This window comes from uncultured Porticoccus sp. (genome assembly GCF_913061305.1).
Taxonomy (GTDB): domain Bacteria; phylum Pseudomonadota; class Gammaproteobacteria; order Pseudomonadales; family Porticoccaceae; genus Porticoccus.
On sequence record NZ_CAJXST010000001.1, the window covers coordinates 170,453 to 285,795 of the forward strand.

Annotated in this window: 101 protein-coding genes (2 of these 101 running past the window's edge); 53 read left to right on the forward strand and 48 right to left on the reverse strand. The window is 54.2% G+C overall.

Annotated elements, in window-relative coordinates:
- The 3 genes from QZ516_RS00885 to glmS form a co-directional block, all read left to right on the forward strand.
- A protein-coding gene (locus tag QZ516_RS00885) for a F0F1 ATP synthase subunit epsilon (protein ID WP_036858836.1) crosses the window boundary here: on the forward strand, window positions 1–3 show its 3' portion. The gene continues 429 nt to the left of window position 1, outside the view; only the last 3 of its 432 coding nucleotides appear in the window; its start codon lies off the left edge, out of view; it ends in the stop codon at window positions 1–3.
- A gap of 153 nt (window positions 4–156) precedes the next feature.
- On the forward strand, window positions 157–1,533 hold the full coding sequence (gene glmU, locus QZ516_RS00890) for a bifunctional UDP-N-acetylglucosamine diphosphorylase/glucosamine-1-phosphate N-acetyltransferase GlmU (protein WP_297184910.1): 1,377 nt from the start codon (window positions 157–159) through the stop codon (window positions 1,531–1,533).
- A 15-nt stretch (window positions 1,534–1,548) separates the two neighbouring features.
- Window positions 1,549–3,378, forward strand: a complete 1,830-nt coding sequence (gene glmS / locus QZ516_RS00895) for a glutamine--fructose-6-phosphate transaminase (isomerizing) (protein ID WP_297184913.1) — start codon at window positions 1,549–1,551, stop codon at window positions 3,376–3,378.
- Window positions 3,379–3,924: 546 nt separating this feature from the next.
- On the opposite strand, the gene QZ516_RS00900 is transcribed toward glmS, so the two are convergent.
- Complete coding sequence (locus QZ516_RS00900) at window positions 3,925–4,785, reverse strand: SIS domain-containing protein (RefSeq protein WP_297184916.1); 861 nt, start codon at window positions 4,783–4,785, stop codon at window positions 3,925–3,927.
- A 129-nt stretch (window positions 4,786–4,914) separates the two neighbouring features.
- On the opposite strand from QZ516_RS00900, the gene uvrD reads away from it, so the two are divergent.
- Both uvrD and dctP read left to right on the forward strand, forming a co-directional pair.
- Window positions 4,915–7,083: a DNA helicase II gene (gene uvrD, locus QZ516_RS00905; protein ID WP_297184918.1), complete on the forward strand. Its 2,169-nt coding sequence runs from the start codon at window positions 4,915–4,917 to the stop codon at window positions 7,081–7,083.
- Window positions 7,084–7,100: 17 nt separating this feature from the next.
- The gene (gene dctP / locus QZ516_RS00910) at window positions 7,101–8,198 is read left to right on the forward strand and encodes a TRAP transporter substrate-binding protein DctP (protein WP_297184920.1); all 1,098 of its coding nucleotides are present in this window, start codon (window positions 7,101–7,103) and stop codon (window positions 8,196–8,198) included.
- 22 nt (window positions 8,199–8,220) lie between these two features.
- On the opposite strand, the gene QZ516_RS00915 is transcribed toward dctP, so the two are convergent.
- The 9 genes from QZ516_RS00915 to def form a co-directional block, all read right to left on the reverse strand.
- Window positions 8,221–9,267, reverse strand: a complete 1,047-nt coding sequence (locus tag QZ516_RS00915) for a succinylglutamate desuccinylase/aspartoacylase family protein (protein ID WP_297184923.1) — start codon at window positions 9,265–9,267, stop codon at window positions 8,221–8,223.
- Between the two features lie 13 nt (window positions 9,268–9,280).
- Complete coding sequence (rimK, locus tag QZ516_RS00920) at window positions 9,281–10,186, reverse strand: 30S ribosomal protein S6--L-glutamate ligase (RefSeq protein WP_297184925.1); 906 nt, start codon at window positions 10,184–10,186, stop codon at window positions 9,281–9,283.
- Window positions 10,183–10,608 carry an ATP-dependent zinc protease gene (locus tag QZ516_RS00925; RefSeq protein ID WP_297184927.1) on the reverse strand — a complete coding sequence of 142 codons (426 nt, stop codon included), beginning with the start codon at window positions 10,606–10,608 and terminating at the stop codon, window positions 10,183–10,185. Before QZ516_RS00925 ends, rimK begins: the two co-directional genes overlap by 4 nt.
- 37 nt (window positions 10,609–10,645) lie before the next feature.
- Window positions 10,646–10,960, reverse strand: a complete 315-nt coding sequence (locus tag QZ516_RS00930) for a tetratricopeptide repeat protein (RefSeq protein WP_297184930.1) — start codon at window positions 10,958–10,960, stop codon at window positions 10,646–10,648.
- Window positions 10,961–10,997: 37 nt separating this feature from the next.
- On the reverse strand, window positions 10,998–12,446 hold the full coding sequence (locus tag QZ516_RS00935) for a TrkH family potassium uptake protein (protein WP_297184933.1): 1,449 nt from the start codon (window positions 12,444–12,446) through the stop codon (window positions 10,998–11,000).
- 17 nt (window positions 12,447–12,463) lie between these two features.
- Window positions 12,464–13,846, reverse strand: a complete 1,383-nt coding sequence (gene trkA, locus QZ516_RS00940) for a Trk system potassium transporter TrkA (RefSeq protein WP_297184935.1) — start codon at window positions 13,844–13,846, stop codon at window positions 12,464–12,466.
- Between the two features lie 62 nt (window positions 13,847–13,908).
- Window positions 13,909–15,213, reverse strand: a complete 1,305-nt coding sequence (gene rsmB / locus QZ516_RS00945) for a 16S rRNA (cytosine(967)-C(5))-methyltransferase RsmB (protein WP_297184938.1) — start codon at window positions 15,211–15,213, stop codon at window positions 13,909–13,911.
- Window positions 15,210–16,154, reverse strand: coding sequence for a methionyl-tRNA formyltransferase (gene fmt / locus QZ516_RS00950; RefSeq protein WP_297184941.1), 945 nt, complete (start codon window positions 16,152–16,154; stop codon window positions 15,210–15,212). The genes rsmB and fmt overlap by 4 nt, the downstream gene beginning before the upstream one ends.
- Window positions 16,155–16,184: 30 nt before the next feature.
- Complete coding sequence (gene def, locus QZ516_RS00955; RefSeq protein ID WP_297184944.1) at window positions 16,185–16,691, reverse strand: peptide deformylase; 507 nt, start codon at window positions 16,689–16,691, stop codon at window positions 16,185–16,187.
- Between the two features lie 134 nt (window positions 16,692–16,825).
- Here def and QZ516_RS00960 point away from each other — a divergent pair, with 134 nt between their 5' ends.
- The 6 genes from QZ516_RS00960 (at window position 16,826) to aroE (ending at window position 22,099) form a co-directional block, all read left to right on the forward strand.
- Window positions 16,826–17,845 (forward strand): LysM domain-containing protein, encoded by a 1,020-nt coding sequence (locus QZ516_RS00960; RefSeq protein ID WP_297184947.1) that lies wholly within the window; start codon window positions 16,826–16,828, stop codon window positions 17,843–17,845.
- Between the two features lie 85 nt (window positions 17,846–17,930).
- Window positions 17,931–19,028, forward strand: coding sequence for a DNA-processing protein DprA (dprA, locus tag QZ516_RS00965; RefSeq protein WP_297184950.1), 1,098 nt, complete (start codon window positions 17,931–17,933; stop codon window positions 19,026–19,028).
- Between the two features lie 124 nt (window positions 19,029–19,152).
- The gene (gene purE, locus QZ516_RS00970) at window positions 19,153–19,659 is read left to right on the forward strand and encodes a 5-(carboxyamino)imidazole ribonucleotide mutase (RefSeq protein WP_297184953.1); all 507 of its coding nucleotides are present in this window, start codon (window positions 19,153–19,155) and stop codon (window positions 19,657–19,659) included.
- An 11-nt stretch (window positions 19,660–19,670) separates the two neighbouring features.
- Complete coding sequence (locus QZ516_RS00975) at window positions 19,671–20,228, forward strand: Sua5/YciO/YrdC/YwlC family protein (RefSeq protein ID WP_297184956.1); 558 nt, start codon at window positions 19,671–19,673, stop codon at window positions 20,226–20,228.
- A gap of 96 nt (window positions 20,229–20,324) precedes the next feature.
- The gene (hemF, locus tag QZ516_RS00980; RefSeq protein ID WP_297184959.1) at window positions 20,325–21,227 is read left to right on the forward strand and encodes an oxygen-dependent coproporphyrinogen oxidase; all 903 of its coding nucleotides are present in this window, start codon (window positions 20,325–20,327) and stop codon (window positions 21,225–21,227) included.
- A 23-nt stretch (window positions 21,228–21,250) separates the two neighbouring features.
- Window positions 21,251–22,099, forward strand: coding sequence for a shikimate dehydrogenase (gene aroE, locus QZ516_RS00985; RefSeq protein WP_297184962.1), 849 nt, complete (start codon window positions 21,251–21,253; stop codon window positions 22,097–22,099).
- Between the two features lie 15 nt (window positions 22,100–22,114).
- Here the strand turns inward: aroE and QZ516_RS00990 are convergent, their stop codons facing one another.
- Entirely contained in the window at window positions 22,115–22,681 is a 567-nt protein-coding gene (locus QZ516_RS00990) for a gamma carbonic anhydrase family protein (protein WP_297185527.1), read from the reverse strand.
- Between the two features lie 137 nt (window positions 22,682–22,818).
- On the opposite strand from QZ516_RS00990, the gene QZ516_RS00995 reads away from it, so the two are divergent.
- A complete protein-coding gene (locus QZ516_RS00995) occupies window positions 22,819–23,058 on the forward strand; it encodes a YheV family putative zinc ribbon protein (protein WP_297184964.1) in 240 nt (79 codons plus the stop codon).
- Between the two features lie 15 nt (window positions 23,059–23,073).
- Here the strand turns inward: QZ516_RS00995 and QZ516_RS01000 are convergent, their stop codons facing one another.
- Together QZ516_RS01000 and QZ516_RS01005 are read right to left on the reverse strand one after the other, a co-directional pair.
- On the reverse strand, window positions 23,074–23,727 hold the full coding sequence (locus QZ516_RS01000; RefSeq protein WP_297184967.1) for a hypothetical protein: 654 nt from the start codon (window positions 23,725–23,727) through the stop codon (window positions 23,074–23,076).
- Between the two features lie 71 nt (window positions 23,728–23,798).
- Window positions 23,799–25,079 carry an MATE family efflux transporter gene (locus tag QZ516_RS01005; RefSeq protein WP_297184969.1) on the reverse strand — a complete coding sequence of 427 codons (1,281 nt, stop codon included), beginning with the start codon at window positions 25,077–25,079 and terminating at the stop codon, window positions 23,799–23,801.
- Window positions 25,080–25,316: 237 nt separating this feature from the next.
- On the opposite strand from QZ516_RS01005, the gene coxB reads away from it, so the two are divergent.
- From coxB to QZ516_RS01025, 4 genes are read left to right on the forward strand one after another with little or no spacing between them, the layout of a single operon-like run.
- Window positions 25,317–26,465: a cytochrome c oxidase subunit II gene (coxB, locus tag QZ516_RS01010; protein WP_297184971.1), complete on the forward strand. Its 1,149-nt coding sequence runs from the start codon at window positions 25,317–25,319 to the stop codon at window positions 26,463–26,465.
- A gap of 15 nt (window positions 26,466–26,480) precedes the next feature.
- Complete coding sequence (gene ctaD / locus QZ516_RS01015) at window positions 26,481–28,034, forward strand: cytochrome c oxidase subunit I (RefSeq protein ID WP_297184973.1); 1,554 nt, start codon at window positions 26,481–26,483, stop codon at window positions 28,032–28,034.
- 17 nt (window positions 28,035–28,051) lie between these two features.
- Window positions 28,052–28,606: a cytochrome c oxidase assembly protein gene (locus QZ516_RS01020; RefSeq protein ID WP_297184975.1), complete on the forward strand. Its 555-nt coding sequence runs from the start codon at window positions 28,052–28,054 to the stop codon at window positions 28,604–28,606.
- A gap of 46 nt (window positions 28,607–28,652) precedes the next feature.
- Window positions 28,653–29,558: a cytochrome c oxidase subunit 3 gene (locus tag QZ516_RS01025; RefSeq protein ID WP_297184977.1), complete on the forward strand. Its 906-nt coding sequence runs from the start codon at window positions 28,653–28,655 to the stop codon at window positions 29,556–29,558.
- A gap of 79 nt (window positions 29,559–29,637) precedes the next feature.
- Here QZ516_RS01025 and QZ516_RS01030 read toward each other — a convergent pair whose 3' ends face one another.
- Window positions 29,638–29,892 (reverse strand): twin transmembrane helix small protein, encoded by a 255-nt coding sequence (locus QZ516_RS01030; RefSeq protein WP_297184980.1) that lies wholly within the window; start codon window positions 29,890–29,892, stop codon window positions 29,638–29,640.
- 40 nt (window positions 29,893–29,932) lie between these two features.
- Between QZ516_RS01030 and QZ516_RS01035 the strand changes: the two genes are divergently transcribed.
- The 5 genes from QZ516_RS01035 to QZ516_RS01055 all read left to right on the forward strand — a co-directional run bounded on the left by QZ516_RS01035 (window position 29,933) and on the right by QZ516_RS01055 (window position 34,106).
- On the forward strand, window positions 29,933–30,712 hold the full coding sequence (locus tag QZ516_RS01035; RefSeq protein ID WP_297184983.1) for an SURF1 family protein: 780 nt from the start codon (window positions 29,933–29,935) through the stop codon (window positions 30,710–30,712).
- A gap of 5 nt (window positions 30,713–30,717) precedes the next feature.
- Window positions 30,718–31,341, forward strand: coding sequence for a hypothetical protein (locus QZ516_RS01040; protein ID WP_297184985.1), 624 nt, complete (start codon window positions 30,718–30,720; stop codon window positions 31,339–31,341).
- Between the two features lie 98 nt (window positions 31,342–31,439).
- A complete protein-coding gene (locus tag QZ516_RS01045; RefSeq protein WP_297184987.1) occupies window positions 31,440–32,471 on the forward strand; it encodes a COX15/CtaA family protein in 1,032 nt (343 codons plus the stop codon).
- 18 nt (window positions 32,472–32,489) lie between these two features.
- Window positions 32,490–33,401 (forward strand): heme o synthase, encoded by a 912-nt coding sequence (gene cyoE, locus QZ516_RS01050; RefSeq protein ID WP_297184990.1) that lies wholly within the window; start codon window positions 32,490–32,492, stop codon window positions 33,399–33,401.
- A gap of 78 nt (window positions 33,402–33,479) precedes the next feature.
- Window positions 33,480–34,106, forward strand: coding sequence for an SCO family protein (locus QZ516_RS01055; RefSeq protein ID WP_297184993.1), 627 nt, complete (start codon window positions 33,480–33,482; stop codon window positions 34,104–34,106).
- A gap of 29 nt (window positions 34,107–34,135) precedes the next feature.
- Here QZ516_RS01055 and znuB read toward each other — a convergent pair whose 3' ends face one another.
- The 3 genes from znuB to QZ516_RS01070 are packed head-to-tail and all read right to left on the reverse strand — an operon-like array spanning window position 34,136 to window position 36,142.
- Window positions 34,136–34,915 carry a zinc ABC transporter permease subunit ZnuB gene (gene znuB, locus QZ516_RS01060; RefSeq protein ID WP_297185529.1) on the reverse strand — a complete coding sequence of 260 codons (780 nt, stop codon included), beginning with the start codon at window positions 34,913–34,915 and terminating at the stop codon, window positions 34,136–34,138.
- Complete coding sequence (gene znuC, locus QZ516_RS01065; RefSeq protein ID WP_297184995.1) at window positions 34,908–35,657, reverse strand: zinc ABC transporter ATP-binding protein ZnuC; 750 nt, start codon at window positions 35,655–35,657, stop codon at window positions 34,908–34,910. The genes znuB and znuC overlap by 8 nt, the downstream gene beginning before the upstream one ends.
- Entirely contained in the window at window positions 35,654–36,142 is a 489-nt protein-coding gene (locus QZ516_RS01070; RefSeq protein WP_297184998.1) for a Fur family transcriptional regulator, read from the reverse strand. The genes znuC and QZ516_RS01070 overlap by 4 nt, the downstream gene beginning before the upstream one ends.
- 209 nt (window positions 36,143–36,351) lie before the next feature.
- Here QZ516_RS01070 and QZ516_RS01075 point away from each other — a divergent pair, with 209 nt between their 5' ends.
- On the forward strand, window positions 36,352–37,263 hold the full coding sequence (locus tag QZ516_RS01075) for a zinc ABC transporter substrate-binding protein (RefSeq protein ID WP_297185000.1): 912 nt from the start codon (window positions 36,352–36,354) through the stop codon (window positions 37,261–37,263).
- Window positions 37,264–37,269: 6 nt separating this feature from the next.
- On the opposite strand, the gene QZ516_RS01080 is transcribed toward QZ516_RS01075, so the two are convergent.
- Entirely contained in the window at window positions 37,270–38,226 is a 957-nt protein-coding gene (locus tag QZ516_RS01080) for a phosphotransferase (RefSeq protein ID WP_297185002.1), read from the reverse strand.
- A gap of 112 nt (window positions 38,227–38,338) precedes the next feature.
- On the opposite strand from QZ516_RS01080, the gene polA reads away from it, so the two are divergent.
- Window positions 38,339–41,059: a DNA polymerase I gene (polA, locus tag QZ516_RS01085; protein ID WP_297185004.1), complete on the forward strand. Its 2,721-nt coding sequence runs from the start codon at window positions 38,339–38,341 to the stop codon at window positions 41,057–41,059.
- Between the two features lie 451 nt (window positions 41,060–41,510).
- Here polA and yihA read toward each other — a convergent pair whose 3' ends face one another.
- A complete protein-coding gene (gene yihA, locus QZ516_RS01090; protein WP_297185006.1) occupies window positions 41,511–42,119 on the reverse strand; it encodes a ribosome biogenesis GTP-binding protein YihA/YsxC in 609 nt (202 codons plus the stop codon).
- Window positions 42,120–42,251: 132 nt separating this feature from the next.
- On the opposite strand from yihA, the gene QZ516_RS01095 reads away from it, so the two are divergent.
- The 4 genes from QZ516_RS01095 (at window position 42,252) to QZ516_RS01110 (ending at window position 46,163) form a co-directional block, all read left to right on the forward strand.
- Complete coding sequence (locus QZ516_RS01095; RefSeq protein WP_297185008.1) at window positions 42,252–42,890, forward strand: c-type cytochrome; 639 nt, start codon at window positions 42,252–42,254, stop codon at window positions 42,888–42,890.
- Window positions 42,891–43,001: 111 nt separating this feature from the next.
- A complete protein-coding gene (locus QZ516_RS01100) occupies window positions 43,002–43,673 on the forward strand; it encodes a thiol:disulfide interchange protein DsbA/DsbL (RefSeq protein WP_297185009.1) in 672 nt (223 codons plus the stop codon).
- Between the two features lie 169 nt (window positions 43,674–43,842).
- On the forward strand, window positions 43,843–44,958 hold the full coding sequence (locus QZ516_RS01105; protein ID WP_297185011.1) for a phosphoserine transaminase: 1,116 nt from the start codon (window positions 43,843–43,845) through the stop codon (window positions 44,956–44,958).
- 35 nt (window positions 44,959–44,993) lie between these two features.
- On the forward strand, window positions 44,994–46,163 hold the full coding sequence (locus QZ516_RS01110) for a phosphoglycerate dehydrogenase (RefSeq protein WP_297185014.1): 1,170 nt from the start codon (window positions 44,994–44,996) through the stop codon (window positions 46,161–46,163).
- A gap of 43 nt (window positions 46,164–46,206) precedes the next feature.
- On the opposite strand, the gene QZ516_RS01115 is transcribed toward QZ516_RS01110, so the two are convergent.
- From QZ516_RS01115 to QZ516_RS01125, 3 genes are all read right to left on the reverse strand, one after another.
- On the reverse strand, window positions 46,207–48,858 hold the full coding sequence (locus tag QZ516_RS01115) for an ATP-binding protein (RefSeq protein WP_297185017.1): 2,652 nt from the start codon (window positions 48,856–48,858) through the stop codon (window positions 46,207–46,209).
- Complete coding sequence (locus QZ516_RS01120) at window positions 48,855–49,721, reverse strand: ABC transporter substrate binding protein (RefSeq protein ID WP_297185020.1); 867 nt, start codon at window positions 49,719–49,721, stop codon at window positions 48,855–48,857. The genes QZ516_RS01115 and QZ516_RS01120 overlap by 4 nt, the downstream gene beginning before the upstream one ends.
- 191 nt (window positions 49,722–49,912) lie before the next feature.
- Window positions 49,913–52,009 (reverse strand): TonB-dependent receptor, encoded by a 2,097-nt coding sequence (locus tag QZ516_RS01125; RefSeq protein ID WP_297185023.1) that lies wholly within the window; start codon window positions 52,007–52,009, stop codon window positions 49,913–49,915.
- Window positions 52,010–52,223: 214 nt separating this feature from the next.
- Between QZ516_RS01125 and pdxH the strand changes: the two genes are divergently transcribed.
- Window positions 52,224–52,859, forward strand: coding sequence for a pyridoxamine 5'-phosphate oxidase (gene pdxH, locus QZ516_RS01130; protein ID WP_297185025.1), 636 nt, complete (start codon window positions 52,224–52,226; stop codon window positions 52,857–52,859).
- A gap of 71 nt (window positions 52,860–52,930) precedes the next feature.
- On the opposite strand, the gene rho is transcribed toward pdxH, so the two are convergent.
- Together rho and trxA are read right to left on the reverse strand one after the other, a co-directional pair.
- Window positions 52,931–54,190 carry a transcription termination factor Rho gene (rho, locus tag QZ516_RS01135; protein ID WP_036861129.1) on the reverse strand — a complete coding sequence of 420 codons (1,260 nt, stop codon included), beginning with the start codon at window positions 54,188–54,190 and terminating at the stop codon, window positions 52,931–52,933.
- 217 nt (window positions 54,191–54,407) lie between these two features.
- Entirely contained in the window at window positions 54,408–54,734 is a 327-nt protein-coding gene (gene trxA, locus QZ516_RS01140) for a thioredoxin TrxA (protein WP_036858915.1), read from the reverse strand.
- A 157-nt stretch (window positions 54,735–54,891) separates the two neighbouring features.
- Between trxA and QZ516_RS01145 the strand changes: the two genes are divergently transcribed.
- Window positions 54,892–56,409, forward strand: coding sequence for a Ppx/GppA phosphatase family protein (locus tag QZ516_RS01145; protein WP_297185030.1), 1,518 nt, complete (start codon window positions 54,892–54,894; stop codon window positions 56,407–56,409).
- Here QZ516_RS01145 and ppk1 read toward each other — a convergent pair.
- Complete coding sequence (gene ppk1, locus QZ516_RS01150; RefSeq protein WP_297185032.1) at window positions 56,406–58,532, reverse strand: polyphosphate kinase 1; 2,127 nt, start codon at window positions 58,530–58,532, stop codon at window positions 56,406–56,408. The two genes, QZ516_RS01145 and ppk1, sit on opposite strands and share 4 nt — an antisense overlap.
- Window positions 58,533–58,711: 179 nt before the next feature.
- Between ppk1 and QZ516_RS01155 the strand changes: the two genes are divergently transcribed.
- Window positions 58,712–59,752: a methyltransferase domain-containing protein gene (locus QZ516_RS01155; protein WP_297185035.1), complete on the forward strand. Its 1,041-nt coding sequence runs from the start codon at window positions 58,712–58,714 to the stop codon at window positions 59,750–59,752.
- A 23-nt stretch (window positions 59,753–59,775) separates the two neighbouring features.
- Here the strand turns inward: QZ516_RS01155 and hemW are convergent, their stop codons facing one another.
- Entirely contained in the window at window positions 59,776–60,930 is a 1,155-nt protein-coding gene (gene hemW / locus QZ516_RS01160) for a radical SAM family heme chaperone HemW (protein ID WP_297185038.1), read from the reverse strand.
- A gap of 122 nt (window positions 60,931–61,052) precedes the next feature.
- Entirely contained in the window at window positions 61,053–62,087 is a 1,035-nt protein-coding gene (locus QZ516_RS01165; protein ID WP_297185040.1) for a lipid A deacylase LpxR family protein, read from the reverse strand.
- A 119-nt stretch (window positions 62,088–62,206) separates the two neighbouring features.
- Here QZ516_RS01165 and QZ516_RS01170 point away from each other — a divergent pair, with 119 nt between their 5' ends.
- Both QZ516_RS01170 and QZ516_RS01175 read left to right on the forward strand, forming a co-directional pair.
- Entirely contained in the window at window positions 62,207–64,084 is a 1,878-nt protein-coding gene (locus QZ516_RS01170; protein WP_297185042.1) for an MFS transporter, read from the forward strand.
- Window positions 64,085–64,142: 58 nt separating this feature from the next.
- Window positions 64,143–65,411: a dicarboxylate/amino acid:cation symporter gene (locus QZ516_RS01175; protein ID WP_297185045.1), complete on the forward strand. Its 1,269-nt coding sequence runs from the start codon at window positions 64,143–64,145 to the stop codon at window positions 65,409–65,411.
- 41 nt (window positions 65,412–65,452) lie between these two features.
- On the opposite strand, the gene QZ516_RS01180 is transcribed toward QZ516_RS01175, so the two are convergent.
- The 4 genes from QZ516_RS01180 to QZ516_RS01195 all read right to left on the reverse strand — a co-directional run bounded on the left by QZ516_RS01180 (window position 65,453) and on the right by QZ516_RS01195 (window position 70,537).
- A complete protein-coding gene (locus QZ516_RS01180; protein ID WP_297185048.1) occupies window positions 65,453–66,727 on the reverse strand; it encodes an inorganic phosphate transporter in 1,275 nt (424 codons plus the stop codon).
- A 29-nt stretch (window positions 66,728–66,756) separates the two neighbouring features.
- Entirely contained in the window at window positions 66,757–67,437 is a 681-nt protein-coding gene (locus tag QZ516_RS01185) for a TIGR00153 family protein (RefSeq protein ID WP_297185050.1), read from the reverse strand.
- A 98-nt stretch (window positions 67,438–67,535) separates the two neighbouring features.
- On the reverse strand, window positions 67,536–69,608 hold the full coding sequence (recG, locus tag QZ516_RS01190; protein WP_297185053.1) for an ATP-dependent DNA helicase RecG: 2,073 nt from the start codon (window positions 69,606–69,608) through the stop codon (window positions 67,536–67,538).
- Window positions 69,605–70,537 (reverse strand): hydrogen peroxide-inducible genes activator, encoded by a 933-nt coding sequence (locus QZ516_RS01195; RefSeq protein ID WP_297185056.1) that lies wholly within the window; start codon window positions 70,535–70,537, stop codon window positions 69,605–69,607. Before QZ516_RS01195 ends, recG begins: the two co-directional genes overlap by 4 nt.
- Window positions 70,538–70,601: 64 nt before the next feature.
- On the opposite strand from QZ516_RS01195, the gene QZ516_RS01200 reads away from it, so the two are divergent.
- Window positions 70,602–71,465: an NAD-dependent epimerase/dehydratase family protein gene (locus tag QZ516_RS01200; protein ID WP_297185059.1), complete on the forward strand. Its 864-nt coding sequence runs from the start codon at window positions 70,602–70,604 to the stop codon at window positions 71,463–71,465.
- Between the two features lie 8 nt (window positions 71,466–71,473).
- On the opposite strand, the gene QZ516_RS01205 is transcribed toward QZ516_RS01200, so the two are convergent.
- The 5 genes from QZ516_RS01205 to QZ516_RS01225 form a co-directional block, all read right to left on the reverse strand.
- Entirely contained in the window at window positions 71,474–71,857 is a 384-nt protein-coding gene (locus QZ516_RS01205) for a RidA family protein (protein WP_297185061.1), read from the reverse strand.
- Between the two features lie 17 nt (window positions 71,858–71,874).
- On the reverse strand, window positions 71,875–73,977 hold the full coding sequence (locus QZ516_RS01210; RefSeq protein WP_297185064.1) for a bifunctional (p)ppGpp synthetase/guanosine-3',5'-bis(diphosphate) 3'-pyrophosphohydrolase: 2,103 nt from the start codon (window positions 73,975–73,977) through the stop codon (window positions 71,875–71,877).
- Window positions 73,978–73,996: 19 nt separating this feature from the next.
- Window positions 73,997–74,284, reverse strand: a complete 288-nt coding sequence (rpoZ, locus tag QZ516_RS01215) for a DNA-directed RNA polymerase subunit omega (RefSeq protein WP_297185067.1) — start codon at window positions 74,282–74,284, stop codon at window positions 73,997–73,999.
- Window positions 74,285–74,392: 108 nt separating this feature from the next.
- Complete coding sequence (gene gmk, locus QZ516_RS01220) at window positions 74,393–75,010, reverse strand: guanylate kinase (RefSeq protein WP_297185069.1); 618 nt, start codon at window positions 75,008–75,010, stop codon at window positions 74,393–74,395.
- A gap of 201 nt (window positions 75,011–75,211) precedes the next feature.
- On the reverse strand, window positions 75,212–76,075 hold the full coding sequence (locus QZ516_RS01225; RefSeq protein WP_297185073.1) for a YicC/YloC family endoribonuclease: 864 nt from the start codon (window positions 76,073–76,075) through the stop codon (window positions 75,212–75,214).
- A gap of 120 nt (window positions 76,076–76,195) precedes the next feature.
- On the opposite strand from QZ516_RS01225, the gene rph reads away from it, so the two are divergent.
- On the forward strand, window positions 76,196–76,924 hold the full coding sequence (gene rph / locus QZ516_RS01230; protein ID WP_297185076.1) for a ribonuclease PH: 729 nt from the start codon (window positions 76,196–76,198) through the stop codon (window positions 76,922–76,924).
- Here the strand turns inward: rph and QZ516_RS01235 are convergent.
- Genes QZ516_RS01235 through QZ516_RS01250 form a run of 4 tightly spaced genes read right to left on the reverse strand, consistent with a single transcriptional unit; the run spans window position 76,921 to window position 79,386 of the window.
- Window positions 76,921–77,220 carry a DUF167 family protein gene (locus QZ516_RS01235; RefSeq protein WP_297185078.1) on the reverse strand — a complete coding sequence of 100 codons (300 nt, stop codon included), beginning with the start codon at window positions 77,218–77,220 and terminating at the stop codon, window positions 76,921–76,923. The two genes, rph and QZ516_RS01235, sit on opposite strands and share 4 nt — an antisense overlap.
- Window positions 77,220–77,807, reverse strand: a complete 588-nt coding sequence (locus tag QZ516_RS01240) for a YggT family protein (RefSeq protein ID WP_297185081.1) — start codon at window positions 77,805–77,807, stop codon at window positions 77,220–77,222. The genes QZ516_RS01235 and QZ516_RS01240 overlap by 1 nt, the downstream gene beginning before the upstream one ends.
- 22 nt (window positions 77,808–77,829) lie before the next feature.
- Complete coding sequence (proC, locus tag QZ516_RS01245; protein WP_297185084.1) at window positions 77,830–78,651, reverse strand: pyrroline-5-carboxylate reductase; 822 nt, start codon at window positions 78,649–78,651, stop codon at window positions 77,830–77,832.
- Between the two features lie 33 nt (window positions 78,652–78,684).
- Window positions 78,685–79,386, reverse strand: a complete 702-nt coding sequence (locus QZ516_RS01250; protein ID WP_297185087.1) for a YggS family pyridoxal phosphate-dependent enzyme — start codon at window positions 79,384–79,386, stop codon at window positions 78,685–78,687.
- A gap of 71 nt (window positions 79,387–79,457) precedes the next feature.
- Between QZ516_RS01250 and QZ516_RS01255 the strand changes: the two genes are divergently transcribed.
- Window positions 79,458–80,492 (forward strand): type IV pilus twitching motility protein PilT, encoded by a 1,035-nt coding sequence (locus QZ516_RS01255; RefSeq protein WP_297185090.1) that lies wholly within the window; start codon window positions 79,458–79,460, stop codon window positions 80,490–80,492.
- Window positions 80,493–80,559: 67 nt separating this feature from the next.
- Window positions 80,560–81,702, forward strand: a complete 1,143-nt coding sequence (locus QZ516_RS01260) for a PilT/PilU family type 4a pilus ATPase (protein WP_297185093.1) — start codon at window positions 80,560–80,562, stop codon at window positions 81,700–81,702.
- 6 nt (window positions 81,703–81,708) lie between these two features.
- Here QZ516_RS01260 and ruvX read toward each other — a convergent pair whose 3' ends face one another.
- The 4 genes from ruvX to gshB all read right to left on the reverse strand — a co-directional run bounded on the left by ruvX (window position 81,709) and on the right by gshB (window position 84,626).
- A complete protein-coding gene (gene ruvX, locus QZ516_RS01265) occupies window positions 81,709–82,182 on the reverse strand; it encodes a Holliday junction resolvase RuvX (RefSeq protein ID WP_297185096.1) in 474 nt (157 codons plus the stop codon).
- Window positions 82,166–82,747: a YqgE/AlgH family protein gene (locus QZ516_RS01270; RefSeq protein WP_297185099.1), complete on the reverse strand. Its 582-nt coding sequence runs from the start codon at window positions 82,745–82,747 to the stop codon at window positions 82,166–82,168. Before QZ516_RS01270 ends, ruvX begins: the two co-directional genes overlap by 17 nt.
- A 65-nt stretch (window positions 82,748–82,812) precedes the next feature.
- Window positions 82,813–83,679, reverse strand: coding sequence for an energy transducer TonB (locus QZ516_RS01275; RefSeq protein ID WP_297185101.1), 867 nt, complete (start codon window positions 83,677–83,679; stop codon window positions 82,813–82,815).
- Window positions 83,679–84,626 carry a glutathione synthase gene (gshB, locus tag QZ516_RS01280; RefSeq protein ID WP_297185104.1) on the reverse strand — a complete coding sequence of 316 codons (948 nt, stop codon included), beginning with the start codon at window positions 84,624–84,626 and terminating at the stop codon, window positions 83,679–83,681. Before gshB ends, QZ516_RS01275 begins: the two co-directional genes overlap by 1 nt.
- 236 nt (window positions 84,627–84,862) lie before the next feature.
- Between gshB and QZ516_RS01285 the strand changes: the two genes are divergently transcribed.
- From QZ516_RS01285 to QZ516_RS01330, 10 genes are all read left to right on the forward strand, one after another.
- Window positions 84,863–85,324: a response regulator gene (locus tag QZ516_RS01285; protein ID WP_297185532.1), complete on the forward strand. Its 462-nt coding sequence runs from the start codon at window positions 84,863–84,865 to the stop codon at window positions 85,322–85,324.
- Window positions 85,302–85,664 carry a response regulator gene (locus tag QZ516_RS01290; protein WP_036858959.1) on the forward strand — a complete coding sequence of 121 codons (363 nt, stop codon included), beginning with the start codon at window positions 85,302–85,304 and terminating at the stop codon, window positions 85,662–85,664. The genes QZ516_RS01285 and QZ516_RS01290 overlap by 23 nt, the downstream gene beginning before the upstream one ends.
- 20 nt (window positions 85,665–85,684) lie before the next feature.
- Complete coding sequence (locus QZ516_RS01295) at window positions 85,685–86,218, forward strand: chemotaxis protein CheW (RefSeq protein ID WP_297185108.1); 534 nt, start codon at window positions 85,685–85,687, stop codon at window positions 86,216–86,218.
- Window positions 86,219–86,288: 70 nt separating this feature from the next.
- Window positions 86,289–88,799, forward strand: coding sequence for a methyl-accepting chemotaxis protein (locus QZ516_RS01300; RefSeq protein WP_297185111.1), 2,511 nt, complete (start codon window positions 86,289–86,291; stop codon window positions 88,797–88,799).
- Between the two features lie 31 nt (window positions 88,800–88,830).
- The gene (locus QZ516_RS01305) at window positions 88,831–89,661 is read left to right on the forward strand and encodes a protein-glutamate O-methyltransferase CheR (RefSeq protein ID WP_297185114.1); all 831 of its coding nucleotides are present in this window, start codon (window positions 88,831–88,833) and stop codon (window positions 89,659–89,661) included.
- Window positions 89,652–95,348 carry an Hpt domain-containing protein gene (locus QZ516_RS01310; protein ID WP_297185117.1) on the forward strand — a complete coding sequence of 1,899 codons (5,697 nt, stop codon included), beginning with the start codon at window positions 89,652–89,654 and terminating at the stop codon, window positions 95,346–95,348. Before QZ516_RS01305 ends, QZ516_RS01310 begins: the two co-directional genes overlap by 10 nt.
- 99 nt (window positions 95,349–95,447) lie before the next feature.
- Window positions 95,448–95,930, forward strand: a complete 483-nt coding sequence (locus tag QZ516_RS01315) for a chemotaxis protein CheW (protein WP_297185120.1) — start codon at window positions 95,448–95,450, stop codon at window positions 95,928–95,930.
- Between the two features lie 259 nt (window positions 95,931–96,189).
- On the forward strand, window positions 96,190–97,824 hold the full coding sequence (locus QZ516_RS01320) for an alpha/beta fold hydrolase (RefSeq protein WP_297185122.1): 1,635 nt from the start codon (window positions 96,190–96,192) through the stop codon (window positions 97,822–97,824).
- A gap of 19 nt (window positions 97,825–97,843) precedes the next feature.
- Window positions 97,844–98,659, forward strand: coding sequence for a poly(3-hydroxyalkanoate) depolymerase (gene phaZ, locus QZ516_RS01325; RefSeq protein ID WP_297185125.1), 816 nt, complete (start codon window positions 97,844–97,846; stop codon window positions 98,657–98,659).
- A 31-nt stretch (window positions 98,660–98,690) separates the two neighbouring features.
- On the forward strand, window positions 98,691–99,107 hold the full coding sequence (locus QZ516_RS01330) for a MaoC family dehydratase (RefSeq protein ID WP_297185128.1): 417 nt from the start codon (window positions 98,691–98,693) through the stop codon (window positions 99,105–99,107).
- A gap of 39 nt (window positions 99,108–99,146) precedes the next feature.
- Here QZ516_RS01330 and QZ516_RS01335 read toward each other — a convergent pair whose 3' ends face one another.
- Window positions 99,147–100,166 (reverse strand): helix-turn-helix domain-containing protein, encoded by a 1,020-nt coding sequence (locus QZ516_RS01335; RefSeq protein WP_297185131.1) that lies wholly within the window; start codon window positions 100,164–100,166, stop codon window positions 99,147–99,149.
- 89 nt (window positions 100,167–100,255) lie between these two features.
- Here QZ516_RS01335 and QZ516_RS01340 point away from each other — a divergent pair, with 89 nt between their 5' ends.
- From QZ516_RS01340 to QZ516_RS01350, 3 genes are all read left to right on the forward strand, one after another.
- Window positions 100,256–102,157, forward strand: coding sequence for a beta-ketoacyl synthase (locus tag QZ516_RS01340; protein WP_297185135.1), 1,902 nt, complete (start codon window positions 100,256–100,258; stop codon window positions 102,155–102,157).
- A 303-nt stretch (window positions 102,158–102,460) separates the two neighbouring features.
- Window positions 102,461–104,380: a biosynthetic arginine decarboxylase gene (gene speA, locus QZ516_RS01345; RefSeq protein WP_297185137.1), complete on the forward strand. Its 1,920-nt coding sequence runs from the start codon at window positions 102,461–102,463 to the stop codon at window positions 104,378–104,380.
- A gap of 83 nt (window positions 104,381–104,463) precedes the next feature.
- Window positions 104,464–105,681: a saccharopine dehydrogenase family protein gene (locus tag QZ516_RS01350; RefSeq protein WP_297185535.1), complete on the forward strand. Its 1,218-nt coding sequence runs from the start codon at window positions 104,464–104,466 to the stop codon at window positions 105,679–105,681.
- On the opposite strand, the gene QZ516_RS01355 is transcribed toward QZ516_RS01350, so the two are convergent.
- Together QZ516_RS01355 and QZ516_RS01360 are read right to left on the reverse strand one after the other, a co-directional pair.
- Entirely contained in the window at window positions 105,669–109,154 is a 3,486-nt protein-coding gene (locus QZ516_RS01355; RefSeq protein ID WP_297185140.1) for an EAL domain-containing protein, read from the reverse strand. The two genes, QZ516_RS01350 and QZ516_RS01355, sit on opposite strands and share 13 nt — an antisense overlap.
- Complete coding sequence (locus QZ516_RS01360; protein ID WP_297185143.1) at window positions 109,151–111,268, reverse strand: MASE1 domain-containing protein; 2,118 nt, start codon at window positions 111,266–111,268, stop codon at window positions 109,151–109,153. Before QZ516_RS01360 ends, QZ516_RS01355 begins: the two co-directional genes overlap by 4 nt.
- A gap of 371 nt (window positions 111,269–111,639) precedes the next feature.
- Between QZ516_RS01360 and nspC the strand changes: the two genes are divergently transcribed.
- A complete protein-coding gene (gene nspC / locus QZ516_RS01365) occupies window positions 111,640–112,809 on the forward strand; it encodes a carboxynorspermidine decarboxylase (protein ID WP_297185537.1) in 1,170 nt (389 codons plus the stop codon).
- A gap of 152 nt (window positions 112,810–112,961) precedes the next feature.
- The gene (locus tag QZ516_RS01370; RefSeq protein WP_297185146.1) at window positions 112,962–113,249 is read left to right on the forward strand and encodes a ferritin-like domain-containing protein; all 288 of its coding nucleotides are present in this window, start codon (window positions 112,962–112,964) and stop codon (window positions 113,247–113,249) included.
- 69 nt (window positions 113,250–113,318) lie between these two features.
- Here the strand turns inward: QZ516_RS01370 and ubiD are convergent, their stop codons facing one another.
- Entirely contained in the window at window positions 113,319–114,791 is a 1,473-nt protein-coding gene (ubiD, locus tag QZ516_RS01375) for a 4-hydroxy-3-polyprenylbenzoate decarboxylase (RefSeq protein ID WP_297185149.1), read from the reverse strand.
- A 123-nt stretch (window positions 114,792–114,914) separates the two neighbouring features.
- On the opposite strand from ubiD, the gene QZ516_RS01380 reads away from it, so the two are divergent.
- Both QZ516_RS01380 and QZ516_RS01385 read left to right on the forward strand, forming a co-directional pair.
- On the forward strand, window positions 114,915–115,274 hold the full coding sequence (locus QZ516_RS01380; RefSeq protein WP_297185151.1) for a DUF2784 domain-containing protein: 360 nt from the start codon (window positions 114,915–114,917) through the stop codon (window positions 115,272–115,274).
- Window positions 115,275–115,276: 2 nt separating this feature from the next.
- Window positions 115,277–115,343, forward strand: the 5' end (the start) of a protein-coding gene (locus QZ516_RS01385; protein ID WP_297185153.1) for a potassium channel family protein. Its footprint extends 380 nt past the window's final position; the window shows 67 of its 447 coding nt (coding positions 1–67); it begins with the start codon at window positions 115,277–115,279; the stop codon falls past the right edge of the window.

Here is a 115,343-nt window from a genome sequence, read left to right on the forward strand (position 1 = left end):
TAACTCTTTTTGAAATATCTTTAATGAAGGGTGGCTTTTGCCACCCTTTTTTTATGCTTGACTCTTTCTCTGTGACAAGGGCAGATACAGGTTTTTTCAAGGTGGCAATCCACAACTGATACTGATTAAATACCTTGATTTACCGAGGAGATATCTATGGCAACGGACGTCGTCGTACTGGCCGCGGGCAAAGGTACCAGAATGAAATCCAGTCTGCCAAAAGTTCTACATTGTTTGGCCGGACGCCCCTTGTTGCAACATGTTGTCGATGCCGCAAACAGTCTAGAAACACCTAAAGTTATCATCGTTACTGGTCACGAGTCTGACAGGGTCAGATCGGAAATAAAGGGCACCGATCTGTGCTACGTTGAACAGCAACGGCAATTGGGTACGGCACATGCTGTGCAGCAGGCCCTTCCACAAGTTCGCTCTGATGCCACAGTATTGATACTTTATGGCGATGTTCCGTTAATTCAGCCGGAAACGATACAGGCGATGGTAAATCTGTCAACTGACGGATCATTGGTGCTGTTAACGGCGATACTGGATGATCCATCCGGTTACGGGCGAATCATCAGAAACAGTGCAAACGATGTGGTAGCGATTGTTGAACAAAAAGATGCGACCCCGGAGCAGCTGGGCATTACTGAAGTGAATACAGGCGTATTGGCGTTACCTGCGGCAAAGCTAAAAAAATGGTTACCGGCAATCGATAACAACAATGCCCAGCAGGAGTACTATCTAACTGACATCATTGCGCTTGCACACGAAGATAATTGCAAGATTAAAACCTCCCAACCCCTGTTTCCGGAAGAGGTAGAGGGTGTGAATAATCGCAGTCAGTTAAGCCGACTGGAACGTTATTATCAGCGGCAGTATTCAGAACAACTGATGATGGCAGGTGTGACCATCGCCGATCCGGAGAGATTGGATGTGAGGGGAAAGCTGACCACTGGGGCAGATAATTTCATTGATATTAATGTGCTTTTCGAGGGTGAGGTTCAGTTGGGCAATAACATACAGATTGGTCCCAACTGTGTAATTATTGACAGTCGTATTGCCGACGGGGTCGAAATAAAAGCGAACAGTATTGTGGAAGGTAGCGTGATTGGCCCGGGATGTGTCGTGGGACCCTTCGCGAGATTGAGATCGGGTACCGAGATGGCCGAAAATGCCAAAATAGGAAATTTTGTTGAAACCAAAAAATCTATCCTTGGAAAAGGTACAAAAATCAATCACCTAAGTTATGTGGGTGACGCTTCCCTGGGTGTCAACGTCAATGTTGGAGCTGGCACCATCACCTGCAACTACGATGGTGTAAACAAGCATCAGACCGTGATCGGCGACAATGCGTTCATTGGCTCAAATACCTCTCTGGTGGCGCCGGTCAATATTGGCAAGGATGCCACAATAGGGGCAGGCTCCACTATTACATGCAATGTAGCTGATGATGAGCTGGGTTTGACCAGAGCGGAACAGCGCAACATTCAGGGCTGGAAGCGGCCGACAAAAAAAGATACATCTCTCCAGTAATTAACGGAAAAGTTTATGTGTGGAATAGTTGGGGCACAAGCACAGCGGAATGTGATCGGCATCCTGATCGAAGGACTCAAAAGACTGGAGTATCGCGGTTACGACTCTGCCGGTCTGGCTGTGATTGATCAAAACGGTGAGCTGCAGTTGCGTAAAAACAAAGGCAAGGTGGCACAGCTGGTCGATCGGCTGGTTGAGCAGCCCACCCGTGGTAGCCTGGGAATTGCCCACACCCGTTGGGCCACCCATGGCATCCCCAACGAAATCAATGCCCACCCACATACATCCGGCGGCGTTGCCGTTGTCCACAACGGCATTATTGAAAACCATGCCGAGTTGAAGAAAGAGCTGGTCGATCTGGGTTATCAGTTTGCGTCGGAAACAGATACCGAGGTGATCGCCCACCTGGTGAATCATTTGCTGAAAGATGCCGGATCATTGCGTCAGGCCGTGCAAATTTGTCTGACGCGGTTGCGCGGCGCCTATGCGCTGGCAGTGATTAGCGCCAGTGAACCCGGATTATTAATTGGTGCCCGAAGCGGTAGTCCGCTGGTTATCGGTGTCGGTATCGAGGAAACATTTCTGGCCTCTGACCAAATGGCACTGCGCCAGGTAACGGATCGATTTGTGTTCCTCAAAGAGGGTGATCTGGTTGAATTAAAAGAAGGCGACTACAACGTTTTTGACAGAACAGGCAACCTGGTGGAACGCGATATAGATACACTTTCCGGCGGTGATGATGTCGCCGACAAGGGTGGCTACCGGCATTACATGATGAAAGAGATATTTGAGCAGCCCGAGGTCCTTGAATCCACCCTGGAGGGGCGTATCAGCCAAACCCATGTATTGCCGGAAGCATTTGGAAGTCGGGCTGTTGAGATATTCCCCAAGATAAGAGCCGTGCACATAGTGGCCTGTGGCACCAGCTATCACGCCGGGCTTGTGGCCCGCTTCTGGTTGGAAGAATGGGCCGGTATTCCCTGTCAGGTCGAGGTGGCCAGCGAGTATCGCTACCGCAAGGTCGTTGTTCCCGCCGATACCTTGTTTGTCACGATTTCTCAATCCGGAGAAACGGCGGATACCCTTGCCGCGTTGGCCTCAGCAAAAACATCCGGCTATCTCGCCACACTGGTCATCTGTAACGTTGCCAACAGCTCGCTGGTGAGAGAGTCGGATATGGCGTTGATGACCTATGCCGGGCCGGAAATCGGCGTTGCATCGACAAAGGCATTCACGACTCAGTTAGTGGCCTTGCAATTACTGTGTATCGGCATTGGCAAGAGCCATGGCCTGCCTGAAGAAACAGAGCGATTGTTGGTGGAAGCTCTTCGTCAGTTGCCACAGCTCTGCCGGGATACGCTTTCACTGAACGGGCAAATTGAAGAAATTTTTGAGTGTTTTGCGGATAAGCAACACGCCCTTTATCTGGGACGGGGTGTACAGTACCCGGTTGCGCTTGAGGGCGCGCTCAAGCTCAAAGAGATTTCATATATTCATGCTGAAGCCTATCCCTCCGGTGAACTCAAACACGGCCCCCTGGCGCTGGTCGACAAGGATATGCCGGTGGTGGCGGTAGCGCCCAACAATGATTTACTCGAGAAATTGAAATCAAATCTACACGAAGTAAAAGCCCGTGGTGGTCAGCTGTTTGTCTTTGCCGACCTGAATGCCGGATTTGAAAATGAAACGGATGTGACGGTGATTAACCTTCCCCATGTTCCGAAGAGCCTCGAAGCCGTCATTTATACGATACCACTGCAACTACTCTCGTATCATGTGGCTGTACTGAAGGGAACTGACGTCGATCAACCGCGCAACCTGGCGAAGTCGGTCACCGTTGAGTAACCACTAAAACTGCCTGTCTCTCAGGCAGTTTCCCAGGAGTGTCCACTATTCCCCGGCTATTCCGGCTTGCCTGGCAATCTGTCAAAAAAACGGTTCCTTCGATTTCCCGCGATACAGCTTATTCACCGGTTAGCTCCGGGCTTTATTAAAAATCTCCCACCCCTCATTAATTGCATCTGATCACTGTGCACAGGGTTTGGCCCGTCAAAACAAAGAGCAGGTTATGCCGCCCGTTGCCTGAGTCATGAATCCTGGCAAGTAGCGTAACTGACTACCAAGCACGATAAAATTAGTAATTGATCATCATAAGATGATGATAGTATGATAATGAAAAATGAGTTTTATCAGATTCAAAGTTAAATCAGACACAACTGCGCCGCCCGAACAAGCAAATTGCTGATGGCGAAAATATTTTTTATGAAGTGGGCAGGAAAATATTCGAACAACCAAGGCTGTCTACCGAAATCTGTTTTATCTCGTAGCTCGAACCTTTACCCCATTTTTTTAATGGGGTTTTTTTTGGCTGTTTTTTGGTGAAATGCAGAGTTAGTGATTTTCCAGCGGTTCACGCAGTACTTCCAGACCCAGCTGCATTTCCAGCAGGTGTTCCTGCAGACGACCGCCTTTATGCTGGGCAACACCAATTGCCAGTACATCGATCAGCACCAGATGAGCAATACGGGATGACAGCGGCGTATAGATTTGGAAGTCTTCCTTGACGTCGATGGTTAACGGGATATTTGCGGCATTGGCGACCGGTGAATCTGAGGGTGCGATGGCGATCACAATGGCACCCCTGCTCTTTACGCGCTCCATGGCATTGATCAATGTCGTGGTTCTTCCCGACTGGGAAATGGCGATGACCACATCCCCGGGTGCCATGGAAGCGGCGGACATGTTCTGCAAGTGTGGGTCGGCATAGGCCGCCGCAGAGACCTGCAGACGGAAAAATTTGTGCTGGGCGTCGGTTGCCACGGCGGCGGACGCGCCAAACCCGTAGAATTCCACCCGGTTGGCTACACAGAGAGCCTGAACAGCCTGGTCGAGCATTTTCAGGTCCAATGAATCACGAACCTTCAGCAGGGTATCGACAGTGGAATCGAAGACCTTGAATGTATATTCGGCCACAGAATCCTGGTCGGTGACTGCGATCTGCCCGTAGCTCGGGCTGGACGCCAGTTGTTGTGCCAGGGCCAGTTTGAAATCCTGAAAACCTTCACAGCCCACGGCGCGACAGAAACGCACTACCGTGGGCTCACTGACTTCGGCTTTGCCTGCCAGATCCACGATTCTCATGCGAATGACATCGGTCAGGTTGGCCAGAATAAATTCTGCTACCTTGCGCTCCGATTTGCGTAAGCTGGGCAGGCTACTGCTGATAGCCCAGGTGAGTGCAGCAGGCTTCATGGTGATTTCTCCGTAATACGAGCTTTATTGTAAATAATTTACAGAAAAATGGAATTCTTGTAGTAAAAACCGGTTGTCGGGCGAACGGATCACCCACCCCGAGCGGGGGTTCTGATAGAATTCACCGCCATGGATGTCACGACAATACTCGACCCCCTGAACCCTGCTCAACGTGAGGCTGTTTCCAGCAACGCCAGTCATCTTCTGGTCCTAGCCGGCGCGGGCAGTGGTAAAACCCGCGTTCTTGTCCATCGGATTGCCTGGTTGATACAGGTGGAACAGGTTTCGCCCTATTCGATCATAGCGGTCACCTTTACCAATAAAGCGGCACGGGAAATGCGGGGACGCATTGAAGAACTGTTGGGTTTCTCCGCCCGTGGAATGTGGGTGGGCACCTTCCACGGGTTGGCACATCGACTACTCAAAATGCATTGGCAAGATGCCGGTCTGCCCGAAAATTTTCAGATACTGGACAGCGATGATCAGCTTCGGCTGGTTAAACGTCTCTATCAGGGCCTTGGTATTGATGACAGTCGCTGGCCGCACCGACAGGCCCAGTCATTCATTAACAACCAGAAAGATGAGGGACTGCGCAGTCGCGATTTGCAACCGGCCCATGACCCCTATCAGCGAACCATGCAACAGGTTTATGCCGCTTACGAGGAAGCCTGTGGGCGCGGTGGCATGGTGGATTTTGGAGAACTACTGCTTCGCGCCCACGAACTCTGGCTGAAAAATCCCGAACTTCTGCAGCATTATCAGCATCGTTTCCGGCATCTGCTGGCAGATGAATTTCAGGACACCAACGCCATTCAATATGCCTGGTTACGGGTGCTGGCAGGTGATCAGGTACCGGTAACAGCGGTGGGTGATGATGATCAGTCAATCTATGGCTGGCGCGGTGCCAAGGTGGAAAATATACGCTTTTTTTCCCGCGATTATCCGGCCACCCAGATGGTGCGGCTGGAACAGAATTACCGCTCCAGCAAAAACATTCTCGAAGCAGCCAATGCGGTGATTTCGCGCAACGCCAATCGGTTGGGCAAAAACCTGTGGACGGATGATAATGAAGGTGAGGCTATTTCACTCTATGCCGCCTTCAACGAGCAGGATGAAGCCCGTTTCATTGCCGAGCGGCTGAGAGAATGGGTCAATCAGGGCAATCTGCGCGAAGAGTCGGCCATTCTCTATCGCTCAAACGCACAATCCCGAGTACTCGAGGAAGCCCTGTTGCGAGCGGCTATCCCCTACCGTATCTACGGTGGACAAAAATTCTATGAACGTCAGGAAATACGCAACGCCCTCGCCTACTTGAGATTGTTGGTCAATTGTCACGACGATGCTGCATTTGAGCGGGTAGTGAACACGCCGACCCGTGGCATCGGTGACAAAACAATCCAGGAATTGCGTGAGTTGGCCCGTGACGAAGGCATGTCGCTCTGGGGAACAGCCGAGCATGCCATTGCTGCCGGACGGTTTTCTGGCCGGGCCAGCAATGCTTTGGAAGCCTTTCTGAAACTGCTGGCAAAACTGGGTGAGGAGTCTGCGGGGTTGCCGCTGCATGAATTGGTAGACCACATAATTGAAGGGAGTGGATTGATTGACTTCCATCGCCGGGAAAAAGGGGATCGCGGTGAATCCAGAGTGGAAAATCTGCAGGAGCTGGTGATCGCCTGCCGATCCTTTGAACCAGAGGAAAAGGAGTTGCCACCATTGCCGCAATTTCTCGATCGGGCGGCATTGGATGCGGGAGACCGGCAGGCAGATGTCGGGGAGGATGCGGTGCAATTGATGACATTACACTCTGCCAAAGGGCTTGAATTTCCGTTGGTCTTTTTGGCGGGTATGGAAGAAAATCTGTTTCCCCACCGGATGTCTGCCGAGGATCCAGATCGACTTGAGGAGGAGCGAAGGCTGGCCTATGTGGGGATTACCCGGGCGATGCAAAAACTCTACCTCACTTTTGCCGAATCCCGCCAGCAATATGGCGTCGAAAACTATAACCGGGTGTCCCGCTTTGTCCGGGATATTCCGGCCAATCTGGTGGAAGAGGTTCGGTTGCGCGCCCAGATTAAGCGCCCTACCAGCTATGCGCGACAACCGGCAATGAATCTCAGTGATCGTGGTGAAGACACGGGTCTCTCTCTGGGGCAGCGGGTTCTGCATCCTATTTTCGGCGAGGGAGTCGTAATCAATTTTGAGGGTAATGGTGCACATGCCCGGGTACAGGTTAATTTTGATAAAGAAGGGACCAAATGGCTGGTTTTGGCCTATGCCAAACTGAGTCCGGTTGCTTGATCATTCAGGAAAAAACTATGAAAGCGCCTATCTTGTTGGCAATGCTGTTATTGGCCCTGGTGGGCTGTGGTGGTGACCCCGACGCTGCATCCCCGGATGGTAAACAGCCGGCCACCCAGAAAACCTACCAGTGGAAAATGGTCACTACCTGGCCAAAAAACTTTCCCGGCCTGGGTATGGCCGCTGAAAATTTTGCCGAACTGGTGGCGCGCATGAGTGGTGGCCGGCTCAAGGTAAAGGTCTACGGCGCGGGTCAGTTGGTACCGGCCATGGAGGTGTTCGATGCTGTCTCACAGGGTACCGTTGAAATGGGGCATGGGGCTTCCTATTACTGGAAGGGAAAATCCCCGACCACTGCGCTTTTTACGACCATTCCCTTTGGCCTCAATGCACAGGAAATGAATGGCTGGTTACACTACGGCGGCGGTATGGAGTTATGGCGCGAGCTTTATGAGCCCTTCAACCTGATACCCCTGGCAGCGGGAAATACCGGTGTACAGATGGCCGGCTGGTTTAATCGTGAAATCAATTCCCTGGAAGATCTCAAGGGGTTGAAAATGCGGATCCCGGGTTTGGGCGGCGAGGTGATCAGCCGCATGGGTGTGGAGGCGGTCAATATCCCCGGCGGGGATCTTTATATCGCGATGCAAACGGGTGTGATCGATGCCACCGAGTGGGTGGGACCTTACAATGATCTGGCATTTGGTTTTCATCAGGTAGCCAAGTACTACTACTATCCGGGTTGGCACGAACCGGGCCCGACACTGGAGTTGATGGTTAACAAACAGGCTTTTTCCTCCCTGCCAGATGATCTGCAGGCGATTGTCGAAGTTGCAGCGCGAGCGATTAATCAGGATATGCTGGACGATTACACTGCTCGCAACAACGGTGCGTTAAAGGAGTTGGTGGAAACTCATGGTGTCGAGGTGTGGCCGCTACCCGATGAGGTTCTGGCGGAACTGAACCGTGTCACCGATCAGGTTCTGGAGGAAATTGCCAACAAAGATCCCCTGTTCAAACGGGTTTACGAATCCCAGAATGCCTTCAAAACCGGTGTCATGGACTATCACAAAATCTCGGAAGAAGCGTACTATCGTGCCCGGGAGCTGAAATAGTCGGTTGTCCCGGCGGGGAAACTCAAAGGGGCTGCGTAAATGTCTCCGGTTCCGGCTGATCGTCGAACTGTTCCTGAAATGCCTCAACGCTGTCCGAGGCTTTCCCCAGGGTGGTAAATTCCGCAATATGAAAGAGCGCCTCCCCCTCGTTTACCAGAGGGATCTGCGATGCTGCGATAACAATGCCATCACTGCGTGATTTCAGTGGTTTTTCCGGGCCACCGAATGGCGAAGCGAGATAGGCCAGTACCTGGCCCTCTTTGACCCGTTGTCCCAACTTGATTTTACTGATCACGATGCCATCCCGCTCCGCCCGCAGCCAATAGCTTCGACTGGCTTTTACCGGTACCAGCTTGCGAGGGGCCTGATCGGTTCGGGCCGGCAGCATGCCAAGATGACGCATGACCGACATGATGCCCCGCACACCGGCTTTTATGGCAGGTTCGTCAAAACGCAGTGCTTCTCCGGCTTCATACAGTATGACCGGGATACCCAGCTCGGCGGCGGCGGCACGCAGTGAACCATCCCTGACTTTGGCATCCATAAAAATGGGCGCACCAAATGCCTCAGCCATACCCAGTGCAGCGGGGTCATCGAGATCACCGCGAATTTGTGAAAGATTCTTGCGATGGATGGCGCCGGTATGAAGGTCGATAACGTGCGTGCAGTGACTGAGCAGTTCCGTATGAATCAGGTTGGCCAGGCGGTTTCCCAGCGGCCCTCGGGGAGAGCCGGGAAAACATCGGTTTAAATCCCGCCGATCCGGTAAATAGCGGGATTGCTGGATAAAACCGAACATATTTACAATTGGCACAATCAGCAATGTACCTGACAACCGGCGAAGTAAGCGCTTGCCAACAATACGACGGCAGATTTCGATACCGTTAATTTCATCCCCGTGAATCGCTGCGCAAACCAATAGCACCGGCCCGGGTTTGCGGCTGTGGATGACCTCGACCGGCAAGTCGATGGGCGTGTCTGTATACAGGCGTGCAGCGGGGATGGACAGCAATCGGGTCTCCCCGGGATTGATGACCTCGCCTGCCAGTTTCAGGGGTGATCTGCTCAAAACAGCGATCCCTCTAGCCCTGTCCGCGGGTTTTGGTGCGGGATTGCCGGGCATTTTTTTCCATGAACTGAATGATATTGCCAGCTACGTCCTTGCCGGTGGCCGTTTCAATGCCCTCTAGGCCCGGCGATGAATTTACTTCCATCACCAGTGGCCCGTGGTTGGAGCGAAGGATATCCACCCCCGCCACATTCAGCCCCATGGTTCTGGCGGCACGAACAGCGGTGGAACGCTCCGCTGGAGAAAGCCTTGCCAAAGTCGCCGTGCCGCCCCGGTGCAGATTGGAGCGGAACTCTCCCGGCTGTGCCTGCCGCTGCATGGCTGCGACCACCTTGTCACCAATGACCAGGCAGCGAATGTCGGCACCACCGGATTCCGAGATATATTCCTGAACCATAATGTCGGCTTTCAGGCCCATAAACGCTTCAATCACGCTTTCAGCCGCCTTGCGGGTTTCCGCCATCACCACACCGATACCCTGGGTGCCCTCGAGCAGTTTGACCACCAGCGGTGGTCCGCCCACCATATCAATCAGATCGGGAATATCGCTGGGTTTGTTGGCATAACCGGTGACGGGCAGACCAATCCCCTTGCGCGACAACAATTGCAGGGAGCGCAATTTATCCCGGGAACGGGTGATGGCCACGGATTCATTCAGTGGATAAACCCCCATCATCTCGAACTGACGCAATACGGCCGTACCGTAAGTGGTGACCGACGCGCCGATGCGTGGAATCACAACGTCAAAGGCCGGCAGCTCCACGCCTTTCACATGAATGCTGGGATTTTGGATATTGATGTTCATGTAGCACTTCAACACATCAATAATCCTGACTTCATGACCGCGCTCTATTGCCGCCTCTTTCAGGCGGCGGGTGGAATACAAGTCGGCATTGCGGGACAGAATGGCAATTCTCATTTATTTTTTCCCGCTAAAAAGGATATCTGTGGATCCACAATGAATTGCCCTGCCAAGGCGGAACGGCCCAACAGCATGCGAAATCTCATGGTATCCCGGTTGGTAAGGGTCATTTCTATGGGCCAGCTCTGGGTTCCGAGCACTACAGTGGTTTTCATTACAATACGTCGCTCACAATGACCCCCGGAGTCAGTGACGACACGCTCATCTACAATGGGTGCTGCGCAACAGATACTTTGCGTATTTCTCTGCAGGGGGTGGACCCAGATTCTTACCCAGGGTGAACCCCGTTCCGTGAAGGGTTCCAGGCGATGGGCATGCAAACAGGACGTGCGCGCGCCAGTATCCACCTTGGCTTTGATTCGGGCAATGCCCAAATCGGGTAACGCCAACCATTCCCGCCAACCAATCAGCTGAGCCATGCTGTTTTTCCGGGTAACAGCGTTGTCCGTCGATGGATCAATCACGGGCTAACTTCTTTAAAAAAACCTGCATTTCACGCTCGGCCTGGATGTCGCCGGCGGCATGGGCTTTTTCAAGTCCCTTCGTGAAAGTCTGTTTTGCGGCATCCAGCTGCTCAAGTTTGAATTGTGTCCGCCCCAGCAGATTGTAGGCAGCGGCATAGTTTTCATCCAATGCCAGACAGCGCTGCAGATGCTCGATTGCCTCCGCATGGCGTTTTTCACGGAGACAGGCGCTGCCGAGACCAAACCGAAGCATTGCCGAATCGTTGCCTCGGGCGAGCATCTCTTCAAGGTTATCGATCAGTGTCATTGAAGCCTCTCTGATCAATGGTTTCATGCAAGCGCTTTCAACGGCGCCAGAACATGGGCGTGAAAAGGACCAGTACGGTAAAAATTTCCAGTCGGCCGACGATCATGGTGGCCGAGAGTATCCACTTCGCAACAATATTCACATCGCCATAGTGTGCAGCGGTGTCGCCAAGGCCGGGGCCCATATTATTGATTGCGGCTGCCGTCGAAGACCATGCGGTGAGGTAATCAAGCCCCGTCATCTGTAAAAGCAAGACAACTATATAGAAAACTGCCAGATAGACGCCAAAAAAGGCCCAAACACTGTCGGTTACCCTCTCCGGTACGGTGCGGTTGCGAAGTTTGATAGGAAAGACAGCACTTGGGTGGATCAAACGGTAAATTTCTCGCAATGTCTGTTTGGTCAGGATCAGCATACGACCAATTTTGATACCGCCACCGGTTGAGCCTGCACAGGCACCAAAGAAAGAAAGAACAATCAGGAAGACGGGTAAAAAAGTTGGCCAGGCACTGAAATTTACGGTGGCAAAGCCGGTGCTGGTCATGATGGAAACCTGCTGAAAAACCCCGTGCACAAGACTTTCAGACCACGAAAGCGTGTTGCTGAAGTACAAATAGGCGCAACAAATTGTGCTGGCCCCAAAAAGCAGGCTGAGATACATCTTGGCTTCCGGGTTGCGCCAATAATGGATCACATTGCCCCTGACCCAAGAGTAATAGTGAAGGCCAAAACTGATGCCTGAAATGGCCATGAAGAAAATACAGATAATATAAATAACGTTGTCGTTGAAATACCCCATGCTGGCGTCATAGTTGGCGAATCCGCCAGTTGCAATCGTTGAAAAGGCATGGGTTATCGCATCAAACAGGTTCATTCCTGCCAGCCAATAGGCTATTGAACAAATAATCGTTAAAAACAGATACACGGCAAATAATGCTTTTGCAGTCTCCGTAATACGAGGTGTTAATTTGTTGTCTTTCACAGGTCCCGGTGATTCCGCTCGGTATAGCTGCATACCGCCAACGCCCAGCATGGGCATGATGGCCACGGCGATGACGACGATCCCGATACCGCCCAGCCAGTGCAGCTGTTGTCGATAGTAGAGAATGGATTTTGGCAGCAGTTCCAGTCCCGTAATGACGGTCGCCCCGGTTGTGGTCAGGCCAGAAACAGATTCAAATACAGCATCGGTAATGGATAGATGAACGGTATCAACCAGAATAAAGGGAAGTGCACCGACCAAACTTAGTTCTATCCAGAACATCACCGTGATTAAAAAACCATCCCGAATTCTTAAATCAGCATTGATCCTGCTAAACGGCAACCACATGAGCATGCCCAGTGAAAAGGTGATGGCAAAAGAGAAAAGAAATGTTCCGTGGGTCTGCTCCTGGTAAATGCTGGCAATAATAATGGGCGTTAGGAGTGACAGGCTGAAGGCCATCATCATCAACCCAAGGATTTTTGAAACAATTCTGAATTGCATCACTTAGATAACCACGGCTAGAAGAAGGTGAAACTGACAGCGAATAATTTTTCCACTTCCCGGGTACGGCGTTTGTCCACTACAAAGACAATGGCGTGATCGTTGTTTTTCACCACCGTGTCGTGATGGGCAATGATGACCTCGCCGTCGCGCACCAGCGCCGCCAGGGTGACGCCGGGGGGTGATTTGATTTCTTCAATGGTTCTGCTGACCACTTTGGAGGTTTTACTGTCGCCGTGGACGACAATCTCCATTGCCTCGGCAGCCCCCCGGCGAAGTGAGTGCGCTTTAACCGTATCACCGCGCCGCACGTGGCTGAGCAGAATGCTGGTGGTGGCCTGTTGAGGGGAGATGGCAATATCAATTTCGCCCCCCTGAACCAGATCGGCATAAACCGGGTTGTTGATCAGGGTCATCACTTTGCGGGCACCCAGCCTTTTCGCCAGCAGTGAAGCCATGATATTCACTTCATCGTCATTGGTCAGGGCAAGAAAAACGTCGGTTCGCTCGATATTTTCTTCGAGTAACAGGTCCTGATCCGTGGCGGATCCATTGAGCACGACGGTTTTATCCAGTCGTTCGGAAATGTATTGGCAGCGTTCCTGCGAAAACTCGATGATTTTGATGTTGTATTGCTTTTCCAGTGCCTTGGCCAGCCGGTAGCCGATATTGCCACCGCCAGCGATAACAATCCGCTGGTAGGGCTTTTCAAGCCTGCGCAACTCACCCATGACCTTGCGGATATCTTTTTTGGCAGCGATAAAAAACACCTCGTCACCCTCTTCAATGACGGTGTCGCCCTGGGGGAAGATAGGCCGGTCGCGGCGGAAAATAGCGGCGACCCGGGCATCCACTTTGGGCATGTGCTTGCGGAGGAGTCGCAATTCCTGACCCACCAGCGGTCCACCCATGAATGCGCGGACGGCTACCAGTTGGATCAGACCTTCGGCAAAATCGATAACCTGAAGACTGCCGGGCTGCTCAATCAGACGGAATATGTAGTCGGTAACCACCTGTTCCGGGGTGATCAAAAAATCCACCGGGCAGTTGGCATCATTGAATAAGCGTTCACGAACTTTATCGTCGGTGTAACTGCGATCGCGGATACGGGCAATTTTGGTGGGTGTGCGAAACAGGGAATAGGCAACCTGACAGGATGCCATGTTGATTTCGTCGCTGCTGGTGACTGCCACCAGCATGTCGGCATCTTCAATCCCTGCGCGGATCAGGACGTCCGGGTGAGAGGCCATGCCATTGACCGTGCGAATATCCAGCCGATCCTGGAGTTCGCGCAGGCGGCGGTCGTTCGTGTCGATGACAGAAATATCGTTAGCTTCTCCGGCCAGGTGCTCGGCGAGTGTTCCGCCCACTTGACCGGCACCGGTAATGACGATTTTCATAGCTGGAACTTCCCGTTATTTGATGAATAACCCGGACTTTGGAGAAAAAATAAACAACGCCGTTAAGCGATTGCCGTCTTGACCAGACGGGCAAGATAAAAGCCGTCATGGCCGCCTATCTGTGGCATCAACTGGCGCCCTGCCGATGTTGCCATGCCCGCTTCGGTTACCACTGTTTCGATACGGACAGAATGGTTGTCCCTGGCGAAGTCTGCGATCACCTGATCATTTTCCTGGGCCAGTGTGGAGCAGGTCGCGTAAAGCAAAACGCCGTCCTCTGCCAACAGTGGCCACATTGCCCTCAACAGGGATAACTGCAAGATGGCCAGCTTAGCAATATCCGTTGGTCTGCGCATTAGTTTCACATCGGGGTGTCGGCGGATAACGCCCGTGGCGGAACAGGGTGCATCCAGCAAAATCCGATCGAAGGGGCGACCATCCCACCAACTGGCCGGGTCGGCGGTATCTGCGGCGATCAGCTCGGCCTGCAAACCGAGCCGCAACAGGTTATCGGTTACTCGCGTCAGTCGTTCTGCCGCGATGTCGATGGCAACGACATCGCCCTGATTGTTAAGCAGTTCGAGTAGGTGGCCGGTTTTGCCACCCGGTGCACAACAGGCATCCAGGACGCGTTGACCGGGCCTGGGGGCCAATAGCTGGGCAGCCAGCTGGGCCGCTTCGTCCTGCACGCTCACGTCACCCTCTGCAAAACCGGGTAAGTTAATAACATCACAGGGTTGCTGCAGGGTGATACCGACATCGCTGAACGGGGTGGGAGCTGCTTCGATACCGGCCTCTGCCAGTGTCGAGAGGTATTGGTCCCGGCTGCAGCGGATTTGGTTTACCCGCAGGGTCATGGGTGGCTGATGGTTGTTGGCCGCCACCAGTTGATCCAGTTGCTCCGGCCAGGCCGCTTGCCAGAGGTCAATGAGCCAATCAGGGTGTGCGGTCTGAAATTCACGACGATTCCCCAGCTTGATATCGAGTGAGGTTCGTTCCCGTAAAAATCGTCGCAGTACCGCGTTGGTAAGCCCTTTGGCCCAGTTTTTTTTCAGGTTCTGACAGGTGGCTACGGCTTCATTGACCGCTGCGTGAGGGGGGATCCGGGTTTCCAGTAACTGATAAAGCGAACAGGCCAGGGTTGCCTCTATGTCAAAATCCTTTGCCTTGAAGGGTTTTGCCAGCAACTCGGCGAGGTAAACAGACAGTCGCGGGTAGAACCGCAATGTGCCATAACACAGCTGTTGTAACAGGCTGCGGTCGCGGTCATCTACTTTGGCCAGGTACTCGGGTAGAAGTGTATTGAGTGAGGCCTCTCCCCGCAGCACAGACGCGATAATTTTAGCGGTAGCCACCCTGACATTCATGTGCCCATTACCGTACCCGGGGAAAACAGATCGGCATGTGCATTGAGCACTTCTCCGACATTGAGTGGCTTCTTGCCGGGCAGTTGCAGTGCCGTGACTAACAGGCACCCTTCGCCGGTTTGTACCAGAATACCGGATTTATCGGTATGAATGATCGTGCCCGGTACCACCTTGTGGTGTTGATTTGGCACCGCTACACCTTTCCAGATACGGATGCGCTCTCCCGAGAGCGTGCTGTAACAGATCGGGAAAGGGTTAAAGGCCCGAATTTTCAAAACCAGCGTTTTGACAGGTTCATGCCAGTTTACCAGGGCTTCCTGCTTGGTAATTTTTGGTGCGTAATTGCTCTGCTCGTCATCCTGTTTCTCCGCCACAACCGTTCCCTGTGCAATCTCGTCCAGGACTGCGAGCAGGGCATCGGGGCCGATCCCGGCCAGTTTGTCATGGAGAGTGCCGGCATTATCGTCCGCTGTTATGGGGCAGTGGGCCTTGCGCAGCATATCGCCGGTATCCAGGCCTTCATCCATCTGCATGATGGTTACCCCGGTTTCGGTATCTCCGGCTTCGATGGCGCGCTGAATGGGGGCGGCGCCTCGCCAGCGGGGCAACAGCGAGGCGTGCACATTGATGCAGCCATGCCCGGGGGTGGCCAACACAGCCTTTGGCAATAGCAGGCCATAGGCCACAACCACCATGATGTCGGCACTATAGTTGGCCAGGATTTGTTGCTCCGCAGCCGCTTTCAGGCTGAGTGGCTGATGAACAGGTATCTGGTGATCGGCAGCCAGCAACTTGACCGGGCTGGCAGTGAGTTTTTTGCCGCGCCCGGCCGGACGATCGGGCTGTGTGAATACGGCGGCCACTTGGTGGGATGGGCAATCCAGCAACGCCTGAAGGTGTGATGCTGCAAATTGCGGGGTGCCGGCAAATACGATGCGCAAAGAAGGATCCTCGGGGTTGACCAACCGGTGTCAGTCTTGTTGACGGTGGAGTTTTTCCAGTTTTTGCCGGATTCGCTGCCGCTTGATGGGTGACAGGTAATCCACGAAAAGCTTGCCGTCGAGGTGGTCAATTTCGTGCTGGATACAGACGGCCAGCAGACCTTCCGGCTCAAGCACGTAGGGCTGCCCTTCCCGGTCCAGTGCGCTCAGACGAATATGTTCAGGGCGTTGAATGGTTTCATAAAAACCGGGCACTGACAGACAGCCTTCCTGATGGGGGCAGGTGGTATTGTCCAGTACTTCTATCTGCGGGTTGATCATCACGATCGGCTGATCACCCTCGTCTGATAAATCCATGACCACAATCCGCTTGTCGACGTTGACCTGGGTGGCGGCAAGACCAATGCCGTTAGCCTGGTACATGGTCGCCAGCATATCGTCCACCAGCGACCTGGTGTTCTGATCGATTTCTGCTACGGGAGCAGCCCTGATACGCAGTCGTGGGTCAGGAAATTCAAGGATGTTGAGTATTGACATTTGTTTGTGACGAGTTTCTAGCTATCTGGCGTAAACCACTGCTAACATAAGGCCAATGGAGTGGAATATCACTTAATATAGTCGGGTGAGAAGTATACACACAATCCGGATATAGCACACAGGACGGCCATAAGATGAAAAAAACATTGTTGGGAATAGTAGCTGCTTGCGCTATTGCAATTGCCGCCATTGCTGCAGAGGCACCCTTTAATGAGAATGTCCCTGAAAAATATACCGTGAAGAAAGGCGACACACTGTGGGATATCTCCGATCTGTATCTGCGGGATCCCTGGTTATGGCCTGAGATCTGGTACGCCAACCCCCAGATTGCCAACCCCCACCTGATTTACCCCGGTGACATCATTTCCATGGTTTATATCGATGGCCGTCCCCGTTTGATGCTGGAGAAGCGTGACCGGCGGGTAAAACTGTCTCCCGAAGTGAAGGTTGTGCCTGAGTCGGAGGCCATTCCGGCACTGCCGCTGGATATCATCAACAGCTTTCTGACCCGCAACCGTATTGTCACCCAGGAAGAAATCGATGCGGCACCGTATGTGGTGGCCGGTCATGAGAAAAAACTGCTCTCTGGCTCGGGAGATACTTTCTACGCACGCGGTCAGTTTGACGAAACGCCGACCTATGGTCTCTACCGGGTTGGTGCGCCCTATGTGGATCCGGTGACCCAGGAAATATTGGGTATACGCGCGCAGGATGTGGGGTCTGCCAAGGTACAAAAAGTGGCCGATGATATAGCGACCATGCTGGCGACCCGATCTCTCGAGGAAGTGCGTATTGGGGAGCGGTTGTTACCCCATGAAGAGCGACCACTCAATTCAATCTTCTACCCCAGCGCCCCCGAGTCTACGGTCGAGGGTGAGATTATGGCAGTTGAGGGTGGTCTCACCCAGATCGGGCATCTCGATGTGGTGTCGATTAACCGAGGCGAGCGCGAAGGGCTCGAAGCGGGAAATATTCTGGCCATTTTCAAACGTGGTGAGGAAGTAACTGACTACATCGCCAAGGAAAAAATAAATCTGCCCAACGAGCAGGCCGGTTTATTGATGATATTCCGCGCGTTTGAAAAAATGAGCTATGGTCTGGTGATTAAAGCCGAGCGCCCTCTGGCGGTAAACGATATTGTCAAAAACCCCTAGCCACCGGGGCAACTAAAACGCCGGCCTGTGTCGGCGTTTTTTGTGGGCAAGGGACATCAAACGGGTACAGGGGAGTACCAACTCTATGGACAGGGAGTCCAAAGCAGCACTTGTCATGGCTTTTCTCGACGGATGCTCACCTGCTGACAGTGTCAGGTTGTGCCGGACGTTGGGTTCATTTGTCGAAGCAGCTGTTCAGGCAGAAGACTATTTTTCCTCCGGGCGCGCCAGTCGGGCGGGAAAGTTTTTCCGAAAACACCCTAACAGTCGAGCGGAACGGGAAGATCGGGCAGAGCAAGTGCTGGATTGGTGCCGGCATAATCAGGTGACCTGCCTCAATTTGCTCGATCCGGATTACCCTCCACTTTTGCAGGAACTGAGTGTTCCTCCACCGCTGTTGTTTATTCGCGGTGATGCGCAACTTCTCTCCATGCCACAAATCGCTATTGTTGGTAGTCGCAATGCCAGCCCCGGTGGGCTGGGCAATGCCCGGGCCTTTGCCACCGCTTTGGCGGCCAGCGGTTTTGTGATCACCAGTGGTCTGGCGTTGGGCATTGATGGGGCGGCCCATGATGGTGCCCTGCAAACGGGCAAAACCATCGCTGTGCTGGGCACCGGTCTGGATGTGATCTACCCTCGCCGACACGGTGATTTGTATCGGCGGATAATTGATCAGGGTGGTGCGGTCGTCAGTGAGTTTTTGCCGGAAACACCACCCCTCGCGGGCAATTTTCCCCGGCGCAACCGGATAATCAGTGGTCTGAGTTTGGGCATTCTGGTGGTTGAAGCGGCATTGAAGAGCGGGTCGCTGATTACTGCGCGATATGGTCTGGAACAGGGGCGTGAAGTCTTTGCCATTCCCGGTTCGATCCATAGTGCTTTCAGTAAAGGTACCCATCAGCTGCTCAAACAGGGCGCGACTCTGGTGGAATCAGCAGCGGATATTGCAGAGCAACTGGGTGGTCTGCTGGCCTCTATAGCGCCGGAGGTTAAAACAGGCCAGCAACCGTTGACAGAAACAAGGCATGCCCTGCTGGAAGCCATGGGATTCGACCCGGTTGATATGGATGTGCTTGTGCAGCGTACGGCCATGTCTGTGAATACGTTGACACAGGAGCTGCTGTTGCTGGAACTGGAGGGTGCTATTGCCTCCGGACAGGGAACCTACCAGCGGTTGCGGTAACAGACGGTCTTTCTCATGGGGTTCATGCAGTTATGAGCAACAAACCCTCCCGTTAACAGGCGCATTTTATTGCGAAATTCCCCGGCTTCCGGTAGCCTGCCGCGTTTTACAGGGGGATTAAAAAATGAACAAACCCTTTATTGCCATCCTGATGGGTTCGGACTCGGATCTGCCAGTCATGGAAGCCAGCTTTGAAGTGCTCAAAAAGTTCGAGGTGCCCTTCGAAGTTAAAGTAATGTCGGCGCATCGGACGCCGGAGGCAACGCACCGTTATGTGAAGGATGCCGACCAGCGGGGTTGTGCGGCCTTTATTTGTGCCGCAGGAATGGCGGCGCATCTGGCGGGTGCCGTTGCAGCCAATACCCTTAAGCCCGTGATTGGTGTGCCTATCAATTCATCACTGGATGGCCTCGATGCGCTGCTCTCGACGGTGCAAATGCCCGGCGGAATCCCGGTTGCTACCGTGGCAATCGGCAAGGCAGGGGCAAAGAATGCGGCCTATCTGGCAGCCCAGATAATGGGTGTCAGTGATGGTGTGTTGCACCAGAAGCTGCTGGATGAGCGAGCAGATAATGCCCGTGCCATTCTGGAAAAAGATGCGGCATTGCAAGAGAAGCTGAAAAGCCTCTGAGCCGGTTCCCCGTGGGCAATTTTCGTGTAGTCCGGGCCGTGAACTACCTGCGTGGTGGTGGGCTGCTGGCTTATCCCACAGAAGCAGTATGGGGCCTCGGTTGCGACCCGTTTTCAGAGGCAGCCGTCATGCAGCTGTTGACGCTCAAAAAACGCCGTCGGGACATGGGACTCATCATGATCGCCGCCTCAATGGCACAGCTGGAACTTTTTTTGGCGGGCATACCGGCGTCTGATCGCCAGCGACTCGCGGCCAGTTGGCCGGGACCCCAAACCTGGCTGGTACCCAATAACGGTTGTGCGCCAAGCTGGGTTACCGGTGGCAGGGAAACCCTGGCTCTACGTGTGACGAACCACCCTGTGGCTGCGGCACTTTGTCGTGCTTACGGGGGCCCCCTGATTTCCACGTCGGCCAACCCGCATGGCTTTAGGCCCGCCATGTCTTTGTTAAAGCTGAATCTTTATTTCCATGGCCAGCTTGATTATGTGCTGCCCGGTTCATTGGGTGGCCTGACATCTCCGACACCGATCAAAAATCTGAAAACCGGAGAGGTGATTCGGGGCAGCTGATGCGTCCGGTCTTTACATGGCTGGCAAGTTGTCAATGACGGGTTGGCCTATCACACTGTGTACTATGTGACCTAACTCCATTGTTTTGAGGATCTCATGACAGATAAAGCGGCCGTTAAACAGTACCTGCTGGATTTGCAGGATCGTATCTGCCATGCCTTACAGCTGGAAGACGATCGCAGCAGGTTTGCAGAGGAGAACTGGATTCGTGAAGAAGGTGGTGGCGGTCGCAGTCGGGTGATAGTGGATGGATCGGTATTTGAAAAAGGCGGGGTGAATTTTTCCCACGTCTATGGGTCACAGTTGCCCCCGTCTGCCACCGCAGCCCGACCGGAACTGGCGGGGCGAAGCTTTGAGGCCATGGGTGTGTCACTGGTGATCCATCCGGAAAATCCCTATGTCCCCACATCCCATGCGAACGTCCGGTTTTTTATTGCGGAGAAAGAGGGCGAAGAGCCTGTATGGTGGTTCGGGGGTGGTTATGATCTGACGCCCTACTACGGCAATGAGGACGATTGTCGCCACTGGCACCAGACAGCCCGTGCCGCCTGCCAACCCTTTGGTCCGGAGATTTACCCCCGTTTCAAACAGTGGTGTGACGAGTACTTTTTCCTCAAGCACCGCAACGAACCCCGTGGGGTTGGTGGCCTGTTTTTTGATGATTATAACCAGGCGGGGTTTGAGCAGAGTTTTGCCCTGACACGGGCGGTTGGTGATAGCTATATTGATGCGTATCTGCCCATTGTCCGGCGCCGAAAACATGTTCCCTGGGGAGAGCGCGAGCGCCAGTTTCAATTATATCGGCGTGGCCGCTATGTGGAATTTAACCTGGTTTATGATCGGGGCACACTGTTTGGTCTGCAGACTGGCGGCAGGACCGAATCCATTCTCATGTCGTTGCCGCCATTGGTTCGTTGGGAATACAACTGGCAGCCCGAGCCCGGTTCTGCCGAGGCGGAGCTTTATCAGCTTTATCTGCAACCCCGCCATTGGGTTTGAGTTGTACAAAATGGAAGACCAGCATGATTGATCGTTACGCCGTTTTTGGCAATCCTGTGGAGCACAGTAAGTCGCCGCAAATTCACCGGGCCTTTGCCGCCCAGACGGGTGAGGGGATTGAATACGACAAACAATCTGTGGCACCAGATGGTTTTTATCGCGCTGCGGACAATTTTTTTGCAGAGGGTGGCAAGGGTCTTAACATCACAGTGCCTTTCAAGCAGGAGGCCTATGGTTATGCTGCGAGGCTGACGACCCGCGCCCGCCATGCGGGTGCAGTTAACACCCTGGCCCTGCAGAATGATGGCACGGTATTGGGGGACAACACCGATGGCATCGGCATGGTCAGAGACCTGCTTGAAAACCTCAACTGGCAGATCAAAGGCAGGAAAGTGCTGGTTCTCGGTGCCGGCGGTGCAGTGCGTGGCGTCCTTGAGCCCCTGCTGGAGCAATTGCCTCAGCATGTGGTGATTACCAACCGCACACTCGCCAAGGCGCTGCAACTGGCTAAGGGTTTTGCGGAAATGGGTTACTTGCTCGGTTGTGACTATGAGATGCTCGAGGGTCAGCAGTTTGACCTGATCATCAATGGCACCAGTGCCAGCCTTGCAGCACAGCTACCGCCCCTCCCCGATGGTCTACTGGCAGACCAGGCCTGTTGCTACGACATGATGTACGCGGCACAGCCAACGGTATTTATGAGCTGGGCCAAACAGCAGGGTGCCGCCGGTGTTGCCGATGGACTTGGCATGCTGGTCGAACAGGCGGCGGAATCCTTTCGGCTCTGGCGTGGTATCAGTCCAAACACCGCGCCGGTTATTGCTGAAATTCGCCAGATGCTGGTAGACCAGGCTTGTTCGGACACCCCATAAAACATTTTTACAGCCCTATTCTGCACCATTGCGCCCGTTATCAGCCTGCTCGGCGAGATACTGATCTTTGAGTTTGACGTAGTTGCCGGGGGAGTAGGAAAAGAACGCCCGCTCTTCGGTAGAGACCGGCCTCAGTAACCGGCAGGGATTGCCGACATAGAGGTTGCCGCTTTCCAGATGCTTGCCGGGCGGCACTACTGTGCCGGCGCCGATAATCACCTCATCCTCTACTACGGCACCATCATTGATAATGGCGCCATTGCCCACCAGAATGTAGCTGCCGAGAGTACAGCCGTGAAGAATGGCGCCGTGGCCGACAATCACGTTTTCGCCGATAGTCAGTGGCCAGCCGCCGGGGTTGAAATCACTTGCATGGGTAATGTGCAATACGGCGGTATCCTGAATATTTGAGCGATTGCCTACGGTAATACGGTGCATGTCGCCGCGAATTACGGCCCCGGGCCACACTGAGACATCATCGCCGAGGGTGACATTGCCGATTACGGTCGCCGCCGGATCAATGTAAACTCGTTCACCGAGGGTGGGTAAAACACCTTTATAGGGTCGGATATTCTCTGTCATCATCTCGCCTGCGCTGACTAATTGATCTAGAGCGATATAATACGTTGCCAAATGGCTGGCTTATAGCCGTTGTAGCGATCTGGCATAACAATTGGTTGAATTTTTTCACTTATCCCCGACCTGAAGGCCTTTCATCGATGTTTAAAGCTGACAAGCGTTTTATTGCAGGTGCCGTCTGCCCGCGCTGTAACCAGATGGATAAACTGGTCATTTTCAATGAGGATGGCAAGGATTTCAGGGCCTGTGTTAGCTGTGATTTTCGGGAGCAGATGTTTATGCAGGGCGCCCCCCGCGAACTGGAGACCCGGGTCAATCTCTCTCCCGAGGAAAGGCGGGTTGACGTTCAGACGGTGAAGCTCGTCGATCCCAAAAAATGACGAACCCTGCCAGCATCAATGGATCAATAACTGCCCCGATCCGTTGAACAACAGATTGACCGACAGATTGTCGATCAGACAGGGCCACCGCTGTAGATCACTTGCCCACCGGTTGCTGCGGTCCTCCCTGCATGCCTCGGGAACAAACACCAGATCCTTTTGTTGCAGCTCATCCACGGTCAGGTGAACAGCGCTGTCGAGTTGATTGGCGAAGGGTTCGCCAATCAGGTGATGAATGATCAGGTTTGAACGAGTGATATCCATCGGCACCAATGGCGTGTTGTAGCCCGAGATAAACCGGTCATTGACCTCTTCGATCAATCGATGGGCGAGATAGGATTCACCCATAAGAGAGTTGAGTCCCTCGTGGCCGGCCACCAGCGCCGGCGGTCTGATGAAAAACTCCCTGGCAGTGGAAATCACCGGCTCTATGTAGTCGATCAGTCCGCATTCATCTGCGATGCAATCTACCGCATCAATAAATTCTGGAACCTGATCTATGTAGTGAATAATAAAATTGAGCAGTGCTGGAATGATATTTTCGGACGGCAACTGAATGGACTTGTGGAGTGCGCTGACGCGGGTTCTGAGCAACGTGGCGAGCTGACCGGTTGCCCTTTCATGTGTTTTGGCAGCGGCAATAGCCTGGCGAATAATTACAGTGTCCATAGTCAAAAGTTAGTTGAGCTGGATAAAAAGGCAAAGAACATCTCGCTATAAGCCCCGCGACTTTTTGTCCATCAGCATTTGTAAGCGATCCACTGGTCGCGTTTGCTGAACAGGGCGAATAGCCATGCCATCTGAACACTGCGTGCCGCTAAAAAGCCGAGATACGCTAACCATAGCCCATGATTGCCGAGCGAGGCTGAGAAGTGCCACAGTGGCAAAAAAACCAGGAAAGACGCCACCAGCATGCTGTCCTGCATCGCGCGGGTTTTGCCGCTGCCGATGAAAATACCGTCCGCCATAAAGCAAACAAGGCCGACCAGTGGCATGGCTGTCAGCCAGGGCCAATAGATTTTCACAGCAGGTAAAACCTCTGGCAGATCGGTAATAGCACGAATAATGGTATCCGGGAAAAACGCATAAATGAGGGTGGCGATCAAGGCGATGACCAACCCCCAGGCAGTGGTAATCAGACAAATGCGGTAAAAGCCTTTAAGGTCTTTCTTGCCGATGGCATGCCCGGCAAGGGACTCGGCGGCGTGCGCAAAGCCATCCTGTGTAAACGCCACCAGTAGTATTAGTTGCATCAGGATGGCATTGGCCGAGAGAATAACATCGCCCTGCCGTGCACCCTGGGCGGTGAAAAAAGTCATGATAAATACGAGGCAGGCCGTGCGGACAAACAGGTGGCGGTTGGCCCTGAACAGCTCGCGGTATCTAGACCATTTGGTCAGTTGTATTGATCTGATCGGTGTTTTGAGCTGGCGTATGGTCACTGTCACCAGCAGCAGAGCGAGCCCCAAACCGAGATATTCCGCCGTTAAAGAGGCCCATGCCGCCCCGGCACTGTTCAGCCTCATTCCGACTATGAACAGGAAATCAAAAGCAACATTGGTGAGATTGACGAATAGCATGAGGAGCAGCGTGGTACCGGCTCGCTGCAGCCCGAGCAGCCAGCCCATCGCACAGAAAGTGGCGAGGGTGGCGGGAGCAGCCAGAATGCGAATCTGACAGTACTCCATGGCCAGTGGTCTGGCTTCAGTGGAGGGTTTGATCAGGTCGAGAATCAGGCTGAGGATGGGTTGCCGCAACAGGATCAACAGGATCCCGAAAGTGAATGCAATCACCAGTGACTGAGCCAGCACTTCAACACAGCGGGATGCATCTCCGGCACCCCAGGCCCTGGCAGTTAGGCCGATAGTGCCCATCCGCAAAAATCCAAACAACCAGAACAACATGGTGAGTACGCTACTGCCACCAGCCACGGCAGCGAGAAAACGGGCATTTGCCAGATGACCGAGAATCGCGGTATCGACGAGGCCGAGGATCGGGATACTGATGCTCGCCAGAGTCATAGGCAGAGCGATCACTAAAACTTTTTGTTGGATAGGCGGTGATTTCATTTTGTCCCTGGGTGGTTAAAGAGGCCATTCTGGCAGAAAAAGCATTCACTCTTTGGGCGGAATAGTCTGGAGCGGTGCGGAAAAAATCTGGTATACTCGCCCGGTTTTTCGTGTCCAGAGCGGCTGCTTGGCCCTCGCAGGATGGAATTCATAACTAGAAACAATAACTTATTGACTGGAGATAGGGCGATGTCAAGAAGAGCACGTATGCTTTTCGCGCTGATGCTAGCCCCTGCGATGTTCTTGGCCACTTTTGGCAAGGCATTGGCAGATGATGCACAGCGTTGGGCTGTCAATATGCCCAAGGGGGTAACCCCTGTGAGCAACGCAATCTACGATATTCACATGATCATTTTCTGGATCTGCGTGGTGATCGCGGTTGGCGTATTTGGCGTGATGTTTTACAGCATGTATGCGCACCGCAAGTCCAAGGGTGCCGTTGCTGCAAACTTCCATGAGAATACCACCGCTGAGATTGTCTGGACCGTGATTCCAGCCGTTTTGCTGATCGTTATGGCGATTCCAGCAACCAGCGCGCTACTGCAGGTTTATGATGCCAGTGAAGCCGAGATGGATGTCAAGGTTACCGGCTACCAGTGGAAATGGCAGTACGAGTATCTCGGTCAGGATGTCTCCTTCATGAGCGAGCTGGCCACGCCCGAATCTGAAATCTACAATACGGCGCCGAAAAGCCAGTATTACGTACAGGAGGTGAGTGAACCCCTGGTGATACCGGCCAATACCAAGGTGCGTTTCCTGATCACGGCGAAAGACGTGATCCATTCCTGGTGGTTGCCTGATCTCGGTGTCAAGAAAGATGCTATCCCCGGTTTGGTCAACGAAACCTGGGCCTATGTCAATGAGCCGGGTATTTACCGTGGAGCCTGTACCGAACTTTGTGGGCAGGGTCATGCGTTCATGCCAGTTGTGGTCAATGTGCTCGAAAAAGAAGCCTATAATTCCTGGCTGGCAGAGAAGAAAGAAGCCGCTGCCGCAGTTCGTGAACTGTCCAAAAAGACCTTCACGATGGATGAGCTGATGGCTCAGGGGGAAGAGGCCTACAATCGCTCTTGTGCCTCCTGTCACCAGGTGAACGGCCAGGGTATTGCTGGCGTGTTCCCCTCAATGATTGGTGGTGCTATAACGACTGGCGACATTACTTCACATATCGATATCGTGGTGAATGGCAAGGCGGGAACGGCGATGCAGGCTTTCGGTGGTCAATTATCAGAGGTGGATATTGCTGCGATTGTTACCTATGAGCGCAATGCCTGGGGTAATAATACCGGTGATGTCGTGCAGCCCATCGATATTCTCAAACATAAGCAAGGCCAATAATAGGAGGATTAAGTCATGGCACACGGTCCCGCAAAAGGTATTGGCCGCTGGCTATTTACTACGAACCACAAAGACATCGGTACGATGTACCTATGGTTTAGTTTTGCCATGTTTCTGTTGGGTGGCTTTTTTGCCATGGTGATTCGTGCCGAGCTGTTTCAGCCCGGCATGCAGCTCGTCAAACCCGAATTTTTTAACCAGATGACGACAATGCATGGGTTGGTGATGGTATTTGGTGCCATCATGCCGGTATTTGTCGGTCTCGCAAACTGGATGATCCCGATGATGATCGGGGCGCCGGATATGGCGCTGCCGAGGATGAACAACCTCAGTTTCTGGATCCTGCCGTTTGCGTTTCTGATGCTGAGTTCCACCCTGTTCATGGATGGTGGCGCTCCCAACTTTGGTTGGACGTTCTACGCACCGCTGTCGACGACCTATGCCCCTGATTCGGTGAATTTCTTCATCTTTGCCATTCATATCATGGGTGCCTCCTCTATCATGGGTTCCATCAATATCATTGCCACCGTGCTCAACCTGCGCGCGCCGGGCATGACGCTGATGAAAATGCCCATGTTCGTATGGACCTGGTTGATTACCGCGTTCCTGCTGATTGCCGTGATGCCGGTACTGGCCGGTGCGGTCACCATGATGCTGATGGATATCAACTTCGGCACCAGCTTCTTCAATGCGGCCGGTGGCGGTGACCCGGTACTGTTCCAGCACGTGTTCTGGTTCTTTGGTCACCCCGAGGTTTACATCATTATCCTGCCGGCTTTCGGGGTGATTTCACATATCATTCCGACATTCAGCCGCAAGCCGTTGTTTGGTTACAGCTCCATGGTGTATGCAACGGCATCCATTGCCTTCCTGTCGTTCATCGTATGGGCACACCATATGTTCCTGGTGGGAATGCCAGTGGGCGGGCAGCTGTACTTCATGTACGCCACCATGCTGATTGCCGTGCCTACAGCCGCCAAGGTGTTCAACTGGATCAGCACCATGTTCAGGGGCTCCCTGTCCTATGAGACACCGATGCTGTTTGCCATAGCATTTGTGATTCTGTTTACCATCGGTGGCTTTACCGGCTTGATGTTGGCCATTGCGCCTGCGGATGTTCAATATCACGACACCTACTTCGTCGTGGCCCACTTTCACTACGTGATGGTTGCCGGCTCGTTGTTTTCTGCCACCGCAGCTGTCTATTACTGGCTGCCCAAGTGGTGTGGACGGATGTACAACGAAACGATGGGCAAGGTGCAGTTCTGGATCTCGTTCATTGGTTTCAACGTGACCTTCTTCCCCCAGCACTTCCTGGGCCTGGCCGGTATGCCGCGCCGTTACGCGGATTACGCGTTGCAGTTCTCTGACTGGAACATGATTTCCAGTATTGGTGCATTCATCTACGGTGCTGCTCAGCTGTTGTTCCTGTTCAATGTTGTTCGGACCATCAGATCTGGCAAACCCGTGAGTGAACCAAAAACCTGGGAAGGTGCAGAAGGCCTGGAGTGGACTGTTGCCACACCAGCTCCATACCACACCTTCAGTACAGCGCCGGTTGTCAAATAACAGGAAAACAAAAGAACATGTGGGCCAATCCAACCAGACCACTGATATTCAAACTGCTTGGCGGAGTGGTCTGCATGTTCCTGTTTGCCCTGTTTGTCATGCCGCCGTTGTACGACATGTTCTGTGAGGTCACCGGTATTGGTGGTAAAACATCGGGCCCCTATGTGGCCTCTCAAGCTGGTATTGATACCAGCAGGACGGTCAAGGTGCAGTTTATCGCCACCAACAATGCCGCCATGTCCTGGCAGTTTTCGCCCAAGACATATGAGGTGGTTGTGCATCCGGGTGAGGCGACCGAGGTGGCGTTTTATGCCAAAAATAGCACGCATCGGGATATGGTTGCCCAGGCAATTCCCAATGTTACACCCTTTAATGCAGCATCCTATTTCCATAAGACCGAGTGTTTCTGCTTTAACCAGCAACCGCTGAAAGCGGGTGAAGAAGCCGATTTACCGTTGGTGTTTATAGTGGATCGTGATCTGCCCAGGGCGGTTAAGACAATCACGCTGTCCTATACCCTTTTTGATATAACGGATCGTGTGAACGACGGTTCAGTAGCAAAATTAAATTGATGATAAGAACCGACCCACCAGGGTTGGCGTTGATGGAGAAAAAGTAATGTCTACAGAGAGCAGCTATTACGTTCCTGAACAAAGTAAGTTGCCTGTGCTGGCGGCACTGGGAATGGGCTTGATGGCCTATGGTGCTGGGAGTTGGGTGCAGGGTGGTTCGGCACTGGTGTTACTTGCCGGCGCGCTTGTGATGGTCTTTACCCTCTACAACTGGTTCAGCACCGTTATCCACGAAAATATGGCGGGAATGAACAGTGCCCAGCTGAAGCGCTCCTACGTATGGGGTATGAGCTGGTTTATTTTTTCTGAAGTGATGTTCTTCGCTTGTTTCTTTGGCGCCCTGTTTTATGTGCGCGTACTGGCACTGCCCTGGTTGGGTGGTGAGGGTGGTCACGCGGGCAACGATTTGCTGTGGGAAGGTTTCGAGCCCGCCTGGCCTCTGATGACCACGCCCGATATGGCCGTCAATGGCGAAAATGCCCAATTCATGGGTCCTGAGCAGCATATGAGTTTTCCCGGTTGGGCCAACCTGCTGGGGTGGTTGCCGCTGTGGAATACCATTGTTCTACTGTCTTCGAGTGTAACTGTACACATTGCTCACACTGCACTGAAAAACAGTAATCGCGCAAAATTCAATTTATGGTTGGGAATCACTGTTCTTCTCGGCGCTATCTTTATTGTGCTACAGGTAGAAGAATACATTCACGCCTATCAACATATGGGGCTGACTCTGGAGTCAGGCATTTACGGAACAACCTTCTTTATGCTCACGGGATTCCACGGTGCTCACGTGACCATGGGGACTATCATGTTGCTGATAATGTTCTTACGTGGGCTCAAGGGCCACTTTAGTCCCGACGATCAGTTCGGGTTTGAGGCAGCCTCCTGGTACTGGCACTTTGTTGACGTGGTCTGGGTCGGTTTGTTTATTTTTGTCTACGTGCTTGCCTGATTCAGTACTTTTCGGGCTGTAATAAAAAAGCGGCCAGGGTTTCCCTGGCCGCTTTTTTCTCACTTTGTAGAAGAAAAATCTATTGATGCATTTGCGGCGCGACCCGCTCGGGGTGCAGTTGGCGATCCCAGGGTGCTTTACTGGTGAGTTGTCCGGAGTAGATGCCCCAGGCAATTGTTCCCACCAATGCCACGGCCAGCACCACTCGCACACCGAGAGCATAAAGTGTTCGTTTGCTCGGGTTGCCGACGTCTTTCATCAGAAAAACCAGCGCGCTGCTCAGGCTGATAAGAACCGCAATAAACAAAAAAACAATGATAGTTTTGAGTAGCATGAACGTGCCCCCGAAATTCAGAGAATTTATTTAAACACAGATGCCAGTTGAACCGCAGCAGCAAACTAAAATTTCCTTCCGGTGGCAGTGGAACTGGAAAATATTGCTATTCGCCGGCATTTTTTTTCCAATCACACTCAGCCTTGCTTTCTGGCAATTGGAGCGTGCCGATGAAAAGCACGCGCTGCTGGAAACCTATCGACAGAAAAAAATTGCAGCACCTGTTTCCATCACCGAGGCAATGAAGCTTCCTGATCAGCAGTATGTTCGTGTTCGTCTCAAGGGAGAATATGATAATCGCTCTCCCCTGTTGATAGACAATCAAGTCCGCAACGGGCGTCCGGGCTATGAAGTTGTCAGCCCGTTTGAGTCCTCCCAGGGTGGGTGGTTTCTGGTCAACCGGGGTTGGTTGCCGGGTGGGCTAGATCGCAGTGTTTTGCCCGATGTGGGCGCGGTGCCTGGCAGTGTCACACTGGTTGGATACCTGTATCGCTCCCCCGGTAAACAGCTGATGCTGGGTGAAGATCCGTGGAGAGAGGGCGGCGGACCAAAAATCATTCAGAATGCGGCACCGAAAAAAGTCTCGGAAAAATTGGCCATCCCTTTTTATGACTACACGCTGCGACTCGATGCAGGCATGCCGGGAGCGCTTGAAACCGGTTGGCAGGTAGTGAACGTGGTGCCGGGTATGCATACTGGATATGCGGTTCAGTGGTCGGCATTATCCATGGCGCTGCTCATTCTGACGCTATTTGCCAACTCAAATCTTGGTGCTGTCCTAAAGCATCGAAAGTCATATACACGTAAAAAAACGGAGTAATGGTAATGACCGAGAATCAGGCCAAGCCGGGTTACTGGCCAATATTGATCATGATCGGGGTTTTGTCTGGGGTTATTGTGGCCGGTTTTCTGCTGTTTCCGAAAACGCCTGATGAACGCAATAGTTTATTGGGTCGCCTCGGGACAACCAATTTTGGTGAGTTTGTAGTCCCGGCCGTATCCATGACGGATCTGAACCTGAAGGCGGGGGATGGCAAGCCCTGGGTATTTTCCGAGCAAAAAATAAAATGGCGTCTGATTATTCCCGGCGCCGGAAAATGCATTGATGAATGTCGTGAGCTACTTCATACCACCAGGCAGGTTCATATCAGTCTGGGAAAATACAGTCGCCGTTTCGAGCGGGTATACATCGCCCTGGACGATGAAATTGATCCGGAAACAGGGCGTTATATGGAGGAGCACCCCTATCTGAGCGTTGTTCATGGTAAGCAGGACGAGTTGGCGTTGTTGTTGAAAGCCACTAACGCACCACTGTTCACAGAAGGTGCACCTCTAAGAGCCTACCTGGTGGACCAGGAAGGTTTGATCATGATGTCGTACACCCTGGCCAATGATGGCAAGGAAATGATCGAGGACATAGAGCACCTGATGAAATATTCGCCCGGTTGAAAACATTTGTTGCAAGATGAGGGAGAGTTGCTAGCTTCCTGATTAAGCAATAATGGTGCTTTGGTGAAGTAAATAAACCACGTAGTGAACTGTGATTGATGTCCGCATATTCCCCTAAACAACGCCAGGCCGGGTTCAGATTGGCTGTAACCGCCACAGTCCTGTCGGTGGTCGTTTTACTGCTCGGTGTTTTTACCCGCCTGACGGATGCCGGGTTGAGTTGTCCCGACTGGCCGGGCTGTTATGGTCATTTTTCGTGGCTGAGCAATGCTGATGTCATTGCGCGTGCTGAACGTCTTTATCCCGATAATCTGATAGAACATCAGAAAACCATGGTCGATATGGTTCACCGGTATGCAGCGGCGGTGCTGGGTTTATTGACGGTTGTACTGGCTGTTATCTCCTGGTTTCGCAGGGAGGACGAAGGCTATCCTTTTCGACTTCCAACATTTATTTTGTTCCTTGTGGTCTGGCAGAGTCTGTTTGGCATGTGGTCTGTCACTTTAAAGCTGTGGCCGCAGATTGTGACGCTCCATCTGCTCACTGGCATGGTGACTTGTTCGCTGTTATGGTTACTCACCCTCCGTTTGGGTAGTCGCAAGTGGCGACTTTCTCCGGAAGTAATGGGTCAGCTGGGCAGCGTTAAATCCTGGTTGCTGGTTGTGATAACCGTAACCCTGTTACAGATTATTCTGGGTGGGTGGACGAGTGCCAACTATGCTGCTTTTGCCTGTGTCGAGTTTCCCACTTGTCGCGGTGAATGGTGGCCCGAGATGGATTTCAAAAACGGTTTTAACCTCATCCAAACGATCGGACCCAATTATTTGGGTGGAAAGCTGGAAAGTGAGGCGCGAGTGGCCATTCATATCATGCATCGCCTGGGTGGTTTGATCCTTGCGCTGTTGATGATTGCTTTTGCAGTGCGGCTGTTCACAATTAAAAGTACTCGGTTTCGCTGCATGGGGCTGATAACGTTGGCTGTTTTGACCGTGCAGATTGCCCTCGGGGTCAGTAATATTTTTCTGATGTCACCACTGCTCATGGCATTGATGCATCATTTGGCAAGTGTCCTGTTACTGCTGGTATTGGTCACGATCGCCGCCAGAACCTGGACGGCCAGGCTGGAATGACAGATACGGGAGTTTTAAATGATCAATGAAACAGGGGCCGAGATGGCGAAAGCGGTCTGGCGCGACTATCTGGAGCTTACAAAACCCAATGTAGTGGCGTTGATGATCCTCACTACAGTGATTGGTATGTTCCTCTCGGTGCCGGGTATGGTGCCAGTCAATGTGCTGATTTTAGGTAATCTTGGGATCGCTCTCTGCGCCGGGGCTGCCGCTGTGGTTAACCATGTCGTGGACCGCCAGATCGATACAAAAATGGCCAGGACGGTTAATCGTCCGGTGGCAAAAGGTCGTGTCGAGCCGCTCCAGGCCATGGCATTTGCCACTGTGCTCGGCCTGCTGGGCATGGCCATCCTGTTGGTCTACATCAACCCGCTCACTGCCTGGCTGACCCTGGCATCACTGGTGGGCTATGCCGGTGTCTACACCCTGTTCCTGAAACGTGCCACACCTCAGAATATTGTAATAGGTGGCCTGGCGGGTGCTGCTCCCCCGCTGCTGGGCTGGACGGCGGTGACCGGTGAAATCCACGGCCATGCACTGCTGTTGGTGCTGATTATTTTTGCCTGGACACCACCGCATTTCTGGGCGCTGGCAATACACCGCAAGGACGAATATGCCAAAGCGGATATCCCGATGCTGCCGGTCACCCACGGTGAAAAATACACCAAGCTGCATATTCTGCTGTATACCCTGATGTTGCTGGTAATTAGCGTACTTCCCTTTGTGACTGGCATGAGCGGATGGCTCTACCTGCTGGGGGCGTTGGCGCTCGGGGTTGGGTTCATTTATTGGGCCATTGTCATGATGGTCGGTAAAAAAGCCAATGCGGGAATGGATACTTTTAAGTACTCGATCATCTACCTGATGGCGCTGTTTGTGATTATGCTACTCGATCACTATCTGATTACGGTCCCCGCATTCTTTCCCTAGCGAGGTGTTTTGAATAACTATATCCAATAAAAAAGTGAGATATCCAACGTGTTAATCAGGCAAAAAAATAGGGGCAGTGTGAAGCTGACGGTCACGGTACTGGTGGTTTTTATTGCGCTGGTGGTCACTGGCTTTGTCTTCAAACTGAATCAGCCTCACCTCCTTAGTGAGCAGGAGCTGCAGGCCAATGGTGCTGTTCTGCTGGACACTCCCCGCCAGTTCAGCGAATTTCAGTTAACTGACCATCTGGGCGAAGTATTCGACAAAAACAGTCTGAAGGGAAAGTGGTCACTGCTGTTTTTCGGATTCACCCATTGTCCCGATATCTGCCCCACCGCTATGGCTTCGGCTGCCAGAATGTACGCCGGCCTCGAACCCGAGGAGCAGGAAAAACTCCAGGTCGTCCTGATTTCGCTGGATCCGGAAAGGGATACCACGGATAAACTTGCTGAGTATGTGCCCTATTTCAACCCGGAATTTGTTGGTGCCACCGGAGACAAATATGTGTTGCTCAAGCTGGCCACCGAGCTGAACGTCGCCTTTACGAAAGTTGAGTTGGAAGGCGGTGATTACACCATAGATCACAGCGGTAATATGGTGCTCGTTAATCCCTATGGAGACTACCACGGTTTCCTCAAGCCACCCTTTGAAGAAGAACAGATGCGCCTGACTTTGCGCTCGATTATTGCTTCATTTCGACATTAACGTCGCTATTTGATAGGTCCTCACTGAGCTCACTGCTTTTTAATCAATGAGAGCAAAAACAGTCCTCCGGCACAGAGTACGATCGATGGCCCGGCTGGCGTGTCCAGAAACCAGGAGCTTGATAACCCGCAAATGACGGCGATACAGCCCAAGAGACTGGCCAGCAATGCCATCTGCTCCGGGGTCCGCGCGAAACGTCTCGCCGTGGCGGCGGGTATAACCAGTAGCGATGTGATCAACAGGATTCCCACGACTTTCATCGCAATGGCAATTTCCAGGGCAATTATCAACATAAAAGCCGACCGCACAGCCGTTACCGGTATTCCCTCCACCCTGGCCAGTTCTTCATGGATGGTGATCGACAGGAGTGGTCTCCAGAGTAGTACCATCAATAAAATCGATGCGGTACCAATACTGTAGATAATCACAATATCTTGCGCTGTAACGGTTAATAAATCGCCAAACAAAAGGCTGAGCAAATCCACTTTGACAGAGGGCATCAGCGAGATTGCCACCAGACCAATGGCCAGTGAGGTATGTGAAAGAATCCCCAGCAGGGTGTCTGAGGCAAGATTTTGCTGTTGTTGCAATACCACCAGGATTAGCGCCAGTACCAGGCAGACAATGACCACCGACAGGGTTGGGTGAATGGACATCAACAGGGCCAGCGCCACCCCCAGCAGGGAAGAGTGAGCCAGGGTATCGCCAAAATAGGCCATGCGCCGCCAGACAATAAAGGCACCCAGCGGTCCGGTGACCAGGGCAACCCCCAGCCCTGCCAGCAGGGCGTAAAGCAAAACATCAATCATGGTGGCCACCTCCGGAATGGCCATTGCGGCTGTTATCTGCCGGGTCATGACTGTGATCGTGGTGGTGCGTGTAGGGCGCGGTCCTGCTGCCGAAAAGCTCGATAAAAGCCGGATTTGTACTGACCTGGTCGGGATGGCCGTGACAGCAGACATGCTGGTTAAGGCAGATAACTTCGTCCGTGGCCGACATCACCAGATGCAAGTCGTGGGAGACCATCAGCACGCCGCAGTCCAGTCGATCCCGGAGTTGCCCGATCAAGCGATAAAGGCCTTCCTGACCGATCACGTCAACCCCCTGAACCGGTTCATCAAGTACCAGTAAATTGGGTTTTCGCAGGATAGCCCGGGCCAGCAGGGCCCGCTGCATTTCGCCGCCGGAGAGGGATTGCAAGGGCATATCAATCAGCTTCTCAATGCCAACTTCGGCCAGTGCATTAAGGCACAGCTGCAAGCTGGGTTCTGCCAGCGACAGAAAACGCCGCAGCGTAAGGGGCAATGTCGGGTCGATATGTAATTTCTGTGGCATGTACCCGACACGCAGGTCAGGGGCCCGGGTCACTGTACCAGTATCCGGTTTGAGTAAACTGAGGACAATTTTTACCAGGGTGGTTTTGCCGGCCCCGTTCGGTCCAATCAGTGTAATAATCTGCCCCGTCTCGATGGTCAGGCTGACGTCCGATAAAACACGGTTTCCCTGAAAGGCATGCCCGATTGCGCTGAGTTCGATCAGCGGCGCCTTCACAATTGGCACTCCGGACAGATACCGACGATTTCAATCACTTTGGATTCCACCTGAAAGTTTGCCCGCCCGGCGGCGTGTTTGACGGCATGATCCACCTGGTCGTCGCTGCACTCTGCCGTTGAACCGCATTGTCCACAGATGAGAAAAAAATCACTGTGATAATTACCGGGAAACGGGCAGCCTATGTAGGCGTTCAGGGACGAGAGACGATGAATCAGGCCCTGGTCCAGCAGGAACTGAATCGCCCGGTAAACCGTAGGCGGCAAAATACGATGAGCAGACATTTCTGATTGCGACATCAGGTCGACTATTTCATAGGCGCCGAGTGGGCGGTGACTGGCCCATATGGTTTTCAGAACCGTTTCACGTATCGGCGTGAGCCGGGCTTTTCTGGCATCACAAAGCTCCCTGGCACGGCACAGTGCTGCATTGATACAGCGCTTGTGGTCATGGTGGTGATAAGCGATTCGGGAGTTGGTCAGCATTTCTAGTCTCTTCAGAAAAGATGTTACTTTATATCGTTTATTCTGTAGTTGAGAATACAGTTCAACTCAAATAGGTAATATTGATACATTGTTGCATTTAGCTTTGGTTGCCACGGTATGAACCATTTATGGCTCTAGAGCCTGGCAGTCAGTATACTTTCAGGGCCTGTAGTTGAATCTCCATTGATGAAACAATATAGCAATAGATAATGAAAAAGAAGACATATACACATGGGATCGCCCTGTTGATTGCTGGCGCAATGCTGGCAAACAGGGTCATTGCAGATGAAGTCCCGGAAGTGATCGCTTCCATCAAGCCCCTCGCTGCCATAGCTGAGGCGATTGCTGGCGAAAGCGTTGTGGTCAAAGTGTTATTACCGGCAAATATCTCACCCCATGACTACTCACTGAAATTTTCCGATCTTCGTGCACTAAGGTCTGCCAAGCTGATCATTTGGATTGGTCCACACTTTGAGTCTGTGTTGCAGAAACCCCTGGCACAACGGTCTGACTCGCAGTTACAGATTGCCCAATTAAACGGGTTGATTTGGCCGCCGGAACACACGGAAAAAACCCCGGAGCACTCACACGGACATGCGCATGATAGTCTCACACGGGACTTACATGTCTGGCTCAATCCGATGAATGGAATCGTGATTGCCCGGGCGATTGCAGCGGAGCTGACCAGGAAATACCCTGCCAAACAGGCCATTTTTGATCAGAATCTCGAGGCGTTTACCGAGATGGTTACTCAACTGGACTCCGTGAGCAGGCAGCGGCTTGCGGGTTTGCGCGAACGCGGTTTTATCGTCATGCATGATGGCTATAGTCATTTTGTCGCTCATTACGGACTGACGCAGTTGGCTATGATGCAGCTGTCCAGCGGGGTAACACAAGGCATCCGCCACTACGGGCAAATGTTGGCGCTGGGGCAGCAAGTAGGCTGTGTCTTCAGTGAACCGCAACTGGACAGTAAGGCCGCCCACCAGTTGGCGCAGCAACTGGGGGCAAAAAGTGCCGAGCTCGACCCCCTGGGTATCCACCTGGATTCAGTAAAGGAGGGTTATCCAGCGCTGATAGAGGGTATTGTGGACGCGTTTGTCAGTTGCCTGAGCGAATAAGTGCGGTTAATCAGGCAGGGGAATGTAACCGACAATCCGGCGGCGAAGCTTTTCCTTGTATTCAGCCGGATCACGTTTTACTGACAGTGTGTCGCTGTGCTCGGGAAGGAGTGAGTTTAATAGTCTGGATATCCAGAATCGGGTGGCAGAGAAACATAAAATGTCTTGCCAATACTGATTTTCCACAGTGGTGAAAGGTCTTTCAGCAGCATAGGCGTCCAGCAATGCGCTAGTCAGTTGCCGGTCCAGCTCACCCTGTTGATTACAACACCATTCATTAACTGCCTGGGCCACATCCAGCAGGAGCCAGTCAGTGCAGGCAAAGAAGAACCCCGTCATGGCTTGAAGTTGCGCCCCTCTGAAAATCAACTGGTCGGCAAACAGGCTGCCTATCAGGGGGCCGGAGGGTAGCACAGGGCCAGCCTCGGCTGTCCGTCTGAATCGGATCAACTGTTCTTTCAGTAACGCCGCATCACCTGCTGACAATTGGTCTATCACTTCCTGCGCGGCAAGATCCAGCCATATCAGGCTGCGGGGGTTGCTGTGCTGTTCACTGAAGTCTTGGGTACTGGCGTGCATTCTGCCAAGGAACGTACCAATTTCATGACATATTGAAGGGTTTGGCTGCTTTGGCGCCTGCCCTTCCGGTAACTGAAACAGCAGTGCCGGCGATTCGCCATAGTTGGTTACATGATGACCCGAGTGATCGGCAAGACAGGGCGTGACGGGGATTTGCTGCCCACGGAGGTAATTCACCAATCGAGCTGAGAACGCCAGCCGATCCCTGGCAGCCTCCCCCGCCACCACGAGAAAAAAACGGTCGCCGGCGACAACACTGAATCTGCAGGTCAGGTGATTCCGGGCTGAATAAATGGCATCAATGCCAGCGACCAATCTTTCCGGTGAGTATTGGACAAGAAAATGATTGAGTGTCCGGATATCTGGCAGCAGGAACGAAGACATGGCGTTAATGATACCTCACGAATTTCCTGGTTAGATTAGCCGCTTGTTGGCTGGAAAGAAACAATTTGGGGTATGCTTCACCCATCCAAGTCTCTGCTCAAGTTGCCTGCCAATGAATGATAAAACACCGCTCGTACTGGTGGATGGATCCTCCTACCTCTACCGGGCTTTCCACGCCTTACCTCCCCTGATTACTTCGGGTGGACAGCCAACTGGCGCTATCAAGGGGGTTATCTCAATGATACGCCGCCTGTTGAAGGACTACCCAGGAAGCCCGCTGGTGGTGGTTTTTGATGCGAAGGGGAAAACCTTTCGCGATGAACTCTTTGAAGCGTACAAGTCACACCGCCCACCGATGCCCGATGAGTTGAGACAGCAGATTGAACCGATCCATCAGATTATCCGTGCCATGGGGTTGCCCCTGCTGGTGGAAGAGGGGGTGGAAGCAGACGATGTCATTGGTACGCTTGCGCTGAAAGCCTCGCAAAACCAGACCCATGTGGTGATCTCCACTGGTGACAAGGATATGGCTCAACTGGTTTCAGAGCAGATTACGCTGGTCAACACCATGACTGAAACGGTCATGGATCCGCAGGGGGTGATCGACAAATTCGGTATTCCGCCAGAATTGATGATTGATTATCTGGCGCTGGTTGGCGACAAATCAGACAACATCCCCGGTGTCCCTGGCGTCGGTGAAAAAACGGCCCTGGCCATACTGCAAAATCTGGGTGGTATGGATGCCATATACGGCAATCTGGAGGCGGTTGCCGAGCTCGATTTCCGCGGCGCCAAAAAAACACCGGCAAAGCTTGCCGAGAACCGGGACCAGGCATTTCTTTCCTACCAGCTGGCGACCATTAAAACCGACGTGCCATTGACAGTAACCTTGTCGGAGCTGGGTAATGGCTTGCCCGATAACGCCGCCCTGCTCGACTGGTTCCGCCAACTGGAGTTCAAGGGCTGGGTTGAGGAATTGCTCGCTGCCGGGGAAAGTGACAACAGTTTGTTGTCGCCAGCCGCTGACAAAGACTACCAGGTGATTCTCACTCAGCAGCAACTCGATCAGTGGCTGCAGAAATTGGAGCGGGCTGAATTGGTTGCCTTTGACACGGAAACCACCAGCCTCGACTACATGCAGGCCAGCATTGTCGGCGTCTCCTTTGCAATTGCTGCGAATCAGGCGGCCTATGTCCCCCTTGCCCACGACTATCTGGGTGCACCCCGGCAACTCGATCGGGATGCGGTGCTGGAACAATTGAAACCGTTGCTTGAGTCACCAAAACTCGCCAAGGTAGGCCAAAATCTCAAATATGACATGAGTGTACTGGCCAATCACGGTATTGCCATGCAGGGCATCCGCTTCGACACCATGCTTGAATCCTATGTGCTGGATTCCACTGCAACACGGCACGATATGGATAGCCTGGCATTGAAGTACCTCGGGGAAAAAACCACCCACTTTCAGGATATAGCTGGCAAAGGTGCCAATCAGCTCACCTTCAATCAGATTGCCATTGAGCAGGCCGCTCCCTACGCGGCAGAAGATGCGGATATCACCCTGAGACTTCATGAAACACTCTGGCCAAAATTGCAGGATATAACCGGGCTGGCGCATGTTTACCAGGCCATTGAAATGCCATTGGTGCCTGTTCTGTCAAGAATAGAAAGAAATGGAACAAAAGTAAGTGCTGACTTACTTCGGAAACAAAGCGACCAGTTGGGTGAACGCATAGCGGAGTTGGAGCAGCAGGCTTTTGAGTTGGCGGGGGAAGAATTCAATCTGGCCTCACCAAAACAGCTCGGCTACATTCTCTTTGAAAAACTGAAAATTCCGGTACAAAAGAAAACGGCCAAGGGCGCCGCTTCCACCAAAGAAGAGGTGCTGCAGGAGTTGGCGCTGGATTACCCGCTGCCGAAATTACTGCTTGAGCATCGTAGCCTCAGCAAGCTCAAGTCCACCTATACCGACAAGCTGCCTTCGCTGGTTAATGCTGCTACAGGGCGAATTCATACTTCCTATCATCAGGCGGTAACGGCAACCGGTCGGTTGTCTTCCTCTGACCCGAATTTACAGAATATTCCCGTGCGCTCCGCAGAGGGACGCCGCATTCGCCAGGCATTTGTAGCCACAGAAGGTTGCAAGATAGTGGCGGCCGATTATTCGCAAATCGAGCTACGAATCATGGCCCATCTCTCGGGAGACCGCGGATTAAAAGCAGCATTCGATCAGAATCTTGATGTGCACAGTGCCACAGCCGCAGAGGTGTTTGGCGTCGAATTGGCTTCTGTGACGGGAGAACAGCGGCGCAGTGCCAAGGCGATCAATTTTGGATTGATCTACGGCATGTCAGCCTTCGGTCTGGGCCGCCAGTTGCACATTGGACGGAATCAGGCCCAGGAATATATCGATTTGTATTTTGCCCGCTACCCCGGGGTGCAGGCCTACATGGAGTCCACCCGAAAGCGTGCAGCCGAGCAAGGCTATGTTGAGACACTGTTTGGCCGGCGGTTGTATCTGCCCGAAATCAGGGCCAGTAACGGGATGCGCCGACAGGCCGCAGAGCGCACTGCGATCAATGCCCCGATGCAGGGAACAGCGGCCGATATCATTAAACTGGCAATGATCAGCGTCGATCAGTGGTTGGCGGATAAAAAGCTCAACGCCAGGATGATTATGCAAGTGCACGATGAGCTGGTTCTGGAGGTTCCCCAGGCTGAACTGGAGGACGTGTTGTCTGGCCTCAAGGCTCGCATGACCGATGCCGCCCGGCTCGATGTGCCGCTGCTTGTCGATGTGGGTGTCGGTGATAACTGGGATGAGGCACATTAAGCGGTTTGGCGCTTTATCAAACTGAAAAAGCCATACAACTCTGAGGACAAAGAAAAAATTATTTTATAATCAAGTGCTTAAATTTTTTTTAAGCTGGATGGGAACTCATGCCATAAATAACTGACTAACCTTACGAGCAGGCAAATATTGCTTTGTTCTCCCCAAACTAAATGCAAAGCTCGTTAGTCCCCAAACAACGTGCAAAGCACGCCCTGATCTCGATGGTCAGGGTTTTTTTTGCCCTGCACATTCTGCGGAAAAGGCTGAATAAAAAACTTTTTGTCAGAATGGAACTTCTCATTGGCAGGAGAGACTAATTACTACAAGCAACATTGCTATTTTCTCCCCAAGTTAAATGCAAGGTTTGTAAATCCCCAAACAACAGCAAGGCACGCCCTGATCTCAATGGTCAGGGTTTTTTTTGCACGATATTCTTGCAAAAGGGGGATTGTCAGTCAGCCAACCAGGATTGAATCACCAGTTTTAATTGCTCGATGCCCGTTTTCTTTAGCGATGAAAAGGTTTGTACCGTCACCTCATCCCCGAACCCGGCATTGGTCAGCTCGCGTTTGACCGTCAGAAGTACCGTTTTAGCGGGACCATTATTCAATTTATCTGCTTTGGTGAGCAATAGATGAACCGGCATGGCAGACTGTGTGGCCCAGCCGATCATCTGCCAATCATATTCCTGTAATGGATGGCGAATATCCATCAGCATCACAAGACCTTTCAGGGAGCGGCGTTGTTGCAGATATTCGGCGAGATTGCGGTCCCACGCCTGTTTCATGGCCTTCGGTACTTTGGCGAAACCGTAACCGGGCAAATCCACCAGACGGCAGTTTTCGGTCAGGGAAAAAAAGTTGAGCAACTGCGTACGGCCGGGTGTTTTGCTGGTTCGGGCCAATTTACTATTGTTGGTAAGGGTATTGATGGCGCTGGACTTTCCGGCATTGGAGCGTCCGGCAAATGCAACTTCCCTGCCGACATCCTCCGGACACTGCCAAACAGTCGGGGCGCTAATGAGAAATTGAGTCTTGGTAAAAGAGATTTCTTCTGACATATGGAAAAGCCTTGGTGGAGTAACCTGATATCAACTATTAAGGTCAGAGGGGGTTTGGTATATAATGCCCCCGCTTTTTAGAAGGCAATAAGAATGTCCCATTGTAGCGGAATGCAGAGAGCGGATTAACCAATGAAAAAAATGATTCTGACAGTGACTGCCCTACTCACAACGGCCCTGACTGCCCCTTTTGTCTTTGCGGCAGGTGATGCTGCGGCCGGCCAGGCTAAAACAGCGATGTGTGCTGGCTGTCATGGTGCCGATGGCAACAGCGCCATGGCGACCTTTCCGAAGCTGGCCGGTCAGGGTGAGAAGTATCTGACCAAACAACTGCAAGATATCAAAGCAGGGAATCGTGTGATACCTGAAATGACCGGTATGCTGAATAACGCATCGGAGCAGGATTTGCAGGATATGGCGGCCTACTATGCGTCCAAGACCATTCAAATGGCCGGTGCCAAAGAAACCGCACTCGACCTCGGTGAGCGTATTTACCGTGGAGGCAACATTGAAACCGGTGTGCCAGCCTGTACCGGCTGTCACTCCCCGGCGGGCAATGGTAACAACCCTGCGGGTTATCCGGCATTGGGAGGTCAGTTTGCCGAATATACCGCCAAACAACTGCGCGCCTTCCGCACTGGTGCCCATGATCCCGATAATTCGGCAGCCCGTACCAATGATGGCGACTCACAAATCATGCGCAGTGTTGCTGCCCAGATGAATGATGTTGAAATCGAAGCGGTGGCGAATTTTATCGCCGGGTTGAAATAAGCAACAGCACGCCAAGGCGGTATCCGACCGCCTTTTTTAATGCTGTGTAGGGAACCTGTCCGCTCTCTGTGGTCTATGCAGGGTAATTCAACCAGTCTAAAGGAAAAGCTAATGCGTAATCTGCTATCGACTCTTATGGTATCCGTCGCGATGCTGGTCTTTGCTGTGTCTACCGCCCATGCAGAAGGCCCCTACAAAGCAGGTGTCCATTACGAGGTGCTGGCCGAACCGGTTGCCACCAGTAACCCTGCCAAAATCGAGGTGGCAGAGGTGTTTTGGTACGGCTGTAGCCACTGCTACACTTTTGAACCTGCGCTCAACACTTGGGTTAAGGCGTTATCCGAGGATGTGGAGTTTGTCCGCGTTCCGGCGATTTGGCACCCGACCATGCGTCTCCATGCCAAAGCTTATTTCACGGCCAAAGCCATGAAAGTCCTTGATCAGATCCATGAGCCTATTTTTGAGGCAATGAATCCCAAAAAAACCAAACTGAAGAATCCCAAAAAAGCCCGTCTGGAGACAGAGAATGAAATCGCTGACCTGTTTGAGGCCAATGGGATAGATCGCGCAAGGTTCACTAAAGTCTTTAACTCGGCAGGCATCAATATGGCTGTTGATCTGGCAGCTAAAAAGCAGCGGCGCTACAGCATCCAGGGCACACCCGAAATGGTTGTGAATGGAAAATACCGGATATCCGGCCTCGATAATAATGGTGACAACGAGGAAATGCTGAAGGTGGCTTCATACCTTATTCAGCGGGAACGTTCGTTGATGGGTCAATAACGAACGCTTCAGTCCATTGCGATATCCACCGCCGTAGGTGCCTCTTGTTGTTATACAACGGGAGGCTTGACCCCAATATTATTAGTGGCTTCTATTCGTAGTGGCTTTGTGCAGTAGCCAATCCCGCTTAAAATGTCCCGCTTCTTTTCATCTTCCAGGCAGATCAATCATGAAACCGACTCAAAAGCCGGCCAACCCAAATTTTTCTTCCGGGCCTTGCAGCAAGCGTCCCGGCTACGATGTGTCCACCCTTGATCTTACTACCCTTGGACGCTCACACCGAGCGGCTATCGGCAAGACCGCATTACAGCGGGTGTGTGAGGAAACGGCCCAGGTTCTGGGCTTGCCAGAGGGTTACAGGGTGGGGGTGGTTCCTGCCTCGGATACCGGGGCCGTTGAAATGGCGCTCTGGTCGATGCTGGGTCCCCGCCCGGTTGACGTATTTTCCTGGGAGTCTTTCGGACAGGGCTGGCTAACGGATATTGTCAAGCAACTGAGACTCGAGCAGGTCAATGATTACGGCGCTGATTATGGCAAGCTGCCGGAGCTAAATCTTGCCGATCCCGCACACGATATTGTGTTTACCTGGAATGGCACCACTTCCGGGGTCAAAGTCCCCAATGCAGACTGGATCAGTGATACCCGTGAGGGTTTGACCATTTGCGATGCCACCTCTGCGGTATTTGCCATGGAGATGCCCTGGGAAAAACTCGACGTGGTCACTTTCAGTTGGCAAAAAGTACTCGGTGGTGAAGGTGCCCACGGAATGCTGATCCTTAGCCCCAGGGCAGTTGAACGATTGGAAACCTATACACCACCCTGGCCACTGCCGAAGATTTTCCGCATGACCAAAGGCGGCAAGCTGATTGAGGATATTTTCAAGGGTGCAACCATCAACACGCCCTCGATGCTCTGTGTGGCAGATTATCTCGATTCGCTGAATTGGGTTAAGTCTATCGGCGGTGTGCAGGCAACGGTTCGCCGGTCCAGCGACAACCTGTCGGTCATTGAGCAGTTTGTTGCGACCCATGACTGGATACACTTTTTGGCGGAAGACCCGGCCAACCGGTCAAGTACCAGTATCTGCCTGACCTTGTCACTGGAGGCCGATCAGGTAAAACAACTGGTTAAACTGCTCGATGCGGAAGGTGTGGCCTATGACATTGGCGCCTACCGGGATGCCCCTGCCGGTTTGCGGATCTGGGGTGGTGCGACCGTCGAAAAAACGGATATTGAAGCACTGATGCCCTGGATTGAATGGGGTTATCGGGAAGTTTCCCGTTAATGATCGGTATAAGCAGCGTTGCGTGAGAAAAAGCCATGTTTAAAGTGCGGACCTATAACCAGATTTCTACCAAAGGGCTGGACCGTTTTCCCAGAGAAGACTACGAAATAGCCAGCGAATTTTCGCAGCCAGATGCGATTTTACTGCGCAGCCAGAAACTGCATGAAGAAATCATTGCCGAGAGCGTCAAGGCGGTGGCGCGTGCCGGTGCGGGTGTCAATAATATTCCGGTGGCTGAGTATACCCAGCGTGGCATCGTGGTATTTAACACCCCGGGTGCCAATGCCAATGCGGTGAAGGAGTTGGTAGCCTCCGCCTTGTTTCTCGCTTCCAGAGATATTTTTGGCGGCATGAATTACGTACAGGGACTCACCGCCATCACGGATGATGCCGAGATGTCGACACTGCTGGAGAAACAGAAAAAGCAGTTCGCCGGCTGTGAAGTAGCTGGCAAGACCCTGGGTGTGGTCGGCCTCGGTGCCATCGGTGCGCTGGTGGCCAATATGGCTCTTGAGCTTGGCATGAACGTGGCCGGCTATGATCCGGCGATTTCTGTGGAAGCGGCCTGGCGCCTGTCCAGGCGGGTTCAGAAAGTGGAAAACCTGCAGAGTCTGCTGGCCTGCTCCGATTTCATTTCCCTGCATGTGCCTGCCATGGAGGCAACCCGCCATCTGATCAATGCTGAAGCACTGCGCTGTGTCCGGCCCTCTACCATTCTGTTGAATTTTGCCCGGGAGGAAGTGGTCGACCTGGCAGCGATCACGGCGGCTTTGGATGAAAAGCGTCTGGCGAAGTATGTCACCGATTTTCCGGTGCCGACGCTGCTTGGCCGCAAGGATGTACTCTGTATGCCGCATATCGGCGCCAGTACTGAAGAGGCTGAAGAAAACTGTGCCATGATGGCTGCCGATCAGCTCATGGATTATCTGGAAAATGGCAACATTCGCAATTCGGTGAATTTCCCGAACACCAAAATGGCCAGAAATGGTGGCTATCGAATCACGTTCTGTAACGAGAATGTGCCAAAAGTGTTAGGTCATGTGCTGTCCCTGCTGGCGGATCGGGACATGAATGTTATCGACATGGTCAACCAGAGCCGTGATGGCATCGCCTACAATATTATTGATGTCGCCAGTCAGCCAACTAGCGACCTGCTCAAAGCCATTGCCGACGTCGAGGGTGTGGTCGCAGTTCGGTCTGTTTGATCAGATTCCAGTAATAAGTCTGATAGAGCTTTTTTAAAGCTCCCTACAGGTCGATCCATTCAACCTCACGGTCAATCTTGTCGAGCAGTACTGAAACTGACGTCAACGATCCCGCCTTGATCTGTTCGTGAAGGTGCCTCACCAGTTGTTCCAATGTCGCCAGTTTGAAGACACCGGCGATACCCAACAATTGGTGAACCTGTTCACGCAATTCGGCAAGGTCATCATCGGCCACGGCCTGGCGTGCTTTTTTCAACAGATCCCTGACTTCCTGACGGAATAAATCCACGGAAAGATCCCCCCCTTCAGTGGATGGAGCTGGCACATCCGTGGGTGGCCTGATGTTGAGTAGTTTGCAGATGTTGGCAAGCAATTCATTTTCATTGAGAGGCTTGAGTTGCAAACCATTTGCTCCGGCATCGAACAGTGCCCTCTCCTCTTGCTGGAGGATATCGGCCGTCAGGGCCAGGGCCGGAATTCGTGCGTTGGGATTATTGCTGCGCCGCAGAGCGATCAGGGTATCAATGCCATTTTTCTGAGGCATGTGTATATCCACCAGTAACAGGTCAAAGGTGTCATGCTGGCAGGCTGCGAGGGCTTCGTTGCCGTTGTTTGCCAATGTGCAGTAGGCGCCCATCTTGCTCAGCAAAGTATCCAGTAGCAGGCTGGTGAACTGGTTATCCTCGGCAATCAGGATATTCACACCATCAAGGAGTTGGCTATTTACCGGGGCAACGGTGGTCGGGTCCTGTGACGGGCCATTTTCATTCAGTGATCGGTGCAGCTCGGACAGCGGTGGCGGCATTGATAGAAAAGCGACCGGAGTGAGCTCTGCCCGCTCCCTGGCATTGAATTGCTGATAAAAATTCAACTGTGATGCTGTCAGAATCAGTTTAGCCCTGGTTGCATTGCGCAACTGCACCATGAGTTTCGAGAGATCATCACTGGCCCCCTGCGGGGCGGGTATGCAGACAATAACCCGGTCGCTGGCCTCAAGGTGTAATGAGGTATTCAGCAAATGGTCGTAATCGGTGACGAGAATATCGTTCACCCCGAATCTTTCCAGAGCATGCCTGAGTGCCCGTGTTGTAAATTCGTTACAGCTGGCGATAACCACCTTGCAGGGCCTGATTTTCCAGTTTGGTTGGGTCTCACAGAGCGGTAGTGGTAGCGTTATACGGAAGGTGGAGCCGCTACCCTCCTGGCTCTCCAGGTCAATGTCACCCCCCATGAGATCAACCAGGCTTTTGACAATCGAAAGTCCCAGTCCGGTCCCGCCATAGTGACGGGAAATGGAGGTGTCTGCCTGGGTAAATGCATTAAAGAGCAGACCCTGGGCATCGGCGGAAATACCGATACCGGTATCCAGCACTTCGATAATAACGGCTTGTGCCGGGTTGGTTTTCAGTGAGATGAAAACCCCACCCTGTTCGGAAAACTTGATGGCGTTGGCGATCAGATTGCTCAAAATTTGCTGTAGCCGGATCATATCTCCCACCCGGTGCAACAACACATCGGGTGCATAATCCACTGCGATACAAAGGCCCTTGTGTTGGGCCTGGGGAGAAAACAGGGCGCTGGCCTGCTCTACGCATTCCGCCAGATCAATTGGCTGTTGATCGAGCTCAACGGTATTGGACTGGAGTTTTGAGCAAGCCAGAATATCGTCAATCAGTGTCAGTAGCTGGCGTGCTGATTGATCAATAATCTGGCAATAGTGACGGTCTGTTTCGGACATGATGCTGAAATCGAGCAAGTGTACAAACCCCTGAATGGAGGTAATGGGTGTCCGCAGCTCATGACTCATCCGTGCCAGAAAATCACTCTTTGACTGATTCGCTGTTTCCGCTTCCTGCCGTGACAATTCCAGTTCACGGTTCTTTTTTTGCAGACTCTCGAGGGTATCCTGTAACTGGCTGGTAGCGAGATTAATCCGATATTCAAGATTTTGTTTGCCCTCAGTAATTGATTCCGCCAGTTGGTTGATGCCACTGGCGAGAATGGCAAGTTCGTCGTGGGTTCCGGTTTGGGCCCGAATACTCAGGTTCCCGCGGGCCATTTTTTTTATGACGGCGGTGAGGTGCTGAATCGGAGCAATCAACCCCAAGCTTAGGTAATAGGTCAATATGAAGGCAATAATCAGTCCCAACAGCGATAGCCAGAGGGAGGTAAAAACAATCTGACGCTGTTTTTGGTGCAAACGGGCCTGATCAATCGCGACGATTACCCAGCCGATCAATTCATCATCGGCCGCTTGCGCGGCCTCTTCCTCGTAATCACTGAACTCAATACCCAGTAAATAAACGGGTTTCTTGAAGTAGACGTGATTATCCAGTCGAAAGGGTTGTTTGTCTGGCGAAAATCCCAATGCTGCCGCGGGTATATCTCCCGAATTCAGAACCAGTTTCTCCGCGTGGTCTATAAAGGCGACACCGGACACATCGGGCAGGCGAATGGCCGCCGCCGATGTGTTTGCGAGTAACTTGATGTTTCTTGAGTAGAGCGACAGATCCGAAATCGTCGCCAGGTAATCCGATGTTATATCCCCGGACTGATAAAGATTTTCTGACAGATCGCCCCGTCGGGCATCAATTGTGTACAGCGCCAAAAACGTGATGATTAACAGTAGTGGGAAAAGTGCCACCACAAGAAACCGCTGATGAATCGACTTGCTGAGCAAAGGGCTTTTAGTCATTGTGCTGCTTGCTCCTGCTTTTGGATGTCCATGTAAAGCGTATTGTCTGTCGGCAGGGATATGCCCAGTGATCGTGCTATGGCCGGGTTGGTGGAAATACTGAAATAGCGGGGATACTGGGGCTCGCCGAGAGTGCTTTCCGGATTGCGCAGCCATTGACTGATCTGTTCCCCTGCCTGTCTGCCAATATCGTCAGGCGAAGAAAAAATAGAGGCCAGCGCCCCGGCGATGGTATAGGCCTTTGAAAAGCCGATTACCGGGACCTTTTGCTGAAAGCTGAGGTGGAGAATCCACTTGGCGATCGCCCGGTTCAGGACGGCCTGATCCGGCAGGGCAATAAACAGGTCTGTACCGTTGACCACGGGACGCAGCACCGACACAGGGTTGTCCTCCCGGTCGAGGTAGCCGTGTTTGAGAACCAGGCCACGTGCAGCGGTAAGTGTCTCCAGCTCTGTCTCCAACCCCCTGGAGACAGGACCGAATATGGTACTGAATCGCGTGGCTTCCGGTTTCAGTAATGATGCGAGTGTGATCACCCGACTGAGGGGTTGATCCAGAAAAATTGCAGAAACCGACCGCGTTGGTGCTTTATCGTGCGCTGACCAGGCAGATTCATAGGCATTTTTTGGGGTGAAAATACTGAGCACAGGTGTTTCCCCTCCCCAGTCAACCACCTCGCGAGTCGCATAGCTGCCGATGGCAACAATGAGTTGATAGGGGGGATCCTGGTGATCTGGCAGCTCGGTTTTATGGAGGTCAATGATGCTGAAAGCGGGGTTTCCCGGCAGTGTTTTGTTGACAGTGTCTTGCAGTGAGTCGGCGGTTTCAAGGTAGTAAGAGGCATCGCTGGATAACAGCAACAAAATGTCTGCCTGAGCTATTGGACACGTCAAAAGAGAAAGGAGAAGGAGCCCAAGGGTGGAGAGGGTAGCAAAGATACCTTGTTTCCTTACCGGTCGCGTCAACATGTCTTCCCTAAGCAATGTTGCTATTGAGCGTGAGACCTTTCATGTCCATCGTAGTGATTTTGTCTGGAACAATGAGGTCAAGCACATCAAAAATTCAGCACGAGACGCAAAAAAAGTCTGGTTTCAAAAACATTGTTTTGAGCATGCTCCATATAGTCACCCCCCAGATTTTGGCCGATAAGTGACAGGTTTCCAGTGCTTGAACCCACAGTAAAATCATAACCCAGATGGGCATCTACCCGGACAAACTGTTCGACAGGGTTGCCATCACGCCAGTCTGCTGCGGTCATGTGGTAGACATTGATGCCTGAGGACCAGCCTGCAGAAAATCGCTGAAACAGCAGCAGGCCGGCCGTATGGCGCGGTGCACGTTCGTTGTGATCCTTGATCTGAAAATAGGGTTCATAACGGGAGATATAAAAACTGTCCACATCCCGATAGCCGTAGTGGGCATTGATCAGGGTATGCTCGGTGGGTTGGTAGCGGAGTTGTAACTCAACTCCCCGCGTTACCCAGCGACTGTTATTGTCGCGAACTGAAATGGTTTCATCCAGCCCGAGCGATGGAATACCCAGATCAGCAGGTGCCTGGTAGGTATCGATGCCATCTTTAACGGATTCCCGAAATAGCCTGACATCAAAGGTCAGTCCCTGTGTGGGTAACTGCGCCAGATAGCCCAGTTCCAGGCTTTTCAGTCGCTCTTCCTCGACGTTTTCAGCAGATTTTCGAATCGCCTGAACCAGTACCTGGTCGGCAAGAATATCTACATTCAGCTCTCTGGCCTCGCCCAGAGAAGGTGAGCGCCGACCAATGGCATAACCTATGCGAAGCGTATGGGAAGGATTGATGTGGTAATTGGCGCCGACACGGCCGGATGCAATCGTGTCCACCAGGACGTTGTTTTCGATCATCAGACCGGCATTCATGGTCCAGTGGGAACTGGCCTCCCATTCCAGGTGCCCGAAGAGTCGGCGACTGGTCAGTGATTCATCGCCACTATGACCAAATACTGTTTTGCCACTGATATTGTCGTAGCGCAGGCCTGCCCCCCAGGTAGCCCGCAAATCGGGGGTCAGGTGCAGGCGATGTTCCAGTTCTACGTCGTAGCGCTCTGAATCAATGCCCTGAAAGCCGACGATATAGTGTTGATCTTCAATATCCAGGGTCGGGTCAATCATCTGAAAAAAGCCCGGCACCTGTTCCGGAGTAATGGTGAATCCGAGTTCCTCCGACAACAGGTTGGAAACCAGCCCCTGGTTGATATAGTTCTCACCCTCAATTCGGTTGTGATACAAATGGATTTGCAGCCCGTCGCCGTTGACCAGATCCCGGTTCCACTTCAGAGACTGGTATTGGTTTTTGAACTGGACACCAGCGTACTCCGCCGGGCGGTCGGCATCACCCCAGCCAGAATTGTTGTGTGTGTATCCGGCTTGAAGGTCGAATGTATCTGTAATATTCGGGGTGTACATAGCGCGCAGGTTCAAGGCCAGCATTTCTTTGCCGTCCTCCATTGGCCCCCGGTTGTCTCCGGAACTTACCGATGGGAAGCCATCGTTGTGTTGGTAATTAAAACTGACACGGTAATCCAGCTTGTCGGCATTGCCGCTGTAACGAACAGTGGTTTCCCGGGTTTGCTGGTCTCCTGCTGTCACGCCGACCTGCCAGCCGCGCTCCTGCACAGGTTTGCGAGTGATGATATTGACAGCGCCCAAAAAAGCATTGGAGCCGTAGGCCGGGGCATTTGATCCCCGCACAATCTCAATATGGTCAATATCTTCCAGACTGATACCCAGCGAACCCCATTCAGTATTGGCATACACCGGGTCATAGATGGGCCGGCCATCAACCATAATCTCCAGATGGTTCGGGAATTCGCGGCCAAAGCCGTGATAGCCGATTCCGTAGCGATTGCCATTGATATAGTAGGATTCGAAGCCGGGTACCAGCCGAAAAACATCGACCCAGGTCATGGCACCGGAGGCCTTGATCAATTGCTGGTCGATAATGGTGACACTTGCGGGAACCTGGTTCAGGGGTTGAACCATCCGCGCTACGGAGGTGACTGAGGGCAGCTCACCGAGCATGTCCTCTTCCGTAATGAATGCTGATTGAGGTTGACTGAGAACCAGCTGGCTGAAGAGTAAACCCGTTACTGTCAGGCTCAGTGTGGCGCGAGACATAACGTGCTCCCGGGAGAATTGGCGTGATATTTTTGCAGGGACATATTCTAAGTCCCCGATGCGGGAATATCAGCTGTTTATTGCTGCCCGGATAAAGAAAACCCCTGTAAACCCTGTTATCGGGTTGCATGACAGGGTCGCAGTGTCAATCCAATAGCAGCAGTAGGCACTGATCCGGGCTAAAATGCCGGGTTATGATTGAGGAGAGTAACTGATGTCGCTGGAAGATAGTCGTCGCGAATACCAGTATGGACGCTTGCGCAGGGAATCACTTAAGGATTCTCCCTTTGAACAATTCAACCTGTGGATGGAGCAGGCCATTCACTCGGATTTATCCGATCCGACGGCGATGTGTCTCGCCACGGTCAACGCCGAGGGTAAACCCTGGCAGCGCACCGTATTGTTAAAGGGTATGGATGAGAGAGGGTTGATGTTCTATACCAACCTGGGTAGTCGCAAGGCCAGAGAGATGTCAGGCAATCCGAATGTCAGCCTCATTTTTCCCTGGATGCGGATGGATCGGCAGGTGATTGTCGGCGGGCAGGTGGAAAGACTCACGAAAACTGAAGTTCTGAGCTATTTTCTCAAGCGCCCACGGGGGAGTCAGCTGGCAGCCTGGGCCTCGCAGCAGAGCAGCCGGCTCAGCTCCCGGCAGGCACTGGAAGCCCAGTTCATACAAATGAAAGAGAAGTTTGCTGCCGGGGAGATACCGGTGCCGGATTTCTGGGGCGGGTATCGGGTGGTGCCCGGCGAATTTGAATTCTGGCAGGGCGGAGAAAACCGTCTGCATGACCGTTTTCAATACCTCAGGTCCGAGAAGGGTTGGACTATTTTGAGGTTGGCACCATGACTGACCCCGTGCCGGGGCAGTTCCCACAGAAAAAACCTGGCATTAGCCAGGTTTTTTGATACCGCTTGAGACTATTTGCGTTTCATCGACAGGAAAAACTCATCATTGGTTTTGGAGTCTTTCAGTTTATCGATGAGAAATTCAGTGGCATCCGAGTCTTCCATGCTGTGGAGGAGTTTGCGCAAAATCCACACCCGTTGCAGTTCCTCTTCACCCATTAACAGATCTTCGCGGCGGGTGCCGGAGCGGCGGATATTGATAGCGGGATAGATACGCTTCTCTGCCATTTTCCGATCCAGGTGCAGTTCCATGTTGCCGGTGCCCTTGAACTCTTCATAAATGACTTCGTCCATCTTGGAGCCGGTTTCTACCAGCGCTGTGGCGATAATGGTAAGACTGCCACCCTGCTCGATATTTCTGGCAGCACCAAAAAAGCGCTTGGGACGTTCCAGGGCGTGGGCATCCACGCCCCCGGTCAACACTTTGCCCGACGAGGGCTGGACGGTGTTGTAGGCCCGGGCCAGTCGGGTTACCGAGTCGAGTAGAATGACCACATCTTTTTTGTGTTCCACCAGTCGCTTGGCTTTTTCGATAACCATTTCAGCGACCTGTACGTGACGTGAGGGCGGTTCGTCAAAGGTAGAGGCAATCACTTCACCGCGTACAGAGCGCTGCATTTCCGTCACTTCTTCCGGACGTTCATCGATCAGCAACACCATGATGTAACACTCTGGGTTGTTGCGGATGATGGACTGGGCGGTGTGCTGCATGAGAATGGTTTTACCGGCTTTTGGTGGCGCTACGATGAGACCGCGCTGGCCTTTGCCAATGGGTGAAACCAGGTCGATAATTCGGGGGGTCAGGTCCTCGGTAGAGCCATTGCCTGCTTCCAGTACCAGTCGCTCATCGGGAAACAGTGGTGTGAGGTTTTCAAACAGAATTTTGTTGCGGGCATTTTCCGGCTTGTCAAAATTGATTTCGTCGAGCTTGAGCATGGCAAAGTAGCGCTCGCCCTCTTTGGGCGGTCGAATTTTGCCGGAAATGCTGTCCCCGGTTCGCAGGTTGAACCGGCGGATCTGGCTGGGGGAGACATAAATATCGTCCGGGCCAGCAAGGTAGGAACTGTCGGCGGATCTTAAAAAACCAAAGCCGTCGGGGAGTATTTCAAGAACGCCGTCTCCGTAGATATCCTCGCCACTTTTGGCATGCCGTTTGAGAATACTGAAGATGACATCCTGCTTGCGTGAGCGGGCCAGGTTGTCGAGGCCAATTTCCTCGGCAAGTTTCAGTAGTTCATCGATGGGTTTAGTCTTGAGCTCGGTCAGATTCATAAATACAGACATAGTAATAATTGTTGTTAGGATTTGAGGCAGGCTGACAACCGGCCGGAAATTATCTTTGGTGTCCTGGAAGGGCTAAATGGGGTTTTTTGGTAAGGCCTCTCGCCTGGGAGTTCGGCGGGAACAGTCGCAGTATAGGGGGGCCTACTCTAAAGCGCAACAATCTGAGCGGCAGCGCAAAAGGCAGGCCACTCAGTATTATGATTGATCAGAGACCGGCTTCAATGAATTCAACCAGCTGGGTTTTGGACAGAGCCCCGACCTTGGTGGCTTCAATATTGCTGTCCTTGAACAGGATCAATGTCGGGATACCACGAACATTGAATTTTGCCGGTGTCTCGGGGTTTGAATCCACATCCACTTTGCAAATCTTGACCTTGCCGGCATATTCGTTCGCCAGTTCATCGAGAATAGGTGCAATCATCTTGCAGGGGCCGCACCACGCAGCCCAAAAATCAACGAGTACCGGCAAGTCTGAGCCAAGCACTTCGCTTGCGAAACTGGCATCGGTTACGTGAACGATGTTGTCGCTCATTGGGGATCTCCAGAGTAATGTGAATTAAGTCGTAAGGGGGTAGAATTGTTACAAATCATAACACCCGTCCCGGGCAGGTAACAAATCTTCCGGACGGTGGTCAGATGGTGCCGACTATAGTGCCGGTAGCCTTACCAAACCACAAGGAAAACCCGCATTGCAAAATACCGTGGCGAATGGCCAGGGCAAGACGCTGGCAGCGATTGACCTCGGCTCAAACAGCTTTCACATGATTGTTGCCCGGGTGACCCAAAACGAAATGCGACCCGTGGAACGTTTTGGCGGCCGGGTCCAGCTGGGTGCCGGCATGAAGTCAAATCGATTGGCCCCGGAGGCCATAGAGAGAGGACTAGCCTGCCTGGCCCGTTTTCGTCAGGCCCTGGATACACTGCAGCCGGAACAGGTTCGAATCGTGGGAACCAACGCGCTGCGCGCTGCAAAAAATGCCCCGCTATTCATCAGGCAGGCGGAAGCGCTGATGGGTTATCCGGTGGAGGTGATTTCCGGTCGTGAAGAGGCCCGGCTGGTGTATCTCGGTGTGGCCCACACCCTTGCCGATGACGACAACTCCCGCCTGGTGGTGGATATCGGTGGCGGCAGTACGGAATTTATTATCGGCCAGCGCTTTGAAGCCAAATTGCGTGAAAGTCTGCATATGGGTTGTGTGACCTATCGTGATCGATACTTCCGGCAGGGAAAAATCTCGCCAAAACGTTTTGAAAAAGCCTACCGCGCCGCATATCAGGAAGTGCTGAAAATCCGTAAGGCCTATAAAAACCATGGTTGGGATAACGGGGTGGGTTCTTCCGGCACCATGACCAGTATCGAAAAGCTGATCATTGACAAGGGCTGGGCCGAGGAAGGTATCAGTGCGGTCAATCTGGGGCGTTTGAAAAAGTTGCTGCTGCAATATAAGGACATCAATTCACTGTCTGAATTATCGGGTTTGAGCGAGCGTCGACGGGGGGTGATTGTGTCGGGTGTCGCCATCACCTGTGCCATTTTTGACGCCTTGAATATTCAGCAAATACACACTTCCAGCGGTGCCCTCAGGGAGGGGGTCATCTATGAAATCATGGGCCGGTTCGAACACGAGGATGTTCGTGAACGCAGCGTGATGGCGCTGATGCTGCGATCGGAAGCAGATCAGCAAAATGCGGATCAGGTGGAGTCCATGGCCACCCTGCTATTCGATGCCGTGGCCGATGACTGGCAGCTGGATGCGTCTGACCGGGCGCTGCTGTGCTGGGCGGCCAGATTGCATGAAGTGGGTTTGAGTATTGCGCACAGTCAATTTCACAAGCATGGGCAATACCTTATTGAGCATTCTGATCTGGCGGGTTTCAGTAAACAGATGCAGCGGGAGCTGGCACTCCTGGTTCGCAGTCACCGGCAAAAGTTTCCGGCGGGTGAATTTGTCAGTTACGAAGCCGGGCAGCGCATCCGCTTAAAGCGTCTCTGTATACTGATGCGCTTGGCCGCGCTGTTTAAGTATGTGACGCCCGTGGAGGGCAAGCCGATGTTTGCCACGAAGGTCAAAGGGTCGGAAGTAACACTGTCCTTTGATGCCGACTGGCTGCAGCGCCATCCGCTGACCAGTGCGGCACTGGAGTCGGAGCAACGGTATCTGAAGAAAATCGGTTTCCAGCTGAAGTTTCAGCAGTCGCTGAGCTAATCCGCCAGCTTCTCCAGTAATTCCAGTTGGGCGGCATAGCGGGTGGCCCCTTGAGCGGGGTGGTTGAGCAGATATTGCCCGTCGGGCTGCAGCACCCAGCTCTGGCAATTGTCAGTGAGATAGCTTTGCAGTTCGTTGCGTATTCTCGCCTGTAACCGGCCGCTCAGGATGGGGAAACAGATTTCTACCCGATGCATCAGGTTGCGCTCCATTGCATCGGCGCTGGCACAGTAGATATGCGGTGAGGCGTTGAGAAAATAATACACCCGTGAGTGTTCCAGAAAGCGTCCGATGATGGAGCGTACCTGGATATTCTCGGATACGCTGGCAATCCCCGGTCGCAGACAACACATCCCGCGAACGATCAGATCAATTTTGACCCCGGCATTGCTTGCTTCATACAGCGAGGTGATGATTTTTGATTCGGTCAGCGCATTCACCTTGATGATGATGTGGGCTTCCCTGCCCTGCCGGGCGGCTTCAGCCTCCGCTTCGATCAGTCGCACCAGATTTTTTTTCAGTGTAAAAGGGGCGCTGAACAGGGTCTTGATGCGTTCTGCCTTGCCCATCCCCGTGAGCTGCTGGAAGATTTTATGCACATCGCTGCACAGGTCCGGGTCAGCCGTCAGCAGGCTGTAATCGGTATACAGGCGGGCGTTGCCCGAGTGATAGTTGCCTGTACCCAGATGCACATAGCGACGCAACTGGTTGTTTTCCCGGCGGACAATCAGGAGTGCCTTGGCGTGGGTTTTATAGCCAACCACGCCATAGGTGACTACAGCACCTGCCTCCTGCAGATGGGTTGCCAGTTGCAGGTTTTCCTCCTCATCAAACCGGGCTCTCAGTTCAATGACGACCGTCACCTCTTTGCCGGCTCTGGCGGATTCCAGCAGCGCATCGACAATTTCTGATGAGGCGCCGGTGCGGTAGAGCGTCATCTTGATCGACAGCACGGCACTGTCCCTGGCGGCCTGGCGCAGCAGATCAATGATCGGGGTAAATGACTGAAACGGATGGTGCAGCAGGATATCCTCCTTTCGCACCCTATCCAGAATGCTGTTGTCCGATAGTCGCAATGTTCTGGGAATGGAGGGAATCATGGGTGGAAACAGTAGATCAGGACGATTCAACATCTGCCGCAGTTGCATCATCCGCCCGAGATTCACCGGGCCATCCACCCGATAGAGCTCGTCCTCACCGAGGTTGTACTCCCGCAATAAAAAATTCACCAGCTCGGCCGGACAGTTCTGGTCCACTTCCAGCCGCACGGCGCTACCAAAACGTCGCGAGTGCAGTTCGCCGCGAAGCGCCCTGGCAATATCTTCCACTTCAGCCGCATTCAGGTCGAGGTCAGCATCGCGGGTAATGCGAAACTGGTAGCAGCCGGTAGCGCTCATGCCATTGAACAGATCATCGATATGGGCATGCATCAGTGAGGAGAGCAGCACAAAGTTATCGCCATCGACACAGAGTTCATCGGGCAGCCTCACCAGTCTCGGCAGCGAGCGCGGTGCCGGCACAATGGCCATACCACTATCCCGGCCAAAGGCATCCTTGCCCTCCAGCGAAACAATAAAATTGAGGCTTTTGTTGACCAGCCGGGGAAATGGATGGGCGGGATCGAGTCCGATGGGGCTGATTACGGGCATCACCTGATGACGAAAATAGTCCTCGGCCCAAACAGCTACCTCCGGACTCCACTGGTGGCGATTGAGCACCCGGATTTTTTCCTGCTCCAGTGCGGGTAACAGTAACTCGTTGAGGATCTGATACTGCCGACTGGTGGCCACTTTGCACTGCTCGCTGAGGACCTGGAGGACGTCCCTCGGTGGCATGCCATCGACGTTGACGACTTCCCGTGCGAAGCTGATTTGCCGTTTCAACCCCGCCAGTCGAATTTCAAAAAATTCGTCCATATTGCTGTTGAAAATCATCAGAAACTGGAATCGTTCCAACAGTGGATAATCTTCGTTCAACGCCTGTTCCAGCACGCGCAGGTTGAACTGCATCAGGCTCATGTGGCGGTTGATAAAGTGTCTGGCATGGCCAATGTCGATCTGCTCTTCAGGCACGCGGGCTTCCGATTTTATCGTTTGATGGGTCAATTCAGTTATATTGTTCATAATAGATACAGTGCAACAAACAAGACAATTATCTATTGTCCCTGTCGTCTGTGACAAATTTTAGACAATCTGTAACAACGGCGGGATTTGCGCATCCCAGAAGTGGAGCTCGGTGTCGGTAAAATGTATTGTCGCCGGTGTGTCACTGATGGCAGTGTTGAGGCGAGCTAAGGAGTCCCATGTACGATATCGTCAAAGACTATTACGGCAGGGCATTGCAGGGTTCCGAGGATTTGCAGACGGATGCCTGCTGCACGGTTGACAGTGTTCCCGATGCCATCAAGCCGATCATGGCAAAAATACACCCGGAAGTGAGCGGCAAATACTACGGCTGCGGCTTGATTGCCCCGGCGCTGCTGAGCGGCCTCAGGATCCTGGACCTGGGCAGTGGCTCGGGGCAGGATTGCTATGTGCTCTCCGCTTTGGTGGGTGAGAGCGGTGAAGTGGTGGGTGTGGATATGACGGACGAACAACTGGCTGTTGCCAACCGACATATCGAGTTTCACCGGGATGCCTTTGGCTTCAAAAAAGCCAATGTGCGTTTTCTCAAAGGCTATCTGGAAAACCTCGATGAGTTGGATCTGGCCGATGCAAGTTTTGACGTGATTGTCTCGAATTGCGTGATTAACCTGTCCCCCGACAAGCGAGCGGTTCTGGCCCAGGCCCATCGGTTATTGAAGCCCGGTGGTGAGTTGTATTTTTCCGATGTCTATTCTGATCGGCGGGTTCCTGTCGAGCTGTCAAATGACCCTGTCCTCTACGGCGAGTGTCTGGCCGGGGCGCTCTACTGGAATGACTTTCTGCAACTGGCCCGGCAGGTCGGTTTTGCCGATCCGAGACTGGTGGAGGATCGTCCGCTGAGCGTTGGCAATCCTGACATAGTGGAGAAAGTTGGCCCGCTGCGTTTTTACTCGGCAACCTACCGGCTTTTCAAGCTGGAAAATCTCGAACCGGCCTGTGAAGACTACGGCCAGTCAGTGATCTACAAGGGGACTATTCCGGGTTCAGAAAACCAGTTTTTACTGGACTGTCATCACCGGATAGAAACGGGAAAAAACTTTCCGGTCTGCGGTAATAGTTACCGGATGTTGCGGGAGACCCGCTTTGCTGAGCATTTTGAATTTCAGGGTGATTTCCACTGTCATCGAGGTATTTTCAAAGGCTGTGGCATTGATTTGCCCTTTGGCAATGATGGCAGTGAAACATCGGGTTGTTGTTGAAAAATTTCTGAAAAAACAGCGAGTTATTCGCTAAAATAGCACAGTACCGTGTTTAAAAACCGGTGGCCTTTTTTGGTCGTAACAATATGTGAAGGCGAATTTTCCAGCAAACCTGCGGTGATCAATCTTTCACAAACTGTATTGATTTTATTAAGAGAAATACCGGTTCTCTCTTCAAAATACGGTTTTTCCACACCCTGGTTGAGACGCAGGGCATTCAACATGAATTCCAGTGCCAATTCGTTTTCGGGAATGTTTTTACAGCTGGCAATAAATGAATTTCCCCTGGCCAGATAATCCCCCGGGTTGCGTGTTTTTGCGGTGCGGGTAATGCGCTGCTCATCGGGCAGCGTGATCTTGCCGTGTGCCCCGGCACCAATACCCAGATAATCGCCAAACTCCCAATAATTTCTGTTGTGCAGAGCAAATTTTTTCTCGCGACAAAAAGCAGAGACTTCATATTGAAAATAGCCGTTATCCGCCAGTAATTGATGGCCGCTTTCCTGAATGGTGTCGAGCACATCCTCAGCCGGCAGGGTGGGTGGACGACGGTAAAACTCGGTGTTGGGTTCGATGGTCAGTTGATACCAGGAGATATGCGCTGGTGCGAGATCAATGGCCTGTTGCAGATCGGCTATTGCCTCCACCTCGGTTTGCGTCGGCAGGCCGTGCATCAGGTCCAGGTTGATATTGTCAAAACCGGCGGATTTGGCCATTGCTACAGCGGCACGGGCATTTTCTGCCGAGTGGATTCGGCCCAGCCTTGCCAGGTGGTGATCATCAAAGCTTTGAATGCCAATCGACAGGCGGTTGACGCCGACGTCGCGAAAACCATTGAATTTGGTTTGCTCAAAGGTACCGGGATTCGCTTCCAGTGTGATTTCAATGGCGTCGTTAAAACCGAAGCGCCGCCGGGCCGCCTGAATAACCCTGCCGATACTCTCGGCGGAAAAAAGGCTTGGCGTTCCTCCGCCAAAAAAAATGGAGGACAGTTTTCTACCCTGTGCATAGGGCAATTCCATCTCCAGCTCGCGAATCAGAGCCTGGATATATTGGTCCTCAGGCAAGTGTCCGTCGTTGGCGTGGGAGTTAAAGTCGCAGTAGGGGCACTTGCGGATACACCAGGGGATGTGGACGTAAAGTGACAGGGGAGGCAGGCTGAGAGGGATATCACGCATGGCGCAGATCTTAGCATTTCGCCGCGCGGAGGCGGTTTATTTTTCTGTGTTGATGCCTGCAATCAGCCGGTTAATACGTCATTGTTCCCGGCAATCCGGTGTTGCCGTCCTGCCAGGCGGGATTACCAGGAATAGGAAATGGATAGGGAGCCGTACTGATGGGTATTGCGCTGCTGTTCAAATTCACGGGTGCGGAACACCTTTGCGTAGGAGACTTTCCAGCCGGCCACTAGAAAACTGAAGCCCACGGCGGCATCCCCCACCACTGGCCGACGATGGACTCGATGGCTGTCTTCAAAGGTATTGCCGTCGAGAAAAATATCCCTTGCCACCACCCGGGTATCAAAGGACACAAAGGCATGCAAACCACAGATGGGCAGACGGCAATGGCGTCTATCGCCCCGCCCCGGCGCACTGTTATCACCTCCGGGCCGCAGGGCGGCGGTGCCGAAATCCTCGGGTAACTGCCAGCCAATCCGGTACTCGGCACCAAAATTCAGGTAGGTGGCCACATTGCCGAGGCTCCCGCCTCCGTGAACAATGGCATCCTGCTGGGGCCACTGTTCGGTCAGTTTATAGCGCCGTTTGTGTTCATAGACCAACTGTAGCCCAAGCTCGTTTTCCAGCTGGTGATCCCAGCCCTGAAATTTATCGATATCGCGAATCTCATGAATCAGATCCTGCGTATCTTCTGCCAGGGATGCGGGTCCCACCATGCCCACGTTGAGTTCCAGGGTATCCAGTTGTTGCTGATCGCGGATATGGTAGGCGAACCCGAGGTAGAGGAACCCGGCATAGGGCCGGTCATCTTCAATCAGCGAGGAGATGTCTTTTTCTCCCGGGGTAAAGATCAGTTGCCCGGCACTGATCACCAGATTGCGTTGCAGGGCCTCCGCATCCTTCAGGCTGTGAAAAAACCGCAGTCGATGGTTTGCCGCCCTGACCCACTCGGGCAGATCGGGATCTTTAAGGTAGGAACTGAGGTCCTGTGACACACAGGAGAAGCGGATACCGTTGGTGTAGTGTTGGTCTGTTTCACCAAACAGGTCATTTTCGAGATAGAGATTGACGGTACTGCAAAAGCGTTCGTCCTCCCCCTCGGCACCGAGGCCAACGGTGGGAAATAGCACAACAAACAGTATCAGCAGGCGTTTCATGGTGATCCCGGCAAGGCTTGGGGTTGATTATGTGCTGTGGTGGGGCAATCGGGCAACGTTATTGAATAACCCCGGCCGCAACGGCAAGATGACAGTCTGTTGAATAAAAGGATGCGTGGGTGAGTAACAGCCGCAGTGAACTGATGAAAGCCCGGCGATTTCTGCCACTTTTTCTGACCCAGTTTTTTGGGGCCCTTAACGATAATCTGTTTAAAAATGCGCTCCTGGTGATGATCGTCAGTGCCAGTATTGCCGGGACTGCCAATGTTAACACCGTCGTCAATCTGGCGGCGGGCCTGTTTATTCTGCCCTTTTTCCTGTTTTCTGCCCTCGCCGGCCAATTGGCTGACAAGCACGAGAAATCACTTATTATCCGGCGTATCAAGCTGGCTGAAATACTGATCATGCTGCTTGGTGCCGCAGCTTTCTGGTTCGGGGCGCTCTGGCTACTGCTGGCAGTGCTGTTTCTGATGGGCGCGCAGTCAGCGTTTTTTGGGCCGGTAAAGTATGCCATTTTACCTCAGCACCTCGGTGAAGACGAATTGCTGGCAGGCAACGCCCGGGTGGGTATGGGAACCTTTGTGGCGATTCTGGTTGGCACCATTGCCGGCAGTTTGCTGGGCGGAACGGCCAGTGCGCACTGGTTGGTGGGTACTGTTGTAATTTGTGTGGCCCTGACGGGATGGTACAGCAGTCGGCAAATTCCGCTGGCTGAAGCCCGTGCCCCCTCACTCAGGATTGACTGGAATACACCCAGGATCAGCTGGCAGCTGATCAGGCTGGCCACTGAGAAGCGGTCTGTGTTTCTGGCGATTCTGGGTATCTCCTGGTTCTGGATGCTGGGGGCCAGTTATTTGACCCAGATGCCCAATTTCACCATCACCGTGCTGCGGGGCACGCCGGGGGTTATTGCCCTGATACTCTCGGCCTTTACCGTTGGTGTGGCTGTGGGGGCAATGCTCTGTGGCCGATTGAGCGGTGCCCGGGTGGAAATAGGCCTGGTGCCGCTTGGCGCCATCGGCCTTAGCCTATTTGGCATCGACCTGTATTTTGCCGCCACCGGCTACGTCGCTGAGAGCCCTGTTGAGGTCGCCGGTTTTGTACTCCGTCCCGACGGATTGCGCGTGTTGCTTGATATAGCACTGCTCGGACTCTTTGGTGGTCTGTATATCGTGCCACTCTACGCCATGGTGCAGGCGCGTACCGATCCGCAATTGCGTGCCAGAATTATCGGCAGCAACAATATTCTCAACGCATTTTTTATGGTGTTGGCCAGCGTATTGGGCATTCTGTTTCTCGGCGTGGCAGGGTTGCGCATTGAGGAGCTGTTTCTGGTGCTGGCACTGATGAATATCGCCGTTGCGGTGTTTATTTTTCTGCAGGTGCCCGAGTTCAGCATGCGTTTTCTGGTGTGGTTGGCAGGTCACAGCCTGTACCGGGTGAGACATCGCGGTCTGGAGCTGATACCACTGAAAGGCCCCGCCATTCTGGTCTGCAATCATGTCAGTTATGTGGATGCGCTGTTGCTGGCCGGTGCGGTGCGGCGACCGGTTCGCTTCATCATGTATAAACCGATTTACGAGTTACCGGTACTGAATTTTATTTTTCGCACCGGCGGTGCCATTCCGATTTGTTCGAAGAGCCAGGATCCGGCGGCCTATCAACGGGCCATGGAGACGATCGATGCGGCATTGAACAAAGGTCAGTTACTCTGTCTTTTCCCGGAGGGCAAGCTCACTGCGGACGGCGAGATCGATACCTTCAAAAATGGTATTGAGCGAATACTGGCTCGCAATCCGGTACCGGTGGTGCCGATGGCGTTACAGGGCCTTTGGAAGAGTTTTTTCAGTCGCAGTCACGGTGGTGCATTCAGAAAGCCGTTTCGACCGGGCTGGCGGCAGGTGGCGGTGATTGCGGGTACCCCGATACCGGCCGAAAGTGCTTCAGTCGGCCGGTTGCAGGCCGAAGTTGCCGCATTGCGTGGTGAAAACAAATAACCATGGCTACCGGCTGCGATCCGGTGGACAGCAAACCCAACAGGGGCAGGGAACAGATATGGGAAAGTTAAAATTACACTGGCAGATGTTGATTGCGATTCTTGCTGCGGTCGTCATCGGCCTCCTGTTCGATGTAAAAACCACCCTGCTGGGTGTGAGCCTCTACAGTATCTTTGACTTTATCGGGATGCTGTTTCTCAACGCGCTGAAGATGCTCATTGTGCCGTTGGTGATGTCCTCCATCATTGTGGGTATCGCCGGGCTGGGCGGCAGTGACAATCTGGGGCGCCTCGGTGCCAAGACCGTCGGTTTCTACCTTTGCAGCAGCCTGCTGGCAATCCTGATTGGCCTGTTGCTGGTCAATCTTCTGTCCCCCGGCATCATTGACGGCGAGGCAGCGGGCAGCCGGCTCAATCTCAGCGAACCGGAGGCGGTTTCTTCCCAGTTGGCAGCCGTTGAGGGCCGGGGTGTCGGTGATATAACCGGGGTATTTCTGCGGATGGTACCGCCCAATATCGTCAAGGCAGCGGCAGATGGACAAATGCTGGGGCTGATTTTTTTCAGCCTGTTGTTCGGTGTGTTCATGACGCGTATCAGCAAGGAACCCGCGCAGACCCTGTTGGGTTTCTGGAATGGTGTTTACGAGACGATGATGGAAATCACTCTGTTCATCATGAAATTTGCACCGCTAGGGGTGTTGGGGTTGGTGGCCAAAACCATTCTGGCTACCGGGTTTGATGCCTTCCAGCCGTTGATGATGTTTTTTATTACGGTTGTACTGGCATTGGCGGTTCATACTTTTGTGACCCTGGCGCTGGTGCTGCGACTCGCTGGCTTGAACCCGTTGAAGCATTACCGGGCCATGTTGCCGGCCATGCTAACCGCCTTTTCAACGGCCTCTTCATCCGGCACTTTGCCGGTGACGATTGAATGTGTGGAAAAAAATGCCGGGGTATCCAATCGCACCAGTGCCTTTGTGCTGCCGTTGGGTGCCACCATCAATATGGACGGTACGGCACTCTACGAGTGCGTCGCCGCTATCTTTATCGCCCAGGCCTATGGTCTGGAGCTCAGTTTTGTCACCCAGTTTACGATTGTGCTGGTGGCGCTGCTGACATCGATTGGGGTGGCGGGGATTCCGTCGGCCAGTTTGGTGGCGATTACGGTCATTCTCGGGGTAATCGGCCTGCCGCTGGAAGCGATCGGCATGTTGCTGGTGACCGACCGTATTCTGGATATGTTGCGAACCTCAGTGAACGTTTTCAGTGATTCCTGTGGGGCGGTGGTCATTGCCAGAAGTGAGGGTGAGCAGGGCCTGCTCGTTTGATCAAAGCCCGGCACAGGCCACCGGGCTTTCGGCTTTGTCCGCTAGCTGAAGATGGCCCTGATTATATAAAAAAACAGAATAGCCAAGCCGGCCCCGGCGGGCAGGGTCACCAACCAGGACATAAAAATCGTGCCGACCACGCGCAGATTGAGGGCTGCAATGCCCCGCGCCAAACCGACACCCAGTACGGCACCGACCAACGTGTGCGTCGTGGAAATGGGCAGGCCGGTACCCGATGCCAGTACCACCGTTGCCGCTGCGCCCAGCTCGGCAGCAAAACCCCGGCTCGGGGTCAATTCGGTAATCTTTTTCCCTACGGTGCCCATGACTTTAAAACCATAGGTCGCCAGCCCCAGTATGATGCCAATTCCACCTAATAGCAGAATCCAGCGCGGCATCACGGCCTTCGCCTCAACGGCCCCAGAGTTGATCACACTGACAACCGCTGCCAGTGGGCCAACAGCGTTGGCCACGTCGTTGGAGCCATGGGCAAACGCCATGGCGCAGGCGGTAAAGATCATCAGCACGGCAAAAACCCGTTCGACACTGGCAAACCGGTTATTTTTTTCCGCTGTTTCATCCCGTTTAACCCGACGCAGCAGCAGCGTTCCCAGGGCCATGACCAGCAGGCCAACCACAATGGCAATCAGGGCACATTGGCCGAAGGAGAGGCTGATGCCCATGTCCCGGAAAACATATTTGACCCCTTTGAGCATGGTTACCATGGCAATCAGGAAGCCGACGGCAAACATGTAAAAGGGGATAATTTTCTTGGCCCGCATGAACGGGTCGTCCTGGGTCAGGATCAGCTTTTGTACACTGCGAAACAGCATGTAAGAGAGAGCCCCCGCCAGCAATGGCGAGACGACCCAGCTGGCGACGATGTTGCCCACTTTGCCCCAATTGACCGAATCCACAGAAATCCCCACTGCCGCAAAGCCGACAATGGCACCGACGATGGAATGCGTGGTTGAGACCGGCCAGCCCATGATGCTGGCCAGCATCAGCCAGGTTCCCGCAGCCAGCAACGCCGACATCATTCCGAACACCAGAAGTTCCGGTGAGTTGGCCAGTACCGATGGATCAATAATGCCTTTGCGTATGGTGTCGGTGACTGCACCTCCCGCCAGGTAGGCACCGGCAAACTCAAAGACCATGGCGATGAGTATGGCCTGTTTGACGGTCAGTGCCCTGGAGCCCACCGAGGTGCCCATGGCGTTGGCCACATCGTTGGCGCCCACTCCCCAGGCCATGAATACGCCAAATACACAGGCGAGGATAATCAACAACTGGCCGTGTTCAGCAAGTAGTGCCATTGGTTTGAATTCCCGTTTACTGGTTGCGGTTACCGGGCGAGAAGCAGCTGTAATTTGCCGCCCACGCTCTGAGACAGATCGGCGACTTCGCCAATGATGTCGATGACCTGATAAAGAAATATCACATTGATTGGGGGTAGATCGGTTTCCAGCTTGAACAGGTGATGCCGGATAGCCTGTTCGAGGTGATCGCTTCTGTCTTCCAGCTTGTCCAGGTCGCGGATCAAATTTTCCACAAAATCTACCTCTTTACCGCTGAAGCCCACTTCCAGCAGTTCATCCAGTTCATTGATTGCGATGTGTGCCTGGCGGCAGGCTTCGATTGCCGATCCGACAAATTCACTCATCTTTTCCTGCAGGGGCGCCGGGATCACCATTTTTCGGCCAAGCATCAGACCGGCGATATCCTTGGAGCGGTTGGCAATGCGATCCTGCTGGCTGAGCATGTTGAGTAGATCGGAACGATCCATTGGCATAAACAGGCTTTTGGGTAAATGCAGGCGCAATTCGCGCTTCATAACATCGGCCTGGTGTTCCAGGTCTGACATCTCGTCGAATACCTTGTCGGCTAGTTGCCAGTTTTCTGTGATGGCTGCGGCCAGGAAATCGGCGAGTTTCTCGGTACAGGAAACCACCACTGTCATATGGGCTTGCAGAGGGCTGATGGGGGACTTGCCAAAGAGGTTGGAGAGAGGATTGCTGAAAACCATGGGATGTCCTCTGTTCGTTGTAGGGCGCGAGTATAAGAATCTGTCACATAAATGTCACATTTTTGCTCAAGTAAAATCACGAATGATTCAGTATGCACCTAAACCTGGCTGAAATGATCGGTCTCCCCCAGCCAGCGACGAATAATGGCTGCCACCCGGTCGGGGGTTTTTGCGAGCATCTTTTCGGCGGTGCGCCGGATTTCCGGGAGCAGGTGGCCGTCGCGCTGCAGGTCAGCGATACGCAGCATCACATCGCCGGTTTGCCGGGTGCCGAGTACCTCGCCGGGACCGCGCAGCTGCAGGTCTTTCTCGGCAATCTGAAAGCCATCGCCGGTTTGCCTCATGATGGCCAAGCGCTGACTGCCAGCTGCCGAGAGCGGTGGGCTATAGAGCAGGACACAATAACTTTCCGCCTGGCCACGGCCCACCCGACCTCTCAGTTGGTGTAGTTGCGCCAGTCCCAATCGCTCCGGATTTTCGATGACCATCAAACTGGCATTGGGCACGTCAACACCCACTTCGATCACGGTGGTGGCGACCAGTAGCTGGATTTCCCCGGCTTTAAAGGCCGACATGGTCGCGGCCTTTTCAGCCGGTTTGAGCCTGCCGTGAATGAGACCAATAGGCAACTCGGGCAACAACAGGTGCAAGGCGTCTGCGGTTGCTTCCGCGGCCTCCGCTTCGAGTAATTCCGATTCCTCAATCAGAGTGCAGACCCAATAGGCCTGGCACCCCTGCGCGCACGCATTGCGAACCCGCTCAACCACCTCAAGGCGACGTTGGTTGGAAATGACCACAGTGCTGACCGGCGAGCGTCCCGGTGGCAGCTCATCAATAATCGAACAGTCAAGATCCGCGTAAGCGCTCATCGCGAGGGTTCGGGGTATCGGTGTTGCGGTCATCACCAACTGGTGGGGGACCTGGCCATGCTGTCCCTTGTTGCGCAGGGCAAGACGCTGGTGCACGCCAAACCGATGCTGCTCATCGATAATGATCAGGCCGAGGTTGTGGAACTGAACCTGTTCCTGAAATAGTGCATGGGTGCCGATGGCAATCTGAGCATCGCCTGTGCCGATCATTGCCAACTGTCTTTCGCGGGCCTTGCCCTTGACCTTGCCCGTGAGCCATGCGATTTGAATACCCAGTGGTTCCAGCCATTGGGTGAAATTATTGCGGTGCTGCTCGGCCAGAATCTCGGTGGGTGCCATCAGGGCCACCTGCCGACCGCTGGCGACACATTGTAATGCTGCCATTGCGCTGACGACGGTTTTGCCGGAGCCGACATCGCCCTGTAGCAGCCGCAACATCGGGCTGGTTTGCTCCAAATCCTGTTTGATTTCCCGGCTGACCCGCTGCTGGGCGTTGGTCAGCGGAAATGGCAGGCACGACAGAAACTCCGACAGCACCTTATCATCGCCTTTGAGCTCAGGGGCCCGGTGTTGTCTGATGGCCTGCCGAAGTCGCAGCAAACTGAGCTGGTGGGCCAGCATTTCTTCAAAAGCCAGACGCTGCTGGGCCGGGTGTTCGCCACTGGCCAGCAGATCGAGCGGTGCATCGGTCGGTGGTTGGTGAAGGAATTTTATGGCGTCTTCCAGGGACAGCACTGCGTTGTCCTGTTCAAGAAATTCCGTCAGTGATCGGTCGCTGACCAGGGCGAGTGCCTGGTCAATAATGGTCCGTAACCGCTGTTGACTCACGCCCTCGGCAACGGGATAAACGGCTGTCAGGTGCTGTTGCAGCGGCTGTGCCGCCTGGTCTCCGTCGAGGAACTGGTACTCGGGATGGTACATCTCAAGTCCGGTGCTCCCCGCACGGACTTCGCCAAAGCAGCGCAGCCGGCCTCCCCGGGCAAGATTTTGTCGCTGGGCCGTGGAGAAATGAAAAAATCGCAGCGTGATAATCCCGGTGTGATCCTGCACCCGGCAGATCAGACTGCGGCGTCGGCCAAAAGCGAGATCGCAACCGCGAATCTCTCCTTCGATGACGACATCACTGTTGGGTTGAAGTGCGCCGATCGGTGTAATTCGGGTGCGATCCAGATAGCGGAGTGGCAGGTGGAACAGCAGATCCTGGACACTGTGAATACGCAGTCTGGCCAGCTTCAGGGCGAGTTGGGTTCCGACTCCCTTCAGGCGGGTAACCGGTAGCTGGTCCAGAACAACTTCAGTCATGCAGCACAGGGTGGGCAGCTGGGTAGCGAGTTCATTTTGATGGCATCCCGCAGTGCATCGACCGCCTTGTGTCGCGGAAAGCTGGCCCGCCAGGCCAGTGCCACCGTTCGGCAGGGAACCGGATCCGCAAAAGGCCTGGTAATCAGTAACCCGTCCCTGTAGCCAGCGCCGATAGCTGCGGACTGCGGCAGAATGGTAATGCCCAGTCGGGAGGCGACCATATGACGCAGGGTCTCCAGCGAGCTGCCTTCACTGTGGGTACGAATCTGGCTCTGGGTTTCATCGAGGTGCTTATTCAGGTTGGGCAAAGCCTCCCTGACCTGGTCGCCAAAGCAGTGGCCCTCGCCAAGCAACAGGACATTCTCGTCGTCCAGATCGACGGGGCGGATGGCTTCTTTTTTGCTCAGGGGGTGATCTTCGGGCATCAATACGACAAAGGGTTCGGAGAACAGCGGCTGGGTAACCACGTCGGGTTCCGTAAATGGCAATGCCACGATAATCACGTCCAGTTCTCCCTTGCGCAGCCGCTGTCGCAGTGTGGCGGTAAAGCCCTCCTCTACCACCAGCGGCATTTGTGGCACAGCCTTCTGTAGTGCCGGAATAAAGTGTGGAAACAGGTACGGGCCGATGGTGAAAATGGCCCCTACACAGAGTGGCGCCTTGAGCTGATCCCTGCCGGCCGAGGCAATATCCCTGATGGAGGCGCTCTCCTCCAGTACCCGTTGCGCCTGGGCGACCACCTGCTCGCCGATGGGGGTTGGTCGCACACTGTTCTTGGAGCGTTCAAAGAGATCAACCCCCAGTTCCTGCTCGAGTTTTTTGACGGCGATGCTCAGCGTGGGTTGGCTCACATGGCATAACTCTGCCGCCTGGCCAAAGTGCTGCTGTTGTGCCAATGTGACGATATAGCGCAATTCCGTTAAGGTCATACAGTGTTTCTCCTGCCGCCAATATGCCAATAATAGCCAAAGCAAATTGAAAAAGGAAAGACGATTGAAAGTATTATTTATTGGCTGTGGCGATATCGGGGTTCGTTGCATTCACAGGCTGCAGATGCTGGAGGGGTGGACAGGCCTGGCGATGTGTCGCCATCCCGATCGTCTGCCCGCGACAATTCCATCGGTGGCGGGGGATATCTGTGATACCCCTCATCTCACTGAATTGCTGCGTAACGCCGATGTCGATGCCATTGTCGTTACGCTGACGCCGGGAGAGATGAGCGACGAAGGTTATCGGGCCAGTTATGTGGCCGGTGCGGAGTCGCTGGTGAAGGCGATTGGGTGCAGTGGCTGGCGTTCGGGTCCGGTGCTTTGGGTGTCCAGTACGGGGGTGTATGGTCAGGGCGGGGGCGAGTGGGTCGATGAGTTATCGGACACCGTTCCGGCATCCTATCGAGGTAAGCGCTTACTCCAAGCCGAGGGGCTGATTAGCCAATTGTCGGTGCCCGCTGTGGTGATTCGTTACGCCGGTATTTATGGGCCCGGTCGGGGGCTTATGCTAGCGCAACTACACAGAGGGGAGCTGGCGCCGCCACAACCTGTTCAGTGGAGTAATCGCATCCATGCAGAAGATTGCGCCGGGGTGCTGGTGCATTTGCTACAGCGTTACCGGGCCGATAAGCCGCTGCACGGTCTCTATCTCGCAACGGATAACGAACCCACGCCGCTCTATGATGTACATCGGTGGCTGGCAGCGCAATTGGGCATAAGCATGCCTGATACCGTTGCAACGACCAGTGTCGGGCGAGCCGGTAGCCGGCGTTGCAGCAATCGACGTCTGCTTGACAGTGGCTACCGGTTTCTCTACCCGACTTTCAGGGAAGGTTACGCAGCGCTGATCTCCGAATCGCCCCTGTAGGCGGGTTTTCAGATGACCATGATGCCGTCCATTTCCACGCCAACGCCTTTGGGCAATTCCTTGACGCCAATCGCTGCCCGCGCGGGATAGGGTTCAGTAAAATAGCGGGCCATGGCTTCGTTGACGGTGGCAAAGTTGCTCATGTCGGTCAGGAAAATATTCAGTTTGACAATATCCTTCAGAGAGCCGCCAGCTTCCTCGCAGACCGCTGCCAGATTTTTGAATACCTGGTCGACTTCTGCCGCAATACCCCCTTCCACCACCTCCATGCTGTCGGGATCGAGTGGTATCTGACCGGACAGATACACGGTATTGCTGACTTTTATCGCCTGGGAGTATGTGCCGATGGCGGAGGGAGCATGGTCCGTACTGATGACGGCTTTATTTAACATGGGGTTGTCCTCTGGGATTAGTTCTTGGTGCGATAAACGCGTTGCACCTGTTTCAAGTTGCGAATTTTACGCATCACATTGGCCAGGTGAATACGTCCTTTGACGTCAATCACCAGATCCACGACGCTGGAGTGGGCATCTCTCTCCTTGATGCTGATTTGCTGAATAGTGGCTTCGCTTTCCGAAATACGTGCGGCGAGTGCGGCGATGATGCCCCGCTCGGAGGTCAATTCCACTTTGAACTCCACCGAGAAGTCCCCCTTGACCCTGGGGGACCAGTTCAACGCCATGCACTTTTCGACATTAGTGCGGATTTCATTGAGGTTTTTACAGGACTCACGGTGTACCACCAGGCCCCGCCCCGGGCTGAGATGGCCGAGAATCGGGTCGCCGGGAATCGGGTGGCAGCAGCGGGCATAACTGATGATTAGGCCGTCGCTGGTATCGATCATGATGGGCGATTCAAATTCCTCGGGGACGTACTCCTTGCGCATTGAGGGTGGTGCCATCAGGTTGGCCACCCCATAGGCAAGGCGGTTGCCGAGACCAATCTGTTCTAGGACTTCTTCGAAGCTGGCGGCACCGGTTTCAACCAGCAGACGCTTGATCCAGGATTTGCGGATATTTTTATAGTTGCTGCCAAAGGTCTCCAGTGCCCGGTCGAGCAGGCGCTTGCCCAAATCCACGGATTCCTCGTGCTGCTGATGTTTCAGGAAATGGCGGATGGCACTGCGGGCTTTGGCCGTCACGACAAAATTCAGCCAGGAGGGGTTGGGCTGTGCATCCTTGGCGTTGATGATGGCCACTTTGCAGCCACTTTGCAGCGGTTCGGAGAGGGAGGTTAGCTGTCCGTTAATTTTGCTGGCTACACAGGTGTTGCCCACATTGGTATGAACCGCATAGGCGAAGTCGACCGGTGTCGCCCCCGAGGGCAATGAAATAATCTGGCCACCGGGTGTGAAGACATAGACCTCATCGGGGAACAGGTCGGCTTTGACGTGTTCGATAAATTCCAGGGAATTCCCAGCCTTTTGCTGGATTTCCAGCAGTCCCTGTACCCAGCGGCTGGTTCTGGGATTGCCTTCCTCGCGTGACTTGTAAAGCCAGTGGGCGGCGATGCCGAAGTTGGCCATGGCATCCATATCCCGGGTTCTGATCTGCACTTCAATAGGCACCCCGTGCATGCCGATCAGTACCGTGTGCAACGACTGGTAGCCGTTGACCTTGGGAATAGCCACGTAGTCTTTAAACTCACCGGGTACCGGTTTGAACAGGTTGTGGATGACGCCCAGCGTGCGATAACAGTCATCCACTGTCTCCACCACGATGCGAAAGGCAAACACGTCCATGATATCGCGAAAGGATTTTCGTTTGGTCTTCATCTTCTGGTAGATACTCCAGAGATGTTTCTCCCGGCCCGTGACCTCGGCAGAGATCAGTTCCTTGCCGAGGCGAATTTCAATGCTGTCCTTGATTTCTTCAACGATGTGTTTGCGATTGCCGCGAGCCGATTTGAGAGCCGCCCGCAGACGCCGATGGCGCATCGGGTACATCGCCGCAAAGCCGAGGTCTTCAAATTCCACGCGGATATCGTTGATCCCCAGTCGCTGGGCAATGGGGGCGTAAATATCCAGTGTCTCTCTGGCGATCCGCCGCCGTTTGGCCGCGCTGAGCACCTTGAGGGTGCGCATGTTGTGGAGACGGTCAGCCAGTTTCACCAGCATAACCCGGATATCCCGGGCCATGGCCAGGGTCATTTTCTGAAAGTTTTCTGCCTGCTGCTCGGCTCGGGAGGCAAACTCAATTTCAGTGAGCTTGCTCACGCCGTCCACCAGCTCAGCGACGGTGGAACCAAAGCGCCCGGCGAGATCTTCTTTGCTGACGCCGGTGTCTTCAATGACATCGTGCAACATGGCCGCCATCAGGCTTTCTGCATCGAGGTGCATGTCTGCGAGAATATTGGCGACAGCGAGGGGGTGGCTGATGTAGGGCTCGCCGCTCTGGCGCAGCTGGCCTTCATGGCAGCCAGTCGCGAACTGATAGGCGTCGAGAATGTCCTGGACTTCTTGCTGTTCGAGGTAGGAGGAGAGCTTGTTACTCAGTGCATCAACGGCTTGCAAGGCTTCCCCCGGTCACGGTTTACTCGGTTTCAGGGGCTACCGGTAGCTCGGGAGCTGAGGCATCTTCAAAGTCACCATATTCCAACAGCATTTCTTCGGGTTCTTCTTTCTGCTTGAGGATGCTTGCGTCGATGAAGCCCTCTTCAATTTCGCGCAATGCCATGACGGTGGGTTTGTCATTTTCCCAGGGCAGATGTGGTTGCTTGCCGCCGACGGCGAGTTGGCGTGCTCGCTTGGAGCTGACCATGACCAGTTCAAAGCGGTTCTCCACATGATCAAGGCAATCTTCGACAGTGATACGGGCCATATTTGATTCCGTTTCTTTGTTTAAGTGGGGTGTTATTGATTGGCAATCTGTGTAGACAAAAAGCCGCGGCAATGCCACGGCGACTTTCAGTTTACAAAATTGCGGGTATCAGGACAACAAATCCTTGAGTAAATCGCCGTTGCGTCGGCACTGGTAGTCCAATTTCAGTCGATGACTGATGATAATTGACCGGAGTTCTGTCAGGGCCGTATCGAAATGGTCGTTAATCACCAGGAAGTCCGCTTCTGTATAGTGGGACATTTCCAGTTGCGCCTCTGCCAGTCGTTGGCGAATGATGGCGGGCTCATCCTGTCCGCGACCGTTGAGACGTTGCTCGAGAATGGCCAGCGACGGCGGCAGGATGAAAATGCCAATGCAGTCCGGGATCAGCCGTCGGATTTGTGCAGCACCCTGCCAGTCAATTTCCAGGATAACGTCGAGCCCGTCGGCGAGAGTCTGCTCCACCCAGCTGCGCGACGTGCCGTAATAGTTATTGAAGACCCTGGCATGCTCAAGGAACGCTTTTTCCCTGAGCATGGTGCTGAACGTTGCCTGATCGACAAAGTGATAGTTGATGCCATCCTGCTCGCCGGGTCGCATCGGCCGGGTGGTGTGGGAGATGGAAACACAAATGTCCTGACACTGCTGCAAAAGCGCATTTACCAGACTGGTTTTTCCGGCACCGGAAGGTGCTGATACCGTGTACAGAGTACCTGTGGTCGACATTGATATCCGATGCTCCGCCAGTTTCTTGGTCGCTGCAGGTTGGTGACGCATCACCAAATTTGAAGGTTGCTACAATAACGTAATCGCGCATCGACTGCATCAGAGAGGCGGCGCTTTTATTGAATTATCGGCCGGTGAGTGACCTGTATCGCGGCAGCAGACCAGAAGAGCTGTGCGGCATTCTATGCAGTGAGCCGCTGCTTATTCAATATTCTGGATCTGCTCGCGCATCTGTTCGATCAGGACCTTCAGCTCTACCGCTGCGTTGGTGGTATCGGTGGCGATGGACTTTGAGGACAGGGTGTTAGCTTCGCGGTTGAGTTCCTGCATGAGAAAGTCCAGCCGCCGGCCAATCGGTTCCTGGCGTTGCAACACCCGGCGTATTTCACCCAGATGGGTATCCAGCCGGTCCAGTTCTTCGTCCACGTCGGCCCGCTGGGCAATCAACACCAGCTCCTGTTCCAGTCGGTTCTGATCCAGGCCGGCGCTCACCTCCTGCAGTCGGTCAACCAGCTTCTGGCGCTGGGCGGCCAGCAGTTCCGGCAATCGCGATCGCACGGTAGCCAGTTGCACGGCAATCCCGTCCAGTCGCTGTTCGACCAGTTCGCCGAGTTTTTCACCTTCCCGGTGACGGCCCTCCACCAGTTGATCCAGTGCTTCTTCAAACAACCGCAGCAGTGTGTTCTTGAGTTCCTCCCGGTCGATCTCGGGTTCGCTGAGCACCCCCGGCCAGCGCAAGATGTCCAGCGGTGAGATTTTTGCCGGATCGGTCATCAGGCGGGCCAGTTGTTCGCTGGCGGCAATATATTGCTCTGCCAGTGGTTGATTGATGGCTACTTCACCGGATTGTTTGGCGATATTGAGTTGCAGGGTGCAGTCCACCTTGCCCCGTTGCAGGTGCTTTCGGGTCAGTTCGCGCAGCGTCGCTTCAAGATCCCTGACGGTTTCCGGCATTCTGAAACCGGTTTCCAGATAGCGGTGATTGACAGAGCGGATTTCCCAGGCGGCGGTGCCCCAGTGGCACTCGATACTGTGGCGGGCAAAGGCAGTCATGCTGCTGGGCATGGGAATCTCCGGGAGAAGGGTGGAATTGACGTTCTATGGTAACACGGCGCCACATACGGCCGACAATTCGGTTAGAATGCCAGCCTCTTCCCCATTTCAAAAGACTACAGGAAATTTTTCATGTCCCGACCCAGTGGCCGTCGTCCCGAGCAGCTCCGCGCTGTAAAACTCACCCGCAGTTACACCCGGCATGCAGAGGGATCTGTGTTGGTGGAGTTTGGTGAAACCAAAGTCATTTGTACCGCCAGTGTCGAGTCCTCTGTGCCACGTTTCCTGCGCGGCAAGGGGCAGGGTTGGGTGACCGCTGAATACGGCATGCTGCCCCGTTCCACCGGTGAGCGTATGGCCCGCGAGGCATCAAGGGGGCGTCAGGGTGGCAGGACCCTTGAAATTCAGCGCCTGATTGGTCGCTCACTGCGGGCGGCCATGGATTTGAAAGCGCTGGGCGAGCATACCATTACGGTGGACTGTGATGTGATCCAGGCCGACGGCGGCACCCGCACCGCCTCCATCACTGGTGCCTGTGTCGCGCTTGCCGATGCGGTTAGCCACTTGCAGGAGCGCGGTAAGATCAAAACCAATCCCCTCACCAATATGGTGGCGTCGGTTTCAGTAGGCATTTATCAGGGTGTGCCGGTACTGGATCTTGATTACGCAGAAGACTCCACGGCCGAGACAGACATGAACGTGGTCATGAACAGCAGTGGTGGTTTTATCGAAATTCAGGGCACGGCTGAGGCGGCACCGTTTACCGAGGGAGAACTACAGGAAATGATGGTGCTGGCCAAGCACGGCATTGCCGATTTGGTCAGGGTGCAGAAAATGGCGCTGGCAAACTCGGGCGGTTAAATCTCTGGCGGCTCAATAGCTGCCTCGTCGGGCAGCCGGGTCGGGTTTTCAATCTGTAATGTCTTTTGTCTGCCGGTCTCTCCTCGCAGCAGGCTGACGGCGGATTTGGGCGTGCCGAACCAGCGGCTGACCAGTGCAATCAGATGCTGGTTGGCCTTGCCATCCACCGGCGGTGAGGTAATCCGGATCTTCAGGCGGTCTCCCTGCAGTCCGACGATTTCATCTTTTGACGCGCGCGGCTGCAGCCGGCAGCGCAACAGCAGACAGCCCTCCTGCCACCGGTAGTGTTCTCCCATCAGATGCCGGGCACCAGGCCGGAGGGCACCTGCAGTGACCTGGCGGCACCGTGCACAAAAATCTGCAGCATATTGATCACCAGAAACATGAAAATGGGCGACAGATCCAGGCCGCCCAGCGGCGGGATAATCCGCTGAAAAGGTGCCATAGCGGGGCGAATCAACTGATTTAACAGTGTCAGTGCGGGGTGGTTGCTCTGTGGTGCCACCCAGCTGACGATAATGACGATCAACAGGCCGTAGAGATACAGGTTCAGCACCAGATAAATGGCGCCCACCGCACCCCAGGCCAGGGCCGACAGAATATTCATCATACCCAGGCCGTTGATCGAAGCGGTAAGCTGAATTACCAGCCATTGGCATAGCAGCGCCAGCACGATAGTGGCCAGATCAAAATGCCGGTAAGTGGGAAACAGCTTGCGCAGGGGTTTGCTGGGCAAATGGGTGGCCTTCACCAAAAACTGGGAAATCGGATTGTAGAAGTCGGCATGGGAGAGCTGGAGGAGAAAGCGCAGCATCACCACCGCCAGGTAAAAGCTGCCGAGGGATTGAATCAGAAAAGTGCCGGCCTGGGTGAATGTACTCATAGGTTGCCTTGTTGTGTAACGGTTAGTTTGCCAGTTCGTCGGCCATCTCTGCTGCGCGTTTCACGGCGCTATTCATTGCCTCGCGAAACAGTGCTTTCAGATCGCCGGCTTCGAAAGCCTGTATAGCACGCTCCGTCGTGCCGCCGGGGGAGCTGACCCGCCGCCTCAATTCGGCGGCATCGACATCGCTGCTGACGGCCATTTTTGCCGCCCCAAGGGCAGTTTGCAAGGTGAGCTGCCGCGAAACTTCCGGTGACAGTCCGAGCTCTTCGCCGATTTCCTGCATGATTTCCATGATCAGGAAGTAGTAGGCGGGGCCACTGCCTGAAACCGCGGTCACGGCATCAATCTCTTCCTCCGTCTGCAACCAGCAGGACGTCCCCACGGCATTGAGAATATCACTGGCGAGTTGTTTTTGTTGGTCGGAGACCTGCCCGTTGGCAAACAGACCAGCGGCGCCGGTTTGAACCAGTGACGGCGTGTTGGGCATGCAGCGAACAATCGGCAGGTCGGCACTCAGCCACTGCTCCAGTGACGCCATGGATATTCCCGCTGCAATCGAAATAATCAGGGGTCGGTGACCCAGAGCGCCGGCGATCGTTTCGGTCACGGTTTGCATGACCTGTGGTTTTACGGCCAGCAGAATCACCTCGGCGCTAGCCGCGGCGGCCGCGTTATCGGTTGAGGTTTGGACGCCGAAGGTACTGGCCAATTGCTGGCGATTGGCCTCCAGTGGATCGGTGACGGTAATGACGTCTGCCGGATAGCCCTTGGCGATGAGACCACCAATCAGGCTGTTGGCCATATTGCCGCCACCGATAAAAGTCAGTGTGGGTTTGTTCACAGGTGTTTCCTTAAAACTGGGGGTTGTAGGTGGTCATGCCGTGGTTTGTCGGGGACCGAAAATAGCTGTCCCGATACGCACGATGGTGGAACCCTCGAGAATGGCTGCCTCAAGGTCATCCGACATGCCCATTGAGAGTGTATCCAATCTGGCCAGCCGGGTGGAGTGCCGAAGTGTGTTCAGTTGTGTTGCCAGGTGGGCAAAGGCCATTCGTTGTCGTTGCAAGTCGGGTTGACTGCGCGGGATACACATTAGCCCGCGGAGGTTAAGGTGAGGCAAGTCAATCAGCTTGTCTGCCAGGGTTGGTAGCGCTGCCACCGCAATGCCGGATTTGCTTGCCTCGCTGTCGATATTGACCTGCAGGCAGACATTCAGAGGCGCCCGGGTTGCGGGGCGCTGGGTGCTGAGGCGTTCTGCTACACGGTACCGGTCAACGCTGTGCACCCAATCAAATTGTTCGGCCACTTTTCGGGTTTTATTGGACTGTAGCGGACCGATGAAATGCCAGCAGATATCAGTCAGGTCCGCCAGTGCCTGTTGCTTCTCCAGTGCCTCCTGGAGATAGTTTTCGCCGAAGTGGCGCTGACCCAGTGCATAGGCCGTGCGGATCGCAGTAGCGGGCTGACCCTTGCTGACCGCAAGCAGTTGAATTTTATCTGCATCGCGGCCTGCCCGGTCAGCGATTTGTTGAATCTGTCGGTGAACTCGGTTGAGATTGTCGGCTATATTATGCATATACTTGTCATTGGCCGGCAGCGCGGCTTTCAGTAGAGCAGTAGATTAACCCAGAATAACAGGATTAACGCATGGATATTACGGAACTGCTGGCTTTTAGCGTAAAACAGGGTTCGTCAGATTTGCACCTTTCAGGTGGTCTGCCCCCGATGATCAGGATCGATGGTGACATGCGGCGGGTAAATCTCCCGCCGATGCAGCACAAGGAGGTCCACCAGTTAATCTACGACATCATGAACGACAAACAGCGCCGCGATTATGAAGAGTTTCTGGAGACAGATTTCTCGTTCGAGGTGCCCGGTGTGGCCCGCTTCCGGGTCAATGCGTTTAATCAGAACAGGGGTGCTGCGGGGGTATTTCGTACCATTCCCTCCCGGGTTCTGACGCTGGAGGATCTGGGCCTGGGCCAGGTGTTCCGCAATCTCTCCATGCTGCCGCGGGGTCTGGTGCTGGTCACTGGCCCGACCGGCTCGGGCAAGTCCACGACGCTGGCCGCGATGATGGATTACGTCAACGAGAACCGCTATCAACACATTCTCACCATTGAAGACCCCATCGAATTTGTTCACGAAAGTAAAAAATGCCTGGTTAACCAACGGGAAGTCCACCGCGATACCCACGGTTTCAGCGAGGCGCTGCGCTCTGCCCTGCGGGAAGATCCCGATATTATTCTGGTGGGGGAGATGCGGGATCTGGAGACGATCCGGTTGGCGCTGACGGCGGCGGAAACCGGCCACCTGGTGTTTGGTACGCTCCACACCACCTCGGCAGCAAAAACCATCGACCGTATTGTGGATGTGTTCCCGGCGGCTGAAAAATCCATGGTGAGGGCCATGCTGTCCGAATCACTGCAGGCGGTAATTTCACAAACGCTGATGAAGAAAATTGGTGGTGGCCGTGTCGCTTCCCACGAAATCATGATTGGCACACCGGCAATCCGCAACCTGATTCGCGAGGAAAAAATTGCCCAGATGTACTCCGCTATTCAGACAGGGGCATCACACGGCATGCAAACCATGGATCAGAATCTGCACAGGCTGGTAGCCCAGAAAGTAATCACCCGCGAGACAGCCCGCGAAAAAGCCAAAATACCGGATGAGTTCTAGTGTGATTTGCCGGTACTAACTGCCTGCGCTGTTTGGAAAAAACAGCATTTGAGTTGCGGAGAATGTAATGGACTTTGATGTACTGCTTAAGTTGATGGTAGAAAAAGGGGCTTCGGACCTGTTTATTACTGCCGCTGTGGCTCCCAGTATCAAAATTAACGGCACGATTGTGCCGGTGGGCAAAACGCCGCTGTCGCCAGAACAGTCTCATCAAGTGGTTGAAAGCATCATGGATGAGAAGCAGCGGCTTGAGTTTCGTGAAAAGAAAGAACTCAATTTTGCCATTGGCCGCCAAGGGGTGGGTCGTTTCAGGGTCAGTGCCTTCTTCCAGCGCAACGAAGCGGGCATGGTGCTCCGTCGGATTGAAACTATTATCCCCACGGTGGAAGAGCTGTTATTGCCACCGATTTTGAATGATCTGGTGATGACCAAGCGCGGTATCATTATCTTTGTGGGTGCTACCGGTACCGGTAAGTCCACCTCCCTGGCGGCAATGGTTGGCCATCGCAATCGCAATAGCCGTGGCCATATTATTACCGTTGAGGATCCTATCGAGTTTGTACACCGCCATGAAAGCTGCATTGTTACCCAGCGGGAAGTTGGCATCGACACCGAGTCTTTTGAAATTGCTTTGCGCAATACCCTTCGGCAGGCACCGGATGTGATTCTGATCGGCGAGATCCGAACCCGTGAGACGATGGAGCATGCGATTACCTTTGCCGAAACCGGTCACCTGGTACTGGCCACTCTGCACGCCAACAATGCCAACCAGGCACTGGACAGAATCCTGCACTTTTTTCCTGCTGAGCGTCACGGCCAGTTATGGATGGACCTGTCGCTCAATATGCGGGCCCTGATTGCCCAGCAACTGATTCCTCTGGCCGATGGTAGTGGCCGCCGCGCCGCCATTGAAATCCTGATTAACACGCCGCTGGTGGGTGATCTGATCCGCAAGGGTGAGGTTCACAAGCTGAAAGAGTTGATGACGCGCTCCACCGAACAGGGAATGCAGACCTTTGATCAGGCGCTTTATGCCCTCTATGACGAAGGTTTGATTACCTACGAGGACGCCATGACCTACGCTGATTCGAAGAATGATCTGCGCCTGCTGATCAAACTCCAGTCAGAAACCGATGCCAGTTACCTGTCCAATGCTGCCGACGAGTTGCAGGTAGAGGAAGACAGCAATGACCACATCAATCGTTTCTGACCCGCATCAGGGCGCCTGTGCCAGTGACGGGTCCGACAGCCAGGTGTTGAGTATGATCACCGCGGCTAGGTCATCCACGGGCGATTGCTGATAACTGCCCGTACGTCGTCGGGCGTGATTTTTCGACTGTCCCTTGGCTTCAAACGTTGAAAGACGCTCATCTACCATGGCGACCTTGAGACCAAAGCGACCGTTGAGCCGCCGGGCAAACTTCCTTGCCCGCTGGCAAAAGGCACTCTCTGAACCGTCCATGTTCAGCGGCAGACCCACCAGCAGCTGATCCGGCTGCCACTCTGCCAGCAGTCCGGCAATCTGCTCCCAGTTGGGAATGCCGTCGCGGGCTTTGAGCACTGTCAGTGGATTGGCGCTACCGGTCAGACTCTGGCCCACTGCGACACCAATCTGGCCGGTACCAAAATCAAACGCTAACAGCGTGACGGGCTTTTCTGGCATCGCGTTCGGATCAGGCGTGTCCGGCATCAGTGCTCAGCATGTTCAGGTCAATCCCGATCTTTGCCGCTGCCGCCGAGGCTCGCCGTTCAAAGGGCGTATTAAAGAGTATGTCGGCATCGCCCGGGACAGTGAGCCAGGCGTTGTGGGCCAGCTCTTCCTCGAGTTGGCCCGGCCCCCAGCCCGCATAGCCCAGGGTGATAATCAGCTCGCTTGGACCTCGTTCGATAGCGATATCCGAAATGATATCCCGTGAAGCCGTGAGGCTGACTTCACCGGAAATAGTGCGGGTGGACTCCCACTGCCTTTCGCCTGCCCGGTGTAGTACAAAACCCCGTTCAATTTGCACGGGCCCCCCGGACAACAGGGGCTGGGTGCCGATCTGTGGTGAATAACCCAGCTCAAATTGTTCAAAAATCTGGCTGATCGGTACATCCAGTGGGTTATTGATGACCAGTCCCATGGCGCCGTCGGGACCGTGCTCACAAATGTAAATGACGGCGTGAGAGAAATTGGGGTCGTGGAGGCCCGGCATGGCCACCAGGAAATGGTTGCTCAGGCTTTCGAAATGGTGATTGGACGATATTGAACCCATATTAGGATTATGGGTGCACTGCGACAGAAAACAAGTAAAGGTAGTGCTTTATTGTAATGATAGCGTCACTGGGTGTTGAGCCGGTGCCCGGGCTCAAATTGCCAGGTGCGAATGATTTCCAGTTTGTCCCACTGCTTCATCTCCGGTGGAAAAGGCGCGAACGGGGATGCCAGGCGTACGGTTCTTACCGCTGCCAGATCCAGCACTCTCTGTCCTGAACTGAGCAGAATTTCAATTTTTTCCACTGTGCCATCCGGCAATAGTGTCACCGCCAGCCGGAGGTCGCCAAAAATTGCCTTGCGACGGGCTTCTTCCGGGTAATGGTTATTGCCGATGACTTCGATACGATCAATCCAGTACTGGAGGTAGGCGGCATACTCAGCGGCTTTGGTGCTGGCGGAGGTGACCCGCAAGACATTGGGCAGCGTGCTGTATTCACGCTTCTTCTCATCCAGCTTTGCCTGCAGGCTGGCAAATTCCGGCGTCATGGCAGGCGGTGATTGCACAGCAGTATCGCCCTCTTTGGCCTCTTGGGCCGTTTCTGTCGGTGCGCTTTCACCGCTGGTGGACGATATCAGTGCGACCGCGCCCCGTCGTGTCTGTTGCCGCTGTTGTTCGGGCGGCGACGCCGAGAGTCGCTGTTGTTGGGCGCTGAGCTCCGGCCGCTGATCCGTGGTGAGCATGTTTATCTGCTGCTCTTTGCCGCTGCCCTGTTGCTGTTGCTGGGCGATGAAGTCCGGAGTTTCGTCGATAATTTCATGGTGATGTTGTGCCAGAGTCACTTCCAGAGTGGGAGCCGGTGATTGTTGTTGCTGGAGTTTAAAGCCGATACCAAAAATAATCATGGCGTGGATGGCCACAGCAAGGAAGATTGAAAATCCCAACCGATCGGACTGGTGCTCTGGTTGAATTTCCGGCATGGCGACAGGCATCAGACCAGTCTTGCCTCTATCGCATCCATCAGTTTGCCGCCAATATCGGTAGACTCGGCCCGGTCAATTTCCCGTGCACAGGTGGGGCTGGTGACATTGATTTCGGTCAGGTAGTCGCCGATCACATCCAGCCCGGCGAACAGAATGGCTCTCTCCCTCAGCACCGGACCAACCTGCGCGGCAATCCACTGATCCCTTTCGGTGAGTGGCTGCACAACGCCCCTGCCGCCCACCGCCAGATTGCCTCTGATGTCACCTTCAGGTGGGATTCTGGCCAGGGAAAAGGGTATTGGTACACCATCCACCATCAGGATACGCTTATCACCCTGGCGGATCTCGGGAATGAATTTCTGTGCCATGATGGTGCGGCTGCCATTCATGGTCAGTGTCTCGATGATGACGTTGATATTCGGGTCATCAGGACGGACCTGAAATACGGCGGTGCCGCCCATGCCGTCCAGGGGTTTATACACCACATTGTTGTGGGTCTTGTGAAATTGCTTGAGCATCACTGCATCGCGGCTGACCAGCAGAGGGGGCGCACATTGAGGGAACAGTGTGGCAAACACTTTTTCGTTGCAGTCTCGCAACCCCTGGGGTTTATTGACGACCAGTACACCGCGCTTTTCCGCCGCTTCCAGCAGGTAAGTGGAGTAGATGTACTCGCTGTCGAAAGGCGGGTCCTTGCGCATCAGTATGACGTCCAGCTCTGACAGGGGTCGCCGTTGGGGCTCATCGAGCGAGAACCAGTCCAGCAGATCATCTCTGACCCTGAGGGGGGTCATCCTTGCGCTGGGTTCACCGTTTTCCAGCGCCAGGTCGGATTGCTCCATCAGCATGAGCTGCCAGCCGCGCTTCTGAGCCGCCAGCAATAGCACCAGTGTGGTATCTTTTTTCGGGTTGATGCCATCGATGGCATCCATGACCACGCCGAGTGTCCTCGTCATAATTGTTACCTGTGTCACGCCATCAGGGTTGGCATGTTATTTATGATAGCCATGCGGGTTTGCGATTCATGGCAGTAACTTAAGGCCAGTGCCATGTCAGCGCAATACCTGAGGTTGAAAATGGTGCCCAGTGGCCAATCCCAACAGGCGGTTATAGATAAAACCTCATGATTGTGTTACATAAGTCCATCCGGGTGGCACGGACTTGTGGGAATTAAAAATTGGGACAAAGAACAATGGAAGAGCAATTAAACGGCCTTAAAGTGATGGTCATTGATGATAGCAATACCATTCGCCGTACAGCTGAAACGCTGCTGAGCAAAGCTGGATGCGAGGTGATTACGGCTATTGACGGTTTTGACTCGCTTTCCAAGATTGCCGATACCAAGCCCGATATCATTTTTGTCGATATCATGATGCCGCGACTGGATGGCTATCAGACTTGCGCCCTGATCAAGAATAACAGCCACTTTAAATTTACACCGGTCATTATGCTGTCGAGCAAGGATGGCTTGTTTGACAAGGCAAAAGGGCGGATTGTGGGGGCTGATGATTACCTCACCAAGCCGTTCAGCAAGGCTGAGCTATTTGAGGCGCTGGAGAGGTTTGCTCCCCGAGCGGTTGCCCCGGATTCAACAGCGGAACAAACTACCGATATCCCGGATGGGGGCGTATATGGCGAGAGTACTGATCATTGATGATTCGCCCACTGAGACACATCGACTCACTGGCATGCTGGAAAAAAATGGCTATGAAGTGCTGGCGGCTGATAGTGGCGAAGCCGGTTATAGCATGGCTCTGAGAGAGCAACCGGATGCTGTTTTGATGGACATTGTGTTGCCCGGTGTCAATGGTTTTCAGGCGACCCGCCAGTTGAGCAAGGCCAGTGAGACAGAACATATCCCTGTGATCATTGTTACCACCAAGGACCAGGAAACCGATAAGGTCTGGGGTATGCGCCAGGGTGCCAAGGCCTATCTCACCAAACCAGTCAATGAAAAGGATCTCATCAGCATTCTGAAGGAAGTAATCAGTTGAATACTGGTTGCTAGAGAGTCATGGTCAGTTCACCGTTCAATACGCTTCTATCATTGTCGCAGCGGTTTAATAGCGCGAAACGCGGATTGCCAGCGCAGCAGGATATCGTTCCTTCCTGCAAGGTGGTGTGCTTTTCCATACTCGGCATTAACCTGGTGGTTGCATTGGAAGAGCTCACCGAAATTGTTGAGTTGCCGCAATACACCCGACTGCCCAGGGTGAAGCGCTGGGTGTTGGGTATAGCAAACCTGCGGGGAAGATTATTGCCAATCGTCAACCTGTCAGCGTTTCTGGGTGACAAATTATCCGGTTCAGCAAAGCAGCAGCGGGTGATGGTGATTGATATGATGGGTATGTTTGTTGGCCTGACAGTTGACCGTGTTTATGGCATGCGTCATTTCAAGATAGATACCTATACCAGAAATTTGGGTGATATTCCCGACAGGCTCGCGCCGTACGCAGATGGGGGTTTTGTCCAGGCTGATGGCACCTGGGTTTTGCTGCGCCCCAGTCAGTTGCTGGCAGACCGGCGTTTTACCGAAGTGGCGGCCTAGCTGGCCGCCCAGAAAAATTTGTGCGGGTCTGCCACAGGTAGCCGCAACACAGGCTTGGAGTGATATTCACATGAAAACGGCGGTCAACAAATCCAAAAATAAATCCCTGATCACCTTTCTGTCGGTGCTGTTGATGGTGGTGGTTGTTTTTCTCGGCTTCAACCTGTTGATGGTCTTCAATCAAAATGCCAGGGATCAGGAAAGTTTGCAGCTAACGTCAGAGTTGCGGGCGCTGTCCTACCGGCTCGTCAGTTTGTCCCAGGAATCAACCGCGGGCAACGAGGGTGCATTTGATGCACTGCAGGGTTTGGTCGATCGCATGCAGGAGAGCTGGGGTAAATTGCATGGCAACCTGGTGGATGAGGTGGCTGCTCCCCCACTGGATGCGCTTTCGGAAGTGTGGATCACCGCCCAGCAAAATGCCCGTACGATTATCGACAATCAGGACACCGTCATCTTCCTCAACAAGGTCGCTGCGACCCTGAATCAAAGCCTGCCGGAGTTGCAGCAGGAGCATATGGAGGTGGTGGATATTCTGCTGGCCAGCAGAGCGCCCTCCGAACAGGTGGCGCTCGCTCAGGCGCAAATCTGGCGTGCCGAGCGAATTGGCCGCAATGTGGACAAAATGCTGGCCGGCAGTGCCGATGCAAAAACTGCCGCTGACCAGTTCTCCCGTGATGTAAAAATGTTTGGGCAGGTGCTGGCGGGCATGAAGAATGGCGATGCCGACCTGGGTATCAGCCCTGTTACCGTCCCTCGCGCAAGAGAGAATCTGGACAGCAGCACAGAACATTTCGCGTTTGTCAGCAGTTCCATCCAGGAAATTTTTGACGCTACCCCGGCGTTCTTCAGCGCCAGTCAGGCAAACAAGAGCATCCTTGATGAATCGCCCCTCCTGCAGGAGCGAATCAACAATATCTCCGATGCGATCGCCGCGCTGCCGCAGAGCCGCAGTTTTACGTATCAAACAGCGTTGTACGCCGGTGTTATCGGTGTGATTATCATGGCGTTAATGGGTGTACTCATTTCAGCGGAAACCCGCCGCCGGCTTCAGGAAACGGCGATGGACAACAAGCAGAACCAGCAGGCAATTCTGCGTCTGCTGGATGAGATCGCCGGTCTTGGTGAAGGTGACCTTACCAGCCATGCCACCGTCACCGAAGATTTTACCGGTGCGATTGCAGACTCCATCAATTACGCCATTGATCAGTTGCGGATTCTGGTGGCTCAGATACAGGACACCTCTGAAAACGTCTCGGCTGCGGCCAATGAAACCCGGGCCACGGCGCTGCAACTGGCTGACGCCTCTGAACACCAGGCGCAGGAAATTGCCGGCGCCTCGGCAGCCATCAACGAAATGGCCGTCACGATTGATCAGGTTTCGGCAAACTCCGCCGAATCTGCCTCGGTGGCGGAAAAATCGGTCTCGATTGCCAAGAAAGGTGCCGAGGTCGTACAGAATACCATTGGTGGCATGGATACGATTCGTGAGCAAATTCAGGATACGTCCAAACGCATCAAGCGACTGGGGGAGAGCTCCCAGGAAATCGGTGACATCGTGTCACTGATTAATGACATTGCTGACCAGACCAATATTCTCGCACTTAACGCCGCTATACAGGCCTCGATGGCCGGTGATGCCGGACGTGGCTTCGCGGTGGTTGCCGACGAAGTCCAGCGTCTTGCCGAGCGTTCTGCCGGGGCAACCAAGCAGATTGCCTCGCTGGTGAAAACCATTCAGACCGACACCAATGAAGCCGTCAGCTCCATGGAGCAAACGACGTCCGAGGTGGTCAGAGGGGCGGAGCGGGCCCATGCTGCGGAGGGTGCCCTGGAGGAAATCGAAACCGTCTCTGCCGATCTTGCGGAGCTGATTCAGGATATCTCCACGGCGGCCAAGCATCAGGCCACGACCGCTGGGCACATTTCCAGAACGATGAATGTGATCCAGGATATTACCTCTCAGACGCTTTCCGGCACCAACAACACCGCCCAGTCCATCGGTGAATTGGCGGAGCTGGCCGTTGATCTGAGAAACTCGGTCTCCGGGTTCAAGTTACCTGCCTCCATGGAGCGCCATCATCACCAGGAACCGAAGCAGATCGGGGACTTTAATGAATACGATTTCGGCGATGATGAGCTTTTCGAGGATGCTGCTGAAGATGAGTTTCTCGACGATACCACCGAAGACGCGCTCGCTGCTGATGGGGCTGACGACCCCGAGGACGGTGCCGCAGACAAGCCAGCTGCCCCGGTCCGCCAGCCCATGCGTGCCACAAGCTTAAGCGAGCAGGAAGCCGATGAAATAGAAAAGGCCATGTATAAAGGGCAAACGTCCTCGCCTGCAACGGCCCGATCAGTAGATGACAGTGAGCGCTTATCAAGCGCCGACGATAATGGCAGCTATGATGAAGAGGAAATTCTCAAGTCACTGCAGGCAGATGATGGCGATATGGACTTTGACCACCTGGCCAGGGAACTGGATGAAGACGAGGACTTCTCTGCAGAATGGGAAGAGCATACCGGTGATCAGACGGGCAGCAGGGAGAAGAAGCCATCTTCTCCGGATAGCCAGGCCTGATTGATGGCGGAATTTTCCGATGGATCCCGCCATGGAATTGACTGAGCGCAAATTCAGGCATTGGTGTCGTTTGATTGAATCACACACCGGTATTGCAGTCAGTGATTGCTGGGCGGACTTTGCCCGTCGCCGAATGGTTGAGCACCAGTCTTTTTTTCGGCAGGCAGAGGATAGCCCGGGGAACCTGCAAGCCCTGGTGGATCGCCTGTTGATCAAGGAAACACGGTTTTTCCGTCACCCTCCTTCGTTTAATTATGTGGCAAACATTCTGACGGGTGGTCCCGATGTTCCCGGGTCTGACCCGCAATCGGAACCACCGTCCGGTTTCAGTCTGTGGAGCGTCGGCTGTGCCAGTGGTGAGGAGGCCTATTCGCTGGCGATACTCTCAGAGCAACTCTGTCAGGCGGGTAAATTGTCTTCTCCGTTTCGCCTGTTGGCCACGGATGTGTCCCAGTCGGCCCTGGATGTCGCCAGCTGCGGTGAATATCCGCGGAGCCGCCTGAAGCATCTCAATGCCATGCAGCACGCCTGGTTTGAACCAGCTGGTGATAAATTCCTGCGCGTCAGGGCGACTCTCAAAAAGCGCGTTGTTTTCGCTTGGCATAATCTGCTCGATCCGCTACCAGGCAAAACCTTCGATGTCATTTTCTGCCAGAACCTGCTGGTATATGTCGCACCAACACGCAGAAAAATGCTGCTGGAAAAACTGGCGGGCGCCCTCAAACCGGGTGGCCGTCTGGTTCTCGCTCCCGGTGAGTTTTTCGGCGCGCCGCCGGAAGCGCTGGTACGGGACCGTTGTGACCCCGGTGTACTCGCCTACCGGCGCTCCCCCAACTCGGCGTGGGGGCATAAATGGCACTGACCGGGAGATTGCAGGGGCTGACATGGCTTGCCGATGAGGTCGATGCCACCTTGAAGCTCGCCTGTGAGGCGTTGGAGTCTTTTCTGGCGGATTCAACCGATACCGCAAGTATTCGCCGTTGTGTTGACTATATTCACCAGATAAAGGGATCCCTGAAGGTTGCCGACTGTTACGGTCCTCTATTGCTGGCCGAGGAGATGGAGGTGCTTGCCGACCGTCTTCTCGAGCGGCGAATAACAGCTGTGGCCGATGGTTGTGATGTTCTGGTTCAGGCCATGTTGAAGCTGCCAAATTATCTGCGACAGGTGATGGCCACCCGTCGGGATAACCCGGAGTCATTACTGCTTCTGCTCAATGAGTTTCGGGCGGTCAGAGGTGAACCGCTGATCTCGGAAACCTCTTTCTTCTCGCCTCATATTGAAGCATCCCGGCGGCTCAGCAAACCGTATGACCGCCAGCCTGACCCGGTGGTCATGGCCAACCTGCTGCGCAAATTACGGCAAATGTACCAGTACGCGCTGCTGGGGTTGCTCAAAGGGGAAAAAATCGAGGAAAACTTCAGTTACCTGGACAAAGTCTTTTCACGGCTCAAGGAGCTGAGCAAAGGCATGCCACGGGAACCGCTGTGGAATGTCGTTCTGGCTCTGCTTGAAGGCATCGCCGGTCGGGATATCCCGCTGGGCCATGCGCTGAAAATGTTGTTGAGAGAGCTGGAGGGTGAAATCCGCCGACTGGCGCAGGCAGGCTATGACGGATTGACCCAGCCACTGCCTGAGGTGCTGTTTAAAAACCTGTTGTTCTATATTGCCTTTGCCCGTAGTAAGGGTCCCAGGGCTATCGCAGTGCGGGAGGATTACCGTCTTGACCAGTCACTGCCCAACGACGTCGCCATAGAGGATACCGAAGACGGTCTATCGCCTGTATACGAGCCCGATGCAGCCCGGCTGATCGTGTCGGCGCTGGATCAGGAAATTGAGCAGTTCAAGGAATGTCTGTCCCGGCTGGTCGAGGAAAATGATACCCGGCCGGCATTGCTCGATGAATCCAGGGATCGGCTGAAAAAACTAGTTGATGCCGTGACCATGTTGGGCAGGCCAAGGCAGCGTGAGTTGCTGGAGGCGGCACTCGCACAGCTGCAACGGTTTATTGCTGATCCGTCAGTGGACTCCCCTCATCCAGCGGCCGTGGCTAATTGCCTGGTTGAGGCGCAAACCGGTTTGCACGGTTGGTTGGAGCTCAACAAACAACTGATTGAGGGTGGTGCTGTCGGTCAGGAGATGCAGGTTGAAGTGAACCGTGCCCAGGCGACACTCCTGGCAGAGGCCAGGCATACGCTCGATCAGGTCAAGGAAGTCATTGTCGACTTTATTGCCTCGCAATGGCGGCGAGACAAGCTTGATGGTCTATCCCGGTTGGTTGCGGATGTGCGCGGCGCGCTTCTGATTCTCGAGCTGCCCCGTGCTGCGGCAGTTCTCGATGCCTGCAACCGATTTCTCGATGAGCAGGTATTGTCTGCCCGGAGTGTGCCCAACTGGAATATGCTCGATGCCCTGGCCGAGGCAATCACCGGTATCGAATACTATCTGGAGGTGCTCGATCAGCAGGACCATGAATCTGAGCAATCCATTCTCGATCTGGCCGAACAGAGTGTTGCCCGCCTGGGTTACTCGCTTGCTGCAGGGCCAGCCACTCACCACGAAGCCGACAATACCGCCGTTGAGCCGCTGACTGAAGGTTCGGTTACAGGGGCTGAAAAGGGTGACGAGCAGCCAGCGGCCGTTGACGCTGATGTGGCCGACCGGGAAATCATTGATATTTTTCTGGAGGAAGTGACTGAGGTTCTGGCAACGCTCGATAATACCTATCAGCAATGGGTTGATTCACCCAACGCAGAGCAGCCTGTTGTTGAGATGTGTCGCGCCTTTCACACGCTCAAGGGGGGTGGGCGCATGGTGGGTGCAGACCAGCTCGCCGGCATAGCCTGGGCGGTCGAGCATCTGCTTAACCAATTGATTGAAAAAAGAGTAGCCATTACCCCCACCCTGATGGCGGTTGTCGGGCTGATCAAGGATGTGCTGCCCGATCTGGCCGAGGCCTTTTCTGAAAAAACCGATTACAGCCGCCCTGAGTATGTCGCCCAGCTGGTGATTGCAGCAGAGGCCCTCGCCAGGGGTGAAGATGCGGCCCTGCCCGATGGCATTGATGATCGTCACGACAGTGAAGCGACGGAACCCTCCCCGGCATCGGCAGAAGACACCGCGGTAGCGGGTGCTGAACCGACCGTTGATGGCGGCCAGCCGCTGGCGCTGAACACCGAAGATATTGAGCTGCTGGAAATTTTCGCCGAAGAGGCAGTGGATTATCTCGATGTCATCAAACAGTTTGTGCTGGAGCAGCGCCAGCAGGCCCCGGTCTATTCTCCGCCCACCAGTGCATTGCAGAGCGCCCTGCACACGCTGAAGGGCAGCGCCAGAATGGCCGGGGTTGAATCCATTGGCGACCTGATCGCGCCACTGGAACATTTCATCAAGGAGCTATACAACTACCATCTCGAGGTGACTGACGATATTGTCGACCTGCTTGATGATGGTGCGAGTTATTGCACGCTGTCACTCTCGTCTGTCCACGATTTGCAACGGGTGGAGAGTATTCCCGAGCTCCCCGCGTTTCTCGAGCGCTTGACGGCGCTGCGCGATCAGGCCATGTCCGCCATCCTCAGTGATGAAGCGAGGCCCTCCCTCAAGGTTGATCCCGGTTTTCTCAATCTGCTGATGACCGATGGCATGCAGCGCCTGCTTGACGCAGATCAGTACCTCAGACAATGGCGGGATCAGCCCGAGGACTTCAGTCTGTTGACCGGCTTGCAGGACGAGCTGGATGGATTGGCCCCTGCGGCTGACCGTGCGGGCATGCCGGGCATGCAGGAGCTGGCGGCAGCATTGAGCCAGTTCTACCGAGGGCTTGTGGAGATGCGTCGGCCCCCTTCTGAAGAACTTCTGAATGCGGCAGCCGAGGGTCATGAGCTGTTGTTGGCCATGGTGGATGCCGTGGCCGCCAATCAGGACTTGCCGAACCCGCAAAATGCGTTGCTGCAACGGTTGGCGTCCCTGTCCCGCCCAGCGGCGGCGGAAGCGGATGCACCGGATCAATCCGCTCTGGCAGAAGCCGGTGGTTTATCCTCTGCGGTGGCCTCCGATGAGGAAATGCCTGAGGTAATCTCTCAGCCAGAGCCAGAGCCAGAGCCAGAGCCAGAGCCAACGGTGGATTCCGTCTTGCCTGCTGCAGTTTCTGTTGAGTCGGATGTCGCTGAAAGCAGGGACATCCCGGCGCTGGAAATTATGCCGCTAGACCGTGAACAGATCGATCTGGACATTCTTGAGATTTTTATCGAAGAGGCGAATGAGCTGCTGGAAGACATTGATCGCTGTCTGCAGGACTGGCAACAGAATTGGCAGAGTCGCGAGGCTGTGGAGTCACTCAAGCGATCGCTACACACGCTCAAGGGCGGCGCAAGAATGGCCGGGCTGCAGCAGCTCGGTGAGTTGAGCCATGATTTTGAAACCGACATCCTCGCTATCGAACATCAGCGCGACCGGCTGGACGAAGCGGTGTTCAGTCGATGGCTGCACAAGCAGGATCAGCTCCAGGCGGCGCTGGTGCCAGCCAGGGCATTGCTCGGCAGTGACAGTGAGGGTGTGCCCCCGGTAGAACCAGCAGAAGCTGAGGTGGTAGAGACGGTTGCCGTGGGGCAATCACCCGAGGTCAATCAAATTCCTGCCCAGCTGCGGGCCAGTCTCACTGATATACCCGGCATTACTCCGCCCCAGCGCCAACCGGCTACATCCACGGAAATGGTCAAAGTGTCAGCCCCGCTGCTGGAGAGTCTGGTGAATCTGGCCGGTGAAACCAGTATCTCACGGGGCCGGGTAGAGCGGGAGATCAGTGATTTTTCGTTTACGCTCGATGAAATGGGCTCCACTATCGCCCGCCTCCGGGATCAGGTCCGGCGTATTGGCGTCGAAACAGAAGCGCACATGATGTTCCGGCAGGAACAAATGGAGGCGATGCAACCCCCGGAGGGTTTTGACTCACTTGAAATGGACCGTTATTCCCAATTGCAGCAACTGTCACAGGCGCTGCTGGAGTCCGCCTACGATATTCAGGATCTGAAGGAAACGCTGGCGGACAAGGCCCGGTCTGCCGAGGGACAGTTGTTGATTCAGTCGCGTATCAACACGGATCTTCAGGAGCGGTTGATGCGTACCCGGATGGTGCCGTTCAGCCGGATTGTGCCCAGATTGCGCCGGATGGTCAGGCAGGTCAGTGACGAGGTGGGGAAGAAAGTTGAACTGCGACTGATCAATATTGACGGCGAGATGGACCGCTCTGTCATGGAGCAGATGCTGGCCCCGCTGGAACACATGATTCGCAATTCCATCGATCACGGGATTGAGTCTGCCGCAGACCGACTTGCTGCCGGAAAACCCGAAACCGGGGTAATTTCTGTGGGGTTGGCCAGAGAGGCCGGCGATATTCTCCTACTGTTATCTGATGACGGCCGGGGGCTCAATGTCGATGCCATTCGCCGTCGAGCGATTGAGCAGAGTCTGATTCCCGAGGACAGCCCTCTGGATGATCAGGATGTCATCGAGTTTATTTTTCAGCCGGGATTCTCCACATCGGACAAAGTAACCCAGGTTTCCGGTCGCGGTGTGGGCATGGACGTGGTTAACAGTCAGGTGCGCGAACTGGGAGGATCGGTGCAGGTCGTCACCGATCCCGGCAAGGGTACCCGTTTTATTGTGCGTTTGCCGTTCACGGTGTCGGTCAACAGAGCGCTGATGATTGAGATGGGTAGCGAGCTGTACGCGCTTTCCCTGAGTAGCGTGGATGGTGTCGTACGAGTCAGCCCGGTGGAGCTTGAATACTACTATCTCTATCCTGATGCGCGCCTCGAATATGCCGGCGAGTATTACGAAGTCCTCTATCTGGACAGCCTGTTGCACCATCGCTCAACCCCGAAACTGGATATGGAAAGCCAGTCGGTATTCCTGATTCTGGTGCATACCGAAACCCGCCATTTCGCCATTCAGGTAGACGGCCTGGCGGGTAGCATGGAAATTGTGGTGAAAAGTCTTGGTATCCAGCTCAGCAAAGTGCCCGGGTTGACGGGAGCCACGGTGATGGGCGATGGACGGGTTGTGGTTATTCTGGATCTATTGGCGCTGCTGCGCAGCCGCTTGATGACCGTCTCTGTTGCTGCAGACAGTGAAGAAATCGGTGAGCCCGAGGCATCATCCTCTGTCGCCACAGTAATGGTCGTGGATGATTCCGTGACGGTGCGCAAGGTAACCGGCCGGTTTTTGCAGCGTGAGGGTTTTTCCGTGATCACCGCGAGAGATGGCCTCGAAGCGATGGCCTTGCTTCAGGAACACAAGCCCGATGTCATGTTGCTGGATATCGAGATGCCGCGTATGGATGGCTTTGAAGTGGCGCGCCGCGTCAAGGGCAGCAGTGAGTTGAAGCGAATACCGATAATCATGATTACCTCGAGGTCGGGTAAAAAACATCGGGAGAGGGCTTTCTCGCTGGGTGTCGAGCACTACATGGGCAAGCCCTATCAGGAGCAGGAGCTATTGAAAGCCATGGCCGATCTCATGCATGTGGCAACTGAATCAGGAGAATAGTTGTGCTGTCTTCTATCCGGACAAAGGGCGCGCCTCCGGGAGTGAACGCCCCAGAAAAGACTACCTCTGTTGAGGGGACAGGTATTGAGGGGCGAGACGGTGAGTAAACCGGTGGCCGATAACCCGTTGCTGTCCGATGATGCAGTGGATAGCCTGCTTGTGTCGCTCAGCGGTCACCACCTGCTGGTTCCCATGGCAGCGGTTGCCGAGATCGTACAGCAGGTCGACTGTCAACGGGACGACCATCAACCCCCCTGGCTGCAGGGCTGGATAAACTGGCGAAACGAACGCATCCCATTACTTTCCTTTGAATCACTGGTTGGCGACGAGCGGGCGGTGTTGGGTGACCGGGCGATGGCATTGGTTCTGTACCGCATACTGCCGGACGGTTCGAACAAATTTTATGCCCTGCAAGTCCAGAGTTTTCCGCATTTGATCAGGCTGGCAGACGATGGCTTGCTGCAGCAGGTTTCCCTGCCGGAGCTGTCACCCTATGTTCTGATGATGGTGGCTGTCAGAGAGCAGCAGGCATTGATCCCCGATCTGGATAAAATTGAACAACTGCTCGCTGAAGTGCTTTAGCGGCAGGCGGGGAATTGCGCCCCGTTTTCAGGCATTTCAGTTCTGATTGCCACACAGCGCAGAACCCTGTTCGCGCCTTTTGCCCCGGGTAGACGAACAAATCCTTACTATGCGCACCTCCGGTGCTGGTGATAGAGTACAATCATCCGGTGTCCCCTCCCTGCCTCCAAGTGACTTTTTCGAGGGTCCAATAGTGTCCAAAGAGCGTAAAAAATCGGCTGCCGAAAAGCACGAGGAGCTTTTGGCGAAAGCAATTGAGATGACCGTATCACTCAATCCGCTGGTCGGCGTCAGCACGGAAGACCTCAAAACGGCCGTCAAGAAAACGGTCAAACAGACGGCGGCACAGCCCTCCAAGGTGTTGCGCTATAGCAAGCGGTTTGCCGGCAAGGTTACAGATATTCTCAAAGGCACGGACAAGTACGAAGGTCACAAGAACGATCGACGTTTTGCTGATCCTTCCTGGGATGAAAACAAGCTCTATCACAAACTCAAGCAGGCCTATTTTGCCTGGGAAGAGTCATTGGATGAACTGGTGGATGACCTTGGCCTGGAGGGGACGGAGGAGCGACGGGCCCGTTTCGTCAAAGAGATGCTGATCACGTCCATGGCGCCGACCAATTTCCTGTTGGGCAATCCAAAAGCGCTCAGGAAAGCGATTGAAACCCGCGGCAGCAGTTTGCTGAAAGGGCTGAAGAACTATGCCCACGACCTGAAAGACAACAACGGCATGCCCGCCCAGGTGGATAAAAGCCAGTTTCGGGTGGGTGGCAATCTGGCGACAACGGAGGGTGTCGTCGTTTTTCGCAATGAGATGCTGGAACTGATCCAGTACAAGCCGTGTACCGCCCGGGTGTATCGCAGGCCACTACTGATCATCCCTCCCCAAATCAACAAGTTTTACATCTACGATCTGAATGAGGAAAAAAGCTTTTTTCGTTTTTGCCTCGATCAGGGATTTCAGGTATTTGCGATCAGCTGGAGAAACCCTTCGGAGGAGCAGGCGCACTGGGGGATGCCTGAATACATTGAGGCGGCCATCGAAGCGGTCGACGCCATCCTCGCAATCACCCGGAGTCAATCTCTCAACGTGGTCGGGGCCTGTGCCGGCGGTATCACAGCTTCAATTCTGTCCTCCTACCTCAAGCAGACTGGCCGTGATGTGGTGCATTCCCTGAGCCTGTCTGTTTGTATGCTCAGCATGAACTCCCGGGAAATGGAGCTGGGGGTCTTCACTACGCCGGCATCCCTGCAGGCCGCGCGGCTCAAATCGCGGGAGCGGGGTGTCCTGGAGGGCTCCGAGCTCGGCCGGGTCTTCAGCTGGATGCGCCCCAATGATCTGGTCTGGAATTATCACATCAATAACTATTTGATGGGTGAAGCGCCGCCGGCCTTTGATATTCTGTTCTGGAACAGTGATTCAACCAATTTGCCTGCAGAGCTGCACTGTGACTTCCTGGATATTTATGAGTACAACACCCTGGAAGCCGGAGAGATGAAGATTGATGGCGTGACCATTGATCTGGCTGCGCTGGATTGTGACAAGTATGTAACTGCCGGGTTATCCGACCATATTACGCCCTGGAAAGTCTGCTACAAGACCACCCGGATTGTTGGGGGAAACATCAAGTTTGTGCTCAGTTCCAGTGGCCATATTCAGAGCCTGGTCAACCCCCCCACCAACACCAGGGCGCGTTACTTCAGTAATGAAAGCCTGCCCGAAAATGCCGACGAGTGGCTCGAAGGGGCTGAGCAGTTTGCGGGCTCCTGGTGGACCGACTGGTCCGACTGGCTTCGGGTTCGTTCCGGGGCGCGAAAAGCTGCACCAACGGTGTTGGGCAGCAGGCACTTCAAACCCTTGGAGGAGGCCCCCGGCACCTATGTCTTCGGCTGAGAACATTGAGGAGCATCTGGTGAGTGTGCAAACCAGTGGGTTACAGATCTATTGGTTGACGGTCATGGGCCTGAATATCCGTGTTGCCATCAGGCGAGGCAGTAACGCTCAGGGTAAACCCCTGTTGTTGCTGAATGGCATCGGTGCCAGTCTGGAGGTTCTGGAAGGTTTCATTGCGGCCATGCCGGGCACTGAGATGATTATTTTTGATGTCCCCGGGGCGGGGAAGTCAGAGGCCCCCGTGTTGCCCTGGCGGTTGCATACCTATGCAAAGCTGACCGCAAAAATTCTCGATCAACTGGGCTATCGGCAAGTGGACGTGCTGGGGCTCTCCTGGGGTGGCACGCTGGCCCAGCAATTTGTCCGCCAGTATCCCCGGCGCTGCAGAAAGCTGGTGCTCTGTGCCACGAGTTGTGGTTCAGCGATGTTTCCCGGGCATCCATCCATCCTGGCAAAAATGATCAGTCCGCGCCGCTATCTGGACAAAAAGTACATGTCCCGTATTGCCGGCGATCTCTATGGCGGTAAAATGCGCACCGATCCGGCCCAGGTGGAAAAGCATGTCTCCCGGGTGCAGACCACCAGTTCGCGCGGTTACTATTATCAGTTGCTGGCACTGGCAACCTGGTCGAGCCTGCACTGGTTACACAAAATCGCCATGCCAACCTTGATTGTTCATGGCACCGATGACCCGATCATTCCGCCGGTCAACGCAAAGATTCTCGCCGGTCGCATCCCCAACGCCGAGCTGTGGCTGATGAATTGTGGCCATTTGTTCATGCTCACCATGCCGGATACAGTTGCCCCGGCGATCCGGGAATTTCTCGACCGATAACACCGTCACCCACCTTCACCGGAATATTTTCATGACACAACCAATGAGTGGTCAGTCTGACTGGTTTGAAATTACTCAGGCCCAGATCAACCAGTTTGCCGATGCGACCCACGACCATCAGTACCTGCACGTGGATCAGCAGCGAGCCGCAGAAGGACCGTTCGGTAAAACCATTGCCCATGGCTTCCTCTATCTCTCCATGGTGCCCCACATGATGTTGGACGACTTGCTGGCCATTATTGGCGATGCGACAGTGATCAACTATGGGGTCAATGGCCTGCGTTTTATTTCGCCGGTGCCGGTCGACAGCCGCATTCGTCTCAACTGGCAGGTGCTGTCCGACGAGCCGAAAGGCAAAAATCGGCTGTTGACGGTGGAGATTGGCATAGAGATCCAGGGCGTTGAAAAGCCCGCCATGGCCGCTGAATGGTTGCTCTATATTCTATGATGTCAGTCTGATTCCAGGCCGGGGCGTCGTACCGTTCAGTCAATGTGCGGTAAACAGTTTGCCGCGCACGGTCTCGCGGTATTTCATCGGCGATGTGCCAAATTGGCGATGAAATATTTTGCTGAAGGCTGCGGCATCCTGGTAACCGGAGTGAGCAGCTACTTCGGCGACAGACAGGTTGGATTTCTGCAGTAACTCCCTGGCATTGTTGAGTCTGGTGCGCTGCAGGTATTTCAGGGGCGTCTGGCCCAGCGCGTTTTTAAAGCGGCGGTCAAAGGTGCGCATACTGAAACCGAACTGTTTTGCCACGTCGCCAATCCTGATGGGCTTGCTGAAATTATCCTCAAACCAGATTTGTGCCTGCACCACCTGCTCATCGGGGTGGTGCTCCACATTGTCAGAGAAGTAGCTGGTGGGCTCGAAGGAGCTGCGAATTTCATGAAAGAAGTTGCGCTCTACCTGTGTGGCCGCCTGGCGACCGTACAGCCTCGCCACCAGGTGTACCATCAACTCCGCCATGGCGTTGACGCTGGCAGCGCAGTAGAGATTGCCGGCCTGGGTAATGAAGTACTGTCTCTTCAGGGCTACCAGTGGGTAGTCGCGCTGGAACTGATCAAAATAATGCCAGTGGGTGGTGGCGGGTTGCTGATCCAGCAGGCCCGCCTCTGCCAGAAAACAGACGCCCGTGCCCACTGCGATGACGGTGGCGCCCTCGCTCACCTGGTGTTGTAACCAGGGGATATAGTCGCGGTATTTTTTCAGGGCAGGCCGTGGGTTCCGCCACAGTGCGGGCAGGCTGATAATGTCGCAGCGGTCTATCTCGTCAATCGTTGCCGAGGGGCTGATGGCGAAGCCCGAGGGCGAGGTAATTGGCTGATCATCAATGGACAGGGTGGTCGCAACAATACTGCGGGTGTTGTTGGGGTTGGCTGCCCGGTCGGCAGCCTCGGCAGTGCGCAGCATTTCCACCGGCAAGGTAGCACTGGTCGTCAGCAAATTGTTGTAAAGCAAAGTGCAAACCCGCAGTGGTGGTGGTTGATTAATCGGTTCTTTGGCCATAATGGACAAATATATGGCTATAACAAACAAAAATCAACCGGGGATGCCTGATAGACTGCGTCTATAAATTCAACTGGATGCAGCGCAACATGCAAGCTTTACCCGTTATTGTCGGTTTTGGTGGCTACAATGCCGCCGGACGCAGCTCTTCACACCAGGGTTTTCGCCGAACGGTAGTTGAGTCCCTGCCCCCCGTTGAACGCAATAAAACACTGGTGGGCCTGGCCTGTCTTATGGGTCTGGTGAAGTGGGATGGCAGTTCGTACCGTGACAAAGCCGGACAATCCTATGATGCGGCCGCCGTGGCCTCGACCTTTGCTGACCAGGTCATGGCTGGAACCCTGATCCGCCGCCTGGAAAACACCATCTACAATCCTGATGAAGTCACTGGTCACAAGCGTGTACAAATGCAGCAACACGATGAGGGTGGTGTGCGATTTACCCTGAGTCGCAGGGATATGCCGGCGCAGATTCCCGAGCATTGGAACGTACGCCCGCTTGAGGGCGGCAGTTTTGAAATCCATTCCCGTGATACCGGAGAATTTCTGGTGCCGGTGCAGACCGAGCAGCTGGCCAAGGCGGCCGGCCAGTTACCCTCCGGTTTTGATCCCGCAGCCCAGTACAGTTCGAGATTTCATCCGCGAGGGTTGCAACTGGCATTGCTGGGCGCCAGCGATGCGATTCACTCCGTCGGTGTCCCCTGGGAGCAGATAGTCGCCGCTGTTCACCCGGACGAAATTGGTGTCTATGGCTCCAGTGTGTTTGGACAGCTGGCGCCGGAAGGTTTTGGCGGATTATTACAGAGCCGTTTGCGCAGTGAACGAACTTCCTCCAAACAGCTGGCCCTGGGACTCAATACCATGCCGGCAGATTTTATAAATGCCTATGTGCTGGGCAGTGTGGGGCATACCGAGGCGATTACGGGAGCCTGCGCCTCCTTTCTTTACGTGCTACAGGCGGCTGTGCGGGATATCCGCAGTGGTCGGCGTCGTGTTGCGGTGGTGGGCAATGCCGAAGCCAGTCTGACACCTGAGATATTTGAAGGCTTTACCAATATGGGGGCGCTGGGCACCGACGAGGGACTTTGCAAACTCGATGGTTCCAGTCTGCCGGATTGGCGGCGAGCCAGTCGACCTTTTGGTGAAAACTGTGGTTTCACCCTGGCGGAGGGGACCCAGTTTGTGGTGTTGATGGACGACGCGCTGGCCGTGGAGTTGGGTGCCGATATTCACGGAGCCGTGCCCGAGGTCTTTATCAATGCCGATGGTCTGAAGAAATCCATCTCCGCCCCCGGTGCCGGCAACTACGTATCGTTTGCCAAGGCTGTCGCATCGGCAGTGGCAATCCTCGGTGAGGACACGGTTAAGCACAACAGCTTTATTCACGCCCACGGCTCCAGCACCCCTGCCAACCGCGTTACCGAATCAGAAATTTTCAATCGGGTCGCCGCCGCTTTCGGAATCAGTGACTGGCCGGTGGCGGCAGTGAAGGCCTATGTAGGCCATACGATAGCTTCCGCCAGTGGCGATCAGTTGATGTCGGCGCTGGGCACGTTCAAATACCAGTTGATTCCGGGTATTAAAACAATTGATCGGGTTGCTGCCGATGTCTGCCAAACCCATACTTCGTTTCCTTTGCAGGACCGGGATGTCAGGGAGCGGGGCATGGATCTGGCGCTGATAAACTCCAAGGGTTTTGGTGGCAATAATGCAACTGCCGTGGTCGTATCCCCCCGCAAGGTCGAGGATATGTTGAGCCGTCGTTATGGTGCGGCAATGGCTGATTACCGTTTGCGCCTTGAGCAGACCCGCCAGCGGGCAGCGGACTATGAGTTGCGGGCAGATCGGGCAGAGCTTGATGTCATTTACCGGTTTGGTGAACAGGTCATCGATGACAGGGCCATTCAGTTCAGCCGTGATGGGCTGACCATGCCGGGTTTTGGCAACGCAGTGGTATTCGACAAGTCAAACCCCTGGGCAGATATGAGCTAATGGCGTGTTTGCCGGTTGTCACGCTCGGTGGATAACGTGCTCGTGCCCCCGACAAAAAGTTCGTTCGGAATTTAAAGTCGTCTCCTTTAGAATGGCCTTTTCTCGCGGTACTTTTCTCGTGAAAGTGGCGCCAGCCAGCGCGGCTGGGTAGGGGCTCGTAACGGTGTGTTTGCCTGGCGGGTCTGCCGGCGCCATTGGTACCGTGCTTCAATGTTCTGCCAGAGGGTAGCCGGAATTGAAGTTGACATATTCTGGTTATGTTCGGCGGTTATACAGAATTATAAATATGTCGGAGTGGTTATCTTGAATGATCATCAAGGCCAGAGCTGGTCCATTGTGGATTCGGCGAGTCTCTATGGCGTCAACGACTGGGGTGCCGGGTACTTTGGCCTTTCAGAAAAGGGTGAAATAACGGTTATTGCACCTCACAACGGGCGCTCTCACCAAATTTCCCTGCTCGACATTGTCGCTGGTCTGGAACAGCGCGGCCACGCCATGCCGGTGCTGTTGCGGATTGAAAATCTGCTCGACCAGCGAATCACCTATCTCAACGAAAGTTTTGCTGATGCCATCCGCCAAATGGATTACCAGGGCGAGTACCGCGGTGTCTTTCCCATCAAGGTCAATCAGCAGTGTCATGTGGTGGAAGAGATTGCCAAATTTGGCAGCCAGTATCATCACGGCCTCGAGGCGGGCAGCAAGGCGGAACTGATTATCGCCATGTCACATCTGCAGGATCGTGAGGCCTGTATCATTTGTAACGGTTACAAGGATGCCGAATTTATTCAGCTTGGCCTGCATGCCAGAAAACTGGGCCTGAAGTGTTTCTTTGTGATCGAGACCCCCTCCGAGCTGGGTATTATTCTGGAGCAGAGCAAACGCCTCGGTATTGAGCCGTTGATCGGCGTGCGCCTGAAACTGGCTGCCAAGGTTGAGGGCCACTGGTTTGAAGACAGCGGTGACCGCTCACTGTTCGGCCTCACCGTGACGCAGTTGGTGGATGTGCTGGATCGGTTGCGCGAAGCGGATATGCTGCACTGCCTGCAACTGATGCACTATCACATCGGCTCGCAGATCCCGAATATTCGCAATATCCGCGACGGTGTTCAGGAAGCCTGTCGCTACTATGTGGACCTGGTAAAAGAGGGCGCCCCGCTGGGTCATCTCGATCTGGGCGGCGGTCTGGCGGTGGATTACACCGGTGCCAGTACCAACGAAACCCACAGCAAGAACTACTCCCTGGAGGAGTACTGCGTCGATATCGTGGAAACCATTACCGAGGCGCTCAACAACAGCGATATCCCGCACCCCACCCTGATTACCGAGTCGGGACGGGCCACAGTGGCCTACTCTTCGGTACTGCTGTTCAATATTCTCGATGTGAGTTACTTCAAGTCCAACGGTATTCCCGATCAGCTGCCAGAGGACTGTACTGAATCGCTCGATAATCTCTGGGCAACCCTGCAGTCGCTGAATGACACCAATCTTCAGGAGTGTTGTAACGATGCGGCCCACTACCGGGAGGATATGCGTCGCATGTTCCGTCAGGGTCAGGTGCAACTGCGCGAACTCGCCCTGGCGGAAAACCTGTACCTGGAAGTGTTACAGCGCACCCGCCTGCTGTTGCCCTCGCTGCGCCGCATTCCGCCAGAGCTGGCCAATCTGGATGAGGCGCTGGCGGACATTTATTACGGTAATTTCAGCCTGTTCCAGTCCCTGCCGGATTCCTGGGCAATCGACCAGATTTTTCCGGTGATGCCAATCCATCGACTGGATGAAGCACCTACTAACAAAGCGATCATTGCCGACCTGACCTGTGACTCCGACGGCAAACTCGATCTGTTTGCCAATGCCGACGGCGAAACCCGCACCCTGCCGCTGCATGACCTCAAAGAGGGCGAAGAGTATTACCTCGGTGTGTTTCTGGTGGGTGCCTATCAGGAAACCCTGGGGGATCTGCACAACCTGTTCGGCGATACCCATGTGGTGAGCGTTCGCATTGATGGCGAGGGACAGTTTGAATTTGTTGAGGAAATTCAGGGTGATACCATCGGCGATGTGCTCAGTTACGTGGAATACAACCCCAAGGAGTTGTATGAAAAATTTCGTATCTGTGCCGAGACCGCCGTGCGTTCTGGCAGTATCAGCGTGGCCGAGCGCCAACGGATGTTAAAGACTTTCAGTAACAGCCTGAATGGCTACACCTATTTTGAGCGGGACTGATTTGAGCCCGACTGATCGTGGCGTGAAGCCAATCCGTTTTCGCAAAAAGAGTTGGTTCGCATTAAAGATAATCTGTCTGTGGGCTGACGAAGAAAAAGGTTGAGGAGTTAAGCATGGCAAAAGTACTTATTATCGGTGCCGGTGGGGTCGGCGGCGTCGTGACCCACAAGTGCGCCCAGTTGCCGGAGGTCTTTGAGGAGATAGTCCTCGCCAGTCGCACCGAAGCGAAATGTCGGCACATTGCCTCGCAGCTCGACCGGCCTATCGAGACCGCGCAGGTGGATGCGGACAATGTGCCGGAACTGGTGGCGCTGATCAATCGCGCCAAACCGGATCTGGTGATCAATGTGGCGCTGCCCTACCAGGACCTGACCATTATGGATGCCTGTCTGGAAGCGGGCGTCAACTACCTGGATACCGCCAACTACGAACCACTGGATACCGCCAGGTTCGAGTACAGCTGGCAGTGGGCCTATCAGGACAAGTTCAAGCAGGCGGGCCTGATGGCGCTGCTCGGTTCAGGTTTTGATCCCGGCGCCACCAACGTGTTTACCGCCTATATTGCCAAACACTACTTCGACGAAATTCACACCCTGGACATCATTGATGTGAACGGTGGCGATCACGGCTATCCGTTTGCCACGAATTTCAATCCCGAAATCAATATCCGCGAAGTGACCGCCGAATGTCGCCACTGGGAAAATGGTGAATTCGTTACCACCCCGGCGATGTCCACCAAGCAGTCCTTCACCTGCCCGGAAGGGGTGGGCACCTACAACATCTACCGGATGTACCACGAAGAGCTGGAATCGCTGGTGAAAAACTTTCCCGGCCTGAAGCGCGCCCAGTTCTGGATGAGCTTTGGCGAGAGCTACCTGAAACACCTGGAGGTGCTGGGCAATGTCGGCATGACCGGCATCGAGCCGGTGGATTTCAACGGCCAGCAGATTGTGCCAATCCAGTTTCTCAAGCGCCTGCTGCCCGACCCGGCCAGCCTCGGTCCGCGCACCAAAGGCAGAACCTGTATCGGCTGCGTGGTCACCGGTATCAAGGACGGCCAGCCGAAAACCGTTTACCTCTACAACATCTGCGATCATCAGGCCTGCTATGCCGAGGTTCAATCCCAGGCGATCTCCTACACCACCGGGGTACCGGCGATGATCGGTGCCAAGATGATGCTGGAAGGCAAATGGTTGCAGCCGGGGGTATGGAATCTGGAACAGCTGGATCCCGATCCCTTTATGGCGGACATGAACAAATACGGGTTGCCCTGGACGGTAATTGAGGACTACCAACGCTGATTGCGAGGTTGAATCAATCGGTCGGCACCGACTTTTTCTCCCGAGGTTTCAGGGCAACTGCTGCGCTCTGGGTATTGTTTGCTCGCCAGTAAGTGGGCCTTAAAGGATTCCCCAGCCATGGGTTTGGCAAACAGGTAGCCCTGGGCATAGTCACAACCGGCGGCTGTCAGCAGATCCCGCTGGTCGCCGGTTTCCACCCCCTCGGCGATCACCTCTATGCCCAGCTTGTGGGCCATCACGATAATGGCCTCGCACAGTGCCAGGTCTTCACTGCCGGGCCGCAGGTTGCTGACAAAGGTCTTGTCAATTTTCAAATAATCAATATCAAATTTTTTCAGATAGGACAGTGACGAGTAACCGGTGCCAAAATCATCCAGGGCCACCTGAATACCGGCATCCCGAAAGGCCAGCAGCTGCTCGGTAACAATGGTGCGCTGTTCAAGCAGTAACCCCTCGGTAATTTCCAGCACCACCGCCTGCCCGGGCAGACCCAGATCAAACATTGACTCACGCCAAATCTGAAACACGGTTTTGCTGCGGTTATTCAGTTGCACCGGTGAGACATTCATGCTGATCTGGAATTCCGGATGGAAGTCCGCGCGCAGGGATTGTGACATCACCGCGACATCTTCAAACAGGCGGTCGCCAATCAGATGGATCAGGCCGGTTTCCTCGGCAATCGGGATAAAGGTATCCGGGCCGATCAAGCCTTCGATGGGGTGTTGCCAGCGCATCAAAGCTTCGGCCTTGTGAATGTCACCGGTTCGCAAATTGATGATGGGCTGATAGGCGACCCACAACTCGAGCTTTTCCAGCCCCATCCTGAGGTCGTTGACGATGCGCATCCGCTTGAGAGCGGATTCCTGCATGGAAGGGGTGAAGTATTGATAGCCGTTGCGCCCCTCCTTTTTGGCCGCATACATGGCCTGATCGGCATTTTTCAGCAGCCCCTCCAGTTCGCTGAGAATGATAATGAACTCATCACCACCGAGGCGGGCCACCGTATCGGTCTCACGGATACAGTGGCCAACTCTGCTGGCGGCTTCAACCAGTAGCTGATCGCCTTTTTCGTGGCCCAGCGTATCGTTGACTTCCTTGAAATGATCAAGGTCGATAAACAGCACGGCCATCGACAATGCCGAGCGATGAGCCTTTTTGATTTCCTGTCCCAGGCGATCGTAAAACATCCGGCGGTTGGGCAGCTCGGTTAACGGGTCAAAGTTGGCCTGTTCCCAGATAAGTTGCTCATTGGCTTTCTTTTCTGTGATATCGGAGAACTGTGCGACCCAGCGATGAACCGAGCCGTCGGAATTATGGACAGCATTGATGGAGAGCCATTCAGCGAAAATTTCGCCACTTTTTCGTTTGTTCCACAACTCCCCTTCCCAGTGCCCAGTGCTTTCCATGGTCTTCCACATCCGCGCATAAAAACTTGCCGAATGCCTGCCGGAGCGCAGGATACTGGGGTTTTGGCCAATAACATCCTGGGGGGAATAGCCGGTCATGGTGGTAAATGTATGGTTAACATCAATAATGGTGCCGGCCGCATCGGTGACCATCATGGCCTCATTGCTGTTCTGGTAGACCAGTCCGGCCAGCTTCAGGGCTTCCTCGTTTTCCTTGCGGCTATGAATGTCAGTGGTAATCCCGTGCCAGAGCGTACTGCCGTCGCTGAGCCTTTCCGGAATGGCATCGCAGAGTCGCCACTCGGTCACCTGTTCCGGCAACAGGACCCGGAATTCCGCGTGCAGTGGGCAGAGTTCTTCGGCTGAAATACGTATCTGGGTTCGCAGGCGGCTGACATCATCGGGATGAATGCGATCGAAAGCTGGGGAGGCATCCTCTGCCACGTCGGCGGCCTCCAGGCCGAGAATGTTTCTGATGGCCGGACTGCACCAGGGAATCGCACTGGTGCTGTCGGGAAACAGCTGAAACTGGAAGATCATGCCGGGTACCTGCGCGGCCAGTTTCATCAGCAGGTTATAGCTCTGCTGTTGCTTTTCGATGGCCTGCTTCCGCTGGGTAATATCCTGTACGGTACCCCTCAGCCGGGTGACACGGTGAAGATTGTTCCGGGCGGCCTTGGCGATGAAGCGCAGCCAGATAACCTGCTTTTCCCTGACGATGGAAAGCTCGAGGTCGACGGATTTCCCCTCATCGAGGCACCTTTCCAGCGACGCCTGCAGGGTGGTGCGATCGGCGTCCTCAAGCAGCGAATAGATTAGCGAAAAGCTGGGAGCGATGTTGTTTGCAATGCCGAAATTTTCACAGGTTTGCTGGGTCCACTGCATAATTTCCGAATCGCAGTCGTATTCCCAGCCACCCACCAGGGCGATGCGACTGACTTCATTGAGCGCCCTTTCGTTCTCCCGAAGCGCCTGTTCGGCAGCCTGGTGATCTTCCAGCACACCCAGCAATGCCAGTCGCGCCTGGGTTGATTCATGGAGCAGTCGGCTCGTCTCGCGATGGGCGGTTTCAAGGCCCTGTTCAAATTCTTTCCTCGGATTGATATTGGTGAGGGTGGCCAGCATGCGGGACGGGCCGCCTCTCTGATCCCAGGCAACCAGCCTGCTGAGTGATGCGACCCAGATCCAGTTATCGGCATTATCCCGGATGCGAAACTCCTGATAGAGCTCGCCGGGTTGTTTGCCCGCACTGTTATTCAGGTAGTGCCGAAAGCTATCCAGCGCGTGCTGCCGATCATCGGGGTGGATGCAGGAGAGGGCACCGCTGAGTGTTTCATGGGATTGGTCGAGACTGCGTCCCAGAATCTGGTTGTAGCCCTCGTTGACAACCAGTCTGCCGCTCTGCAGATCAATGTCCACCAGGCCCAGTCCCGCTGCAGCCAACGCCAGCCGGAGTCGTTCTTCATTTTCTTCCAGGCGGTTGGCACCCTGTTCCTGTTGCAGCCGCTTTACCATCAGCAGACCCAAGAGTACGGTCGCGATCGGATAAATCAGCATTACCGGAAGCGTGATGCTCGCCAGTACCGCAATTGCCCGATCACCGGGCAGGGTCAGCATCAGTGCCAGCATGAGGATATGCGCCACAATGCCAAGACTGTACAGCTCTGACCATCCCAGGGTGGCCAGTGAACTGCCCCTGACGTGTCGCCACAGCAGCCCCAGTGTGCCGCAGGCGAGAATCACCGCGATGCCAGTTTCGGCACCGGCCCCGCCCTGATAAAGCCGGAAGAGCGAAGCGATGGTCATGGTAATGATCGTCGGCAGGGTGCCAAAAAACAGGCCCGTCAGCGTAATCAGCACCGAACGGGTGTCAAAGTGGATGCCCGGCGTAAAGCTAAAGGGCGACAGCATCAGGGCAACAGTGATCGCACCCATGATCAGGCCAACCACAATATGGTTGAGGGATGGCCTGATGGGTGGGTGCAACGATCGGCTCATGTCATAAAGCAGCACCACCGCGAGTAACAGGGCCGTATTTTGCAGGAGTGGCAGGAAGGCCTCGCTCATAGTATTTCGCCCCGGTCATCGTAGCGAGGCGCTTTGCCCATCTTTGTAAGCAGCTGATTAACCTCGCGTTTTAGCTCAAGTGTGCGGGATTCTCTGCCAAGTGTGGCTTTCTGCCAGCGGCGCAACTCGTCGAGTCGCTGCTGGAGGCCGGCCTCAAGTTCTCGCTGTGAGGTGACGTCCCGGGCAATTCGGGTGGCACCGATGATGGTGCCGTCGTTGTTGATTATGGGGTTATAGCTCACCTCAAATACCCTGACCTGGCCGCCCAGGGTGACTTTTTTACTGGTTTTGACAGACGCCCCGGCCAGGGCTTTTTTGATATTACTGCGAATATCACTGGCATACTCCATGTCGACACCGGCTTTGGGTAGAACACTATCGATAAGCTGGCCTATCTTTGGTGTTATCTCGAACACTTGCTGAACGAATTCAGCGTAGGCCGGGTTGAATGCCGTAAGTTTGAATGCGGTATCCACGGCGACGACCTGGTCACCGGCACTTTCAATAATTGCATTCAGTAATTCCCTGCTGTTATGCATGGTCTGGTGCTGTTGAAAACTCAGCAATTGGTAGGCCCGGCTGCTGAGCACAGCGAAAGAAACCAGCAACCCCGCCAGCAGAGAGAAACCGATAAAACTCCAGCGCACCGCATGGCTGATGGCGTCTTTCCCCACCGCCATATCCAGTCGCCATATCTGGTCAGCCACGCGGATACTATGGCTCCAGCTGGGATGGGCACCGGCTGGCAGTTCCCCGGCAATCAGGGTTTTGCTGCCGCTATCCGAAAAGCCGGTAATCTGATAATGCAATTGGTTTTCCCGGGCGGCGAGATCCAGTGGCAGAAACAGCTGCCTGAAATCAATAATACCGACCACAAAGCCCATTACCGAACCTTTCCGGTTAGGCAGTGCCCCCGCCGCTGGCTCAAACACAGGGAGAAACAAAACCAGAACGCCGGTGAGAGAGGGGTGTAGATCGACGATCCGGGCAGTTGCCTCCCCCGAGCGAATGGCGGTGTTGATTGCCCGGCGGCGATCATCGAACTGGCCGTGATCAAGGCCCACCGGGTTGAATTCAGCGCCTTCTGAAAGGGCGCTGAATTGCACCGGATAATAGTCGCCCCCTGCCGGTGCGCTGATTTTTTGCCAATCCTTATCTACGGTGCTGATGGCGAATTCGGTGTGCTGCTTGCGCATTTCGGTTTCAAATACCTGTCGTTGATTGGCAGTAACCCTCGGCGCCCAGTCCACCCGGTTAATGTGTGGCCGGTTTGAAATATGGCTGCTGAAGCGATGAAACTCATCCTTGGTTATCTGCTCACTTGCCGAGAAAAAGGATTCCACTGCATACAGCGGCGAAATTTTCTCGTTCAGTGTCAGGAAACTCAGGTCTGCGAGTGTCTGGACCTGCCGGGACAGGTTGGCCTCGGCCTCTGCCAGCTCCAGACGCGACAGGGTGAGGCTGCCGGCCACTAAAAGTATCGTGGTCATCAGCAGTGGCAACACAAACCGGTAGCGCGGCCTGGCGCCGGGTTGGCTGTTGGGCCAGAGCAACAGCACCAGGGGGGCAAACAGCACCACCCCGATGGCATCGCCCGCCCACCAGACTAACCACTGCTGGGCCACATCCTCGGCAGGCAGTATGCCCAGCAGGTAGCGGGAGGAGGCGCCAATAGTCGGTGACATAAGGCAGGCCAGGGGGCCTGCCGAGAACAGAAAGTGCCACTCTCGACCGGGTATAACTGATAGCACCTGGCGGTCAAGGTAAGCTCTTGCCAGGGTTGCGCCGAGCAGTGCCTGTACCGTTACGCCTGCGGCATAGCTGCAGGCGGCGATCATCCCTGCTGCGGTCGGCGCCAGCATCGGGTCTGACAGAAAAGCGCCCAGTAATACGCCGGGCCAGAGGCGCCGCCCGCCGATTAGCAATGCGGCAACGGCCAGCCCGGCGGGCAGCCAGATAGGAGAGGCGGGCCCAGAGGACAGATGAATGAGCAGTGATGCCTTGGCCGTGATGAAGTAAAGCAACGCCATGGCGGCGCTGTGGCCGACCCATTGAATTGACCGGACGGGTGTCGTCGGTTGAGGTTGGGAACCCCCACTGCGTTGATCACTCATTCCTGATTCAGTGGTATGCATTGTGAAGAATCTTGCCGATAGGCTGTAGTCCGTAAAAAACAAAGAAAAAGTCAGCGTCAGCAGACTGAATCGTCATCAAAACACAGTTTAGCAGTACCCGTATGGTTATATGGAATAGATTTATTGACCTGCGGGCATGGTGACAGCCCCGGCGGTAAACTGGCCGTAAATCGATGATCGGGTGGACCGTGGCTGTTGTGTTTGTCGTCGGCAGTTTTATCGGTTTTTAAAGACGTATAATGACGCGCTACGGGGCGGTCCCCGGGTGATGGTACCCGGAGGTGAAAGCCGGATGACGGTTTGTGTCGAACACAGGAGTTTGATTTTTGACAGGTAATAACGGAACAGTATTGGCTGCAGAAAACGCGCTGGAAACATTTGACCCCGTTCGGGTGCCTTCGCCCTGTTTTGTGGTGGATGAGCAGGCGGTGGAGCGAAATCTTAAAATTCTGCATCGGGTACAGGAAGAAAGTGGTGCCAGAGTGCTGGCGGCGTTGAAAGCCTTTTCACTTTGGCGATTGGCGCCGCTGGTGGCCAAATACCTGTCCGGTACCTGTGCCAGTGGCCTGCACGAGGCAAGGCTCGGCCGCGAGGAGTACGGCGGCGAGGTGCATGTGTTTTCGGCGGCCTACACGGAGGAGGATCTGCGGGAAATCCTCAAGCTGGCCGACCATGTGGTGTTCAACTCCTTCAGCCAATGGCAGCGTTTTCAGCCGCTGGTGCAGGAAGCCAAAAAAGCCCGCCCCGGTTTGCGCTTTGGCCTGCGTATCAACCCCCAGCACTCCGAGGGCGATGTGCCCATTTATGATCCCTGTGCCCCTTGTTCTCGACTGGGTATTCCCCTGTCACAGTTTGAAGGGCAATCCCTGGAGGGTATTACCGGGCTGCATTTTCATACCCTCTGTGAACAGGATGTGGAACCCCTGAAGCGGACCTTGATGGCGGTGGAGGAGAAATTCGGGCACCTGCTGCCGCAGATGGAGTGGGTTAACTTTGGCGGCGGCCATCACATTACCGAGCCGGGTTATCAGGTGGATGAGTTGATTGCGCTGATCAGGGATTTCAGCGCCCGCTACCAGGTGCAGGTATTTCTCGAGCCCGGCGAAGCGGTCGCTATTCACACCGGAGTGCTGGTCACCGAGGTGCTGGATCTGGCCTGGAATGACATGGCCCAGGCAATCCTCGATACCTCTGCCACCTGCCATATGCCGGATATCTTGGAGATGCCCTATCGTCCCAGGGTCATCGGTGCCGGCTTGCCCGGTGAATTTGCCCACAGCTATCGGCTTGGCGGTATGACCTGCCTGGCGGGAGATGTGGTTGGCGATTACAGCTTTGCAGCACCTCTCGAAGTGGGGCAGCGACTGATGTTTGATGATATGAGCCATTACACCATGGTCAAAACGACGACCTTCAATGGCATCAATTTGCCCTCGATTGCCCTGTGGAACCCGGAAACCGACCAGTTGCGGGTGATTCGTCAATTTGGTTATGAGGATTTCAGGCAACGCCTGAGTTGATCGGGCGTATTATGGTGGCAGGCTGCAGAGCAGGGCTTCCCGGAAATCGCCCCCACTATTTGATTTAGTTGCCAGCAGTCGCTAGATTGATTGTCGGCCACACGGATTAATCACAGAAATCGTTTAATCAGACATACACAGGAGACGCCAATATGGCCAATGAAGGTTACCACGAACCCATTAATGAATTGACCGACAAAACGCGGGATATGCACCGGGCCATCACCTCATTGATGGAGGAGCTGGAGGCTGTTGACTGGTACAACCAGCGAGTGGATGCCTGTAAGGATCCCGAGCTGAGAGCCATTCTGGCCCACAATCGCGATGAGGAGAAAGAGCACGCCGCGATGGTGCTGGAATGGATTCGCCGTCAGGATCCGGCCTTTGATCACGAGCTGAAAGATTACCTGTTTACTGAAAAAACCATTGCTCACCAGTAAGTTAAGTTCTGATGGGTGAGTGTTGGAAGAGAGGCGTTGCGATTATCTCTTCCAACGCTCAGACCAGGATCAATCCCCCTCGATCCCCAAAGAGGCCCAGATCTCGTCGACTCTGTTTTTGACATCGGGGTCCATGGTGATGGGTCGACCCCACTCGCGGTGGGTCTCGCCGGGAAACTTGTTGGTGGCATCGAAACCGATTTTTGAGCCAAGCCCCGAAACCGGTGATGCGAAATCCAGGTAATCGATAGGGGTGTTGTCGATAATCACCGTATCCCGTCGCGGGTCCATCCGGGTTGTCATCGCCCAGATGACATCCTGCCAGTCCCTCGCATTGATATCGTCATCGGTGACCACTACAAATTTGGTGTACATGAACTGCCGCAAAAATGACCATACCCCCATCATCACGCGTTTGGCATGGCCCGGGTATTGTTTCTTCATGGTGACCACGGCCATCCGGTAGGAGCAGCCCTCCGGCGGCAGATAAAAGTCGACAATTTCCGGAAACTGTTTTTTCAGAATGGGCACGAACACCTCGTTCAGTGCCACGCCGAGAATGGCCGGCTCATCCGGCGGTCTGCCGGTGTAAGTGCTGTGATAGATGGGGTCGCGGCGATGGGTGATGCGCGCCACGGTGAACACCGGAAACCGGTCCACTTCATTGTAGTAACCGGTGTGGTCGCCAAAGGGTCCCTCATCGGCCATTTCATCGGGATAGAGATAACCCTCGAGAATGAATTCCGCGCTGGCGGGGACCTGAAGGTTGCTGCCCAGGCATTTGACCACGCGGGTTTTCTCACCGCGCAGCAGTCCGGCAAACGCGTATTCGGACAGGGTATCCGGCACCGGTGTGACAGCGCCGAGAATGGTCGCCGGGTCCGCGCCCAGGGCGACGGCTACCGGGAAGGGTTCCCCCGGATGCGCCAGTTGCCAGTCGCGGAAGTCCAGCGCGCCGCCGCGGTGGGACAGCCAGCGCATGATCAACTTGTTTTTGCCGATTACCTGCTGCCGGTAGATGCCGAGATTCTGGCGCTCTTTTTCCGGTCCCCTGGTAATCACCAGGGGCCAGGTGATCAGTGGGCCTGCATCCCCGGGCCAGCAGGTCTGGATGGGCAGTTTGCCGAGATCCACCTCGGCGCCGTCAATAATGACTTCCTGGCAGGGTGCATTTTTCACCACCTTGGCGGGCATATTGAGGATGGGTTTGAATTTATGGCGCTTCTCCCAGAGATCCCTAACGCCTTTTGGCGGTTCCGGTTCCCGCAGAAAGGCCAGCAGTTCGCCGACCTCGCGCAGGGCGGCGACATTCTCCTGGCCCATACCCATGGCGACCCGTTCCGGTGTGCCAAACAGGTTGCCCAGCACCGGGATATCAAAGCCCCTGGGATTTTCGAATAACAGGGCGGGGCCGCCAGCCCGCAGGGTTCGGTCACAGATTTCGGTCATTTCCAGATAGGGATCGATTTCTGCGGAGATGCGCTTAAGCTCACCGCGTTGTTCCAGAAACTGAATGAATTCTCGCAGGTCGGTATATTTCATAAGTGTGCCTGAACAATAACTCCGGCAAGTGTTACGACAACGGTTGGCGAATGCAATCACTGTAATGCCATGCGGCCCCTCGGGGTAGATGCAATACCCGGTTGTTGGCGTTACATTAACGCTATGGCCTACTTTTTTCTGATTTTAATTGTGGCACTGGTGCATTTCGGTTTCGTACTGTTTGTGATCGCCGGCGGTTTACTGGCTTTCCAGTGGCCCACCATACTCTGGTGGCACCTGGCCGGGGCGCTGTATGGCATCGCGATTATGCTGGTGGGTTGGCGTTGTCCACTCACCAGGCTGGAGGCCTGGCTGCGTGAGCGGCGCGGCGAGCGACTGGTAACCCAGTGGGAGTTTCTGCGCCACTATGTCTGGTCCCATGTCGGCCTGCGTGGCAACGAGTGGTTTATTACGGTGGTATTGATGATGGCGATGGTGTTGTTCAACTACCGGGCATATCGGTTTGTCATCGTGGGGAGTTAGGGTTGATAGAATTTGCCGGGGTTTTTGGATTCAACTCGATCGTGGTCGCTCTGGCCGTCCTCATTCACT

Bases quoted from the DNA above. Each gene is read 5' to 3' on its own strand.
- glmU (WP_297184910.1), top strand. From the start codon at position 157: ATGGCAACGGACGTCGTCGTACTGGCCGCGGGCAAAGGTACCAGAATG.
- glmS (WP_297184913.1), top strand. From the start codon at position 1,549: ATGTGTGGAATAGTTGGGGCACAAGCACAGCGGAATGTGATCGGCATC.
- QZ516_RS00900 (WP_297184916.1), bottom strand. From the start codon at position 4,785: ATGAAGCCTGCTGCACTCACCTGGGCTATCAGCAGTAGCCTGCCCAGC.
- uvrD (WP_297184918.1), top strand. From the start codon at position 4,915: ATGGATGTCACGACAATACTCGACCCCCTGAACCCTGCTCAACGTGAG.
- dctP (WP_297184920.1), top strand. From the start codon at position 7,101: ATGAAAGCGCCTATCTTGTTGGCAATGCTGTTATTGGCCCTGGTGGGC.
- rimK (WP_297184925.1), bottom strand. From the start codon at position 10,186: ATGAGAATTGCCATTCTGTCCCGCAATGCCGACTTGTATTCCACCCGC.
- QZ516_RS00925 (WP_297184927.1), bottom strand. From the start codon at position 10,608: ATGGCTCAGCTGATTGGTTGGCGGGAATGGTTGGCGTTACCCGATTTG.
- QZ516_RS00930 (WP_297184930.1), bottom strand. From the start codon at position 10,960: ATGACACTGATCGATAACCTTGAAGAGATGCTCGCCCGAGGCAACGAT.
- QZ516_RS00935 (WP_297184933.1), bottom strand. From the start codon at position 12,446: ATGCAATTCAGAATTGTTTCAAAAATCCTTGGGTTGATGATGATGGCC.
- trkA (WP_297184935.1), bottom strand. From the start codon at position 13,846: ATGAAAATCGTCATTACCGGTGCCGGTCAAGTGGGCGGAACACTCGCC.
- rsmB (WP_297184938.1), bottom strand. From the start codon at position 15,213: ATGAATGTCAGGGTGGCTACCGCTAAAATTATCGCGTCTGTGCTGCGG.
- def (WP_297184944.1), bottom strand. From the start codon at position 16,691: ATGTCAATACTCAACATCCTTGAATTTCCTGACCCACGACTGCGTATC.
- QZ516_RS00960 (WP_297184947.1), top strand. From the start codon at position 16,826: ATGAAAAAAACATTGTTGGGAATAGTAGCTGCTTGCGCTATTGCAATT.
- dprA (WP_297184950.1), top strand. From the start codon at position 17,931: ATGGACAGGGAGTCCAAAGCAGCACTTGTCATGGCTTTTCTCGACGGA.
- purE (WP_297184953.1), top strand. From the start codon at position 19,153: ATGAACAAACCCTTTATTGCCATCCTGATGGGTTCGGACTCGGATCTG.
- hemF (WP_297184959.1), top strand. From the start codon at position 20,325: ATGACAGATAAAGCGGCCGTTAAACAGTACCTGCTGGATTTGCAGGAT.
- aroE (WP_297184962.1), top strand. From the start codon at position 21,251: ATGATTGATCGTTACGCCGTTTTTGGCAATCCTGTGGAGCACAGTAAG.
- QZ516_RS00990 (WP_297185527.1), bottom strand. From the start codon at position 22,681: ATGACAGAGAATATCCGACCCTATAAAGGTGTTTTACCCACCCTCGGT.
- QZ516_RS00995 (WP_297184964.1), top strand. From the start codon at position 22,819: ATGTTTAAAGCTGACAAGCGTTTTATTGCAGGTGCCGTCTGCCCGCGC.
- QZ516_RS01000 (WP_297184967.1), bottom strand. From the start codon at position 23,727: ATGGACACTGTAATTATTCGCCAGGCTATTGCCGCTGCCAAAACACAT.
- QZ516_RS01005 (WP_297184969.1), bottom strand. From the start codon at position 25,079: ATGACTCTGGCGAGCATCAGTATCCCGATCCTCGGCCTCGTCGATACC.
- coxB (WP_297184971.1), top strand. From the start codon at position 25,317: ATGTCAAGAAGAGCACGTATGCTTTTCGCGCTGATGCTAGCCCCTGCG.
- ctaD (WP_297184973.1), top strand. From the start codon at position 26,481: ATGGCACACGGTCCCGCAAAAGGTATTGGCCGCTGGCTATTTACTACG.
- QZ516_RS01020 (WP_297184975.1), top strand. From the start codon at position 28,052: ATGTGGGCCAATCCAACCAGACCACTGATATTCAAACTGCTTGGCGGA.
- QZ516_RS01025 (WP_297184977.1), top strand. From the start codon at position 28,653: ATGTCTACAGAGAGCAGCTATTACGTTCCTGAACAAAGTAAGTTGCCT.
- QZ516_RS01030 (WP_297184980.1), bottom strand. From the start codon at position 29,892: ATGCTACTCAAAACTATCATTGTTTTTTTGTTTATTGCGGTTCTTATC.
- QZ516_RS01035 (WP_297184983.1), top strand. From the start codon at position 29,933: ATGCCAGTTGAACCGCAGCAGCAAACTAAAATTTCCTTCCGGTGGCAG.
- QZ516_RS01040 (WP_297184985.1), top strand. From the start codon at position 30,718: ATGACCGAGAATCAGGCCAAGCCGGGTTACTGGCCAATATTGATCATG.
- QZ516_RS01045 (WP_297184987.1), top strand. From the start codon at position 31,440: ATGTCCGCATATTCCCCTAAACAACGCCAGGCCGGGTTCAGATTGGCT.
- cyoE (WP_297184990.1), top strand. From the start codon at position 32,490: ATGATCAATGAAACAGGGGCCGAGATGGCGAAAGCGGTCTGGCGCGAC.
- znuB (WP_297185529.1), bottom strand. From the start codon at position 34,915: ATGATTGATGTTTTGCTTTACGCCCTGCTGGCAGGGCTGGGGGTTGCC.
- QZ516_RS01070 (WP_297184998.1), bottom strand. From the start codon at position 36,142: ATGCTGACCAACTCCCGAATCGCTTATCACCACCATGACCACAAGCGC.
- QZ516_RS01075 (WP_297185000.1), top strand. From the start codon at position 36,352: ATGAAAAAGAAGACATATACACATGGGATCGCCCTGTTGATTGCTGGC.
- QZ516_RS01080 (WP_297185002.1), bottom strand. From the start codon at position 38,226: ATGTCTTCGTTCCTGCTGCCAGATATCCGGACACTCAATCATTTTCTT.
- polA (WP_297185004.1), top strand. From the start codon at position 38,339: ATGAATGATAAAACACCGCTCGTACTGGTGGATGGATCCTCCTACCTC.
- yihA (WP_297185006.1), bottom strand. From the start codon at position 42,119: ATGTCAGAAGAAATCTCTTTTACCAAGACTCAATTTCTCATTAGCGCC.
- QZ516_RS01095 (WP_297185008.1), top strand. From the start codon at position 42,252: ATGAAAAAAATGATTCTGACAGTGACTGCCCTACTCACAACGGCCCTG.
- QZ516_RS01100 (WP_297185009.1), top strand. From the start codon at position 43,002: ATGCGTAATCTGCTATCGACTCTTATGGTATCCGTCGCGATGCTGGTC.
- QZ516_RS01105 (WP_297185011.1), top strand. From the start codon at position 43,843: ATGAAACCGACTCAAAAGCCGGCCAACCCAAATTTTTCTTCCGGGCCT.
- QZ516_RS01110 (WP_297185014.1), top strand. From the start codon at position 44,994: ATGTTTAAAGTGCGGACCTATAACCAGATTTCTACCAAAGGGCTGGAC.
- QZ516_RS01115 (WP_297185017.1), bottom strand. From the start codon at position 48,858: ATGACTAAAAGCCCTTTGCTCAGCAAGTCGATTCATCAGCGGTTTCTT.
- QZ516_RS01125 (WP_297185023.1), bottom strand. From the start codon at position 52,009: ATGTCTCGCGCCACACTGAGCCTGACAGTAACGGGTTTACTCTTCAGC.
- pdxH (WP_297185025.1), top strand. From the start codon at position 52,224: ATGTCGCTGGAAGATAGTCGTCGCGAATACCAGTATGGACGCTTGCGC.
- rho (WP_036861129.1), bottom strand. From the start codon at position 54,190: ATGAATCTGACCGAGCTCAAGACTAAACCCATCGATGAACTACTGAAA.
- trxA (WP_036858915.1), bottom strand. From the start codon at position 54,734: ATGAGCGACAACATCGTTCACGTAACCGATGCCAGTTTCGCAAGCGAA.
- ppk1 (WP_297185032.1), bottom strand. From the start codon at position 58,532: ATGAACAATATAACTGAATTGACCCATCAAACGATAAAATCGGAAGCC.
- QZ516_RS01155 (WP_297185035.1), top strand. From the start codon at position 58,712: ATGTACGATATCGTCAAAGACTATTACGGCAGGGCATTGCAGGGTTCC.
- hemW (WP_297185038.1), bottom strand. From the start codon at position 60,930: ATGCGTGATATCCCTCTCAGCCTGCCTCCCCTGTCACTTTACGTCCAC.
- QZ516_RS01165 (WP_297185040.1), bottom strand. From the start codon at position 62,087: ATGAAACGCCTGCTGATACTGTTTGTTGTGCTATTTCCCACCGTTGGC.
- QZ516_RS01175 (WP_297185045.1), top strand. From the start codon at position 64,143: ATGGGAAAGTTAAAATTACACTGGCAGATGTTGATTGCGATTCTTGCT.
- QZ516_RS01180 (WP_297185048.1), bottom strand. From the start codon at position 66,727: ATGGCACTACTTGCTGAACACGGCCAGTTGTTGATTATCCTCGCCTGT.
- QZ516_RS01185 (WP_297185050.1), bottom strand. From the start codon at position 67,437: ATGGTTTTCAGCAATCCTCTCTCCAACCTCTTTGGCAAGTCCCCCATC.
- recG (WP_297185053.1), bottom strand. From the start codon at position 69,608: ATGACTGAAGTTGTTCTGGACCAGCTACCGGTTACCCGCCTGAAGGGA.
- QZ516_RS01195 (WP_297185056.1), bottom strand. From the start codon at position 70,537: ATGACCTTAACGGAATTGCGCTATATCGTCACATTGGCACAACAGCAG.
- QZ516_RS01205 (WP_297185061.1), bottom strand. From the start codon at position 71,857: ATGTTAAATAAAGCCGTCATCAGTACGGACCATGCTCCCTCCGCCATC.
- rpoZ (WP_297185067.1), bottom strand. From the start codon at position 74,284: ATGGCCCGTATCACTGTCGAAGATTGCCTTGATCATGTGGAGAACCGC.
- gmk (WP_297185069.1), bottom strand. From the start codon at position 75,010: ATGTCGACCACAGGTACTCTGTACACGGTATCAGCACCTTCCGGTGCC.
- QZ516_RS01225 (WP_297185073.1), bottom strand. From the start codon at position 76,075: ATGCCCAGCAGCATGACTGCCTTTGCCCGCCACAGTATCGAGTGCCAC.
- rph (WP_297185076.1), top strand. From the start codon at position 76,196: ATGTCCCGACCCAGTGGCCGTCGTCCCGAGCAGCTCCGCGCTGTAAAA.
- QZ516_RS01235 (WP_297185078.1), bottom strand. From the start codon at position 77,220: ATGGGAGAACACTACCGGTGGCAGGAGGGCTGTCTGCTGTTGCGCTGC.
- QZ516_RS01240 (WP_297185081.1), bottom strand. From the start codon at position 77,807: ATGAGTACATTCACCCAGGCCGGCACTTTTCTGATTCAATCCCTCGGC.
- QZ516_RS01250 (WP_297185087.1), bottom strand. From the start codon at position 79,386: ATGCATAATATAGCCGACAATCTCAACCGAGTTCACCGACAGATTCAA.
- QZ516_RS01255 (WP_297185090.1), top strand. From the start codon at position 79,458: ATGGATATTACGGAACTGCTGGCTTTTAGCGTAAAACAGGGTTCGTCA.
- QZ516_RS01260 (WP_297185093.1), top strand. From the start codon at position 80,560: ATGGACTTTGATGTACTGCTTAAGTTGATGGTAGAAAAAGGGGCTTCG.
- ruvX (WP_297185096.1), bottom strand. From the start codon at position 82,182: ATGCCGGACACGCCTGATCCGAACGCGATGCCAGAAAAGCCCGTCACG.
- QZ516_RS01270 (WP_297185099.1), bottom strand. From the start codon at position 82,747: ATGGGTTCAATATCGTCCAATCACCATTTCGAAAGCCTGAGCAACCAT.
- QZ516_RS01275 (WP_297185101.1), bottom strand. From the start codon at position 83,679: ATGCCTGTCGCCATGCCGGAAATTCAACCAGAGCACCAGTCCGATCGG.
- gshB (WP_297185104.1), bottom strand. From the start codon at position 84,626: ATGACGAGGACACTCGGCGTGGTCATGGATGCCATCGATGGCATCAAC.
- QZ516_RS01285 (WP_297185532.1), top strand. From the start codon at position 84,863: ATGGAAGAGCAATTAAACGGCCTTAAAGTGATGGTCATTGATGATAGC.
- QZ516_RS01290 (WP_036858959.1), top strand. From the start codon at position 85,302: ATGGCGAGAGTACTGATCATTGATGATTCGCCCACTGAGACACATCGA.
- QZ516_RS01295 (WP_297185108.1), top strand. From the start codon at position 85,685: ATGGTCAGTTCACCGTTCAATACGCTTCTATCATTGTCGCAGCGGTTT.
- QZ516_RS01300 (WP_297185111.1), top strand. From the start codon at position 86,289: ATGAAAACGGCGGTCAACAAATCCAAAAATAAATCCCTGATCACCTTT.
- QZ516_RS01305 (WP_297185114.1), top strand. From the start codon at position 88,831: ATGGAATTGACTGAGCGCAAATTCAGGCATTGGTGTCGTTTGATTGAA.
- QZ516_RS01310 (WP_297185117.1), top strand. From the start codon at position 89,652: ATGGCACTGACCGGGAGATTGCAGGGGCTGACATGGCTTGCCGATGAG.
- QZ516_RS01320 (WP_297185122.1), top strand. From the start codon at position 96,190: ATGACCGTATCACTCAATCCGCTGGTCGGCGTCAGCACGGAAGACCTC.
- QZ516_RS01330 (WP_297185128.1), top strand. From the start codon at position 98,691: ATGACACAACCAATGAGTGGTCAGTCTGACTGGTTTGAAATTACTCAG.
- QZ516_RS01335 (WP_297185131.1), bottom strand. From the start codon at position 100,166: ATGGCCAAAGAACCGATTAATCAACCACCACCACTGCGGGTTTGCACT.
- QZ516_RS01340 (WP_297185135.1), top strand. From the start codon at position 100,256: ATGCAAGCTTTACCCGTTATTGTCGGTTTTGGTGGCTACAATGCCGCC.
- QZ516_RS01355 (WP_297185140.1), bottom strand. From the start codon at position 109,154: ATGAGCGAGGCCTTCCTGCCACTCCTGCAAAATACGGCCCTGTTACTC.
- QZ516_RS01360 (WP_297185143.1), bottom strand. From the start codon at position 111,268: ATGAGTGATCAACGCAGTGGGGGTTCCCAACCTCAACCGACGACACCC.
- QZ516_RS01370 (WP_297185146.1), top strand. From the start codon at position 112,962: ATGGCCAATGAAGGTTACCACGAACCCATTAATGAATTGACCGACAAA.
- ubiD (WP_297185149.1), bottom strand. From the start codon at position 114,791: ATGAAATATACCGACCTGCGAGAATTCATTCAGTTTCTGGAACAACGC.
- QZ516_RS01380 (WP_297185151.1), top strand. From the start codon at position 114,915: ATGGCCTACTTTTTTCTGATTTTAATTGTGGCACTGGTGCATTTCGGT.